107 protein-coding genes and 1 pseudogene are annotated in these 112138 nt (G+C 72.3%); 55 read left to right on the top strand and 53 right to left on the bottom strand.

Annotation, left to right across the window (positions count from 1 at the left end; translation table 11 throughout):
* Positions 1–85: 85 nt before the first annotated feature.
* The 5 genes from ACTFAP_RS20785 (at position 86) to ACTFAP_RS20805 (ending at position 5916) form a co-directional block, all read left to right on the top strand.
* The gene (locus ACTFAP_RS20785) at positions 86–1357 is read left to right on the top strand and encodes an extracellular solute-binding protein (protein ID WP_500467090.1); all 1272 of its coding nucleotides are present in this window, start codon (positions 86–88) and stop codon (positions 1355–1357) included.
* A 47-nt stretch (positions 1358–1404) separates the two neighbouring features.
* Positions 1405–2376, top strand: coding sequence for a carbohydrate ABC transporter permease (locus ACTFAP_RS20790; protein ID WP_030733361.1), 972 nt, complete (start codon positions 1405–1407; stop codon positions 2374–2376).
* 125 nt (positions 2377–2501) lie between these two features.
* Positions 2502–3281 carry a carbohydrate ABC transporter permease gene (locus tag ACTFAP_RS20795; protein ID WP_046725796.1) on the top strand — a complete coding sequence of 260 codons (780 nt, stop codon included), beginning with the start codon at positions 2502–2504 and terminating at the stop codon, positions 3279–3281.
* 8 nt (positions 3282–3289) lie between these two features.
* The gene (locus tag ACTFAP_RS20800) at positions 3290–4867 is read left to right on the top strand and encodes a glycoside hydrolase family 3 protein (RefSeq protein ID WP_500467091.1); all 1578 of its coding nucleotides are present in this window, start codon (positions 3290–3292) and stop codon (positions 4865–4867) included.
* A 23-nt stretch (positions 4868–4890) separates the two neighbouring features.
* Positions 4891–5916, top strand: coding sequence for an SIS domain-containing protein (locus tag ACTFAP_RS20805; protein WP_495684992.1), 1026 nt, complete (start codon positions 4891–4893; stop codon positions 5914–5916).
* A gap of 19 nt (positions 5917–5935) precedes the next feature.
* Here the strand turns inward: ACTFAP_RS20805 and ACTFAP_RS20810 are convergent, their stop codons facing one another.
* Positions 5936–6694 carry an SDR family oxidoreductase gene (locus tag ACTFAP_RS20810; protein WP_500467092.1) on the bottom strand — a complete coding sequence of 253 codons (759 nt, stop codon included), beginning with the start codon at positions 6692–6694 and terminating at the stop codon, positions 5936–5938.
* Positions 6695–6776: 82 nt separating this feature from the next.
* On the opposite strand from ACTFAP_RS20810, the gene ACTFAP_RS20815 reads away from it, so the two are divergent.
* Positions 6777–7388 carry a TetR family transcriptional regulator gene (locus ACTFAP_RS20815; RefSeq protein ID WP_495681872.1) on the top strand — a complete coding sequence of 204 codons (612 nt, stop codon included), beginning with the start codon at positions 6777–6779 and terminating at the stop codon, positions 7386–7388.
* Between the two features lie 350 nt (positions 7389–7738).
* Positions 7739–9232 carry a sensor histidine kinase gene (locus ACTFAP_RS20820; RefSeq protein WP_400010789.1) on the top strand — a complete coding sequence of 498 codons (1494 nt, stop codon included), beginning with the start codon at positions 7739–7741 and terminating at the stop codon, positions 9230–9232.
* Between the two features lie 212 nt (positions 9233–9444).
* Here ACTFAP_RS20820 and ACTFAP_RS20825 read toward each other — a convergent pair whose 3' ends face one another.
* Both ACTFAP_RS20825 and ACTFAP_RS20830 read right to left on the bottom strand, forming a co-directional pair.
* Positions 9445–9702: a WhiB family transcriptional regulator gene (locus ACTFAP_RS20825; protein ID WP_019433310.1), complete on the bottom strand. Its 258-nt coding sequence runs from the start codon at positions 9700–9702 to the stop codon at positions 9445–9447.
* 330 nt (positions 9703–10032) lie between these two features.
* Complete coding sequence (locus ACTFAP_RS20830; protein WP_386541380.1) at positions 10033–11001, bottom strand: diacylglycerol/lipid kinase family protein; 969 nt, start codon at positions 10999–11001, stop codon at positions 10033–10035.
* A gap of 74 nt (positions 11002–11075) precedes the next feature.
* On the opposite strand from ACTFAP_RS20830, the gene ACTFAP_RS20835 reads away from it, so the two are divergent.
* Positions 11076–11492 (top strand): hypothetical protein, encoded by a 417-nt coding sequence (locus ACTFAP_RS20835; protein ID WP_500467093.1) that lies wholly within the window; start codon positions 11076–11078, stop codon positions 11490–11492.
* Positions 11493–11585: 93 nt separating this feature from the next.
* On the opposite strand, the gene ACTFAP_RS20840 is transcribed toward ACTFAP_RS20835, so the two are convergent.
* From ACTFAP_RS20840 to ACTFAP_RS20850, 3 genes are all read right to left on the bottom strand, one after another.
* Entirely contained in the window at positions 11586–12461 is an 876-nt protein-coding gene (locus tag ACTFAP_RS20840; protein WP_390121512.1) for an RNA polymerase sigma factor SigF, read from the bottom strand.
* Between the two features lie 38 nt (positions 12462–12499).
* On the bottom strand, positions 12500–12913 hold the full coding sequence (locus ACTFAP_RS20845) for an ATP-binding protein (protein ID WP_030733385.1): 414 nt from the start codon (positions 12911–12913) through the stop codon (positions 12500–12502).
* A gap of 162 nt (positions 12914–13075) precedes the next feature.
* Positions 13076–14044 carry a 1-aminocyclopropane-1-carboxylate deaminase/D-cysteine desulfhydrase gene (locus ACTFAP_RS20850; RefSeq protein ID WP_500467094.1) on the bottom strand — a complete coding sequence of 323 codons (969 nt, stop codon included), beginning with the start codon at positions 14042–14044 and terminating at the stop codon, positions 13076–13078.
* A 197-nt stretch (positions 14045–14241) separates the two neighbouring features.
* Here ACTFAP_RS20850 and ACTFAP_RS20855 point away from each other — a divergent pair, with 197 nt between their 5' ends.
* Positions 14242–16503, top strand: a complete 2262-nt coding sequence (locus tag ACTFAP_RS20855; protein WP_500467095.1) for a HelD family protein — start codon at positions 14242–14244, stop codon at positions 16501–16503.
* Here ACTFAP_RS20855 and ACTFAP_RS20860 read toward each other — a convergent pair.
* Positions 16481–16945 (bottom strand): NUDIX domain-containing protein, encoded by a 465-nt coding sequence (locus ACTFAP_RS20860; RefSeq protein WP_500467096.1) that lies wholly within the window; start codon positions 16943–16945, stop codon positions 16481–16483. The genes ACTFAP_RS20855 and ACTFAP_RS20860 overlap by 23 nt on opposite strands.
* A 77-nt stretch (positions 16946–17022) precedes the next feature.
* Between ACTFAP_RS20860 and ACTFAP_RS20865 the strand changes: the two genes are divergently transcribed.
* Positions 17023–17445, top strand: a complete 423-nt coding sequence (locus ACTFAP_RS20865) for a four-helix bundle copper-binding protein (protein WP_495681877.1) — start codon at positions 17023–17025, stop codon at positions 17443–17445.
* A 55-nt stretch (positions 17446–17500) separates the two neighbouring features.
* Here ACTFAP_RS20865 and ACTFAP_RS20870 read toward each other — a convergent pair whose 3' ends face one another.
* Positions 17501–19936, bottom strand: a complete 2436-nt coding sequence (locus ACTFAP_RS20870; protein ID WP_500467097.1) for a SpoIIE family protein phosphatase — start codon at positions 19934–19936, stop codon at positions 17501–17503.
* A gap of 202 nt (positions 19937–20138) precedes the next feature.
* Between ACTFAP_RS20870 and ACTFAP_RS20875 the strand changes: the two genes are divergently transcribed.
* Positions 20139–21512: an MFS transporter gene (locus ACTFAP_RS20875; RefSeq protein WP_495681879.1), complete on the top strand. Its 1374-nt coding sequence runs from the start codon at positions 20139–20141 to the stop codon at positions 21510–21512.
* Positions 21472–21621 (top strand): MFS transporter small subunit, encoded by a 150-nt coding sequence (locus tag ACTFAP_RS20880; protein ID WP_390121505.1) that lies wholly within the window; start codon positions 21472–21474, stop codon positions 21619–21621. Before ACTFAP_RS20875 ends, ACTFAP_RS20880 begins: the two co-directional genes overlap by 41 nt.
* Before the next feature lie 108 nt (positions 21622–21729).
* Here ACTFAP_RS20880 and sodN read toward each other — a convergent pair whose 3' ends face one another.
* Positions 21730–22125: a superoxide dismutase, Ni gene (gene sodN / locus ACTFAP_RS20885; protein WP_030733403.1), complete on the bottom strand. Its 396-nt coding sequence runs from the start codon at positions 22123–22125 to the stop codon at positions 21730–21732.
* Between the two features lie 171 nt (positions 22126–22296).
* Between sodN and sodX the strand changes: the two genes are divergently transcribed.
* Positions 22297–22716 (top strand): nickel-type superoxide dismutase maturation protease, encoded by a 420-nt coding sequence (gene sodX / locus ACTFAP_RS20890; protein ID WP_030733406.1) that lies wholly within the window; start codon positions 22297–22299, stop codon positions 22714–22716.
* Here sodX and ACTFAP_RS20895 read toward each other — a convergent pair.
* Positions 22629–23252: a CGNR zinc finger domain-containing protein gene (locus ACTFAP_RS20895; RefSeq protein WP_500467098.1), complete on the bottom strand. Its 624-nt coding sequence runs from the start codon at positions 23250–23252 to the stop codon at positions 22629–22631. The two genes, sodX and ACTFAP_RS20895, sit on opposite strands and share 88 nt — an antisense overlap.
* Positions 23253–23338: 86 nt before the next feature.
* On the opposite strand from ACTFAP_RS20895, the gene ACTFAP_RS20900 reads away from it, so the two are divergent.
* Positions 23339–24103 (top strand): class I SAM-dependent methyltransferase, encoded by a 765-nt coding sequence (locus ACTFAP_RS20900; protein ID WP_500467099.1) that lies wholly within the window; start codon positions 23339–23341, stop codon positions 24101–24103.
* A gap of 115 nt (positions 24104–24218) precedes the next feature.
* On the opposite strand, the gene ACTFAP_RS20905 is transcribed toward ACTFAP_RS20900, so the two are convergent.
* Positions 24219–25445 (bottom strand): NAD(P)-dependent malic enzyme, encoded by a 1227-nt coding sequence (locus tag ACTFAP_RS20905; RefSeq protein ID WP_500467100.1) that lies wholly within the window; start codon positions 25443–25445, stop codon positions 24219–24221.
* Positions 25446–25932: 487 nt separating this feature from the next.
* Between ACTFAP_RS20905 and ACTFAP_RS20910 the strand changes: the two genes are divergently transcribed.
* From ACTFAP_RS20910 to ACTFAP_RS20920, 3 genes are all read left to right on the top strand, one after another.
* A complete protein-coding gene (locus ACTFAP_RS20910) occupies positions 25933–26883 on the top strand; it encodes an ABC transporter substrate-binding protein (protein ID WP_030733416.1) in 951 nt (316 codons plus the stop codon).
* Positions 26876–27835, top strand: a complete 960-nt coding sequence (locus ACTFAP_RS20915) for an amino acid ABC transporter permease (protein WP_500467101.1) — start codon at positions 26876–26878, stop codon at positions 27833–27835. The genes ACTFAP_RS20910 and ACTFAP_RS20915 overlap by 8 nt, the downstream gene beginning before the upstream one ends.
* A 71-nt stretch (positions 27836–27906) precedes the next feature.
* Positions 27907–28659 (top strand): ATP-binding cassette domain-containing protein, encoded by a 753-nt coding sequence (locus ACTFAP_RS20920; RefSeq protein ID WP_495684993.1) that lies wholly within the window; start codon positions 27907–27909, stop codon positions 28657–28659.
* Between the two features lie 10 nt (positions 28660–28669).
* On the opposite strand, the gene ACTFAP_RS20925 is transcribed toward ACTFAP_RS20920, so the two are convergent.
* From ACTFAP_RS20925 to ACTFAP_RS20935, 3 genes are all read right to left on the bottom strand, one after another.
* Complete coding sequence (locus tag ACTFAP_RS20925) at positions 28670–29461, bottom strand: SDR family NAD(P)-dependent oxidoreductase (protein WP_500467102.1); 792 nt, start codon at positions 29459–29461, stop codon at positions 28670–28672.
* Between the two features lie 43 nt (positions 29462–29504).
* Positions 29505–30071 (bottom strand): Uma2 family endonuclease, encoded by a 567-nt coding sequence (locus ACTFAP_RS20930; protein ID WP_500467103.1) that lies wholly within the window; start codon positions 30069–30071, stop codon positions 29505–29507.
* 102 nt (positions 30072–30173) lie between these two features.
* The gene (locus tag ACTFAP_RS20935; protein WP_500467104.1) at positions 30174–31019 is read right to left on the bottom strand and encodes an AraC family transcriptional regulator; all 846 of its coding nucleotides are present in this window, start codon (positions 31017–31019) and stop codon (positions 30174–30176) included.
* Positions 31020–31091: 72 nt separating this feature from the next.
* On the opposite strand from ACTFAP_RS20935, the gene ACTFAP_RS20940 reads away from it, so the two are divergent.
* Positions 31092–31505, top strand: a complete 414-nt coding sequence (locus tag ACTFAP_RS20940) for a DUF2000 family protein (RefSeq protein ID WP_500467105.1) — start codon at positions 31092–31094, stop codon at positions 31503–31505.
* Here the strand turns inward: ACTFAP_RS20940 and ACTFAP_RS20945 are convergent.
* Positions 31489–32028, bottom strand: a complete 540-nt coding sequence (locus ACTFAP_RS20945; RefSeq protein ID WP_390121495.1) for a hypothetical protein — start codon at positions 32026–32028, stop codon at positions 31489–31491. The two genes, ACTFAP_RS20940 and ACTFAP_RS20945, sit on opposite strands and share 17 nt — an antisense overlap.
* A gap of 103 nt (positions 32029–32131) precedes the next feature.
* On the opposite strand from ACTFAP_RS20945, the gene ACTFAP_RS20950 reads away from it, so the two are divergent.
* The gene (locus ACTFAP_RS20950) at positions 32132–33070 is read left to right on the top strand and encodes a zinc-binding dehydrogenase (protein ID WP_500467106.1); all 939 of its coding nucleotides are present in this window, start codon (positions 32132–32134) and stop codon (positions 33068–33070) included.
* 39 nt (positions 33071–33109) lie between these two features.
* Here the strand turns inward: ACTFAP_RS20950 and ACTFAP_RS20955 are convergent, their stop codons facing one another.
* Entirely contained in the window at positions 33110–33868 is a 759-nt protein-coding gene (locus tag ACTFAP_RS20955; RefSeq protein WP_390121493.1) for a FadR/GntR family transcriptional regulator, read from the bottom strand.
* Between the two features lie 234 nt (positions 33869–34102).
* On the opposite strand from ACTFAP_RS20955, the gene ACTFAP_RS20960 reads away from it, so the two are divergent.
* Genes ACTFAP_RS20960 through tkt form a run of 7 tightly spaced genes read left to right on the top strand, consistent with a single transcriptional unit; the run spans position 34103 to position 42183 of the window.
* The gene (locus ACTFAP_RS20960) at positions 34103–35488 is read left to right on the top strand and encodes an MFS transporter (RefSeq protein ID WP_495681889.1); all 1386 of its coding nucleotides are present in this window, start codon (positions 34103–34105) and stop codon (positions 35486–35488) included.
* A complete protein-coding gene (locus ACTFAP_RS20965; protein WP_500467107.1) occupies positions 35485–37230 on the top strand; it encodes a dihydroxyacetone kinase family protein in 1746 nt (581 codons plus the stop codon). Before ACTFAP_RS20960 ends, ACTFAP_RS20965 begins: the two co-directional genes overlap by 4 nt.
* Position 37231: 1 nt before the next feature.
* Complete coding sequence (locus tag ACTFAP_RS20970) at positions 37232–37711, top strand: ribose-5-phosphate isomerase (protein ID WP_453856446.1); 480 nt, start codon at positions 37232–37234, stop codon at positions 37709–37711.
* Positions 37711–38472, top strand: a complete 762-nt coding sequence (locus ACTFAP_RS20975; RefSeq protein ID WP_495681891.1) for a triose-phosphate isomerase — start codon at positions 37711–37713, stop codon at positions 38470–38472. Before ACTFAP_RS20970 ends, ACTFAP_RS20975 begins: the two co-directional genes overlap by 1 nt.
* A complete protein-coding gene (locus ACTFAP_RS20980) occupies positions 38472–39275 on the top strand; it encodes a sugar phosphate isomerase/epimerase family protein (protein ID WP_500467108.1) in 804 nt (267 codons plus the stop codon). The genes ACTFAP_RS20975 and ACTFAP_RS20980 overlap by 1 nt, the downstream gene beginning before the upstream one ends.
* Entirely contained in the window at positions 39272–40135 is an 864-nt protein-coding gene (locus ACTFAP_RS20985; RefSeq protein ID WP_500467109.1) for a phosphogluconate dehydrogenase C-terminal domain-containing protein, read from the top strand. Before ACTFAP_RS20980 ends, ACTFAP_RS20985 begins: the two co-directional genes overlap by 4 nt.
* On the top strand, positions 40135–42183 hold the full coding sequence (gene tkt / locus ACTFAP_RS20990; protein WP_500467110.1) for a transketolase: 2049 nt from the start codon (positions 40135–40137) through the stop codon (positions 42181–42183). Before ACTFAP_RS20985 ends, tkt begins: the two co-directional genes overlap by 1 nt.
* Positions 42184–42271: 88 nt before the next feature.
* On the opposite strand, the gene ACTFAP_RS20995 is transcribed toward tkt, so the two are convergent.
* From ACTFAP_RS20995 to ACTFAP_RS21025, 7 genes are all read right to left on the bottom strand, one after another.
* The gene (locus ACTFAP_RS20995) at positions 42272–42712 is read right to left on the bottom strand and encodes a glutaredoxin domain-containing protein (protein ID WP_495681894.1); all 441 of its coding nucleotides are present in this window, start codon (positions 42710–42712) and stop codon (positions 42272–42274) included.
* 11 nt (positions 42713–42723) lie between these two features.
* Entirely contained in the window at positions 42724–43494 is a 771-nt protein-coding gene (locus ACTFAP_RS21000) for a GDSL-type esterase/lipase family protein (protein ID WP_495681895.1), read from the bottom strand.
* Positions 43491–43958 (bottom strand): cupin domain-containing protein, encoded by a 468-nt coding sequence (locus ACTFAP_RS21005; RefSeq protein WP_495681896.1) that lies wholly within the window; start codon positions 43956–43958, stop codon positions 43491–43493. The genes ACTFAP_RS21000 and ACTFAP_RS21005 overlap by 4 nt, the downstream gene beginning before the upstream one ends.
* Positions 43959–44037: 79 nt before the next feature.
* Entirely contained in the window at positions 44038–44874 is an 837-nt protein-coding gene (locus ACTFAP_RS21010; protein WP_495681897.1) for a helix-turn-helix domain-containing protein, read from the bottom strand.
* Positions 44875–45083: 209 nt separating this feature from the next.
* Positions 45084–45275 (bottom strand): DUF397 domain-containing protein, encoded by a 192-nt coding sequence (locus ACTFAP_RS21015; RefSeq protein WP_495681898.1) that lies wholly within the window; start codon positions 45273–45275, stop codon positions 45084–45086.
* 19 nt (positions 45276–45294) lie between these two features.
* Positions 45295–45489, bottom strand: a complete 195-nt coding sequence (locus ACTFAP_RS21020) for a DUF397 domain-containing protein (protein WP_495681899.1) — start codon at positions 45487–45489, stop codon at positions 45295–45297.
* Positions 45476–46303, bottom strand: a complete 828-nt coding sequence (locus tag ACTFAP_RS21025; RefSeq protein WP_495681900.1) for a Scr1 family TA system antitoxin-like transcriptional regulator — start codon at positions 46301–46303, stop codon at positions 45476–45478. The genes ACTFAP_RS21020 and ACTFAP_RS21025 overlap by 14 nt, the downstream gene beginning before the upstream one ends.
* Positions 46304–46461: 158 nt before the next feature.
* Between ACTFAP_RS21025 and ACTFAP_RS21030 the strand changes: the two genes are divergently transcribed.
* From ACTFAP_RS21030 to ACTFAP_RS21055, 6 genes are all read left to right on the top strand, one after another.
* Positions 46462–46650, top strand: coding sequence for a hypothetical protein (locus tag ACTFAP_RS21030; protein WP_495681901.1), 189 nt, complete (start codon positions 46462–46464; stop codon positions 46648–46650).
* Complete coding sequence (locus ACTFAP_RS21035; RefSeq protein WP_500467111.1) at positions 46647–46892, top strand: hypothetical protein; 246 nt, start codon at positions 46647–46649, stop codon at positions 46890–46892. Before ACTFAP_RS21030 ends, ACTFAP_RS21035 begins: the two co-directional genes overlap by 4 nt.
* A complete protein-coding gene (locus ACTFAP_RS21040) occupies positions 46889–47302 on the top strand; it encodes a hypothetical protein (protein WP_495681903.1) in 414 nt (137 codons plus the stop codon). Before ACTFAP_RS21035 ends, ACTFAP_RS21040 begins: the two co-directional genes overlap by 4 nt.
* Positions 47303–47445: 143 nt before the next feature.
* Complete coding sequence (gene tgmA / locus ACTFAP_RS21045) at positions 47446–47895, top strand: putative ATP-grasp-modified RiPP (protein ID WP_495681904.1); 450 nt, start codon at positions 47446–47448, stop codon at positions 47893–47895.
* A gap of 3 nt (positions 47896–47898) precedes the next feature.
* Positions 47899–48867 carry an MvdC/MvdD family ATP grasp protein gene (locus tag ACTFAP_RS21050; protein WP_500467112.1) on the top strand — a complete coding sequence of 323 codons (969 nt, stop codon included), beginning with the start codon at positions 47899–47901 and terminating at the stop codon, positions 48865–48867.
* Positions 48864–50036, top strand: a complete 1173-nt coding sequence (locus ACTFAP_RS21055; protein ID WP_500467113.1) for a methyltransferase domain-containing protein — start codon at positions 48864–48866, stop codon at positions 50034–50036. The genes ACTFAP_RS21050 and ACTFAP_RS21055 overlap by 4 nt, the downstream gene beginning before the upstream one ends.
* A gap of 189 nt (positions 50037–50225) precedes the next feature.
* Here the strand turns inward: ACTFAP_RS21055 and ACTFAP_RS21060 are convergent, their stop codons facing one another.
* The 3 genes from ACTFAP_RS21060 to ACTFAP_RS21070 all read right to left on the bottom strand — a co-directional run bounded on the left by ACTFAP_RS21060 (position 50226) and on the right by ACTFAP_RS21070 (position 52392).
* Complete coding sequence (locus ACTFAP_RS21060; protein ID WP_500467114.1) at positions 50226–51176, bottom strand: PadR family transcriptional regulator; 951 nt, start codon at positions 51174–51176, stop codon at positions 50226–50228.
* Between the two features lie 13 nt (positions 51177–51189).
* Positions 51190–52068, bottom strand: coding sequence for a DUF4097 family beta strand repeat-containing protein (locus ACTFAP_RS21065; protein WP_500467115.1), 879 nt, complete (start codon positions 52066–52068; stop codon positions 51190–51192).
* A 141-nt stretch (positions 52069–52209) separates the two neighbouring features.
* Positions 52210–52392, bottom strand: coding sequence for a DUF6104 family protein (locus ACTFAP_RS21070; RefSeq protein WP_046724799.1), 183 nt, complete (start codon positions 52390–52392; stop codon positions 52210–52212).
* A gap of 150 nt (positions 52393–52542) precedes the next feature.
* Between ACTFAP_RS21070 and ACTFAP_RS21075 the strand changes: the two genes are divergently transcribed.
* From ACTFAP_RS21075 to fxsT, 8 genes are all read left to right on the top strand, one after another.
* Positions 52543–52953, top strand: a complete 411-nt coding sequence (locus ACTFAP_RS21075; protein ID WP_495681910.1) for a CU044_2847 family protein — start codon at positions 52543–52545, stop codon at positions 52951–52953.
* On the top strand, positions 52950–55082 hold the full coding sequence (locus ACTFAP_RS21080) for a VMAP-C domain-containing protein (protein ID WP_500467116.1): 2133 nt from the start codon (positions 52950–52952) through the stop codon (positions 55080–55082). The genes ACTFAP_RS21075 and ACTFAP_RS21080 overlap by 4 nt, the downstream gene beginning before the upstream one ends.
* Before the next feature lie 80 nt (positions 55083–55162).
* Positions 55163–56203, top strand: coding sequence for an AAA family ATPase (locus tag ACTFAP_RS21085; RefSeq protein ID WP_500467117.1), 1041 nt, complete (start codon positions 55163–55165; stop codon positions 56201–56203).
* A 4-nt stretch (positions 56204–56207) separates the two neighbouring features.
* On the top strand, positions 56208–59552 hold the full coding sequence (locus ACTFAP_RS21090; RefSeq protein WP_500467118.1) for an SAV_2336 N-terminal domain-related protein: 3345 nt from the start codon (positions 56208–56210) through the stop codon (positions 59550–59552).
* A gap of 88 nt (positions 59553–59640) precedes the next feature.
* Complete coding sequence (gene fxsA / locus ACTFAP_RS21095) at positions 59641–59850, top strand: FxSxx-COOH cyclophane-containing RiPP peptide (protein WP_500467119.1); 210 nt, start codon at positions 59641–59643, stop codon at positions 59848–59850.
* Positions 59851–59906: 56 nt separating this feature from the next.
* The gene (locus ACTFAP_RS21100; protein WP_500469521.1) at positions 59907–61061 is read left to right on the top strand and encodes an FxsB family cyclophane-forming radical SAM/SPASM peptide maturase; all 1155 of its coding nucleotides are present in this window, start codon (positions 59907–59909) and stop codon (positions 61059–61061) included.
* A complete protein-coding gene (locus tag ACTFAP_RS21105; RefSeq protein ID WP_500467120.1) occupies positions 61058–62419 on the top strand; it encodes an aKG-HExxH-type peptide beta-hydroxylase in 1362 nt (453 codons plus the stop codon). Before ACTFAP_RS21100 ends, ACTFAP_RS21105 begins: the two co-directional genes overlap by 4 nt.
* Positions 62420–62522: 103 nt before the next feature.
* Positions 62523–65552 (top strand): FxSxx-COOH system tetratricopeptide repeat protein, encoded by a 3030-nt coding sequence (gene fxsT, locus ACTFAP_RS21110; RefSeq protein WP_400010737.1) that lies wholly within the window; start codon positions 62523–62525, stop codon positions 65550–65552.
* A gap of 106 nt (positions 65553–65658) precedes the next feature.
* Here the strand turns inward: fxsT and ACTFAP_RS21115 are convergent, their stop codons facing one another.
* From ACTFAP_RS21115 to ACTFAP_RS21135, 5 genes are all read right to left on the bottom strand, one after another.
* Entirely contained in the window at positions 65659–69411 is a 3753-nt protein-coding gene (locus ACTFAP_RS21115) for a multifunctional oxoglutarate decarboxylase/oxoglutarate dehydrogenase thiamine pyrophosphate-binding subunit/dihydrolipoyllysine-residue succinyltransferase subunit (protein WP_500467121.1), read from the bottom strand.
* A 301-nt stretch (positions 69412–69712) separates the two neighbouring features.
* Positions 69713–70798 (bottom strand): ATP-binding protein, encoded by a 1086-nt coding sequence (locus tag ACTFAP_RS21120; protein WP_495681917.1) that lies wholly within the window; start codon positions 70796–70798, stop codon positions 69713–69715.
* Positions 70799–70802: 4 nt separating this feature from the next.
* Positions 70803–71675 (bottom strand): response regulator transcription factor, encoded by an 873-nt coding sequence (locus tag ACTFAP_RS21125; protein ID WP_030733483.1) that lies wholly within the window; start codon positions 71673–71675, stop codon positions 70803–70805.
* A gap of 120 nt (positions 71676–71795) precedes the next feature.
* Entirely contained in the window at positions 71796–72509 is a 714-nt protein-coding gene (locus ACTFAP_RS21130; protein WP_500467122.1) for a spermidine synthase family protein, read from the bottom strand.
* Positions 72510–72647: 138 nt separating this feature from the next.
* Positions 72648–73445 carry a protein phosphatase 2C domain-containing protein gene (locus tag ACTFAP_RS21135; RefSeq protein ID WP_500467123.1) on the bottom strand — a complete coding sequence of 266 codons (798 nt, stop codon included), beginning with the start codon at positions 73443–73445 and terminating at the stop codon, positions 72648–72650.
* Between the two features lie 324 nt (positions 73446–73769).
* Between ACTFAP_RS21135 and ACTFAP_RS21140 the strand changes: the two genes are divergently transcribed.
* Together ACTFAP_RS21140 and ACTFAP_RS21145 are read left to right on the top strand one after the other, a co-directional pair.
* A complete protein-coding gene (locus tag ACTFAP_RS21140; protein WP_500467124.1) occupies positions 73770–76187 on the top strand; it encodes a sensor histidine kinase in 2418 nt (805 codons plus the stop codon).
* Complete coding sequence (locus ACTFAP_RS21145) at positions 76184–76648, top strand: roadblock/LC7 domain-containing protein (RefSeq protein ID WP_390121459.1); 465 nt, start codon at positions 76184–76186, stop codon at positions 76646–76648. The genes ACTFAP_RS21140 and ACTFAP_RS21145 overlap by 4 nt, the downstream gene beginning before the upstream one ends.
* A gap of 99 nt (positions 76649–76747) precedes the next feature.
* Here ACTFAP_RS21145 and ACTFAP_RS21150 read toward each other — a convergent pair whose 3' ends face one another.
* The 3 genes from ACTFAP_RS21150 to ACTFAP_RS21160 form a co-directional block, all read right to left on the bottom strand.
* A complete protein-coding gene (locus tag ACTFAP_RS21150) occupies positions 76748–77872 on the bottom strand; it encodes a C40 family peptidase (RefSeq protein ID WP_500467125.1) in 1125 nt (374 codons plus the stop codon).
* Between the two features lie 76 nt (positions 77873–77948).
* Positions 77949–78221, bottom strand: a complete 273-nt coding sequence (locus ACTFAP_RS21155; RefSeq protein WP_390121457.1) for a DUF8847 domain-containing protein — start codon at positions 78219–78221, stop codon at positions 77949–77951.
* Between the two features lie 31 nt (positions 78222–78252).
* Positions 78253–78786, bottom strand: coding sequence for a CHAP domain-containing protein (locus tag ACTFAP_RS21160; RefSeq protein ID WP_451749136.1), 534 nt, complete (start codon positions 78784–78786; stop codon positions 78253–78255).
* Between the two features lie 284 nt (positions 78787–79070).
* Between ACTFAP_RS21160 and ACTFAP_RS21165 the strand changes: the two genes are divergently transcribed.
* Positions 79071–80354, top strand: coding sequence for a YeeE/YedE family protein (locus ACTFAP_RS21165; RefSeq protein WP_500467126.1), 1284 nt, complete (start codon positions 79071–79073; stop codon positions 80352–80354).
* A gap of 152 nt (positions 80355–80506) precedes the next feature.
* Here ACTFAP_RS21165 and ACTFAP_RS21170 read toward each other — a convergent pair whose 3' ends face one another.
* A complete protein-coding gene (locus ACTFAP_RS21170; RefSeq protein WP_500467127.1) occupies positions 80507–81229 on the bottom strand; it encodes a TetR/AcrR family transcriptional regulator in 723 nt (240 codons plus the stop codon).
* A 166-nt stretch (positions 81230–81395) separates the two neighbouring features.
* Complete coding sequence (locus tag ACTFAP_RS21175) at positions 81396–82577, bottom strand: site-2 protease family protein (RefSeq protein ID WP_500467128.1); 1182 nt, start codon at positions 82575–82577, stop codon at positions 81396–81398.
* Positions 82578–82660: 83 nt separating this feature from the next.
* On the opposite strand from ACTFAP_RS21175, the gene polX reads away from it, so the two are divergent.
* Complete coding sequence (gene polX, locus ACTFAP_RS21180) at positions 82661–84391, top strand: DNA polymerase/3'-5' exonuclease PolX (RefSeq protein WP_500467129.1); 1731 nt, start codon at positions 82661–82663, stop codon at positions 84389–84391.
* Positions 84392–84399: 8 nt separating this feature from the next.
* On the opposite strand, the gene ACTFAP_RS21185 is transcribed toward polX, so the two are convergent.
* From ACTFAP_RS21185 to ACTFAP_RS21200, 4 genes and pseudogenes are all read right to left on the bottom strand, one after another.
* The gene (locus ACTFAP_RS21185; RefSeq protein ID WP_500467130.1) at positions 84400–84966 is read right to left on the bottom strand and encodes a TetR/AcrR family transcriptional regulator; all 567 of its coding nucleotides are present in this window, start codon (positions 84964–84966) and stop codon (positions 84400–84402) included.
* A 193-nt stretch (positions 84967–85159) separates the two neighbouring features.
* Positions 85160–85735 carry a hypothetical protein gene (locus tag ACTFAP_RS21190; protein WP_500467131.1) on the bottom strand — a complete coding sequence of 192 codons (576 nt, stop codon included), beginning with the start codon at positions 85733–85735 and terminating at the stop codon, positions 85160–85162.
* Positions 85736–85790: 55 nt separating this feature from the next.
* A pseudogene (locus ACTFAP_RS21195) lies at positions 85791–85925 on the bottom strand (IS5/IS1182 family transposase); the annotation flags it as partial.
* A 137-nt stretch (positions 85926–86062) separates the two neighbouring features.
* On the bottom strand, positions 86063–87367 hold the full coding sequence (locus ACTFAP_RS21200; RefSeq protein WP_500467132.1) for a phosphoribosyltransferase family protein: 1305 nt from the start codon (positions 87365–87367) through the stop codon (positions 86063–86065).
* Between the two features lie 147 nt (positions 87368–87514).
* Here ACTFAP_RS21200 and ACTFAP_RS21205 point away from each other — a divergent pair, with 147 nt between their 5' ends.
* The 5 genes from ACTFAP_RS21205 to ACTFAP_RS21225 are packed head-to-tail and all read left to right on the top strand — an operon-like array spanning position 87515 to position 93000.
* The gene (locus tag ACTFAP_RS21205) at positions 87515–88132 is read left to right on the top strand and encodes a DoxX family protein (protein WP_500467133.1); all 618 of its coding nucleotides are present in this window, start codon (positions 87515–87517) and stop codon (positions 88130–88132) included.
* On the top strand, positions 88129–89490 hold the full coding sequence (gene egtA / locus ACTFAP_RS21210) for an ergothioneine biosynthesis glutamate--cysteine ligase EgtA (protein WP_500467134.1): 1362 nt from the start codon (positions 88129–88131) through the stop codon (positions 89488–89490). Before ACTFAP_RS21205 ends, egtA begins: the two co-directional genes overlap by 4 nt.
* The gene (egtB, locus tag ACTFAP_RS21215) at positions 89487–90875 is read left to right on the top strand and encodes an ergothioneine biosynthesis protein EgtB (RefSeq protein WP_500467135.1); all 1389 of its coding nucleotides are present in this window, start codon (positions 89487–89489) and stop codon (positions 90873–90875) included. The genes egtA and egtB overlap by 4 nt, the downstream gene beginning before the upstream one ends.
* On the top strand, positions 90875–91741 hold the full coding sequence (gene egtC / locus ACTFAP_RS21220; RefSeq protein ID WP_495681932.1) for an ergothioneine biosynthesis protein EgtC: 867 nt from the start codon (positions 90875–90877) through the stop codon (positions 91739–91741). Before egtB ends, egtC begins: the two co-directional genes overlap by 1 nt.
* The gene (locus ACTFAP_RS21225; RefSeq protein WP_495681933.1) at positions 91741–93000 is read left to right on the top strand and encodes an L-histidine N(alpha)-methyltransferase; all 1260 of its coding nucleotides are present in this window, start codon (positions 91741–91743) and stop codon (positions 92998–93000) included. Before egtC ends, ACTFAP_RS21225 begins: the two co-directional genes overlap by 1 nt.
* Here the strand turns inward: ACTFAP_RS21225 and ACTFAP_RS21230 are convergent.
* The 4 genes from ACTFAP_RS21230 to ACTFAP_RS21245 all read right to left on the bottom strand — a co-directional run bounded on the left by ACTFAP_RS21230 (position 92960) and on the right by ACTFAP_RS21245 (position 96439).
* Positions 92960–93814 carry a DUF3152 domain-containing protein gene (locus tag ACTFAP_RS21230; RefSeq protein ID WP_500467136.1) on the bottom strand — a complete coding sequence of 285 codons (855 nt, stop codon included), beginning with the start codon at positions 93812–93814 and terminating at the stop codon, positions 92960–92962. The genes ACTFAP_RS21225 and ACTFAP_RS21230 overlap by 41 nt on opposite strands.
* 73 nt (positions 93815–93887) lie before the next feature.
* A complete protein-coding gene (locus tag ACTFAP_RS21235) occupies positions 93888–94775 on the bottom strand; it encodes a hypothetical protein (protein ID WP_500467137.1) in 888 nt (295 codons plus the stop codon).
* Positions 94772–95323 (bottom strand): RNA polymerase sigma factor, encoded by a 552-nt coding sequence (locus tag ACTFAP_RS21240; RefSeq protein ID WP_390121441.1) that lies wholly within the window; start codon positions 95321–95323, stop codon positions 94772–94774. Before ACTFAP_RS21240 ends, ACTFAP_RS21235 begins: the two co-directional genes overlap by 4 nt.
* Positions 95324–95446: 123 nt before the next feature.
* A complete protein-coding gene (locus tag ACTFAP_RS21245; protein ID WP_500469523.1) occupies positions 95447–96439 on the bottom strand; it encodes an NAD-dependent epimerase/dehydratase family protein in 993 nt (330 codons plus the stop codon).
* A 78-nt stretch (positions 96440–96517) separates the two neighbouring features.
* Between ACTFAP_RS21245 and ACTFAP_RS21250 the strand changes: the two genes are divergently transcribed.
* Together ACTFAP_RS21250 and ACTFAP_RS21255 are read left to right on the top strand one after the other, a co-directional pair.
* Positions 96518–97075: a DUF6328 family protein gene (locus ACTFAP_RS21250; RefSeq protein ID WP_400010712.1), complete on the top strand. Its 558-nt coding sequence runs from the start codon at positions 96518–96520 to the stop codon at positions 97073–97075.
* A gap of 124 nt (positions 97076–97199) precedes the next feature.
* Entirely contained in the window at positions 97200–98078 is an 879-nt protein-coding gene (locus ACTFAP_RS21255; protein WP_500467138.1) for a helix-turn-helix domain-containing protein, read from the top strand.
* A 21-nt stretch (positions 98079–98099) separates the two neighbouring features.
* On the opposite strand, the gene ACTFAP_RS21260 is transcribed toward ACTFAP_RS21255, so the two are convergent.
* Positions 98100–100541: a phosphoketolase family protein gene (locus ACTFAP_RS21260; RefSeq protein WP_500467139.1), complete on the bottom strand. Its 2442-nt coding sequence runs from the start codon at positions 100539–100541 to the stop codon at positions 98100–98102.
* Between the two features lie 73 nt (positions 100542–100614).
* On the opposite strand from ACTFAP_RS21260, the gene ACTFAP_RS21265 reads away from it, so the two are divergent.
* Positions 100615–102633, top strand: coding sequence for a TIM-barrel domain-containing protein (locus ACTFAP_RS21265; RefSeq protein ID WP_495681938.1), 2019 nt, complete (start codon positions 100615–100617; stop codon positions 102631–102633).
* Positions 102634–102864: 231 nt separating this feature from the next.
* The gene (locus tag ACTFAP_RS21270) at positions 102865–104088 is read left to right on the top strand and encodes a cytochrome P450 (RefSeq protein ID WP_500467141.1); all 1224 of its coding nucleotides are present in this window, start codon (positions 102865–102867) and stop codon (positions 104086–104088) included.
* An 83-nt stretch (positions 104089–104171) separates the two neighbouring features.
* Here the strand turns inward: ACTFAP_RS21270 and ACTFAP_RS21275 are convergent, their stop codons facing one another.
* The 8 genes from ACTFAP_RS21275 to ACTFAP_RS21310 form a co-directional block, all read right to left on the bottom strand.
* Positions 104172–104399, bottom strand: coding sequence for a GNAT family N-acetyltransferase (locus ACTFAP_RS21275; protein WP_500469524.1), 228 nt, complete (start codon positions 104397–104399; stop codon positions 104172–104174).
* Positions 104396–106747 carry a hypothetical protein gene (locus tag ACTFAP_RS21280; protein ID WP_500467142.1) on the bottom strand — a complete coding sequence of 784 codons (2352 nt, stop codon included), beginning with the start codon at positions 106745–106747 and terminating at the stop codon, positions 104396–104398. Before ACTFAP_RS21280 ends, ACTFAP_RS21275 begins: the two co-directional genes overlap by 4 nt.
* A gap of 1098 nt (positions 106748–107845) precedes the next feature.
* Entirely contained in the window at positions 107846–108115 is a 270-nt protein-coding gene (locus ACTFAP_RS21285) for a hypothetical protein (RefSeq protein WP_500467143.1), read from the bottom strand.
* Between the two features lie 75 nt (positions 108116–108190).
* Positions 108191–108409, bottom strand: coding sequence for a hypothetical protein (locus ACTFAP_RS21290; RefSeq protein ID WP_500467144.1), 219 nt, complete (start codon positions 108407–108409; stop codon positions 108191–108193).
* A gap of 253 nt (positions 108410–108662) precedes the next feature.
* Complete coding sequence (locus tag ACTFAP_RS21295) at positions 108663–108863, bottom strand: hypothetical protein (protein ID WP_500467145.1); 201 nt, start codon at positions 108861–108863, stop codon at positions 108663–108665.
* Positions 108860–109324, bottom strand: a complete 465-nt coding sequence (locus ACTFAP_RS21300; protein WP_500467146.1) for a hypothetical protein — start codon at positions 109322–109324, stop codon at positions 108860–108862. Before ACTFAP_RS21300 ends, ACTFAP_RS21295 begins: the two co-directional genes overlap by 4 nt.
* A 77-nt stretch (positions 109325–109401) precedes the next feature.
* Positions 109402–109794, bottom strand: a complete 393-nt coding sequence (locus ACTFAP_RS21305; protein WP_500467147.1) for a hypothetical protein — start codon at positions 109792–109794, stop codon at positions 109402–109404.
* Positions 109795–109933: 139 nt separating this feature from the next.
* Positions 109934–111178: a helix-turn-helix domain-containing protein gene (locus ACTFAP_RS21310; protein WP_500467148.1), complete on the bottom strand. Its 1245-nt coding sequence runs from the start codon at positions 111176–111178 to the stop codon at positions 109934–109936.
* Between the two features lie 142 nt (positions 111179–111320).
* On the opposite strand from ACTFAP_RS21310, the gene ACTFAP_RS21315 reads away from it, so the two are divergent.
* Entirely contained in the window at positions 111321–111563 is a 243-nt protein-coding gene (locus tag ACTFAP_RS21315) for a lasso peptide biosynthesis B2 protein (protein ID WP_500469526.1), read from the top strand.
* A 13-nt stretch (positions 111564–111576) separates the two neighbouring features.
* The gene (locus tag ACTFAP_RS21320; RefSeq protein ID WP_500469528.1) at positions 111577–112131 is read left to right on the top strand and encodes a GNAT family N-acetyltransferase; all 555 of its coding nucleotides are present in this window, start codon (positions 111577–111579) and stop codon (positions 112129–112131) included.
* Positions 112132–112138 lie beyond the last annotated feature (7 nt).

A 112138-nucleotide genomic window follows, 5' to 3' on the forward strand; every position in this document is an offset into this window, starting at 1 on the left:
AACTGGTCTACACCTCTTGTTCCTTCACTACTAACCACCGCTCCCGGCACGGGTGTCAAGGGGCGGATGCCCCGAGGAGGGTCACGTGAAGCGCACGCTGATGGCCGCCGTTTCGGTGACGGCGATGACCGCCGCGCTGGCCGCCTGCGGAACCGGCGACGACGGCAGCGGTTCGAGCGGCGGGGGCGGCTCGTCCGACTCCCTGACCGTTTGGCTGATGGACGGATCCGCGCCCGATTCGTGGGTGACCGAGCTCAATCAGGCGTTCGAGGCCGAGCACGGCGTCAAGGTCAATGTTCAGATCCAGCAGTGGGACGGCATCCAGGAACGCCTCACCACCGCCCTCTCCGAGGAGGGCACGGTGGACGTGATGGAGATCGGCAACACCCAGACGGTGGGCTACGCCAACACCGGCGGCCTGGCCGAGCTGGACGCTTTCGCCGACCAGCCGTGGAACCAGAACATGCTGGCCGCCGCCGAGGTCGACGACACCCTGTACGCCGTGCCCTGGTACGGCGCCAACCGGGTGGTCATCTACGACAAGAAGATCTGGGAGGAGGCCGGCGCCGAGGTCCCCACCACCCGGGACGAGTGGGTCACCGCCCTGGAGACGATCCGGGACAACACCGACGCCGAGCCGATCTACCTGCCTGGCCAGAGCTACTACGTGCTGGGCGGCTTCATCGCGGACGAGGGCGGGAGCTTCGCCGTCGAGGACGGTGACGCCTGGAAGGGCTCGCTGAACACCCCCGAGGGCCAGGCCGGCATGGACTTCTATGCCGAACTCCAGTCCTTCTCCGACTCGCCCAAGGACAACGACGAGGCCTCGCCCCAGCAGTCCATCGACATCGTGCCGGGCGGCAACGTGGCCTCGTGGATCGGTCTGGGCTGGGAGGCGAACGGCGCCATCACCGCCATCGAGGAAGCCGGAGACGAGGCCGACTTCGGCTACTTCCCGGTCCCCGGCAAGACCGCCGACCAGCTCGGCCACGTCTTCCTCGGCGGCTCGAACCTCTCGATCAACCAGCGCGCCGGCAACCCGGAGCTGGCCGAGGAGTGGCTGACGCTGGCGACCTCCCAGGAGTGGGCCCAGAAGTTCGTCGACGCCCAGAACGGCGGCGTGGTGCCCAACCGGACCGATGTGACCGCCAGCCCGGAGGCCGGTTCCTTCGCCGAGGCCATGGTCGCCTCCGCCGATGTCGGTTTTCTTCCGCCGCTGACCACCGGATGGGCCAACGTGGAGACCGTCCCCAATCCGATCAAGGAATTGATGACCAAGTCGCTCAACGGTGACGACTACGCCTCCTCCGCCGAGGCGGCCGACGCGGAGATCACCACCCGCATCAACCGCGAGTAGTCAGCCCGGCGGCGGCCCTCCCAGCGAAGGATGAGGAAAGACACACCATGTTGACCGTGGACACCGAGGAACCCGGTCCCGGCTCGGCGGTGAAGACCGCCGGCCGGACCGGCCGGCGGTTCGCGCCGCCCGGCGGCTGGCTCCCGTATCTGCTGATCACGCCCGCCGTGCTGGCGATCGCGGGCATCCTCGGTTACGCCCTGGTGCGCAACCTCCTCATCTCCTTCCAGGAGTTCGGCCGCCGCCAGCTGATCTCCCACACCACCGAGTGGTCGGGCCTGGAGAACTACCGCCGGGTCCTGGAGGACGAACGCTTCTGGGCCTCCCTGGTGCGCACCTTCGTCTTCATGGCGGCCAACGTGGTGCTCATCATGGCCATCGGCACGCTCATCGGGATGCTGCTGTACCGGCTCGGCAAGCCCATGCGGCTGGTGCTGTCCATCGCTCTGGTGGCGGCCTGGGCGATGCCGGTGATCGCCAGCACCACCGTCTTCCGCTGGCTGTTCGACACCCAGTTCGGGGTGGCCAACTGGGCGATGCGCAGTCTGGGCTTCTCCGGCTACGAGCAGCACAACTGGTTCGGCAGCGGCTTCTCCACGCTGGCCATCGTCACGCTGCTGATCGTGTGGGCCTCGGTGCCCTTCGTGGCGCTCAACCTGTACGCCGGACTGACCACCATCAGCGGTGAGATCTACGAGGCGGCCCGCATGGACGGCGCCTCGGGCCCCCGGATCTTCTGGTCCATCACGGCCCCCATCATGCGGCCGTTCTTCCTCATCACCACCTTCCTGGAGATCATCTGGGTCTTCAAGGCGTTCACCCAGATCTACGCGCTGAACGCCGGCGGCCCCAGCCGGGAGTCCGAGACCCTGCCGGTCATGGCATACATCGAGGGCATGGGCCAGAACCAGTACGGCACGGCGGCGGCCATCTCCGTGCTCACGCTGATCATCCTGCTGGTCGCCCTGTCCTTCTACTTCCGCCTGATCCTCAAGCAGGAGAAGGAGCCGCAGTCATGACCGCCACCGACAAGGCAGTCGCGCAGGCCCCGGCAGCCGGGCGCCCCCCGGTACGGGCCAACGCCTCCGCCCGCGCGCGCCGCGCCAAGCGGCTGAGCCGGGCCGGGCTCAACGCGGTGGCCCTCATGCTCACCGTGGTGTTCCTCTTCCCGGTGTACTGGATGTTCTCCACCTCCTTCAAGAGCAACTCCCAGGTGCTCGTGAAGGACCCGGTCTTCTTCTTCACCCCGACCTTCGAGCACTACACCACCGCCACCGGCGTGGACCTGTTCTGGACCTATGTGCGCAACAGCCTGGTGGTGACGCTCGCCGCCGTGTTCCTGGCCCTGCTCGTGGCGCTGGCGGCCAGCTACGCGATCGCCCGGCTGAACTTCCGCGGCCGGCGCGGCATGGTCCTCGTGGTGATGATGGCCCAGATGGCCCCCTGGGAAATCCTCATCATCGTGATGTACCTGAACGCCCGGGACGCCCAGGCGCTCAACAGCCTGGTCACCCTGACCGTCATCTACTTCGTGATGGCGCTGCCCTTCACCATCTGGACGCTGCGCGGCTTCATCGCCGCCGTGCCCAAGGAACTGGAGGAAGCGGCCCTGATCGACGGCTGCAGCCGCACCCAGGCGTTCCTGCGGATCATCTTCCCGCTGCTGGCCCCCGGACTGATGGCCACCTCGCTCTTCGGATTCATCATGGCGTGGAACGAATACGCCATGGTCCTGGTGCTCAACAAGGCCCCCGACATGGCCACCCTGCCGCTGTGGCTCACCCAGTTCCAGACCAACTTCGGCAACGACTGGGGCGCCACCATGGCCGCCTCCTCCCTGTTCACCGTCCCCGTGCTGATTGTCTTTGTCATCCTCCAGCGAAGGGTCACCGGCGGTCTGTCCGCGGGTGCCGTGAAGGGATAGCACCCGCGATGACCACCGCCCACCACGCCACCGACACCCTCACCCGGGACGCCCTGGCCGTCCTCCAGCCCACCTTCGCCGGGACCACCCGGGCGCCGGACTGGCTGCTGCGGCAGCTGGAGAACGGCATGACCGGGGTCGGGATCTTCGGCCGCAACGTGCAGAGCACCGAACAGCTGGCCGCTCTCACCGGACAACTGCGCGCCGCCAACCCCGAGGTGCTGGTCGCCACGGACGAGGAGGCCGGCGACGTCACCCGCCTGGAGCTGATCGGCGGCTCCTCCTTCCCCGGCAACCTCGCCCTGGGCGCCGCCGATGACCTCGACCTCACCCGCGCGGTCGCCACCGCCATCGGCCACCGGCTCACCGAGTGCGGCATCTCCGTCAACTGGGCACCGTCGGCCGACATCAACACCGACCCCGGCAACCCGGTGATCGGGGTCCGCTCCTTCGGCCAGGACCCGGCCCTGGTCGCCCGGCACACCGTCGCCTTCGTCGAAGGGCTCCAGAGCACCGGCGTCGCCGCCTGCGTCAAGCACTTCCCCGGGCACGGCAACACCAGCGTCGACTCCCACCTGGCCATGCCGCGGATCGACATCGACCTCGACACCCTCCACTCCCGCGAACTGGTGCCCTTCAAGGCGGCCATCGCCGCCGGCACCCGCTGCGTGATGAGCGCGCACATCCTGCTGCCCGCCCTGGACCCGGACCGCCCCGGCACCCTCAGCCCCAGCGTGCTCGCCGGACTGCTGCGCGCCCCCGAGACGGAGGGCGGCCTCGGCTTCGACGGCGTCATCTACTCCGACGCCATCGAGATGAAGGCCATCGAAGCCGTGCACGGCCTGGCCCGCGGCTGTGCCCTCGCCGTCGCCGCCGGGGCCGATGCCATCTGTGTGGGCGGCACCCCCTCCGACGAGGCCGAGGTGCTGCGGCTGCGCGACGCGATCATCCAGGCGGTACGGGACGGGGAACTGTCCGAGGAACGGCTCCACGACGCCGCCGAACGCGTCCGCGCCCTGGGCCGCTGGACCGCCCGGGCCCGTGCCGAGGCCGCCGCCGAGCCCGCCGAACGCTCCGGCCCGGCCCAGGACATCGGCCTGGCCGCGGCCCGCCGCGCCCTGCGGCTGACCCGTCCCGAGGACAGCCCCGCAACCGCCCCGCCGACTCTGGCCCCCTACGTGGCCTCCTTCCATCCGGTCGCCAACATCGCCGTGGGCCATCACACCCCCTGGGGCGTGGCCACCGAACTGGAACGGCTGCTGCCCGGCACCCGCTCCGCCGACCACACCGCCGACCAGGCCAGGGCCGCCGGGCCCGCCGCCCTGGCCGCCGGCATCCTGGAGGAAGCCGGGGAGCACCCGGTGGTCGCCGTGGTCCGCGACGCCCACCGGCACCCGTGGATGGCCGACACCCTGACCGCACTGCTCGCCGCCCGGCCCGACACCACGGTGGTGGAGATGGGCGTGCCCGAGTCCCCGCCGGCCGGGGCCCTGTACATCGCCACCCACGGTGCCGCCCGCGTCTGCGGCCGGGCCGCAGCCGAGGTCATCGCCGGGGCACCGGTGGGGGAGGACCGCGACCAGTGACCAGCGACCAGCCGGGCCGGATCATGGCCGGCGAAATGGCCCAGCAGCCCGACGTGCTGCGCCGCTTGCTGACCGAGGGCGCCCCCGCCATCCGGGAGACGGCCCGCGCGATCGCCGCGCGCCGCCCCCGTTTCGTCCTGCTGACCGCCCGGGGCACCTCCGACCACGCCGCGCTCTATGCCAAGTACCTCCTCGAGATCGAGCTGGGCAAGCCCTGCGGCCTCACCTCCATGTCCACCACGACCGCCTACGCGGCCACCCCCGACCTGACCGATGTCCTGGTCATCACGGTGAGCCAGTCCGGCGGCTCACCCGACCTGCTCGCCTCCACCCGGGCCGCCCGCGCGGCCGGGGCGATCACCCTCGCGGTGACCAACAACCCCTCCTCCCCGCTGGCCGCCGCCTCCGAGTTCCACATCGATGTGCTGGCCGGCCCCGAACAGGCCCTGCCGGCCACCAAGACCTACACCGCCGAACTGCTGGCGCTGTATCTCCTGGTGCAGGGGCTGCGCGACACCGACGGGACGGCTGCCGCCGCCGCACTGCCCGAACTGGCCGAGCGGATCCTCCAGCGCCGCGCCGAGATCACCACCCTCGCCGCCCGCTACCGCTTCGCCGAGCGCATGGTCCTCACCTCGCGCGGCTACGGCTACCCGACGGCCAAGGAAGCCGCGCTGAAGCTGATGGAGACCAGCTACATCCCGGCCCTGTCCTACTCGGGGGCGGATCTGCTGCACGGCCCGCTGGCCATGGTCGACAACATCTCCCCGGTGATCGCCATCGTCACCGACGGCAAGGGCGGCCAGGCGCTGCAACCGGTGCTCGACCGGCTGCGGGACCGGGGCGCCGATCTGATGGTGGTCGGCCCCAAGCCCCAGGTGGACGCCGCCTCGGCCGGCTTCGCCCTGGCCACCGAGGGGGTGCCGGAGAACCTCCAGCCCATCCTGGAGATCATCCCGCTCCAGATGCTCGCCCACGAGATCACCCTGGCCCGCGGCCAGGACCCCGACGCCCCGCGCGCCCTGGCGAAGGTCACCGAGACGAGCTGACCCGCCCCGCCTCCGGGGGTCACACCAGAGCGCCCCCGGAGGCGTCTATCCACTGCCCGGTCACCCAGCGGCTGTCGTCCGAGGCGAGGAAGCCGGCGATATCCGCTATGTCGTCGGCCTCGCCCACCCGGCCCAGCGCCGACCGCTCGGCCGTGGCCCGCCGGGCTCCCTCGTCGGAGCGCAGCCAGCCGGCATTCATATCGGTGTCCACGGCGCCCGGCGCGATGGCGTTGACCGTGATCCCGCGCGGGCCCAGCTCCCTGGCCAGCACCGGGGTCAACTGGTCGAGGGCGCCCTTGGTCATGGAGTAGGCCACGAGCCCCGGCATCCCCGCCGCCCCCGCGGTGAGAGCGGTGGACAGCGTGATGATCCGCCCGCCGTCCCGCAACCGGGACAGCGCGAGTTGCGCGATGAAGAACGGCGCCCGGGTATTGACCGCGAACAGCCGGTCGTACTCCTCGGCCCCGGTGCCCGCGACCCCCCCGCCCGATCCGCTGATCCCGGCGTTGTTGACCAGGATGTCCACCCCGTCCGCCCGGGCGTCGAAGGCCGCCCACAGCGCCTCCGCGTCGCCCGTCACCCCCAGCTCCACACCGAGGGTGAACGCGCTGCCGCCCGCCGCCTCGATCGCCGCGACCGTCTCCTCGGCCGCCGCCTCGTCCCGTCCGTAGTGCACCGCGACGCGGGCGCCGTCCCGCGCGAGCCGCTCCGCCACCGCCCGCCCGATACCCCGGCTGCCGCCCGTGACCAGTGCCGTCTTCCCCGAGAGCGCGCGCATCTGCCGCCCCACCTTTCTCTAGCAGTCGCTACAGAAAGGAACGTAGCACGAGTTTTGAAGCGCCCGCTATAGAATGAGGGCCATGGTCACCCGAACGCGTGGTCGCCCCCGCTCCTTCGACCGGGCCACCGCACTGGAACGCGCGCTCCTCTCCTTCTGGGAGCACGGCTACGACGCCACGTCCATCGCCGACCTCACCCGCGCGATGGGCATCGGCGCCCCCAGCCTGTACGCGGCGTTCGGCGACAAGAAGACGCTGTTCGAGGAGGTCCTGCGGCTCTACACCGACCGGTACGGCTTCGTCCCGCGGGCGCTCGACGAGGAGGCCACCGCGTACGCCGCCATCGCCCGCGTCCTGCGGGAGGCCGCCGCCGAGTACACCGAGCCCGGACGCCCCGCCGGCTGCCTGATCCTCTCGGACACCGCCCAGGCCGACGCCTCCCGCGACGCCGCCCACGAGCTGCGGCTGCGCCGTGCGTGGACCCGTACCGTCCTGGGCCGCCGGCTCCGGGAGGGCGTCGCCGCCGGGGAGCTGCCCTCGGACACCGACACCGACGGGCTGGCCCGGTTCGTGCAGTCGGTGGTGATCGGCATGAGCCAGCAGGCACGCGAAGGGGCGAGCAGGGAAGAACTGGAGGCGGTGGCGGAAACGGCCCTGCGGGCCTGGCCGGCCACCGGCGACCCGAAGCCGTAACGGCGCGTGGGGCCGGCGCGCGAGGCGACTCGCACCCAGGGCCGCGGCGCCTGAGAGGGACCCTCAACCCTCCCGGCACCGCAGCCCGGAGCGATCGCGGACCCGGGCGCCGTCAGGGCAGAGAGCACCGGGGCCTCGCGTCTGCCCTCCTGTGCGGGGAAGGCAGAGGCAGAAAAAGCTGCGGTCCGCTCCATTCTGACCGCACGTGTCGCGGGTGTCCATGCTCTGAACGCATTTCCTCTCCCCACCGCCGTCATCTGCCCGTATGCCGACGTTTCTTGATCGCGGCGGCGCACACCACGCGGTGCGCGCCGCCCGCCATCCGGACACCCGCCGGTAAGCTCCCCCGTGTGCCCTCCATGAACGACCTCGTCCACCAGCACACCGATCTCGGGGAACGCGACCTCGAGTGGCTGCATCTGCTGGTCTCCGAATGGCAGCTGCTCTCGGACCTCTCCTTCGCGGACCTGGTCCTGTGGCTGCCCACCCGGGACGGCACCCGCTACGTCTCCGTCGCCCAGATGCGCCCCAACACCGGCCCCACCTCCTACCAGGACGACATGGTCGGCCACCTCGTACCGCGCGGCCGGCGCCCGCTGCTGGACCTCGCACACGACGAGGGCCGCATCGTCCGCGAGGGCGACCCCGAGTGGCGCGAGGAGGTCCCGGTCCGGGTCGAGTCCATCCCGGTGCGGCACGACGGCCGGGTCCTGGGTGTCATCGCCCGCAACACCAACCTCCTCACCGTCCGCACCCCCAGCCGCCTCGAACTCACCTATCTGCAGAGCGCCTCCGACCTCGCCCAGATGATCGCCGGCGGCACCTTCCCCTACCCCGGCCAGCAGGTGGGCATGGACCGCGCCCCCCGGGTCGGCGACGGCTTCATGCGGCTGGACGCGGACGGCATCGTGCAGTACGCGAGCCCCAACGCGCTCTCCGCCTACCACCGCCTGGGCCTGGCCGCCGACCTCGTCGGCCTGCCGCTCGGGCCCACCACCGCCGAACTCGCCCCCACCCGGGGCCCGGTGGACGAGTCCCTGGTCAAACTGGCCAGCGGCTACGCCCCCCGGGAGACCGAGATCGAGGGCAACGAGTGCGTGGTCCAGCTGCGTGCCATCCCGCTCAAGCCCAAGGGTGAGCACATCGGTTCGCTCATACTGCTGCGCGATGTGACCGAACTGCGCCGCCGCGAACGCGAGCTCATCACCAAGGACGCCACCATCCGGGAGATCCACCACCGGGTGAAGAACAACCTCCAGACCGTCGCCGCCCTGCTGCGCCTGCAGGCCCGCCGCATCGGCGCCACGGGCGACGAGAACGCCCGGGCGGCCCTGGATGAGGCGGTGCGCCGGGTCGGCTCCATCGCCATCGTGCACGAGACCCTCTCGCAGAACCTGGACGAGCGGGTGGAGTTCGACGAGATCGCCGACCGGGTGATCACGATGGTCGCCGAGCTGTCCCCGGACGGCCGGGTCACCGGACGCCGCAAGGGCCGCTTCGGCATCCTGGACGCCGAGACCGCCACCCCGCTGTCCATGGTGCTGACCGAGATCCTCCAGAACGCCCTGGAGCACGCCTTCGGCCCCGGCGAGACGGGCCGGATCGAGGTCGGCGCCACCCGTACCGAGGTACGTCGCGGCTCCGCCCGGCTGCTGGTCACGGTGACCGACAACGGCCGCGGTCTGCCGGAGGGGTTCGATCCGCACACCGACGGAAGCCTCGGGCTGCAGATCGTCCGCACCCTGGCGGAGGGGGAGTTGGGCGGCCGCTTCGACATGATCCCGGCCGAGGGCGGCGGCACCCGCGCCGTCCTCGACCTCCCCGTGGAGCCGCACAAACGCTGAACCGCCCGGCCGCGCGCCGGCGCACCCACGCGACGGCGCGCCCCCGGAACGCCCGAACCCGGAACGCCCCGAGCCCCGGACCTGAAGTGGTCCGGGGCTCGGTCGCGTTCATCGCGTATTCGCGTGGGCACCTTCGGTCGGTGCGCTGTGCTGCGGCTCGGGGCAGCAATGGCGGGGTGGCTTCCGCCGGGCGTGGCCTGGGCCGGCCTGGATCAGGCGGTGGCCTTCCGTGCCCGGTTGCGAGCGGCGCGGCGCTTCATGGCGCGGCGCTCGTCCTCGCTCATCCCACCCCAGACGCCGGAGTCCTGGCCGGACTCCAGCGCCCACTGCAGGCACTGCTCCATGACGGGGCAGCGGCGGCAGACGGCCTTGGCTTCCTCGATCTGCAGCAGCGCGGGACCGGTGTTGCCGATGGGGAAGAACAGCTCGGGGTCTTCCTCGCGGCAAACGGCGTTGTGACGCCAGTCCATGTCTGCTCCATCTCCTGCACGTTGCAGTTACATTGCTTGTGAATGTGAACGCTTTCACGAACCCCCCGACAAAGACGAGCCGTTGCTTGCGCCGCGGTGGATGTCTTCGAAGGGATCCCACTGGGTGGGGAAGAAGGATTCGGGCTCTCAAGGGGGCCGAGGTCTCGGCCGTCCCGATCGCCATGTAGAGGTTCGCAAACCTCAGCGGCGGATACAACCCCTTCCGGAAAGTTTTTTTTGAATCCTTGGTGTCGTGTTGCTCACAGCCCTACTTCTCCCGGGTGGAGTCTGGGCTAAACGTTCGACTGTAAGGACTTTTAGCTGTTCCGCTCACACAATCACACGCAGTGCACGGCGAACGCCTGTGAAGGTCACACTCGTGCGCACCCCGAGATGGTCACCATCAAGCTGAAACGGCAGTGGCACCTGCGATTGCAAGGTGAACTCCGTCTCATCGTGGAGGGAGACCACATGCTTGCCCTGCGGCCCGCGCTCGGGGGAGGAGCGCAGCAGCTGCGTGACATAACGGGTCATACCCGTCGAAGACATCTTGGAGATCGCCATCACGTCCAGCGCGGTGTCGAACGACGCCCGCGGCGCCGCGTACACCGGCCTGTTGCCCAGATACGTCCAGGGCGCGGTGTTGCACACTATGCCCAACACCAGCTCCCGCACCGGGTCCTGGCCCGGCCGCAGCAAGGTGATCGGCCCCCGCTCCCCGTGCGGGTGCCGCACGAACGTCCGCAGCGCCTGCCGTACGTACAGCGCGTGCGTGGACCGCTTGCCGCGCTCCCGTTCCCGCTCCACCCGGCCCACCACGCCGGCGTCGAAGCCCAGGCCCGCACAGAACGTGAACCAGCGCCTGGGCACCTCCGCGTCCCGCGAATCCGGCGTCCCGGACGCCAGCCCGAGACCGATCGTGCGCTCGGACCCGTTGTGCAGCGCGTCCAGCAGCGCCCCGGTGGCCTCCACCGCGTCGTTGGGCAGCCCCAGCGCCCGCGCGAAGACATTGGTGGAACCACCCGGCAGCACCGCGAGGCGCGGCAGCCGGTCCAGCTCGGGGCCGTGGTGCAGCAGCCCGTTCACCACCTCGTTGGCGGTGCCGTCGCCGCCCAGCGCGATCACGATGTCCGCGCTCTCCTCCTCGGCCGCCCGCCGGGCCAGCTCCCTGGCGTGGCCCCGGTGTTCGGTGGCGGCGACCTCCAGCTTCAGATCGCTGGCGAGTGCGTGCGTGAGCACTTCACGGGTCCGCACACTGGTGGTGGTGGCGACCGGATTGACCACGAGAAGCGCGCGCATGGAGTGCAGCGTACCCAGCGCGGGAGGTTCCGGGCGCCACGGGTGGGCCGACGCGGGCCCTATACCCTGGCCGCGTGAGCGAGAACAGCACCCAGCAGGACCAGCGGCCCCGTCCGGTGACGACGGCCGCCGCACTCACCGGTATCCAGGGGCTGGTCGCCGCCGCCCTGGGCGGCTCCATGCTGCTGCTGGCGGTCACCGGGGACCCGGAGAACCCGCTGCAGGCCCTCACCATCGCCCTCACCGTGCTCGCGCTGGCCGTGGTTCCGCTGGCCGCCGGACACGGACTGTGGCGGCTGCGGTCCTGGAGCCGTGGCCCGGCCGTGATCACCCAGCTGCTGATGCTGCCGGTGGCCGGCACGCTGGCCACCAGCGGCGGGGCCTGGCCGGCGGCCGCGCTGGGGCTGGGCGGCTCGGCGCTCGCGGTGCTGATCTGCCTGATGAACCAGTCATCGGCGAAGGCCCTGCGCATCGGCGCCGACCGCGCCTGAGCGGCACCGGGGCGGGGAGTAAGAGGAGAAAGACGTACGGAGGGGTACGGGGCCGGCCGCCCCGTACCGTTCCGCCGCGGTGTGCGCCGCGGCTCACTCCTCCACGAGCAGCTTGTCCCGCAGCTGCGCCAGCGTCCGCGCCAGCAGCCGGGAGACGTGCATCTGCGAGATCCCGACCTCCTGCGCGATCTGCGACTGGGTCATGTTGCCGAAGAAGCGCAGCAGCAGGATCTTCTTCTCCCGCGGCGGCAGCTCCTCCAGCAGCGGCTTGAGGGACTCGCGGTACTCCACACCCTCCAGCGCGTCGTCCTCCGCGCCCAGGGTGTCCGCCACGGCCGGCGACTCGTCGTCCGTGTCCGGCACGTCGAGGGAGAGCGTGCTGTACGCGTTCGCCGACTCCAGGCCCTCCAGCACCTCCTCCTCGGAGATGTTCAGCCGCTGGGCCAGCTCATGCACCGTCGGCGCCCGCCCGTGCTGCTGGGACAGCTCCGCGGTCGCCGTGGACAGCGACAGCCGCAGCTCCTGGAGGCGGCGCGGCACCCGTACCGCCCAGCCCTTGTCCCGGAAGTGCCGCTTGATCTCGCCGACCACGGTGGGCGTGGCATAGGTGGAGAACTCCACCCCGCGCTCCGGGTCGAACCGGTCCACGGACTTGATCAGCCCGATGGTGGCGACCTGGGTCAGATCGTCGAGCGGCTCACCGCGGTTGCGGAACCGCCGCGCCAGATGCTCCACCAGCGGCAGATGCATTCTGACCAGGGCGTTGCGCAGCTCGGCGCGCTGCGGCGAGCCGTCCGGCAGCTCGCGCAGCTCGATGAACAGCTCGCGGGCCGCGCTGCGGTCCTGTGGGTCGGGCAGCGCCCGCCGGGGGGCGGTCGCGGCCGGGGGTACGGGCGATGGCTCGGGCTGGCCGGGAATCGCGGCGGCTCGATCCCGCGCCACGGCTTCCACGGCTTCCACGTCGTTCATGTCGGCCCCCTCGTCAGGTGGCGGCCCCGGTTCGCCGGTCACGGCGCTCCGGGGGCGGCGCCGCGCGTCTTGTGCAGGCTGATGCTCACCGTCTTGTCGTCCTTGACGGTCGATTCGACCTCACCGGCCAGCGCGCTCAGGACGGTCCAGGCGAAGGTGTCCCGCTCGGGGGCGTGGCCCTCGGTGGTGGGCGCCGAGACCGTGACCCGCAAGGCATCCCCGACCAGCGTGAAGACGCACTCCAGCACGCTGCCCGGGATGGCTTGCTGGAGCAGGATCGCGCAGGCCTCGTCCACCGCGATGCGCAGATCCTCGATCTCGTCGAGGGTGAAGTCCAAGCGGGCCGCGAGGCCGGCCGTGGCCGTGCGCAGTACCGAAAGATAGGCACCCGCCGCGGGCAGCCGGACCTCGACGAAGTCCTGCGCTCCTGGCTCACCTGGGAACTGGGACACCCTCACCTCCACAGTGGCTGTCACTGATTGAGCGCTGCCCGGCACCACCGAGGGTGCCGCGCGCCAACACGAAACGTACGCCCAGTGACGCTACCGCGATCACTGGCGTGCTGTCGCCTGGATCTTTGCGGCCACCTCAGCGGTATTACTCATCGTAATGCATCAAGTGCGTTCTGTGGCGGGCCCGGTGGGATTCGTTACGGTTTCCGGTCCGGGGGCTCCGGTGATGACGGCGGCGAGTGCGGTGCCGGGCGTGAACGCCCCCTCGCCGGCCAGCGCGGTCAGCGCGAACAGCAGTTTGGCCACGTAGATCGATTCGAGTGCCGGCAGCCGGTGCCGGGCGGCGAAGTCGGCGGCGAAATCCCGCAGTACGGGCGGTACCCGGGCATAACCGCCGTGATGGAAGCGCTCGTCGAGCGTCCACGCGCCGCGCGGTGCTCCGAACGCCTCCTCCTGGAGGGCGCGTACCCGCTCCCCGAGGAAGCCGCCGCGCAGAACGGGGATGCCCAGCGCCCGGCGCCCCGGCCCGAGCCCGGCGGCGAGGCCGGCCAGGGTGCCGCCGGTGCCGCAGGCCACCGCGGCCACATCGGGCGGATCCGGTGCCTCGCGCAGTTCGCGGCCGAGTTCGGCACAGCCGCGCACCGCGAGCGCGTTGCTGCCGCCCTCCGGGACGACGTAGCAGGGGCCGAACCGCGCGCGCAGCGCCGCCCGCTGCTCCGGGTCCTCGCGCAGCCGGTACGCGGAGCGGCTGACGAAGTACAGCCGCATGCCGTCGGCGGCGCAGCGGGCCAGGGAGGGGTTGAGCGGCCGGCCGGCCAGTTCCTCGCCGCGCACCACGCCGACGGTGGCGAGACCGGTGATCCGCCCGGCGGCGGCGGTGGCGCGCAGATGGCTGGAGTACGCGCCGCCGAACGTCAGCAGCGTGTGGTGTCCCTCGGCGCGGGCGGCGCGCACATTGGGCATGAGCTTGCGCCACTTGTTGCCGATCAGTTCGGGATGCAGCAGGTCGTCCCGCTTGAGGAGCAGGCGCACTCCCTGCCGGGTGAAGCGCTCGTCGTGCACCTCCTGGAGCGGGGAGGGCGGTGGCGTGGCGAGCGGGACGGCGGCGGTCGCCGGGGGGTCGGTCGTCATGGAGTCGCGCGCCGCTCGCCGCCGTTCTCGGTCATGATCCACAGGGTACGCACCGGGCGGCGCGGCCGGGTTCGCGCGCATAAAAAAACCCCGCCTTGGAATGCGGGGAAAGAAACGCTATATTGCTTGGTTCTGTGCGCAACAAAGGGAATGGGAAAGCGCACTGATAAAGGAATTCTAGCGAATAGGGGAATCGCTTGTCAACCGCCGTGAAGGGTGAACAGGAATACCTCGCCGCGCTGTACGCCCGCCTCGACCAGCTGCGGGAGCACACCCAGGACCGCCTCGACCAGGTGCTGCGCGCCGCCGGCCTCGGCCACCAGGGGCTGGCCGAACGGGACACCGCCGCCGCCGAACTCTCCCGTCGTCTCGGGCAGCTGCATTCCGTCGAGAACGGCCTGTGTTTCGGCCGGCTCACCATGACGGACGGCCGCCGCCTGGCCATCGGCCGCATCGGGATCCTCGCGGAGGACCACGAGAGCGACCCGCCGCTGATCGACTGGCGCGCGCCCGCCGCCCGCCCCTTCTACGCCGCCACCGGGGCCCGCACCGAAGGGGTACGGATCCGCCGCCATCTGCTCACCAGCGGCCGCACCGTCACCGCCGTCCGGGACGAGGAACTCGGGGCGGGCGCCGTCGCCGGGGAGAGCGGCGGCGCGGCGCTGCTGGATGCCCTGAACGCGCCCAGAACCGGCCGGATGAACGACATCGTCGCCACCATCCAGGCCGAACAGGACGCCGTCATCCGCTCCCCGCGGGCCGGTGTGCTGGTCGTCCAGGGCGGCCCCGGCACCGGCAAGACCGCCGTGGCCCTGCACCGCGCCGCCTACCTGCTGTACACCCACCGCGAACGGCTGGCCCGCGAGGTGGTCCTCGTCGTCGGCCCCGGCACCGCGTTTCTGCGCTACATCGGGGAGGTGCTGCCCTCGCTGGGGGAGAGCGGCATGCTGCTCGCCACCCCCGCCGAGCTGTACCCGGGGATCACCGCCGACCGCCCCGAGGACCCGCGTACCGCCGCGATCAAGGGCACCGCCGCCATGGCCGGGGTGATCGCCGCCGCCCTCCACGAGCGGCAGTGGCTCCCCGAGGACGTGCTGGAGATCGACCACGAGGGCGAGACCCTGCGCCTGGACCGGGCCACCGCCGAACGGCTGCGGCGGCGGGTCCGGGAGGAGGGGCTGCCGCACAACGAGGCCGCGCCGCTGCACCGCGCCCTGGTCATCGACGCGCTCGCCCACGGCATCGCCGACCGGCTCGGCGCCGGCGTCCTGGCGGCGGACCTCCCGGAGTCGGCGGATCTCCCGGAGACGGCGGATCACCCGTACGGGGACGCGCCACAAAGGGACACGCCGCTGATCTCCGAGGACGAACTCGAGGACATCCGCGCCGAACTGCGCGACAACCCGCGGGTACGCGCCGCGCTGCGCCGGCTGTGGCCCCCACTCACCCCGCAACGGCTCCTGACCGACCTGTTCGCCTCCCCCGACCGGCTCGCCACCGCCGCGCCGCAGCTCACCGCCGGGGAGCGCGAGCTGCTGCTGCGCGCCCCCGGCGGCGGCTGGTCGCCCTCCGACGTCGCCCTCCTGGACGAGGCCGCCGAACTCCTGGGCACCGACGACCGTGCCGAGCGCGAGGCGGCGGCGGCCGAGCACGCCGAACGGCTGCGGCTCGCCCAGGAAGCCCTGGACGTGGCCTACGGCTCCCGCGAAACCGAACACGACGACGGCAGCGACCCCGAGTCCCTGCACGCCTTCGACGTTCTCGACGCGGAGACCCTCGCCGACCGGTACGCCGAGGAGGACCACCGCACCCCCGCCGAACGCGCCGCCGCCGACCGCACCTGGGCCTTCGGCCACATCGTCGTCGACGAGGCCCAGGAACTGTCCGCCATGACCTGGCGGCTGCTGCTGCGCCGCTGCCCCGCCCGCTCCATGACCCTGGTCGGCGACATCGCCCAGACCAGCGCCCCCGGCGGCGCACGCTCCTGGGCGCACACCCTCGACCCGCACCTCGGCGGGCGCTGGCGCACCGCCGAGCTGACCGTCAACTACCGGCTGCCCGCCGAGATCGCCGCTCCGGCCGCCGAGGTGCTGCACGCCATCGACCCGGACCTGCGCGCCCCTCGCGCCGTACGCTCCACCGGGGTGCCGCCCTGGCACCGCACCGTGCCCGCCGCCGCTCTCGCCGCCGAGGCGGCCCGCGCCGTGGCCGGCGAACGGGCGGCCCACCCCGCCGGCACCGCCGCCGTGATCGCCCCGCCCGTGTGGCTGCCCGCCCTCACCGCGGCAGCGGGCGCCCTGCCCCGGGTGAGCGTGGTGGACCCGCGCACCGCCAAGGGCCTGGAGTACGACATCGTCATCGTCGTGGACCCGCACTCCATGGCCCCGGCCGACCGCTACGTCGCGCTGACCCGCGCCACCCAGCGGCTGGGGCTGCTCACTCCCAGCCGTGCAGACTGACCTCGGTCTCCCCGCCCAGTACCCGCGTCAGCATCCGGTCGGTGGACAGCACCATCTCACCGGCCGGCAGTGCGTCCGTGGCGACCCAGGACACCGCCTCGTGCTTGCCCGGCTCCCGGTTCACCGGCTCGCCGCTCCAGCGCTCGGTCACGAACACCACCGTGAGGAACCCGGCGGCGGAGCCGACCCCGGGCGCCGCGTGCACCACGTGCGCCAGCCGCAGGTCCCGCGCCGCCACCCGCAGCCCGGTCTCCTCGTACAGCTCGCGGATCGCCCCCCGCGTCACCGGCTCACCCGGCTCGCACTTGCCCACCGGCAGGTCCCACAGTCCCGCCCCGAACCTCGCCCCCGCGCCGCGCCGCAGCAGCACCACCCGGCCCCGCTCCCGGTCGTGCACCACCACGGCCGCCGACAACGGCGGCGCCGCCCCTGAATTCACCATGATCGGCAGCCTAATCCGGTTTCCCCGCCCGCCCACCGGCTACCCGCAGCGCAGCGATCGCATGGAGGTGAACGACGATGACCACCGCACACGAGACGATGGTCCGGGGCATGCTGCGCAGCTACCCCGCCGACCTGGGGCACGTCGACCGGGAGGCGCTCGCCCGCTGCATCGAGGAGTGCGTGGCCTGCGCCCAGAGCTGTACGGCCTGTGCCGACGCCTGCCTGTCCGAGGTACGGGTGGCCGACCTCGGCAAGTGCGTACGCACCGACCTGGACTGCGCGGACATCTGCGAGACGACCGGCCGCGTCCTGTCCCGGCACACCGGCTACGACGCCAACGTCACCCGCGCCCAGCTGACCGCGTGCGCGGCGGCCTGCAAGGCGTGCGGCGACGAGTGCGCCAAGCACGCGCCGATGCACGAACACTGCCGGATCTGCGCGGACGCCTGCCGGCGCTGCGAGGAGGCCTGCCAGGAGCTGCTGGCCGTGCTGGGCTGAGCGCACCGGGGCGCGGGAGACAGCCGGCTGACCCCGCTGCCGGCCGGCAGCGGGGTCAGCCGTCCGGCAGCTGGAGTTCCGCCCAGATGGTCTTGCCGCCGGCGGAGTGCCGGGTGCCCCAGCGCTGGGTCAGCTGGGCCACCAGCATCAGCCCGCGCCCACCCTCGTCGAACCCGGCCGCCCGGCGCAGATGGGGGGCGGTGCTGCTGGTGTCGGAGACCTCGATGATGAGCGTGCGGTCCAGGATCAGCCGCAGCCGGATGGGCCCGGACGCGTGCCGGATGGCGTTGGCGATCAGCTCGGTGACCACCAGCTCGGTGGTGAACACCGCCTCCGGCAGCTCCCACCGCGACAACTGCCCGGCGACGTCCTTGCGGGCGATCCCGCAGCTCGCCGGGTCGTCGGGAATCTCCCACGTCACCACGTGCGCCGCGTCCAGCACCCGGGTGCGCGCCATCAGCAGGGCCACGTCGTCGCCCGGCGCCCCGCCCGGCAGCAGTGCCTCGATGACCGCCTCGCACCGGGCGTCGAGCGAGACGGCCGGGGCGGCCACGGCCTCGTGCAGCACCCGGTAGCCCTCGTCCATGTCCTGGTCGCGGCGCTCCACCAGGCCGTCGGTGAACAGCGCCAGCACCGAACCCTCGGGCAGCGAGAACTCCGCCGACTCGAACGGCAGCCCGCCCAGGCCCAGCGGCGGCCCGGCGGGCAGCTCCATGGTGGTGACCCCGCCCGTTCCCGGGTCGATCAGGACGGGGGGCGGATGTCCGGCCCTGGCCACCGTGCAGCCCCCGGTCACCGGGTCGTAGACCGCGTACAGACAGGTGGCGCCGATGTCCCCGGCCGTCTCCTCGCCCCCGGTCTCCTCGGAGAGCCGGAGCACCAGGTCGTCCAGGTGGGTGAGCAGCTCGTCCGGGGGCAGGTCGACGTCCGCGAGCGTGCGCACCGCGGTACGCAGCCGCCCCATGGTCGCCGACGCCTGCACCCCGTGCCCCACCACGTCGCCCACGATCAGCCCCACCCGCGCCCCGGACAGCGGGATCACGTCGAACCAGTCGCCGCCCACCCCGGTCTGCCCGGCCGCCGCCAGATAGCGGGAGGCGACCTGCACGGCGCTGCGCTGCGGCAGCGTCTGCGGCAGCAGGCTGCGCTGGAGCGCCAGCGCGGTCTCCCGCTCCCGGGTGAACCGCTGCGCGTTGTCCAGGCACACCGCGGCCCGCGCCACGATCTCCCGCGCCACCAGCACATCGTCCGGCGCGAACGGATCCGGGCGCCGGTAGCGCACGAACTGCGCGACCCCCAGCGTCACCCCGCGCGCCGACAGCGGCACCGACAGGCCCGAGTGCACCCCCAGCTCCCTGGCCCGGCGCGCCCGCTGCGGATCCTGCTCCACCCAGGCCAGGAAGTCCGGGTCGTCCCGGTTCAGCACCACGACCTCACCGGAGAGCACCGCCCGCACCGGGGAGGCGGAGACGGCGTGGTCCCACAACTGCCCGACCTCCACCAGCGCCTCGGGGGCGCCCGGGGTGGCGGAGCGGTACGCGATGCGGCGCAGCGTCAGCACCCCGTCCTCCGGGGTGGGCGGCGCGTCCCCGTGCGGGTGCGGGGTGGCCAGCAGGTCCACGCTGCCGAAGTCGGCCAGCCGCGGCACGCACACATCGACGAGTTCCTGCGCGGTGCGGCCGACCTCCAGGGTGGAGCCGATCCGCCGGGAGGCGTCGTTGACCAGCTGGAGCCGCAGCCGCGCCCGGTCCTCCCCGGTGATGTCCACGGCGGCCAGCGCCACGGCCACCAGCTCGCCCTCCGCGTTCCACACCGGCGCGATCCGTCCCAGCCAGGCGTGCTCGCGCGACTCGCCGCCGGTGCGCAGCCGGGTGCGGACATCCCTGGGTTTGCCGCTTTCCATCGCCTGGCGCAGCTGCTCCTCCAGTTCGATGCTCTGCGGCTTGCCGCCTATCTCCGACAGCCGAAGGCCGCGGGCCTCGTCCTCGGTGAGCCCGATGACCTCCTCCATCGCGCGGTTGGCGCGCCGCAGCCGCACATCGGTGTCGTACAGGGCGAGGGCGTTGGGCGCGTAGAGGAACGCCGAGCGGGGCAGCTGTTCGTCCTCCTCGGTGCGCTCGGTGCCGGTCAGCGGGCTGACGAGCAGCCACCCGTCCGGGTGCCCTTCATGTTGCTGGAGCCGGTGGGCCAGCAGCCGTACGGTCAGCCGCCGGCCGTCGCGGTGCCGCAGGTCCACGGTGCCCTTCCAGCGCAGCAGCCCTTCGTCGTCGGGCGGTGCGGTGGTGGCGACGGGGTCGGCGAGCAGTTCGGCGGCCGGGCGGCCCAGCGTCTCGGCCGCGGTGTGACCCAGCAGCCGGCGGGCGCCGTCGTTCCAGTGGGTGATCCGGCCGGAGTCGTCCAGGAGGGCGCGGGCGGTGGCCGCCTCGTCCGGGACCAGGCCCCAGGGGTCGTCCCCGCCCCGGGAGGGCCGCGCCGGGTCGCCAGTGCTCACGTCCCCAGCCTGGGGCACCGGTGAGGGGGCCGACAACCGCAGAGGGCCGGTCGGGGTGCGCGGGCCGGGCGTCCGGGCACCCGGCCCGTGGGGGTGGGGACGCCGCCCGGTCGTGCCCGTTTCGCACGTCTGTGCTGCCCGGGCCGTGCTTTTCCGTCCGATCCCTTCCCAAGGGGCTCACACGTTCCTACCGTTGCGGATCATGAGCGCCCCCGTCGCCCCACCCGGCTGGAGCCGCTGGCTCGTGCCGCCCGCCGCCTTGTCGGTCCACCTCTCGATCGGCCAGGCCTACGCCTGGAGTGTCTTCAAGCCGCCCCTGGAGTCCGCCCTGGACCTCAGCGGCACCCAGAGCGCGCTGCCCTTCCAGCTCGCCATCGTGATGCTGGGGCTGTCCGCCGCCTTCGGCGGGACCATGGTGGAACGGCGCGGGCCGCGCTGGGCGATGACCGTCGCCCTGGTGTGCTTCTCCTCCGGCTTCCTGCTGTCCGCGCTCGGCGCCGCCACGCAGCAGTTCTGGCTCATCGTGTTCGGGTACGGCGTGGTGGGCGGCATCGGCCTGGGCATCGGCTACATCTCCCCGGTCTCCACCCTCATCAAGTGGTTCCCCGACCGGCCGGGGCTGGCCACCGGCATCGCCATCATGGGGTTCGGCGGCGGTGCGCTGATCGCCTCGCCCTGGTCGGCCCGGATGCTGGAGTCCTTCGGCGAGGACCACACCGGGATCGCGGCGGCCTTCCTGGTGCACGGGCTGACGTACGCCGTGTTCATGAGTCTGGGCGTGCTGCTGATCCGGGTGCCGCGCCCCGCCCCGGCCGGTTCACCGGCGGCGGCCACAGCCACGGCCCCGGCGCCCGGTACGGCCCAGGAGATCCGGGTGTCCGCCCGGAGCGCGCTGCGCACCCCGCAGTTCTGGTGCCTGTGGGTGGTGCTGTGCATGAACGTGACCGCCGGGATCGGCATCCTGGAGAAGGCCGCCCCCATGATCAGGGACTTCTTCGCCGGATCGAGCGCCCCGGTCTCCGCCTCCGCCGCCGCGGGCTTCGTGGCGCTGCTCTCGGCGGCGAACATGGCCGGCCGGATCGGCTGGTCCGCCACCTCGGACCTGATCGGCCGCAAGAACGTCTACCGGCTCTACCTGGGCGTCGGCGCGCTGATGTATCTGCTGATCGTGCTGTTCGGCGGGGCGTCCAAGCCGGTCTTCGTGGTCTGCGCGCTGGTGCTGCTGTCCTTCTACGGCGGCGGCTTCGCCACCATCCCCGCCTATCTGAAGGACCTCTTCGGCACCTACCAGGTGGGCGCGATCCACGGCCGGCTGCTCACCGCCTGGTCCACGGCCGGGGTGCTCGGCCCGCTCATCGTCAACTGGCTCGCCGACCGCGAGGCGGCGGCGGGCAAGGACGGCCCGGAGCTGTACGTGCTGTCCCTGTCCATCATGACCGGGCTGCTGGTGGTCGGCTTCATCGCCAACGAGCTGGTCCGCCCGGTGCACCCCCGCCACCATCTGCCCGCCCCCACCGCACCGAAGGAGGCCGCGCATGGAGCACACCCCCGTTCCCAGCAGCCCGAGTCCGCGTGAGCCCGACCGGCGGCCGCTGATCGCCTTCTCCTGGCTGTGGGTGGTGATTCCGCTCGGGTACGGGCTGTACGAGCTGGTGCGCAAGGCGACGCAGCTGTTCACGGGGTGACGCCCGCACCGCACGGGGGGCCGTACAAACGGGTCCGCACCCGGGCCGTCGGGACGCGTTGGGCGTCCGGCGGGCCGGGTGCGGACCGGTGCGAGGGCTGACGCGAAATCAGGCCTTCTTGGTCTCCCAGAAGATGGTGTCGATCTGGGCGATGTAGTCCAGGGCCTTCTGGCCGGTGGCCGGGTCGGTGGAACCCTTGGCGGCGCTGAGGGCCTTCAGGGTCTCGTTGACCAGCTGGTGCAGCTCCGGGTACTTCTCGAAGTGCGGCGGCTTGAAGTAGTCGCTCCACAGCACCGAGATGTGGTGCTTGGCCAGCTCGGCCCGCTCCTCCTTGATGACGGTGGCGCGGGCGCGGAAGTGCGGGTCCTCGTTGGCCTGGTACTTCTCCTGTACGGCCTTGACGGATTCTGCCTCGATGCGCGCCTGGGCGGGGTCGTAGACACCGCACGGCAGATCGCAGTGGGCACTGACCTTCACCTTGGGGGCGAAAAGGCGGGAGAGCATGGGGCCGTCCTTCCTCGTGATCGTCTTCTCCCGTGCGACATTACTCCGTGAGGGGCGGCATTTCTCGGTTGACCCCGTTCACCCGGTCCGGCTTACATCCAAAGTCCGATGCGAGCGGGCCAACCGGCCCAGCGCGGCGGCCGGTCGAGCACAGGAAGAGGCAGCGGCGGGATGACGGAGCGGGCACAGGGGCGTACGGGCGGTACGGGGCGGATCGGCCTGGCCGAGGTGTACAACCCCTCGATGCTGCCCACCCTGCGGGCCGGCGATCAGCTGCTGCTGCGGTACGGGTCCCGGGTGCGGCCGGGTGACGTGGTGGTGCTGCGGCATCCGTTCCAGCACGATCTGCTGATCGTCAAGCGTGCCGTGGAGCGGCGCGGCACGGGCTGGTGGGTGGTCGGTGACAACCCGGCAGTCACCAATGACAGCCGGGAGTTCGGGGCCGTGCCGGACGAGCTGGTGGTGGCGCGGGCGCTGCTGCGGCTGCGGTCGCCGCGCGGGCTTCAGCGTTCGCCGCTGGCGCTGCTGGGCTGGCTGCCGTCGGCGGTGCGGCCGCTCAGTTCGCGTTCGCGCCGCTTGCGGGCCCGGTAGGCGGCCACGTTCGCGCGCGTCGCACAGCGGTCCGAACAGTAGCGTTTGGAGCGGTTTGTTGACGTGTCGATATAGGCGTTGCGACAGGGTTCCGCCTCGCAGACGCCGAGCCGGTCCACCCCCAGGTCGGTGAGCTGGAAGGTCAGCCCCATGCAGGCGATCGCGGCGTAGCCCGCGGTCGCGTTGGAGGGGTGTTCGGCCAGGTGGAGGTGCCACAGCGGGCGGCCGGTGTCGTCGTCCCGGTGTTCGTGCCCGGAGATCTGCGGGCTGGCCGGGTACTCCAGTAGCAGGGCGTTCAGCAGATCCACCGCCCGCCCCTCGTCACCCGCGGCGGCGGCGGTGAAGACGGCGCGCAGCCGGGTACGTACCCCTTTGAGGCGGGTGACGTCGGCGTCGCCGGCCCGGCGGGCGAGGGTCTGCATGGGGCCGAACAGCACGCGGACGGCTTCCACCGAGGTGAGGGAGTCCTTGTTGCGCAACGGCTCCTCGCTGTTGACCAGCCGCACCGCGAAGTCTGAGTAATAGGTCAGTTCCACTTGTGTTCCTTACCTGCGCCCCTTTAGGGTGACACTGTACTTGTAAGGGTCACAGATGGTGTGACCCGTTACCAGGGGAGTGTCGCATGGTGTCCTGGCAGCAGTGGCAGGAGAGTTGGGACCGGCAGCAGGAGTGGTACCTCCCGGACCGCGAGGAGCGGTTCCGGACCATGCTGGACGGGGTCGAGGCCCTCACCGGCACCGAACCGCGGGTCCTGGACCTGGCCTGCGGCACCGGCAGCATCAGCGCCCGGCTGCTGCGCCGCTTCCCCGGCGCCACCAGCACCGGCGTGGACCTCGACCCGGCCCTGCTGACCATCGCGCGCGGCTCCTTCGAGGGCGATGACCGGATCACCTTCGTCACCGCTGATCTGCGCGACGAGCGGTGGACCGAGAAGCTCCCGTACGAGACGTACGACGCCGTGCTCACCTCCACCGCCCTGCACTGGCTGGGCGCCGATGAGCTGCGCGCGCTGTACGCCCAGCTCGCCGATGTGCTGCGGGCCGGCGGGGTGTTCGTCAACGCCGACCACATGCCCAACCCCGACGCACCCCGGATCAACGCCGCCGAGCACGCCTTCACCCGCACCCGGCAGGAGCGCGCGAAGGCGGCCGGCGCCGTGGACTGGCCGCAGTGGTGGACCGACCTGGCCGCCGATCCGCAGCTCAAGGACGTGGTCGCGGAACGGTTCGCGATCTTCGGCAACCCGGCCGAGGCCGAGGGCGACCACGACGACGCCGGCGCCCACCCCATCGGCTGGCACATCAGGACCCTGCGGGAGGTCGGCTTCGCCGAGGCCACGACGGCCTGGGCCTCCCTGACCGACGCGGCGGTCCTGGCGCTGCGGTAGCCCTCGCCGGGCGGTGCACCGGGCACCGGTGTCCCCGCCCGGCCCCACGCGCGGGCCGGTCCGCCGGGGCGTGCGGGGTGCGCCTCCGCGCCTCCCCGCACGCCCCGGGCCGCTCCTACCTGCGGGCCACGCCCTCGGCGCGGGCCGCCTCCGCCACCGCCGCCGCGACCGCCGGGGCCACCCGGGGGTCGAAGGGGGAGGGGATCACGTGGTCGGCCGACAGCTCGTCCGCCACCACCGCGGCCAGCGCCTCCGCCGCCGCCAGCTTCATACCCTCCGTGATGCGCGCCGCCCGCACCTGGAGGGCGCCCGCGAAGATCCCGGGGAAGGCCAGCACGTTGTTGATCTGGTTCGGGAAGTCGCTGCGCCCGGTGGCCACCACCGCCGCGTACCGCGCCGCCACCTCCGGGTGAATCTCCGGCGTCGGGTTGGCCATCGCGAAGATGAAGGCATCCGGAGCCATCGTCGCCACCGCCTCCTCCGGCACCGTCCCCCCGCTGACTCCGACGAACACGTCCGCGCCGGCCAGCGCGTCGGCCAGCGAGCCGCTCAGCCCCGCCTTGTTGGTCGCCGCCGCCAGCTCAGCCTTCACCCCGCTCAGATCCGGCCGGTCCGCCGACAGCACGCCCTTGCGGTCGCACAGCGCCACATCGCCGATGCCCGCGCCCAGCAGGATCTTCGCGATCGCCGCCCCGGCCGCGCCCGCGCCCGAGATCACCACCCGCAGCTCGGCCAGGCCGCGCCCGCTCAGCCGCGCCGCGTTGCGCAGCGCCGCCAGCGTCACCACCGCCGTACCGTGCTGGTCGTCGTGGAAGACCGGGATGTCCACCCGCTCCTGGAGCCTGCGTTCGATCTCGAAGCAGCGCGGCGCCGCGATGTCCTCCAGGTTGATGCCGCCGAACGACGGCGCCAGCCGCGCCACCGTCTCCACGATCTCGTCCACCTCGCGGCACTCCAGCGCGAGCGGCACCGCGTCCACCCCGCCGAACTCCTTGAAGAGGATCGCCTTGCCCTCCATCACCGGCATCGAGGCGGCCGGCCCGATGTCCCCGAGGCCCAGCACCGCGCTGCCGTCCGTGACCACGGCCACCACCTGCGAGGTCCAGGTGTAGTCGTGTGCCAGCTCGGGCTGTTCGGCGATCGCCGCGCACACCGTGGCGACGCCCGGGGTGTACGCGAGGGACAGATCGGCGGCGTCGCGCACCGGCACGGTCGAGGTGACGGCCATCTTGCCGCCCCGGTGCAGGGCGAAGACCGGGTCGAGGAGGTTGTCGTCGCTGTCCACGCCGGGCACACCGGTCACGGCGGTCGCGGCGCGAGGATTGATGATCTCCGATGTCACGAGAGTTGACCCCTTATTGCTGCACTGCTGCGAGTTCACGAGGATTGGCCGCCTTCCGGTCGGGAGGCGGGCGGGCACCACGTCCGCGTCCCGGCCGGCGAGTGGCCGCCGTAGGGGGTGGCGCGGACGCCGGACGCGCCGCACACGCGCCCAGGTCCCCGGGTGAGGGGTGTAACGGATCGTTCTACCTGATGGCTGGTCCGTGCGCACGCCCGATCGTTGGCCACGGACCCGGCGACCATCCTGGGTGACGGATCTCTCACCCGTGTTACACGCAGGTCACGGGGCCACGAGGGCGGGGCAGTTCGTCACTCCCGGTGACCGGTACGGGATGTCCGTTATCCGATCGGGACGCAGCGGTGGACGCAACTCGACCTGCGGATGGCAGGATGCCTACTCGTCCCATGCACAAATCACCAACACAGTCGTGACACTCGAAGACGTGTGCCCGGCCTCGGATACTCCCCACCCCCAGGAGGACCACGCCATGACCAGCCTCACCCGCCGCTCCCGCTGTACGGTCCTGGGAGCTTTCGCCGCCGCCTCGGTGCTGCTGCTGAGCGCCTGCGGTGACCAGACCGACGGGGACAAGGGGTCGGACGGATCCGGCTCCTCCGGCGCGGGCGGAGGCGGGGGCGCCAACGCGGAGGCCCCGCTGTTCGACCTGCTGCCCGAGGCGATCCAGGAGGCGGGCGAGATCAAGGTCGGTTCCAACATCGACTACGCGCCCATCGAGTTCTTCGACGAGAACGACGAGATCGCCGGCATCGACCCGGACATCGCCGCCGCCCTGGGCGAGGTCCTCGGTGTGAACCTCACCTTCAGCGACGGCACCTTCGACGGCCTGGTCCTGGGCCTGAACAACGGCCGCCACGACATCGTGATGTCGGCCATGACGGACACCAAGGACCGCCAGAACGGCATCAGCGAGGACGCCGAGGGCGGCGCCGACTTCGTCAACTACTTCCAGGCCGGCTCCGCCATCCTCGTCGCCAAGGGCAACCCCGAGGGCGTCGCGGGCGTGGAGGACCTGTGCGGGCTGACCGTGGCCGCCCAGCGCGGCACCGCCAACGAGTACCTCCTGGACGCCCAGCAGGAGACGTGCGACGAGGCGATCAGCCCGATGATCAACGAGACGGACTCCGACTCCATCACCGCCCTCCAGAGCGGCCGCGCCCAGGCCGTCATCACCGACTTCCCCGTGGCGCTCTACAACGAGCTGAACGCGGGCGGCGGTGACCTCTTCGAGGTCGTCGGCGAGCAGATCGACGCCGCCCCGTACGGCATCGCCGTCAAGAAGGACAACACCGAGCTGCGCGACGCCCTCCAGGCCGCCGTCCAGGAGATCATCGACAACGGCACCTACGGTGAGGTGCTGGCCAAGTGGAACGCCGAGACCGGCGCCATCGACGAGGCCACCGTCAACGCGGGTGAGTGACGGATCCGTGTCCCTCGATCTCGACAAGGACCCCGGCGGCCCGTCCGCCGGTGAGGTCCCGCCGGAAGCGATCACGGCGGTCCCGGTACGTCACTGGGGCCGCTGGATCAGCGCCGTCCTGGTGCTCACGGTGCTCGGTCTCATCGTGTGGGCCTTCGCCAACGCCAAGATCAACTGGGGTGTGGTCGGCGACTACCTGACCTATGACCGCATCATGGAGGGCGCGCTCAACACCCTGTGGATCACGGTGTGCGCCATGGTGCTCGGCCTGGTCCTGGGCATGCTGCTCGCGGTCATGCGGCTGTCGGACAACCCGGTGCTGTCCTCGGTCGCGTACGCCTACATCTGGTTCTTCCGCGGCACGCCCGTACTGGTGCAGCTGATGCTCTGGTACAACCTCTCCTACATCTTCGACACGCTCAATCTCGGCTTCTACAAGAACGAGATGAACGACGTCATGACCCCGTTCCTGGCCGCCCTGCTGGGGCTCGGCCTGAACGAGGCCGCCTACATGGCGGAGATCGCCCGCGCCGGCATCAAGTCGGTGGACGGCGGCCAGACCGAGGCCGCGCAGGCGCTGGGCATGAACGGCGCCAAGACGATGCGCCGCATCGTGCTGCCGCAGGCGATGCGCGTGATCATCCCGCCGTCCGGCAACGAGTTCATCAACATGCTCAAGACGTCGTCCCTGGCGTCGGTGATCTACTTCGAGGAACTCTTCCGGGCCGGCAACACCATCTCCTCCCGCAACCTCGCGGTGATGGAGATGATGATGGTGGTGAGCGTCTGGTACCTGCTGCTGACCACGGTCTTCAGCATCGGCCAGTACTACCTGGAGCGGTACTACGCCAAGGGAACCGACCGCGAGCAGCCGCCGACCCCGCTGCGGCGCATCGGTCAGCAGCTCACCTCCTTCCGTACCAAGAGCAAGGTGGGGGGCGAGACCGTATGAGCGACGAGGCGACCGGCACGGACGGGGCCACCGCGGTGGCGACGGCCGAGGCCACGACCACGGACCTTCCCATGGTGAAGGCCGAGCGCGTCCACAAGTCCTTCGGCTCCGTCGAGGTCCTCAAGGGCATCGACCTCCAGGTGCGGCGCGGCGAGGTGTTCTGCGTGGTCGGGCCCTCGGGCTCGGGCAAGTCGACGTTCCTGCGCTGCATCAACCACCTGGAGAAGATCAACGCCGGGCGGCTGTACGTGGACGGCGAGCTGGTCGGCTACCGGCAGCGCGGCAACAAGCTGTACGAGCTGCGCGAGCGCGAGGTGGCCGCCCAGCGCCGGGACATCGGCATGGTCTTCCAGCGGTTCAACCTCTTCCCGCACATGACCGCCGCCGAGAACGTCATGGAGGCGCCGGTCCAGGTCAAGGGCGTCCCCCGGCCGCAGGCCAGGGAGCAGGCCCAGGAACTGCTGGAGCGGGTCGGGCTCGGCGACCGCGCGGACCACTACCCGGCGCAGCTGTCCGGGGGACAGCAGCAGCGGGTGGCGATCGCGCGGGCGCTGGCGATGGAACCCAAGCTCATGCTGTTCGACGAGCCGACCTCGGCGCTCGACCCCGAACTCGTCGGGGAGGTCCTCGATGTGATGCGCGGCCTCGCTGAGGACGGCATGACCATGATCGTGGTCACCCATGAGATGGGCTTCGCCCGCGAGGTCGGCGACTCCCTGGTGTTCATGGACGAGGGCGTGGTCGTGGAGTCGGGCAACCCGCGTGAGGTCCTCACCAACCCCCGCCACGAGCGCACCCAGGCGTTCCTGTCGAAGGTCCTGTAGCTCCGGCCCCCTAGAGCGCGTGCCCGCCGGCCACCTGGATCACCTGCCCGGTGATCCAGGTGGCCTGCCGGGACGCCAGGAAGACCACCGCGTCCGCGATGTCGCGCGGGGTGCCCACCCGGCGCAGCGGGATGTCCGGCAGCACGCGGTCGATCACCTCGGGCGACATCCACCCGGTCTGCACCGGCCCGGGCGCCACCGCGTTGACCCGTACCCCCTGCGGCCCCAGATCGAGGGCGGCGGCGCGGGTGAACGCCTCAAGCGCCGCTTTGGACGTGCCGTATCCCAGCTGGCCGGGGAAGGCGCGGGCGGCGTCGGTAGAGATGTTGACGACGGCCGCCCCGGCGGGGGAGCGGCGCGCGAGTTCGGCGGTGAGCAGCGCCGGGGCGAAGGTGTTCACGGTGTAGTTGCGGTGCAGGCTGTCCGCGGTGAGGTCCAGCACCCCGTCCGGGAGTTCGGTGTGCGCGGCGTTGTTCACCAGCACCCCGACCGGCCCCAGCCGCGCCTCGACCGCGTCCAGCAAGGCGCGGGGCGCGTCGGGCGCCGCGAGATCGCCGGCCACGGCGCACGCGTCCGGCGCCCCGGCCTCCCGCAGCCGCGCCACGGTCTCCTCGGCGGCCCGGGCGTCCCCCACGTAGTGCTCCGCCTCCACCCCCTCCGGCAGGCCGGAGGCGCTCCCCGCGTAGTAGTGCACGGCGACCGCCGCCCCTTGCTCGGCGAAGGCGAGGGCGGTCTCCCGCCCGATGTTGCGGTGCGCCCCGGTCACGAGAACGACGCTGTCACGGAGTCCGGTATCGATCATGCCCAGCACGCTGCCCCAGCGCGCCGCGTTCCCGCAACGGGTTTCAGGCGTAGGTGGGGAAGCCGCCGGTCGTGATCTTCAGCCCCAGACCGGCCAGCTCGACATCCTCGCCGTACAGACCGTGCAGCACCCCCTGGTACTCACCGTCGCGCGGCACCGTGTACCGCGTCCAGCTGCCCTTGCGGGGATCGATCAACAGATATACGGGGATGTTGGCGTCGGCGTACCAGGCGACCATGTCACGGGTGTCCTTGCTGCTGTTGCCCTTGGACACGACCTCGACCACCAGCTCAACGGTGCCGGGCTCTGCCAGCCAGTTGTCGGAGTCCTCGAAGCCGGCATCGCAGACCAGCAGATCAGGGCTGGCATAGTCGTCAGGGTCGTGCGGCAGCGCAATCGACGCAATCTGGAAGGGCTGCAAGCCATCAGGGAGAGCCGGTCGCAGCTGGTCGTAGAGTTTGTTGATGATCCCGGCGTGCTTCCCTCGAGGGGTCGGCGACATCATGAGAACTCCTCGGATGATCTCTGCACGCAGGCCAGAGGCGTCCTCCGCCGCTTCGGCGGCGCGGCGCAGCGGGGTCATCCCTGGCTCAACGGTCATGGGGGCCATGGCATCCTCCTTCCGGTGCCGTCGAGTTTAACGATGCGGGCCTTCACAAGTAGCGGGCGCGCGCCCGTACCCGAAGGCATCGTCGTCCGCTTCCGGCAGTCCTCAGCCCGCCGCCGCGCGGTACGTCGCCGGGGTGATGCCGTAGACGCGGGTGAACCAGCGCGTCAGGTGCGGCTGGTCGGCGAAGCCGCAGCTGGCCGCCGCCTCGGCGGGCGGGGTGCCGGTGGCCAGCAGGCGGCGGGCCGCGCGCAGCCGCAACAGGCGCTGGTAGTCGCTGGGCGGCATCCCGTACGCCGCGCGGAACGCCCGGTACAGCGCGTACCGGCTGCACCCGGCGGCCCGCGCCAGTTCGTCCGCGCCGAGGTCCCGCTCCCAGCTGTCGTCCAGCAGCGTCCTGGCCCGGCGCGCCGCGTCCGTACCCACCCGGGCGGTGGCGATCCCCGGTCGGGCGGTCGCGGCCTCGCGCACCAGCGCCGTCACCACCGAGCTGAGCCGTTCCTCGCGCACCAGCGTTCCCGCACCGGCGACGAGCGCGTGGTGCAGTCCCAGCAGCGCCCGGTACAGCGCCGGGGCGTGCCGTACCGGCCGGTCGAACAGCGGCAGTCCGCGCTCCGTACCGCCCCCGGCGTCCGCCAGGACCTCGCGCACCACCGACGGGTGCAGATGCATGATCCGGTACGTGAAGCCCAGCTCCGCCGCGGTCCGCCCGTCGTGCGGGTCGTCCGGGTTGAACGCCATCACCATGCCCGCGCTGCTGGTGTGCTCCGCGCCCCGGCAGCGGAAGCGCTGCGCGCCGGACTCGGTGATCGCGAAGGAGTACGCGTCGTGGCTGTGCCGGTGGAAGACGTGCCGGGTGAAGTGGGCCCGCATCGCCTCCAGCGGGCGCTCGGGGTCCCGCCAGTAGCGGGCCCAGTCCTGCTCCGGCGCGCCGGTCGGGGTCGTGCTCATCCTCCGAGTGTGCCGCCCGGCGCGCACCAGCGTTCAAGACGTCCGGCCGGTGGACGGCGCAGGATCACCGTCATGCGTTTCGACACCAAGGCAGCCGTGGTGGTCCGCGCGGACCTCGCGGACTGGCAGAAGCTGAATGTGACCGCCTTCCTCTCCTCCGGCATCGCCCACGCCACCGACGACGTCATGGGCTCCGAGCCGTACGCGGACGCCTCCGGCAACCAGTACCTGCGGCTGCTGCGCGAGCCGCTGCTCGTCTTCGCCGCGGACGGCGCCGCGCTCGCCCGTACCCACGCGCGGGCGCTCTCCCGGGGCCTGGCCGTCGCCGTGTACACGGAGGACATGTTCGCCACCGGGAACGACGCCGACAACCGGGCGGCGGTGCGCTCCGTCGAGGCCGAGAAGCTGAACCTCGTCGGGCTGGGGCTCTACGGACCGCGCACCCCGGCCGACAAGGTGATCAAGGGCCTCAAGCTGCACGGGTAGTGGACCAGACTTCTTTGGGGGGCGCGTCGTGCGGCGTCAGCTGACCGGTCTTGGTCCAGTTCCAGGACTGGTATGCGGTGCGCGCCACGGTGTCCCCCGGCTCCAGCAGGGCCAGCGCCACCTGGGGGGTGGCGCGGGCCAGCAGGTCGCTCAGCATGCGCGAGGCCACCCGCTCCCGGCGGCGCGAGGGGATCACCATGAGTTCGGCGACCACGAAGACCTGGCGGGAGCCCGCCAGTTCGTCGATCTCGACGGGGACGTCCTCGAACTCCTGCCACCAGGCCGAGTCGCGCTCCACCCGGTAGCCGTACGCGGCGCCCACCAGCGCCGGATCGCTGGCCAGGAGCAGGTCGAAGTCCTCCTGCTGGACGTCGTGGTCGGTCAGCCGCCGGATGAACTCCTGCCGTTCCAGCGGCACCTCGCCGAACGCGTCGCGGTAGGACGCGTTGTGGATGTCGGCGATCTGCTCGCGCTGGGACTCCGCCTGCCACCGGCTGAGCCGCCGCAGAAAGACCATGCCCATCTGTGCCTCCCCGAACTGCTGTGGGCCTCCTGGTCGGAGGCGACCTCTCATCGTCGCACCGAAGTACCTCCCTGCGGAACGGCCGGGGGATAGCGTTGACCTCATGTTTGCCGCCTACGCCGCACGCCTGGATGCCGAAGATCCGCTGTCCGCCCTGGAACTGGGGGAGCGGCCCGAGCCGGAGGTGCCGCCGGGCTGGACGGTGGTGCGGTTGCGGGCGGCGGCGCTCAACCACCACGATCTGTGGTCGCTGCGCGGGGTGGGCCTGGATGCCGGGCTGTTGCCGATGATCCTGGGGTGCGACGGCGCCGGTGTGGACGAGGACGGCAACGAGGTGGTGGTGTACCCGGTGATTGGCGGCGCGCGCCGCACTCTGCTGTCCGAGAAGTACCAGGGCACGCTCGCCGAGCGGGTCGCGGTGCCGGCCGGCAATGTGCTGCCCAAGCCGTCCGCGCTGTCCTTCGAGGAGGCCGCGGCGCTGCCCACGGCCTGGCTGACGGCGTACCGGATGCTGTTCACCAAGGCCGGGGTACGGCCGGGGGACAGCGTGCTGGTGCAGGGCGCGGGCGGGGGAGTGGCGACGGCCGCGATCGTGCTGGGCGCGGCGGCCGGGCTGCGGATGTTCGTGACCGGCCGGGAGGAGCACAAGCGGCGCCGGGCGCTGGAGTTGGGCGCCGAGGCGGTCTTCGAGCCCGGTGTCCGGCTGCCGCACCGGATGGACGCGGTGCTGGAGACGGTGGGCGCCGCCACCTGGTCGCACTCCCTGAAGTCGCTGCGGCCCGGGGGGACCGTGGTGATCTCCGGGACCACCAGCGGGGCCAATCCGCCGGCCGCCGAACTGCAGCGGATCTTCTTCCTGGAGCTGACGGTGGCCGGTTCCACGATGGGCACGCGGGAGGAGCTGGCGGGACTGCTCAGCTTCTGCGCCGCCAAGGGGGTGCGGCCCGTCATCGACACAGTGCTGCCGCTGGACCGGGCCCGCGAGGGGTTCGCGCGGATGGCCGCCGGTGATCTCTACGGGAAGATCGTGTTCACGGTCTGAGGCCGTGCGCGGCGGGGCGGTGCCGGGCGGGCCCCGCCGTCAGCTCGCGTGCTCCATCGCCGCGCTGAGCCGCTCGTTGGCCATCCGCATGTGTTCGGCCATGGCGCGGTCGGCGCCCTCCGGGTCCCGGTCGCGGATGGCCTTGAGGATGGCGTCGTGCTCGCACAGGGTGCCGCTCACGGTGCCCTCGATGTCGCTGACCCGCTCCATCCACACCTGGAGCAGCGCCCGGATGCTGTGCAGGATGTCGCTGAGGACGGTGTTCCCGGCGATGCGCGCGGTCTCCAGGTGGAACGCGATGTCCGCCTCGATGAACGCCTTGGCGTCGCCGCCCGCGTCCCGCATGTGCTGAAGGTGCTCCTCCAGCAGGACGACGTCCGCGTCCGAGGTGCGCTGCGCGGCCAGCCGGGCCGAGACGGCCTCCATGTGGGTACGGACCTCGACCAGGTCGCGGGTACGCCGCTGGCCCAGCATGAGCCCCCAGTTGATGGCGCGGGGCAGGAACTCCGAGGTGCCCTCGCGCACGTATGAGCCGGAGCCGGGCCGTATCTCGATGATGCCGAGCACGTCCAGCGCGGACAGCGCGCCGCGCACGCTGGAGCGGGCGACGCCCAGCGCCTCGGCGAGCTGGCGCTCGGCGGGCAGCCTGGTGCCGGGCCGGATGTCGCCGGAGGTCAGATGGTCGAGCAGCCGCTTGGCGACCTCGCTGACGGAGGACTCCCGCACCACGGGGCGCAGGAGCTGGGCCAAGTCGGGGGTGGCGGCGGGCTGCTGATCTGACTGGGTGGTCACGCACACCAGTACACCAGATGGACGGCGTACGCAGCGACGGCGGCGATCCATCCGAAATGTTCAGCAGAACGTCAAGTGTGGGGATACAGCCCGTTATGTGATATTCATCACTCCGATGAATTGGTGACCAATTTACCAGTTGAGGCTTAGCGTGTCCGCAGTCCGGCAGAGCGCCGCCGCTCATGGCACTGCCGGAAGGACCCACCCGGACGGAGTTGTCCGGCGAGCCGAGGAGTCACCATGGGTGCTGACGCCCACACCACGCCAGTGGAGAGATCTGCGATCAAGAAGATCTCGATCCGTCTGGTGCCCTTCGTGGCACTGATGTTCTTCGTGAACTATCTGGACCGGACGGCCATATCCTTCGCCGAGCCCAACGGCATGGGCGATGACCTGGCCCTCACCGCCGCCCAGTTCGGCTTCGCGTCCGGGATCTTCTTCCTCGGCTACATCGTGCTGGAAGTGCCCAGCAACATGGCCCTGCACCGGTTCGGAGCCCGCCGCTGGCTGGCCCGGATCATGGTCACCTGGGGCGTCGTCTCGCTGCTGTTCACCTGGGTGGACAGCACCGGCCAGCTCTACGTGCTGCGCTTCCTGCTGGGTGTCGCCGAGGCCGGGTTCTTCCCCGGCGCGATCCTCTTCCTCAGCCAGTGGGTGCCTGGCCGCCACCGCACCAAGATCCTCGGGCTGTTCTACCTGGCCCAGCCGCTGACCACCGTGCTCGGCGCCCCGCTCGCCGGCTGGCTCATCGGCCACCACGGGCTGTTCGGCCTCGAGGGCTGGCGCGTGATGTTCCTGTTCGTGTCGATCCCCGCCATCGTGCTCGGCATCGTCGCCTGGTTCTACCTGAGCGACCGGCCCGCCGACGCCAAGTGGCTCACCCCCGCCGAGCAGGAGTGGCTGACCACCAAGCTGGAGGAGGAGAGCGAGGGCAAGACCGGCGCCAAGGCGAACCACGGCAAGGACGCCCTCAAGGCGGCCTTCACCAACGCCCGCGTGTGGGTGCTCGGCCTGGTCTACTTCGGCTTCATCTACGGCCTGTACGCGCTCGCCTTCTTCCTGCCGACGATCATCAGCGGCTTCCAGGAGCAGTACGACACCACCTTCTCCGTGATGGACAAGGCCTGGATCACCGCCATCCCGTACCTGCCGGCCGCGGTCGTGCTGTTCTTCTGGACCCGGCACGCCACCAAGCACGGCACCCGCACCTGGCACATCGCCGGACCCGCGATCGTCGGCGGTGTCTCCATCCCGCTGGCCCTGTACATGGGCTCGCCCGCCGCGACCGTCGCCGTGATCACCATCACCGCCTGCGCGATCTTCGCCGCCCTGCCGGTGTTCTGGTCGGTGCCCTCCCGGTTCCTCACCGGTGCCGCCGCCGCGGCCGGCATCGCGCTGATCAACACGATGGGCAACATCGCCGGCTTCGGCGCCAGCTACTTCACCGGCTGGATCCGGGACTGGACCGGCAGCTACTACGCGTCCCTGTACGTCGTCGGCTTCTTCATGCTGCTGTCCGCCGTACTGATCATCTCCCTCGCCGCCCGCGACGGCCGCACCACCGACCAGGTGGCCGGCGACGGGGACGGCGGCGGCGACCGTGAGCCCGTGGAGGCCGCCCGATGACCCGACTGTTCAACGACCCCGCCGCCTTCGCGGACGAGGCCCTCGCCGGCTTCGTCGCGGCACACCGCCGCTGGGTACGCCCGGTGACGGGCGGGGTGGTCCGGGCCGGCGGCACCCCGGCCGGGCAGGTCGCGGTCGTCATCGGCGGCGGCTCGGGCCACTACCCGGCCTTCTCCGGCCTGGTCGGCGCGGGCCTGGCCCACGGCGCGGCGGTCGGCAACGTCTTCGCCTCGCCCTCAGCGCAGCAGATCCGCACCGTCGCGAAGGCGGCGGACGGCGGCGCCGGCGTGCTGCTGATGTTCGGCAACTACGCCGGGGACGTCCTGCACTTCGGGCAGGCCGCCGACCGGCTGACCGCCGAGGGCGTACGGGCCGAGACCTTCGCCGTCACCGACGACATCTCCAGCGCCCCGGCCGCCGAGCGCGCCAAGCGACGCGGCATCGCCGGTGACCTGCCCGTTTTCAAGGCGGCGTCCGCCGCCGCCGAGGCCGGGCTGCCGCTGGACGAGGTGATCGCGGTGGCCGCGCACGCCAACGCCCGCACCCGCTCCTTCGGCATCGCCTTCTCCGGCTGCACCCTGCCGGGCGCCGACCAGCCGCTGTTCACCGTCCCCGAGGGGCGGATGGCGGTCGGCCTGGGCATCCACGGCGAACCCGGCATCGGCGAGGAGGCCCTGCCCAGCGCGGACCGGGCCGCCGAACTGCTCGTCGCCAGCCTGCTGAACGAACTCCCCGACGGCGTCGACGCCCCGCGCGGGCAGCGCGCCGCCGTCATCCTCAACGGGCTCGGCTCGGTGAAGTACGAGGAACTGTTCGTTGTCTACCACCGCGTCGCCCAGCTCCTGGAGGACGCCGGCGTCACCGCCGTCGAGCCCGAGGTCGGCGAACTCGTCACCAGCTTCGACATGGCCGGCGTCTCGCTGACCCTGACCTGGCTCGACGAGCGGCTCGAAACGCTGTGGACCGCGCCCGCCGACACCCCCGCCTACCGCAAGGGAGCCGTGGCCGCCCCCACGGAGCCCGCCGCGACGGCGCACCCCGCCGAGAGGCCCGAGGCCGAGGACGTCATCCCCGACGCCACCCCCGCCTCCCGGCAGACCGCCGCCACCGCCGCCGCCGCGCTGCGCGTCATCGCCGCCACCGCCCGGGAGCACGCCGACGCACTCGGCCGCATCGACGCGGTCGCCGGAGACGGCGACCACGGCATCGGCATGCTGCGCGGCGCCACCGCCGCCGACACCGCCGCCCGCACCGCGCACGAGCGCGGCGCGGGCGCCGGCACCGTCCTGCACCGCGCCGCCGACGCCTGGGCCGACCGGGCCGGCGGCACCTCCGGCGCCCTGTGGGGCACCATCCTGCACGCGGTCGGCGACGCCCTCGGCGACACCGAACGGCCCACCGCCGCCACCGTCTCCGCCGGCGTCACCCGCGCGAGCGACGAGGTGCGCAGGATCGGCGGCGCCCAGGTCGGCGACAAGACCATGGTCGACGTCCTCGTCCCGTTCGCCGCCACCCTCGCCGCCGAAGCCGCCGCAGGTGCCCGCACCGCCGACGCCTGGGACCGCGCCGCGACCGCCGCCACCACGGCCGCCGCCGCCACCGCCGATCTGCTGCCGCAGATGGGCCGCGCCCGCCCGCACGCCGAGAAGTCCCTCGGCACCCCCGACGCCGGCGCCCACTCACTCGCCCTCATCGTCCGCGCCGTGCACGGCGTCCTCACCGACACCACCGAGGAAAACTGAGATGACCGACAAGCTCCGCATCGTCGTCGGCTGCGACGACGCCGGCTACCAGTACAAGGAAGCCCTCAAGAAGGACCTGGAGGCGTCCGGCCTGGTCGCCTCGGTCACCGACGTGGGCGTGGACGCCGACGGACACACCGCCTACCCCACCATCGCGATAGCCGCCGCCGAGATCGTCGCGCGCGGCGACGCCGACCGCGCGCTGCTGGTGTGCGGCACCGGCCTGGGCGTGGCCATCGCCGCCAACAAGGTCAAGGGCATCCGCGCCGTCACCGCGCACGACTCCTTCTCCGTCGAGCGCGCCATCCTCTCCAACAACGCCCAGGTCCTCACCTTCGGCCAGCGCGTCATCGGCCTCGAACTCGCCCGCCGCCTGGCCCGCGAATGGCTCACCTACCGCTTCGACACCGCCTCGGCGTCGGCCGGCAAGGTCCAGCTGATGTGCGACTACGAGGACCAGCAGGGCAGCGAGGCCGCCTGATGACCACCCCTGACGCGCCCGTACTGCTGGGGGTGAGCCTGAAGATGTACTTCGGCCACCGGCAGACGCTGCGCTGGGCGGAACAGGTCGCCGCACTCGCCACCCGCCACCCGGTCACCACGAGCGGCGCCGCCCGGCTGTTCGTGCTGCCCGCCTTCCCCGCGATCGTCCCCGTCGCCGACCTCCTCGCCGGCAGCGGCGTCGCCGTCGGCGCCCAGGACATCGCCACCGAGGACAGCGGCCCGTACACCGGCGAGGTCGGCGGCCCCTCCCTCGCCGAGATCGGCTGCCGCTACGCCGAGGTCGGCCACGCCGAACGCCGCCGGCTGTACGGCGAGGGCGACACCGTCGTGGCCGCCAAGACCGCCGCCGCGCTGCGCAACGGCCTCACCCCCGTGCTGTGCGTCGGCGAACGCGACGAGGCCGACCCCGCCGAAGCCGCCCGCCGCACCGTCGCCGAGACCCAGCGGCTGCTGCACGGACTGACCGGACCCGTCACCGTCGCGTACGAGCCGCAGTGGGCCATCGGCGCGCCCGAACCGGCCTCCGCCACCCACATCACCACCGTGTGCGGCGCGCTGCGCCAGTGGCTGGACGCCCAGCCGCAGCACGCCGGCTCCACCGTCATCTACGGCGGCAGCGCGGGCCCCGGCCTGCTGACCCGCATCGCGCCCGCCGCCGGCGGCCTGTTCCTGGGCCGCTTCGCCCACGACGTCACCGCCATCGAGCGCATCCTCGACGAACTGACGGAGGTGGCGTGATGGCGTACGGCATCAGCACCTACGCGTACTTCTGGCGCATCTCGCAGCGCGCCCCGCGCCCGCTGACCCTCCCCGAGATGCTGGCCGACACCCGCGCCCTGGGCGGGCAGGTCTTCCAGATCTGCGACTACCCGCTCATCGAGGAGTACGACGCGGCGGCCCTCGCCGACCTGCGGGCCACCGCCGAGGACCTGGGCCTGACCCTGGAACTCGGCACCCGCGGCGTCCGCACCGCACACCTGGCGCGCTACCTGGAGATCGCCGAGGCCCTCGGCGTCACCCTGGTGCGCTCCATGCTCAACACCGCCGACCACCAGCCCTCCACCGACGAGGCGATCGCCCTGCTGCGCCCCGCCGTCGAGCGGTACGCGGCGGCCGGGGTGACGCTGGGCCTGGAGACGTACGAGCAGGTCTCCACCGACGACCTGCTCACCGTCGTACGCGGCGTGGACCGCCCCCAGCTCGGCGTCGTCCTCGACCCGGGCAACAGCGTGGCCCGCCTGGAGCGGCCCGTCGACGTCGTGGCAGCCACCGCCCCCTACGTCGTCAACATCCACGTCAAGGACTTCTCCTTCACCCGCCGCGACGGCTGGGTCGGCTTTACCTACGCCGGCTGCCCGCTGGGCGAAGGACTCCTGGACTACGACGGCATGATCGCCGCCGTGCAGCCGCACCAGCGCGGCATAAACCAGATCGTCGAACACTGGCTCCCCTGGCAGGACGAGGGCTTCGACGCCACCGCCCGCATCGAGGAGCGGTGGACCCGGCACAGCATCACCACCCTTTTGAGGAGCGCGTCATGACCATCGAGACCCCCACCCGTACCGTCGCCGTCATCGGGGCCGCCGGCAAGATGGGCCAGCGCGTCTCCAACAACCTCGTGCGCAGCGACTTCCGGGTGCTGTTCAGCGAGGCGTCCCCCAAGGGCCAGGAGCTGATCACCGGCCTGGGCCGTGAGCTGACCGAGTCCGCCGACGCCGCCGCGCAGGCCGACGTCGTCATCCTGGCCGTGCCGGACGTCGTCCTGGGCACCGTCTCCGCCGAACTCGTCCCGCTGATGAAGCCGGGCACCATCGTCCTCACCCTGGACCCGGCCGCCGCTTACGCCGGGCTGCTGCACGAGCGCGAGGACATCCACTACGCCTGTGCGCACCCCTGCCACCCCTCGGTCTTCCTGGAGCGCACCACCAAGGAGGAGTGGCAGGACACCTTCGGCGGGATCGCCGCCCCGCAGGAGGTCGTCGCCGCGTACGAGGGGGGCGACGCCGCCAAGCAGGAACTGGCCGAGGCCGTCATCCGCGTCATGTACGCGCCGGTCGTGGACGTGCACTGGGTGACGGTCAAGCAGCTCGCCGTCCTGGAGCCGACCCTGGTGGAGACCATCGCCTGCATGGTCGGCGCGCTGCTCACCGAGGCGCTGCACGAGACCGTGCACACCGTCGGCGTGCCGGAGAAGGCCGCCCGCGCCATGCTGCTGGGCCACACCCAGGTCGCGCTGGCCAACACCCTCAAGGGCTCCAACCCGTTCTCGGACGCCTGCCTGATCGCCATGGACTACGGCCGCGAGTCGATCGTCCGTGACGACTGGAAGAAGGTCTTCGAGGACGAGGAGCTGGACAAGGTCATCACGCGGATGCTGAAGATCAAGGACATCAAGCGCTGATGACTGCCGAGTTCACCTGGTCCGACCTGGACCGCCGGGCGGTGGACACCGCCCGGATCCTGGCCGCCGACGCCGTGCAGCACGCGGGTCACGGCCACCCCGGTACGGCGATGACGCTGGCGCCTGCCGCGTACACCCTCTTCCAGAAGGTGATGCGGCACGACCCGGCCGACCCGGCGTGGGCGGGCCGCGACCGGTTCGTGCTGTCGGCCGGCCACGCCTCGCTGACGCTGTACATCCAGCTGTACCTGGCCGGGTTCGGCCTGGAGCTGGAGGACCTGAAGGCGTTCCGGCGGCACGGCTCCCTGACCCCCGGTCACCCGGAGTACGGGCACACGGCCGGGGTGGAGACCACCACCGGGCCGCTGGGGCAGGGCGTCGCGAACGCGGTGGGCATGGCCATGGCCGCCCGCTACGAGCGCGGCCTGTTCGACCCGGAGACGCCCCTCGGTGCTTCCCCGTTCGACCACTACATCTACGCGATCGCGGGCGACGGCTGCCTCCAGGAGGGCATCGCGGCGGAGGCGTCCTCGCTCGCCGGGCACCAGAAGCTCGGCAACCTGATCATGCTGTGGGACGACAACCACATCTCGATCGAGGGCGACACCGTCACCGCCGTCTCCGAGGACACCGAACTGCGCTACGCGGCGTACGGCTGGCACGTGCAGCGCGTGGAACCGCGGGAGAACGGGGACCTGGACCCGGCGGCGCTGTACGAGGCCATCCGCGCCGCGCAGGCCGTCACCGACCGGCCCTCGCTCATCGCACTGCGCACGATCATCGCCTGGCCCGCGCCGAACGCCCAGAACACCGAGGCCGCGCACGGCTCCGCGCTGGGCGCGGCGGAGGTCGCCGCCACCAAGCGGGTGCTCGGCTTCGACCCGGAGCGGTCCTTCGAGGTCGCGGACGAGGTGATCGCGCACGCGCGCGGCGCCGTCGGGCGGGGCCGCGAGCAGCGGCTGGCGTGGGAGAAGGACCTCGCCGCCTGGCGCACGGCGCAGCCGGAGCGGGCGGCGGAGTTCGACCGCGTCACGGCGGGCGGCCTCCCGCAGGGCTGGGAATCCGCACTCCCGGCCTTCGAGGTGGGCAGCAAGATCGCCACCCGCGCGGCGTCCGGTGCCGTACTGAAGGCGCTGGGTGCGGTGATCCCCGAGCTGTGGGGCGGCTCCGCCGACCTGGCCGGCTCGAACAACACGACGATCGACGCCGGTTCGTCCTTCCTCCCGGCGGGCAACCCGCTGCCGGAGGCCGACCCGTACGGCCGCACCATCCACTTCGGCATCCGCGAGCACGCCATGGCCGCGGAGCTGAACGGGATCGCGCTGCACGGCAACACCCGCGCGTACGGCGGCACCTTCCTGGTGTTCTCCGACTACATGCGCAACGCGGTGCGGATGTCCGCGCTGATGGGGCTGCCGGTCACCTATGTGTGGACGCACGACTCCATCGGACTCGGCGAGGACGGTCCCACCCACCAGCCGGTGGAACACCTCGCCTCGCTGCGGGCCATCCCCGGCCTGAACGTGGTCCGCCCGGCCGACGCCCACGAGACGGCGATCGCCTGGCGCGAGGCGCTGCGCCGGGGCACCCCGCACGGGCTGGCGCTGAGCCGCCAGGGTCTGCCGGTGTACGCGCCGAACGAGGACGCGGCGCGCGGTGGTTACGTCCACACCGAGGCGAGCGGCGGCACGCCGCAGGTGGTGCTGATCGCCACCGGCTCCGAGGTCCAGCTGGCGGTCGCCGCCCGCGACCTGCTGGAGGCCCAGGGAACCGCCACCCGCGTGGTGTCGATGCCGTGCGTGGAGTGGTTCGAGGAGCAGGACCGGTCCTACCGGAACGCGGTGCTGCCCCCGGCGGTACGCGCCCGGGTCGCGGTGGAGGCGGGCATCGGCCTGACCTGGCACCGGTACACGGGCGACGCGGGCCGGATCGTCTCCCTGGAGCACTTCGGTGCCTCGGCGGACGGCGCGACCCTGTTCCGCGAGTACGGCTTCACGGCGGAGGCCGTGGCCGGGGCGGCACGGGAGTCGCTGGCCGACACCCACTGAGAACCCCGGGCGCCCGCGCACCGCGTCCCTCGCCGCGCGGGCGCCCGGTCCAACGGGCGGCACGCCGCCGGAAGCCGGGTGCCGGGCGTCAGGAGCCGGTGGCGGAGAGCTGCCGGAGCACCCAGGCGGGGGCGGGATTGGTGTGCGGCCGGCCCGCGACGACGACCGTCGGCACGGTCTCGTTGCCGTCGTTGACCGCCCGCACCGCCTCGGCGGCCTCCGGATCGCGCCAGATGTTCACCCAGTGCAGCTGCCGGGCCCGGCAGGCCAGCCGAAGACGCAGCCGCAGGCAGTACGTACAGCCGGGCCGCCAGTAGACGACCGGCCGGCCATCGGCGGCGCTGCGGCGCCGGGCCTCCGCCGCACCGACCGACCTCGGGAAGGCCAACGGCGAGAACACCGCCGCGAGCAGCAGAAACAGCAGCAGTGTGACCACGGCCCGGACGGGGCTCCCGTCCACGAACTGCGCCGTCGCGAGGGCCGCCCCGCCGAGCAGGTACACGATCGGCCAGACCCAGGTGCGCTGCATGACACCGCAGGCTACCGACGCGTGGACACCCCGCCCGGGACGGGGCCCCGCCGCCGGAACCGGCTAGCCGCTCCCGTGGGCAGCCAGCTGTCGATGACCTCGGCGACCAGGGCGGCGCCACGGCTGTTCTGGTGGATGTGGTCGGTGGTGAGGACGAGACCCCTGCGCCGCGAGATCGTGTCGAAGCTGCGGCGCAGCACGGTGTGCCGGAGAAGCACACCGAGGCCGGCCACCGGCGTCGGCTCCCGGTACGGGATCGGCGGCGGGTCCGCTTGCCGCAGTTCCTCGGTCTGGCGTTCGTGGAGCGGCAGGTAGGCCGCCCGGTGGGTGGTGGCGACCTCGGCGACCAGCCGGCTGTACGTCCGCGCCGCCTGCGCCGCCGGTCCGTCGAGTTGCTGGCCGAGGACCGGGAGCGACAGCAGACCGATCGTCGCGTCGGTCTCCGTGCGCAGCCGTTCGACGACGGCTCCCAGGCACTGCTGGAACCAACCCGCAGACGGGCGCTCGGGCAGTCGCTTGCGCTGCATGGCCCGCTCGACGAGGTAGCCGGCGAGGCTCGCCCGCGCGTCGTTGGTCCCGATCAACACGGTGATCACCTCCGGAGGGTCCGCGACGACGGCATCGAGGCGCCGCAACAGGTTGTACGCGAAGTCGCCGTTGACGCCGAAGCGGGCGAACCGCACGTCGTCGGCAGCGTGGCGCCGTTCGAGAAGCTCCAGGTAGTCGACGCTGAGCTGCGCACGGGTGAGGCTGTCGCCCAGGCACGCGACGCGTGTCGTCACGGCGCTTGCGGGCCGGGCGTGCCGACGTGCCCGGTGGGGCGGGGTTCGGTGCGGGGCCGGTGGTCGGTGCCGAGACCGGGGGTGATGGTCAGGATGGTCGCCGGCCCCGCCATGTCGACGGCGTGCCACGCACCGGCCGGGTTGACGGTGGCCTCGCCCGGTCCGAGCACCACACGGTCGGGCACCCCGTCCACGTCGCGGATGACCGTCACCGAGCCGCTGAGGCAGACGACCAGTTCATCGCCGGCGGGGTGGCACTCCCAGTGGTCGCCGGGGCCCTCGCCGTCGAAGATCGTCACCATCCGGCCCTCGGCGCCGTCCGCCGCGACGGCGGCGCTGTAGGCCTGGAGCACCTGAGGGTCCCAGGCGAAGCCCTCGATGGGTTTCGCTGTCGAGCCCAGCCCGAGGTGCACGGGGGTGGTCCGCAGGGCGATGGCGTTGCGTTCGTGGTTGACGAGTCTCATGCCGTCGATCGTCACAGGACGGCGATCGGGTGGTCTTGAAGGAATGGGAACGGAAGCCGACGCGACGGCCGGCCGTCGCCTACCCGGTTCCGAGGAGGACTTCGCCGCGACGCCAGACCGTGGGCGACCGGCCCGTGAACGCGCCCCAGTCCCGGACGAGATGGGCCTGGTCGGCGTAGCCGGAGACAGTCGCCACATCGGCCCACGGGAGCGGTTCGTGCGCCGTCGCCAGTTCGTGCGCGTGCTCGAAACGGAGAACCCGGGCGAAGGTCTTCGGCGACAGGCCCACCTCACCGCGGAACCGGTCGGTGAGATAGCGACGGCTCCAGCCCAGTTCCGCGGCGACCGCCCCCACCTGGACGCGGCCGCGCGCGGCGACGAGGCGCCGCCAGGCCTCGGCCACCTCGGGGCGTACCCGGGGGACGCGGTCGCCGCCGGCGCTGCGGCCCACGGCTCGCAGGAGCAACGCGTCCAGCGCGGCGAACCGCGCTGCCCAGGTCGTCGCCGCCCGGAGCCGGTCGACCAGCTCGGCGCCGAGCGCTCCGAGAAGCTCATCGAGTGGGACCAGTCGGTGGGCGAGGACAACGGCGGGCATGCCGTAGACGGCCCGAGCCCCGAGCGGGGTCAGCGATACCTGCACGCCGTGCTGGCGTCCGTCATGGTGGATCGCGACGGACCGGCACATCAGACCGCCCGCCACGCTGTCGAACCGGGTGACCGGCGACCCGTCGTCGACGCCCGCCGCCATCTCCAAGGGGTCGGACAGGCTGATCACGGCGGTGAGCCCGCGACCCGGCGGACCGCAGTGCACCCCCGCGGGGAACCCGCGAAGGTCGAAGCCGACATACGAGCCGACGTAACGTCGCAGGGCGGGCGCCGGACGGGCAACGATCCTGGTGGCCGTAAGGTCTTCCACCCTCGCCAGTGTACGAACCGGCGCTCTATCGGTGGACTCTCGTCATCGACTGCCGCTGTTCCCCGAGGTACCCAGCCTGCTGGTGGCGTTCGTGATCGAGGTAGCGAGCAAGCCGTACCGGCCACGGGCGACTCCTCCAGCACACGCGATCTTGCGGGTTCGTGGAGGACGCCGACAAGCGGCTCCACCGGCGAGGACCCCTGGCACGTTCAGCCCCAGAGCATGCCGGTGAGAAACCCTGTCCAAGCGCTGGCCGGAACGACTAGGACCGGCCCTGCACTGGCCTGTTTGGCATCACGGACGGCTACCCGGTTGCCCATCCGGGCGACTTCCACGCACTGGCCGCCGTTCGAACCGCTGTATGACGACCTGACCCACTTCGCTGTGCTGAAATCAGTCACCGCTGTGCTCCTTCATGAGTCAGCGAGCTATGCCAAGAAGAAACGCCTTCCAGGTGGCAGCCGGAACTATCAGAGTGGGGCCGGAGCTGCCCTGCTTGGTATCGCGGGCCGCCACGTGGCTCCCGACTCGGGCCACTGCCACGCAGGTGCCGCCGTTTGAGCCGCTGTAGGAGGAAGTGACCCACTCCGCTGTGCTCAGATCAGTCACGGCCATACTCCTCCGTCTGTACCTGCCGGATCATCGTGAGGGACGCGTCCGGGGAGAGCGCGTGAGCTCGCAGTCGATCAAACGCGGCCTGTTGGAACGCCACGGTTGAGGCTGCCTGATGGAGCTTGCCACCGGCTGCATCATCCGTCCAAAGTACTGGTTCGGAATCGGCAAACCCCAGCATGGTGAAGGAGAGGGTGTGAACGGCGGCAGCACCTGTCGCGAAGGGCAACACCTGGATGTCCACACCAGGGCCCGACGCGGCGTCGAGCAGGTGATCAAGCTGACCTCTCATGATGGTGCTTCCTCCGACGGCTGCCCGAAGGCAGGTTTCGTGCAGCACGAGCCATAGGCTCAGATCGGGTGATTCGAGGACTTGGCGTCGACGTCGTCTTGCCTCGACCTTGCCCTCGATGGCGGCAGGGTCATCGCGCGGATGGCCCGCTCGGAAGATCGCTCGGGCATATTGGTCAGTTTGCAGCAGTCCCGGTACGCACGCCACCGCGTAATCAAGGATCCACAGGGCACGGCGTTCCAGATCCAGGTAAGGCTCGAACCAAGTGGGTGAGCTGCTCTCCTGGAGGCTTGCATGGAGTCGGGCGAACAACCCACCCGTCGCGAAGACCTTGTCACATCCAGCGATGAACTCTTTGCTCGGCTGCTTCTTGCCAGCCTCAACCTTGCTGACGTAGCCCTCGGAATACCCAGTGCCCAGGCCTAGGTTCTTCTGCGTCAGCCTGCGACCCAAGCGCACCTCCCTCACCTCCCGGCCGAACCGCTGAGCCGGAGTCAAGTACGTCGCCTCTTCCTGCTCATCCAAGTTCGTGAACTCCACTCATGCTGGTGGCAAGCGAATTCGGGTGGCGGTGCAACTTGCCAGATTCCTAGTCAAGTGCACCCATCATAGTGCTTCTGTGTTGCTCTGGTCACAGGAAGTGCACCCCGGTGCCAGCAGGCCCCAACCGTGGCAGGTGACTTATGACCACCGTGATTCCCGACCAGCCGCCCGAGCCATCCGAACCGTTCGACCCGCCTCTGTCGGCGACGACCTCCCCGACAGCGCCGAACCCTGACACCCCGACCGACGAGGAGGTCGTCACTGTCATCGCCGCCGCGCGGGCGTGGCTGGTGGCCATCGGTTACACGCGGCCGGAGTCCGGCCGGTGAGCGGCGGGTGGGTGTGGTCGGTGCCGATCACGGCCGACACCGTGCGGGTGGGAGACGCGATCAGCGTCGGCGGCCGGACGTTGATCGTCGCCGATCTGTGCGAGCTGCCGGGCGGCGCGGGCAAGATGCTCCGCTTCCGCAGCGGGGAGCTGCTGACGCTGCATCCCCGGACCGAACTTTCGGCCTCCCGCATCGGCCCGCCGCCGGTCCGCGCCTATCGACGGCGGAGGACCGACCGGTGACCCCCGTGCCCCGGCTGCCCGACCTGAAGCACGCCGACGACCGGCCCGTTCCGCCGCGCCTGGGTGATGGTTCCGACTGGGTGCTCGGCCGCTGCTGGCTGTGGTGCGCCAACCGGCACACCTGGGTGCTGTGGCTCGGGCCGGCGGCGACCACCGGGCACCACGCGTCGCTCTACGCGTGCGAGCACTGCGTGGACCGGCTGCACCACACGATCATCGACTACAGCGAAGCCATGACCGACGCCCCGATCGACACCACCGGCATTCGCATCCCCCTCTACCTCAGCCCCAAGGACCCACCCCGGCCCGGCCCGCCGCTCTACCGCCGCTCCCGCCACCGTCGCCCCCGTACCGTGCTCGGCCGCCTGTGGCACCGCCTCATCACCGGCCGCGATCCCACGTCGAGCTGAGGGTTCTGACGCCTGCACAGACACGGCCGCGCGTCGGGGTTCTGTGTGGATTCGCGGGTATCACGCAACTGCACCCGCTTTCCCTTCCGGTCCGGCTCCGTCAGGAGAACGGCCGCCGTTCACCCACGGGAACCTCGAAGGGCATGCAACACCCCGCAAAACCACCTGCGGTGAAGCGCGGGGAGACCACAGGGCGCTCCCGTTACACGACCTCGCCCGGAGCGGGTCTCGCTCCCCGGACTGATGAGAGGCCCATCCGGGCTGGGCCCACGGCAAGCAGTGACCAAGTTGAAAGGAAGAACGCTGTGCACACCTCGGTCACACGGACTCACATCGATGCGAGCGAGAGTGAGGGACGCAGGCGTCCGTTCGGCCTCCGTACCGCGAGGGCGATCACGGAAGGCAACACGGTGGCGATTCCGCCCACCACGTACTGTCCCCAGCGTCAGCTATCCCTCAGGGACGACGGCATGCCGATGGTGATGGCCGCAACCGGAACATCCGCCGCCACCGCCGATCAGACCCGTCACGACATGCAGTGGATGCAGGACACCGACTCGGTCGACGACACCGACGCTCCCGAGGAGGAGTAGCGCATGACGGTGCTGGTGCTGACCCGGCAACTGCTCGACGGCCCCGCCGATCTCGTAGTGCACGAGCTCAACCGTCGGGGAGTCCCCGTGCACCGCGTCGATCCGGCGGAATTCCCTCGGCGGATGAAGCTCGGGGCACGGATCGGACCGGGCCAGGCCGACTGGGCCGGTGGTTGGCGTGGTCAGTACCGGGACCTGAGGTTCGACGATGTCACCGCCGTCTACTACCGGCGCCCCGGCCTGGTCGAGGTCGACCCGGCTCTCACCGGGGAAGACGCGGTGTGGGCTCGTGCGGAGGCCCGGGCCGGCTTCACCGGGCTGGTCGAATCCCTGAGGTGCCTTTGGGTCAATCACCCGCGACAGAACATCATCGCCGACTCGAAACCAAGAGCGCTTGCCGCCGCTGTCCGATCCGGGCTCCGTATCCCCTCCACCCTGATCACCAATGATCCCGGGGAGGCCCGGGACTTCATCTCATCCCTGCCGGGGCGTCTGGCTGTCTACAAACCCATCGCCCCTCAGCCGCCCATCGGACTTCGGGGTGCGACAGCCACGGTCTGGACGAGCCCACCCTTGACGGCGGACGAACTCACCGATGAGATCTCCTGCACCGCCCATCTGTTCCAGGAGTGGATAGCCAAGCAGTTCGAGGTCCGGCTGACGGTGGTGGGGAATCGCCTGTTCGCGGGCGCGATCCACGCCCATTCCGACGAGGCCCGGATTGACTTCAGGCGTGACTACCGTGCGCTCACCTACACGGTGTGCTCAGTGCCGGAAGCTGTTGTACGCGGAGTGCGATGCCTGATGTCTGTCTTCGATCTCCGCTACGCGGCGATGGACTTCCTCGTTGGACCTGAGGGCGAGTGGCACTTCGTCGACCTGAATCCGAACGGTCAGTTCGGCTTCATCCCTGAGCTGGCTCAGCCCATCGCCCGGTCTCTGGTGGATCTTCTGGAAGGTGAGTCCGTATGAGTGAGCCCGCTCGTGGAATCGATCCGGCGCACTCCGAGCGCGCCCGGGGTCGTCTGACCGGTGAATTGGTGACGTCCGGTGCTCTGCGTTCGCCGCGCTGGATCGCCGCGTTCAACGAAACCCCGCGTGAGGTCTTCGTTCCCAGCTTCGTTCTCGACGACGGCAGGGTGCGTCGCACGTGTTCCGGCGGCGACGCGGACTATCTGGATGCGCTCTACGCGGACGACTCCCTCATCACGCAGATCGACGCCGGTGGCACGGCGACCAGTTCTTCGACCATGCCCAGCCTGATGGCTCACATGCTTGAGGCATTCGCGGTCGAAGACGATGCCCATGTGCTCGAAGTAGGTACAGGAACCGGCTACAACACGGCGCTGCTCTGTCACGCTCTGGGGGGAGAGCGGGTGACGACGATCGACATCGATCCTGTTCTGACCCAGAGTGCCCGGCGACACCTGAACCGCCTCGGCCACAAGCCCGCCTTCCGGACAGGAGACGGCCGGCGGGGAAGCCCCCGAGAGGGTGGGTACGGGGGTGTTCTCGCTACGTGCGCCGTGAAAAGGATTCCCACGGCATGGCTTCGGCAGTTGGGGGCCGCGTCTCTCATCGTGGTCAATATCGGAAGTGGTATCGCGTGCTTGAGGAGTCGGCCCGATGGAGGTGCCGCCGGTGGGTTCCTGAACGACCCCTACATGTTCATGACTGCCAGATCCACTCCCCATGAGCGGGCACCCAGAGCAGCAGAACACATGGACCTCGCCATGGGGTCGGAGGGGGACAGGACAGTCCTCCCCCTCCCGGAATCCGGGGGAGATCCTCACACCTTCCTGCGCGAGATGGTGCTGTGCGACGCCATGGAGCTCCATCTCCACCAGTCGGAGGTGCTGTCGTTGATGCTCACGCCGGAAACTGGGATGCAGCACTGCCTCCTCGTTCACCCTGGCTCCCAGTCCTGGGCGCGCATCACCGTGCAGAAGAGCGCACTGGTCGTTCGGCACGGCGGTCCACTGACCACGATGGCCGTCGACCGCATCCGCCTCCTGGACGGGTGGATTCGTGCGGGGCGACCGGATCCGGGAGCCTACAAACTGGAGGTGAGCAGTGGGGGGCTGCACACACTGTGCCGGAACGAAGAGGGCTCCGCGGTGACCTGGAACCTACCCGGCTGACCTCGATGGACTTCTGGCCGGGCGCGTTCGCCGACGGCAAGGCCGGCACTGTGCCCGTCGGCGCCCGGTTGCCCGAGGGCACGTACGCGCGGGCCGCCGTGCGTCCGCCGGCTGCCCTGGGAAACCGTTCAGCTGCCATGGCGGCCCGTTTCGCGAGAACCCAGGACGGCAACGGTTTCGGGGCCAAGGTCACAGGTCGTCGGAGGTATCCCGGAGCTCACGTGCTTCGTCGCGGCTTGCGTCCGGTTGGCGCAGCTGGGACAGCACTTCGGCGGCCGTGTCCGCCAGGTGGGTGCGGGCGGTGGCCAGTTGGGTCCGGGTGACGCCGTGGTCGCGGGCGGCGTCGCGGATGTCGTCGCGGAACTTGTCCAGGAGGCGCTCCAGTTCCCGTGCCGCCTCCGGGGAGGGTTCCTCGTGTTCGGACCTCTCGCGTTCGGTGCCCGCCGCGGTTTCCCTGTCGGCGGGGCCGGAGGGCGCTTCGTGGCCGCCCATCCACGGGGAGCGCCCGGTGGAGAAGCCGTGGCCCCAGCCGTTCAGTCCGTGGCTCAGGCCGTCGAGGCCCACCCGGACCGCGCCCTGCCAGTCGCCGGCCGCCGCGTGCGAGCGGACCTGCTCCTGGAGGCGCTGGGCGGCCTGTTCGAACTCGGTGCGGACCTCCTCGCGCGCCTGCTTCGCCTCCCGGCGAGCCCGGCGGGCCTCGTCCCGCCAGCCCGCCGCGCTGCCCGCGCCGGCACCCGCGCCCGCACCGGCCCCCCTCGCCCGGGCCGTGGCCTGCCGCATCTCCTGCCGCAGGTCGTGCGCCGAGCCGCTGACGTCCTCCCGGATGCCGTCCGCCAGCGCGGTCAGCGAGGCGTTGATCTCGCGCTCCAGCGCGGCCAGTTCATCGGCCCGGTCCGCCAGTTCTTGGCGGCCCTCCTCCGTCAGGGAGTAGACCTTGCGTCCGCCCTCCTCGGTGTGGGTGACCAGGCCCTCGGCCGCCAGCTTCGCCAGGCGCGGGTAGACGGTGCCGGCGGAGGGGGCGTACCGGCCCTGGAAGCGTTCCTCCAGCAGCCGGATGACCTCGTAGCCGTGCCGGGGTGATTCGTCGAGCAGCTTGAGCAGGTACAGCCGCAGGCGGCCGTGACCGAAGACGGGGGGCATGAGGGGGGGTCCTTTACGCGGGGAAAGCGGAAGCGGGGGCGGGGGAGGGGCCCTGTTCGTGGGCGCGGGGGGGACGGCGCAGCACGGTGATGGCGCCGGAGACGGTGCTGCACGTCAGCCGCCCGCCGCCGGAGCCGAGGATGCCGGTGAGCTGCTTGGGGCCCCAGGGGCCGTGGGCCGACAGCTCGGGGAAGGCGCTGGAGACGGCCCCGCTCACGGAGTTCCCGGCGACCGCGGCGTTGATCCGGTCGGGCAGTTGCAGGGCCACGTCGCCCGATACCGAGGTGATGGTGATGTCGGCGAGGTCGCCGGGCGGGGCGAGGTCCAGGGTCAGTTCGCCGCTGACGGTGTCGGCGCGCAGCGAGGCGCCGCGGCCCTCCACGACCGTCAGGCCGCCCGAGACCGAGGTGAAGGCGAGGGGGCCGCCGAGCGACTGGGCCTCCACGTGCCCCGACACGGTGTCGGCGGTCACGGCGCCGGCCAGGCCGACCAGGGTGGTCTGCCCGGTGACGCCGCGCACCTCAGCGTCGGTGGTGAGGCCGCTGACGACGGCCGCCGCGCTCACGGTGCCGGCGGAGAGCCGGCAGTCGGCCGGCACCCTGATCGACACCACGGCCTCGCGCCTCATGAGTTTCCTGGGCCGCTTCGGCCAGCCCTTGAGGAAGCTCTGCCAGGGCAGGTCCTCGTAGCCGACGGTCAGCAGCCCGCCCTCCTGTTCGACGATCAGCGGCTCGCCCCGGACGTCGGTGATCTCCACCTCGGCGGTGGGGTCGCTCGTCCCCACCACGTTGACGGTGCCGCCGACGAGGCGGACGCGCAGCTCGCGGACGGGGTGCTCCTCGAAGGTGAGGGTCTGCGCACCGGAGACCTCCCACCGGGATGTGGCGGCCATGGGCCCTCCTCCATGCATCACGGCGCACGACGATATATCGTGTCGCTACTCCAGACACGATATATCGCGTTGGGGGGAAGTCAAGACCTGTCGCGAGACACCACCCGGCTCAGCGACCCGTCCGCCCCCGAACCCGCCGGCTCACTCGTCCTCGTCCTCGTCGTCCAGCCGGGCCAGCCACGTCGCCAGCCGCTCCACCGGCACCTCGAAGTCCGGGTTCAGATCGGTGAACGTCCGCAACTGCTCGGCCAGCCACTCGAAGCTGACCTCCTCCTCGCCGCGCCGCCGCGCCAGCTCCTCGATGCCCCGGTCGGTGAAGTACACGCCCACTCCAGTGAGAGAAAGAAAGAAGACAAGAGAAAAACCGAACGAAACCACCAGGATAGGCGGGCTTCCCCAAGCCACTCGCGCCTGTCGGTGGGGGCCGCTAACCTGCAAGGCACCAGCAGTCGCGAGCGACCACGGGGGGCCTCGATGAGCAACGGCATCACCGAGATCAGCCTGCCGGACGGCACCCCCGTCCTGGCCCGCGTCTCCGGCATCGAGGAACTGCACCGCCCCACCGCGCCCGGCGGTTACACCGACACCGGCTACGTCGACACCGGCATCGCCGACCGCGCCGCCGCCCAGCTCGACAGCCTGCGCGGCCTCATCGGCGGCGTCGCCGCCTCCCTCGCCGAAGGACTGCGCGGCGTGCGCCCCGACGAGGTCTCCGTCACCTTCGGCGTCGAACTCACCGCCCGCGCCGGAAAGATCGTCGGACTGCTCGCCGACGGCGAGACCAAGGGCTCCCTCACCGTCACCCTGTCCTGGCACGGCACCCCGCCCGCCGGCCCCGAGCCCGCCCCCGTACCGCCCGCCCAGCGCCAGGGCGAGGCCCCATGAGCCCCTACGACAGCACGGGGGGCGCACAGGGCGAGGATGTACCCCGCATCGAGACCCTGTTCCGGCTGCTCAGCTCCGCCACCGTACGCATCCATGCCGCGTCCGAGGGGTATGCCGAGGGCGTGTCCGGCGCGACACCCTGGGGCAGCGGCTTCTTCGTCGCCCCGGGATGGGTGCTCACCTGCGCCCATGTCGCACTTCGCGGGGGAAGCGGCGAGGGAGGCAAACGCGAAGTGGGCCTGAGCTTCGAGGAGATGGGCGACGGCGGAGCCACCGCCACGCACACCGTGCGCGGGATCGTCGAGTGGGCCCAGCCCGAGCACAGCCCGGCCGGCGACATCTGGCCGGGCCCCGACCTCGCTCTCGTCCGCGTGCTCAACCCGCCGCCCCACCCCTGCGTCTGGCTCAGCGAGCGCACCGCCCGCTTCACCCTCCAGGACGTCTACTTCTTCGGCTGGGGCCAACTGGCCGGCTCCGCGAGCCCGGTCGGCCCGGTCGACGGCCGCTGCACCGTCACCGGCCAGTACGGCGCCGACGGCTGGCTCAAGCTCGGCAACCAGGACGAGATCCCGCACGGCGTCTCCGGCGGCCCCGTCGTCGACCTCAACCGCGGCGAGGTCATCGGCGTCGTCAAGGCGTCCCGCTCGGCCGGCCGCGACGGCGGACTGGCCACCTCCATCCTCCAGTTACGCCACATCACCCAGCCCTCGGGCACCCTCGCGGCCGAGACCGAGGACACCTACCAGCACGTCATGCACGCCCATGACCGCTACCACGCCCAGCGGCACCGCGACGACGAGACCACCCGCGACACCTGGACCGACCTCCAGGGCCCGCTGCGCGCCACCGCCCACCGCGCCCTCACCGCCGGCCGCCGCGCCGAACTGCTGGGCCTGCTCGCCGAACTGCCGCCCCCGCTGTCCACCGCCCGGCTCGGCGAGATCATCGGCGACATCGCCGGCCGCCGCTACGACGACATACTCCCCGCCCCCCGGGGCTGGCGCGACGGCCTGGGCATGCTCTACGACCCCCGCCCCGGACTGCGCGAACTCGACGCCGTGCTGCGCTACGCCGTGTACGCCGCCACCGCAGACCGCCCCTACCCCGCGCCCCGGGGCAGCGAGCGCCGGCTGTGGGAATGGATCAGCTCCACCGCCGCCGGCGCCGAACTCGACCGCTGGTCCCGCCGCCGGCTGCGCGAGGAGTGGACCGAGCGCCTCAGCACCCGCCGCGCCTGGCAGCACGACCCCTGGCCCGCCGACCTCGGCTCCCACACCACCGCCGCCACCGCGCTGCCCGACCCCGCCGACGACGCCCCGCGCCCGTACGTCCTGCTGGAGATCGTCCAGCAGGGCTGGGAACGTAACCGCTACGACTGGCGGGTGTGCGTCACCGGGCCCACCGGCGAACGCACCCCCATCGACGGCGAGGACCGCGTCCTGGGCCCCGGCGAACCGTCCGCGCGGCTGCGCTCGGTGCTTACCGAGGCGTTCCGGCGCGGCGACGAACCCGGCCGCCCCGTACCGCTCCAGGTCTCCCTGCCTTACCCGCTGCTGGACTTCCCGGTGGACGAGTGGCGGCTGCCCTACGACGGCCCGCAGCTCGGTGAGCAGCGCCCGGTCGTCGTCCGCTGCGCCGACCGGCCCTCCCCGGCCCCCGACCCCGACACCGGCCACGAGCACGGCCTGACCCGGGAAACCCGCTGGGCCGCCGTGCACAGCGGCCCCATGCGCCCGCACGTGATGGACTGCGCCGACCACCGCCCCGCCCCGCTGCCCACCCCCGCCGCACTCGGCGGCCGGCCCCCGGAGACCGTCCCCGTGCTGTGCCGCACCGGCGCACCCGACGGCGACCCGCAGGACCTGCACCACGTCCTGGCCGCCGGCTACGACGTGGTGCTGTGGCGCCGCGAGATCTCCGCCCGCGAGCTGACTTGCACGGACTTCCACGGCGGCGTCACCCGTACGGTCACCGGCGTCCGCCGGGCCGCCGCGCTGCCCAGCGCACTGTGGCGGCTGCGCGCGCAGGCCGCCGCCGAGGCACCCGAGGCCGAATGGTCGCGGGGGCTCGCCCTCCTGTACTCCGACCCCGGCCACGCCGGGTACGACGAACCCCTGGAGATCCCGTGAGCGGCCGCAGGCTGCCCACGGGACGCAGCCCCCACAGCACATCATCTGGCCGACCGAGTGACCGTGACGAGGAGAGTGCCGTGGCCGCCACCGACTCCACCCCCGCCCCCGAACGCGAATGGCTGATCTACCGGGGGGCCGGTGAGCCGCACGACCGCATCCGGGCGCTGCCCAAGCCGCCGCCGTGGCGGGACTTCGACGGCCAGCCGCTGGTCGCCCCGGGGCCCGACACCGACAGCGTCTCCACCCGCCGGCTGGGCGCCTACCGGCATCTCGCCGAGATGCACCGGCCCAGCGCCGAGGAACTGGAGATCATCAACGCCGCGCTCTACCTGCGCCGCCCGCTGCTGGTCACCGGCAGCCCCGGCACCGGCAAGAGCACCCTCGCGCACGCCGTGGCGTACGAACTGGGCCTGGGCCGGGTGCTGCACTGGCCCATCGTCTCCCGCACCACCCTGGGCGACGGCCTCTACCACTACGACGCCATCGCCCGGCTCCAGGACACCCAGATCGCCGCCGGCAGCCGCGCCGCCGGGGTGCCCGCCCCCCGCGTCGGCGGGATCGGCAGCTATCTGCGGCTCGGCCCCCTCGGCACCGCCCTGCTGCCCACCGCCACCCCCCGCGTGCTGCTGATCGACGAACTCGACAAGAGCGACATCGACCTGCCCAACGACCTGCTGAACGTCCTGGAGGAGGGCTCCTACGACATCCCCGAACTCCAGCGGGTCGCCGACCGCGAGCCGGAGGTCGAGGTCCTCAACGACGACGACGTGAAGGTCACCGTGCGCGACGGACGGGTGCGCTGCAACGCCTTCCCCTTCGTCGTACTCACCAGCAACGGCGAACGCGACTTCCCCGCCGCCCTGCTGCGCCGCTGCATCCACCTGGAGCTGAGCAAACCCGACCACGAGCGGCTCGCCTCCGTCGTCCGCGCCCAGCTCGGCGACCGGCTCGCGCACCTCGGCGACGACATCATCACCCGCTTCCTGGAGCGCTCGCGCAGCGAACAACTCGCCACCGACCAGCTGCTCAACGCCATCTACCTCACCCACCACGCCGAGCAGCCCACCCGCGACCGGCTCGCCGACCTGCTCATCCAGCGCCTCGACCGGCCGAGGTGACGTCATGGGGAACAAGCGAGGCGGCCGCCGGCGCGACCAGCTGGCCGAGCTGATCGGCTCACTGCGCCGGGCCGGCCTCGAACCCGGCTCCCGGGAGCTGGCCGAGGCCCTGTGGCTGGCCACCCATCTGCAGTCGGGACCGGCCCCGGCCGACCGGGGCCCCGAGGAGACCGCCGACGGCGCGCCGCGGGAGGCCGCAGCCCTGTGGGACCGCGGGACCACGGCCGGCGGACGCCACGATCCGGCGAGCGGCGACCCTCCGCCCGAGGCCGGAAATCGCGCCGAGCGCCGGGCCTACCGGGATGATGAGCCGGTGCCGCTCTACCCCGACCACGCCCAGGCCACCACCCAGCGGCCGGGGCCCGGCGACGCCCTGCGCGTCGGCGTGCCCGAGGCCAGAGCCCTGCCCTCCCTCCTCGAACTCGAACGCGCCCTGCGCCCCCTCCAGCGCTGCCGCCCCGCCGCCCGGCCCGCCCCGGGCCCGGCCCACCTCACGCTCGACGAGCGCCGCACCGCCGAGGACACCGCCCGGGCCGGCGGCCTGCTGCTGCCCGCCTTCCGCGCCACGGGCCGCCGCGACATGGAGCTGCAACTGCTCATGGACGCCACCTCCGCCATGCGGGTGTGGCAGCGGCTGCTGGGCGAGCTCACCGATGTCTTCGGCAGGGTCGGCGCCTTCCGCGACATACAGGTCCACTACCTGCACGCCCTGCCGGACGGCTCCGTCGGCGTCAGCGGCCACTTCGACACCGACCCGGCGGGGCCGGACGCCGTGCTGCACCCCGAACGCCGCCTCCTGGACCCCACCGGGCGGCGGCTGACCGTCGTGGTCAGCGACTGCGTCGGCCCGCTGTGGCGCGACGGCGCCGCCCACCGGCTGCTGCACCGCATTACCCGGCACGCCCCGGCCGCCGTGGTGCAGCCGCTGCCCGCCCGGCTGTGGGCGCGCACCCGGCTGCCCGCCAGCCACGGCGTCCTCACCCGCGCCGAGGGTCCGGCGGCCGGCGCCCGGCTCGGCTTCACCCCCGACGACCCGGGCCGGCGGCCCCCGTCCGGCGCCGTCCCGGTGCCGGTGCTGCCGCCCACCGCCGCCGCGCTCGGCGCCTGGGCCCGGCTGCTGTCCGGCGGCGGCTCGGCCGCCGTCCCCGCGGCCGTCGGCTGGGTACGCCCCGACCAGCCCGCCGCACCCCCCGCGCACCCCGGCGTACGCTCCCGGCCCGCCGGTGAACTCATCGCCCGCTTCCGGGCCACCGCCTCACCCGGCGCCACCCGGCTCGCCGTCCACCTCGCCGCCGCCCCGCTCTTTCTGCCGGTCATGCAGCTCATACAGCGCACCATGCTGCCCGGCACCGGCCCCGCCGAACTCTCCGAGGTGCTGCTGAGCGGGCTGCTGCGGCGCGCCGGAACCGGCGCCGGGGCGGACGGCCTGTGGTACGAGTTCGCCGACGGGGTCCAGGAGGAACTGCTCCAGGCACTCGGCCAGGACGAGGCGATGCTGGTGCTCAAGCACTGCTCCGCCTACGTCGAGGCCCGGTTCGGCAAGGGCGGCCCCAACTTCCCCGCGCTCGCCCTCGCCCAGCTCTCCGGCGGCCGGCTCACCCCTGTACCGGTGGCCGGCGGTGACCCGGAGAGCGAGGGGGAGGCGGGCGAGGCCGGTCAGGGCCGCTCACCGCAGCCGTTCGCCGAGGTCGCCGCCAAGGTGCTGCGCCGTTTCCTGCCGGGCACCCCGCAGGGCGGACCGCGCCCCGATCCGCCCAAGGCGGTGACCGACGCGCTGCGCCGCTCCCGCGAGCTGACCCGCCGCTTCGAGGACGACGGCGCCCTCCAGCACCTGCTGGACGCCGTGTGGCAGCTGGAGCGGGCCACCGACGAGCAGTGGCTCTCCGGCCGCTCCACCGACCCCGAGCTGTACGGCGAACTCGCCGCCCAACTGCTGCGCCTGTGGCGCCAGCAGGGCGAGGCCGGACTGCTGGAACGCGCCCGCCGCGCCGCCCGTACCGCCGCCTCCCACCTCGACTCGCTGCCCGCCCGCACCATCTTGGCCCGCGTCCTGCACGCCTCCGCCGCCGAACGCAAGGAGGCCGGGGACGAAGGGGCCGCGCTGGAGCTGTGGCGCGGCGCGGACCGGGAGTTCGCCGCGGTGTGCGCCACCCCCGGGCTGCCGCCCGACGAGGCCCTGGGCATCGCCCTGGAACGGGTGCGGGTGCTGGAGGAACAGTGGCGTCTGGGCCGGGACCCGGCGCTGCTCCAGGAGTGCGTGGGCATGCTGGAGGCCATCGCGGACGCCTGGCCGGCCGGCCGCGCCGAGCCCAGCGGACTGTCGCTGGCGCACGGCCGGGTGCTGCTGCGGCTCGCCGAGGCGGCGGATCGCGGGAAGAACACCGAGGGCGCCGCCGTGTACGCCGAACAGGCCGCCCGTTCGCTGGAGCGCGCCGGGGCGGCCCAGCGCGCCGAATCCGCCCCCGTGCCCGCGCGGGTGCGCACCGCGCTGCAACTCGTCGACGCGCTGCTGCTCACGGCCACCCGCTGGCAGGAGGCCGGCCGGCACATCACCCTGGCCCAGCAGCTCACGGACGACCGGCGGCAGCGGGCCGAGGCGCTCATGCGCGCCGGGCGGCTGAGCGTACGCCGCTTCCACGCCCGGGACGTCTCGGCGAACGAGAGCGGCGCGGGCCATCTGGAGGAGGCGGCGCTGCGGTTCGCCGAGGCGTCCCGGGCGGTGCCGCGCGACCGGCCCGACTACAGCGATCTGATCGCCGAATGGGGCCAGGTGCTGCTGGAGAGGGCCCAGCTGCCGGAGGGCGGCCCGTACACCGGGCAGGCCATCCGGGTGCTGCGGGACTGCCGGATGGAGACCCCGGCCGGTGATCCGCGGCTGCCGGGACGGCTGCTGATGCTGGGGCGGGCCCTGATGGTCCGCTACCGCGCCACCGTGGACCTGGTGGATCTGCGCGAGGCCGAGCACCTGTTCTCCCTCACGGCGCACGGCGCGGACGACGCCCTGACCCGCGCGTGGGGCTGGTACGAACTGGGCGGCGCGCACCAGCACATCTTCGGGCACAGCGGCAGCCCCGAGCGGCCCGAGCAGGCGGCCGAGGCGTACCGCAGGGCGGCGACCGAGGCGCTGCGCGTGGCGGACGGCGCCCCCGCCGAGCGGGCGGCCGTCCCGATCCGGCTGGCCGCCACCGCACAGCACCAGCGCGGCACGGTCTACCGCGCGGCGGGCCGGCCGCGGGCCGCGCAGGACGCGTTCCGGGCCGCGCTGGCCCAGTGGCGGCGGCTGCCCAAGGGGGAGGACGGCGAGCGGAGCGCCCAGGCGCTGGCGGAGCTGACGTTTCCCCGGGGGTAGCGCAGGGAATCCCGGATGGGCCGGTCGGCGAGGGGGGACCGTGTGGGCCGACCGGGCGGATGACCGCGTGAGAAGTGGTGGGACGACGATGTGCTCCGACAAATCAGCCGGTGTCGCCGAGCTGCCCGAACTGCCCGACCTGCTCACCCTGGACCTCGCTGACCTGCGCGCTCTCCAGCACCCGGTGCTGAGCGAGGTGCTGGCCGATCTGCGGGCGCGGGTCAGCGGACGGTCCGCGGTGGCCCTGTGGGCCTTCGACGAGTTCGCGCCCGGCGACGAATCCGGGGGCCCCGCGTGAACCAGCGGATTCCGGCCCCGGTGGGCCCGGAACCGGACGTGTTCGCGCCCTGGCCGCTGACGGATTTCTCCGTCGCGCGGCTGCGGGACCGTGGGGTGGCGGCGGTGCCCTTCGACCAGTTCGTGGTGAAGGTGCACAGCCGGTGCAACCTGGCCTGCCGCTACTGCTACATGTACTTCGCCGCCGACGGGGGATGGCGCCGCCAGCCGGTGACCGCGAGCCCCGGGGTGCTGGAGCGGGCCGCGCGGCGCATCGCCGAACACGCCGCCGCGCACCGGCTGCCCGCCGTTTCCGTCGTGCTGCACGGCGGCGAGCCCCTGCTGGCCGGGACCGCCACCCTCGCCGGGTTCGTCGCCCGGATACGCGCGCTGGTGCCCGCCGGCTGCGCGGTGCACGCCGCCGTACAGACCAACGGCACCCTGCTGACCGCCGCCCGGCTGCGGGAGCTGGCCGCCGCGCGGATCGGCGTCGGACTGAGCCTGGACGGCGGGCTCGCGGAGCACAACGCCCAGCGCGCCGACCACGCCGGGCGCCCCGCCTGGCCCGCGATCCGCCGCGCCGCCGCGCTGCTCGCCGGGCCGTACCGGCACACCTACGGCGGCGTGCTGTGCGTCGTGGACCCGGCCACCGACCCGCAGCAGGTCTACCGCTCGCTCCTCGACCTGGACCCGCCCGCCCTGAACTTCCTGCTGCCGCACGGCAACTGGAGCGACCCGCCGCCACCGGGCCGGTACGGCGACTGGCTCGCCACTGTTTTCGACCTGTGGTGGGACGCCGGCCGCCGCCGCACCCGGATCCGGCTCTTCCAGGAAGCCATCGCCCTGCTGCTGGGCGCCCCCGCCGCCACCGAGTCCCTGGGGCTGCGCCCCGTGACCGCCGTGGTGATCGAGACCGACGGCGCCATCGAGCAGATGGACGCCCTCAAGACCGCCTACGAGGGCGCCGCCGCCACCGGCCTGGACATCCACCGCCACCCGCTGGACGCCGCCCTGGACCACCCCGGCGTCGCCGCCCGCCAGGCCGGACTCGCCGCCCTGTCCGCCACCTGCCGCGCCTGCCCCCTGGTCACCGTCTGCGGCGGCGGGAACTACGCGCATCGCTACCGGGCCGGCGAGGGCTTCCTCCACCCCTCCGTCTACTGCGCCGACCTCCAGCGGCTCCTGCACCACATCGCCCACCGGGTGGCCACCGCCACGGCGGTGTCCGCTTGAGCGGCACCCCGACCCCCGGCCGGGCCCCCACCGGGCCCGCCCCGGGAACGGCCCTGTCGGAGGCGGCGATCGCCGAACTCGGCAGCACCGAGGCCGGCGCGCAGGCGCTCGGCGCCCTGTCCGACGGGGCGCACACCCGGCGGCTCCTGCTCTTCCGGGTGCTGCTCGACGCCCTGGACAGCGACGCCCTGCCCCCCGACCGGCGCGCCGCCGCCCGCGAACACGGCGCGCTCCTGGAGGCCGCCGACCGCGCCGCCCCCCGGCAGGCCCGCCGGGTGATGTTCTACCCGTTCACCGGGCCCTGGGCCGAGACCTGCGTACGGCAACTGGACCGCGGCACCCCCGACCACCGCGACATCGGGCACCTCGGGCCGGTCGCCGCCGCGGCCGCCGCCCGCGCCGGACTCACCTTCCGCACCCGCGTCACCCCGCACGACGACGGCATCGCCCTGCCCACCCTGGGCCTGCTGCGGCACACCGGGCCCGCCCGCTGGGCCGAACTCCACGGCCGGCGCGACACCCTGACCATCCGCCCCCTGGGCGGTCGCCCCGCCGAACTGCGCCGTGACGCGGCCGGCCACTGGCACTCCCGCGACCCGCGCTGGTCACCGCTGCCCACCCTGTCCGGCGGCCCCCGCCCCGTCCTCCTGGACGACCTCGACCCCTGCCGTGCCACCCCCGGCGCCGCCACCCCCGCCGGGCCGCCCCACCAGCGCGCCCACTGGCGCGCCATGTGGCGGCGCGCCCTGCCGCTGCTGCGCCTGGGCGGCGCCGCACGCGCCGCCGATCTCGCCCTGCTCGACTGCGTCGTCCCCCTGCCGGGGCCCACCGCCACCGGCCGCCACACCAGCCACACCCGCGACGGGGCGTTCGGCGCCGTCCTCGCCAGCCCGCCCCCCAGCCCCGAACTGTTCGCCGCCGGGCTCGTCCACGAACTCCAGCACGCCAAACTCGCCGCCCTCACCGAACTCGTCACCCTGCACACCGCCGACGACACCCCCCGCCACTGGGCCCCCTGGCGCCCCGACCCGCGCCCCTTCGACGGCCTGCTGCACGGCGCGTACGCCCATCTCGCCCTCGCCGCCCTGTGGCAGCGGCTCGCCCTCACCCGCGAGGACCCTCTCGCCCGCGACGACGCCTGGGCCGCCCACGCCCGCTGCGCGGCCCAGGTCGGCGCCGTACTCCCGGCCCTGCGCGGCGCACGCCCCCTCACCGACCCGGGCCGGGCCTTCGTCAAGGCGATGACCGCCCGTCACTCCCGGCTCGCCGACCACCCGCCGCCGCGCGAACACCGGGTGCGGGCCGCCGCCTACGTGGACACGGCGCGCTCCCTGTGGCACCGCCATCACCCGCAATGACCCACGCCAGCGGTTAGCCTGAAGACCATCAACATCTGACGGGCCGCCAGGGGACGCGGGCACGGCGCGGGGGTCCGTTTCCACAACGAAGGGGAGCTGTCGGATGGCCGGACTGCGCAGGACCACACCCGCCGAGCGGCAGAAGATCACCATCAGCTTCGCGGGGTTCAACCGGCCCTGGGCCGCCTGGATCGCCGACCGCCTGGAGCAGCAGGGCTGCGACGTGGCGCTCCAGCGCTGGGACCCGGCCACCGAGGTCCCGCTGGTGGAGGCCCTCAGCGACCTGCTGCTGACCGAGGGCCGGGTGCTGGTCGTCCTCAGCGACTGGTACTTCCAGATGGGGCCGCGCTCCACCGAGGAGTGGAACCAGGCGCTGCGCGCGGTCGTCGCCCCCAACCACCGCCGTTTCTCGGCCGTTTCCGTCACCTCCGCCGCGCTGCCGCCAGCCGTCGCGGCCTTCGGCGGCGCCGCCGAACTGTGGGGCGTCGGCGCCCGCGAGGCCCACCGCCGGCTGACCCACCTGCTCGGCCTCGCCGCCCAGGAGACGGACTCCTCCACCACCGTCGGCCTGCGCTCCGGCGCCCGCTTCCCGTACGACCAGCCCCGGGTGTGGGGCGGCGTCCCGCGCCGCAACATCCGCTTCACCGGCCGCGAGACCACCCTCCAGACCGTCTACCAGCGGCTCTCCGAGGCCGACGCCGGCTCCGCCGTGGTCACCCTGCTCGGCATGTCCGGCGTCGGCAAGACGCAGGCCGCCGCCGAGTACGTGCACCGCTTCGGATCCGCGTACGACGTGGTGTGGTGGGTGCCCGCCGACACCCGCGGCACCCTGCGCCAGCGGCTCGCCGAACTCGCCCCCGCGCTCGGCCTGACCACCGGCATCGAGTACGGCGAACGGCTGCGCGCCGTCCGCGACGCGCTGCGCCGCGGCGACCCCTACTCCCGCTGGCTGCTCATCCTGGACGGCGCGGACGACCCCGGCGCCATCGCCGACCTGGTGCCCACCGGCACCGGGCACGTGCTCATCACCTCCCAGAACCGCGAATGGGGCGACCACAACACCGCCGTGTGGGAGGTCCCGGTCTACGACCGCGAGGAATCCATCGCCTTCGTCCGCCGCCGCGCCCGCCGCATCACCACCACCGAGGCCGACGAACTCGCCGAGGCCCTGGAGGACCTGCCGCTCGCCCTGGACCAGACCGCGGGCGCCCTGTCCGACTCACCCATGGCGGTCACCGACTACATCCAGCTGCTGCGCTCCGGCGCGGACATCGAGATGGGGCTGCGCGTCTCGGCGGCCTTCCCCATGACGTACCTCACCGCGTTCTCGATAGTGCTGAACCGGCTGCGCGAGACCGAGCCCGCCGCGGTGGACCTGCTGCGGCTGTGCGCCTGGTTCGCGCCGGGGCCGGTACCGCTGCGGCTGCTGCGCGACGTCCCCGCCCGCGACCTGCCCGAACGCCTCGCCCACCTCATCGACAACCCGCTGCTGTGGAACGCCGCCCTCAGCAAGCTCGTCCAGTACTCCGTCATCCGCCCCGACGACCCCGGCACCGACGCGGACGGCAGCAGCCGGCACGGCCAGGACGCGCTGGTCCCCGACACCGAGACCATCCACCTGCACCGCATGGTCCACCAGGCGGTGCGCGCCGGGATGTCCGACGCCGACGCCGAGACGTTCTCCCGCGTGGTGCGCCGCGCCCTGACCGCCGCCGACCCGCGCCGCCCCGACGACACCCGGCTGTGGTCGCGCTACGCCGAACTCGTCCCCCACCTGGAGGCGTCCGGCGCGCTGCGCAGCACCCACGCCGAGACCCGCAGGCTGGTCTTCCACTCCCTCACCTACCTCTACCGCTCCGGCGAGTACCGGGCCGGCATCCAGCTGGCCGAGGCCACCGACGCCGCCTGGCGCGAGATCTACGGCGAGGACGACCCGCTGCTGTGGGAGCTGGCCTCCCAGCACACCACCCTGCTGCGCGCCGTCGGCGAGTACACCCTCACCGAGCGCATGAACCGGCAGATCATCGACAGGCTCTCCGCCGCCCGCGGCCCCAAGGACCTGGGCGTGGTACGGGCGCACGGCGGCCTCGCCGCCGACCTGCGCGGCCTCGGCCGCTACGAGGAGGCGCTCGACCAGGACCGCCGGGCCCTGGAGCTGTACCAGGAACTGGTCGGCGACAGCGACGTGCGCACCCTCAACACCCACAACAACATCGCCGTCACCCTGCGGCTGCTCGGCCGCTACGGCGAGGCCCTCGAACTCGACCGCAAGACACTGGAGATGCGCCGCGAGGTGCTGCGCTCCCGCAACCCCTGGACGCTGTCCTCCGAGCTGAGCTGCGCCCTGGACCTGCGGCTGCTGGGCCGCTACGACGAGGCGCTCTCCCTCCAGGAACGCAACGTCGAATCCCACCGCCTGGTGCTGGGCCCCGACAATCCGCGCACCCTCACCACCGAGCTGAACCTGGCGCTGTGCCTGCACCGCACCGGGGACCGGGCCGGCTCCCGAGCCCTGCTCGCCCGGCTGCTGGAACGCACCGAGGCGGTGCTCGGCGGGGAGGCCCCGCTGCACCTCAAGGTCGCCACCGACTACGCCTTCGTGCAGCGCGAGACCGGCGACCTCGACCACGCCCGCGAGATCGGCGAGTTCGCCATGCACAGCTACCAGCGGCTCCAGGGCAGCCGGCACCCGTACACCATCGGCGCCACCGCCAACCACGCGCTGGTGCTGCGGGTGGCGGGGGAGCGGCGCGAGTCCCAGTGGCTGATCGAGCGCTGCCTGGAGGAGATGACCACCGCGGTCGGCGCCGACCATCCGTGGACCCTGGGCATCGCCCTCAACACCGCCGTGGGGCGCAACCTGGAGGACGACCTGGAACGGGCCGCCGACCTCAGCCGGGAGAACGTCCGCCGCTCGGCCGCCGTCCTGGGCCGGGAGCACCCGCTGTCGCTGACCAGCCAGCTGGCGCTCGCCTCCGACCTGCGCGGACTGCGCCGCCGGCAGGAGGCCGACCAGGTGGAGGAGGCCGCGCTCAGCGGGCTGATCTCCTCCCTGGGCACCCACCACACCCACACCGTCGCCGCCCGCTCCCGCTCCCGCGTCTACTGGGACTTCGAGCCGCTGCTGCCCTGAGGGGACACAGCCCGCGACGGCACAGCGAAGCGGCGCCCGCCCCCTTCAAGGGGACGGGCGCCGCCTCGCTGTCCGCGTGCCCGGCGCCGTGCCGGGCGAGCCGCTGCTACAGCTCGAACACCTCGTTCAGCAGGGTCTGCTGCTCGACCTGGTGCCGCTTGGCCGAACCCACCGCGGGCGAGGACGACGCCGGACGCGACACCCGCCGCAGCCGGTCGGCGCCCGCCACGGAGTCCGAGCCGATGATGAGCTGGAGGTGGTCCACCAGGTTCAGCGCGATGAACGGCCACGCACCCTGGTTGGCCGGCTCCTCCTGCGCCCACACGTAGGTGGCCGCGTTGCGGTACCGGGCGATCTCGGTGCGGATCTCGTCCGTCGGCAGCGGGTAGAGCCGCTCCAGACGGATGATCGCCGTGTCCGTGACCCCGCGCTTGGCGCGCTCCGCCTCCAGGTCGTAGTAGACCTTGCCGGAGCAGAACACCACCTTGCGCACCTGGTCCGGGTCCACCGTCGCGTCACCGATCAGCGGCCGGAAGCCACCGGTGGTGAACTCCTCCGCCTTGGAGGCCGCCGCCTTCAGCCGCAGCATCGACTTCGGGGTGAAGACCACCAGCGGCTTGTGGTGCGGGTTGTGCACCTGCCAGCGCAGCAGATGGAAGTAGTTCGACGGCAGCGTCGGCGCCGCGACCGTCATGTTGTTCTGCGCGCACAGCTGGAGGAACCGCTCGATGCGGGCCGAGGAGTGGTCCGGGCCCTGGCCCTCGTACCCGTGCGGCAGCAGCAGGGTGACCCCGGAGGTCTGGCCCCACTTCTGCTCCGCCGAGGAGATGAACTCGTCCACGACGGTCGAGGCGCCGTTGACGAAGTCACCGAACTGCGCCTCCCACATCACGAGGGAGTCCGGGCGGGCCAGCGAGTAGCCGTACTCGAAGCCCATCGCCGCGTACTCGCTCAGCAGCGAGTCGTAGACGTTGAACCGGGCCTGGTCCTCGCTCAGGTACAGCAGCGGGGTGTAGTCCTCGCCGGTGTGCCGGTCGATGAGCACCGCGTGCCGCTGGCCGAAGGTGCCGCGCCGCGAGTCCTGGCCGGCCAGGCGGACGGTCGTGCCCTCCATCAGCAGCGAGCCGACCGCGAGCAGTTCGCCCATCGCCCAGTCGATCGTCCCCTCCTCGACCATCGCCGCGCGGCGCTGCATCTGCGGCAGCAGACGCGGGTGCACGGTGATCCGGTCGGGGATGTTGACCTGCGACTCGGCGATCCGCTTGACGACCTCGGAGCTGACGGCCGTCTCCACCGCCACCGGGAACTCCGCCTGCGGGGCGGGGACCTCGGCGGGGGCCGGCGAACCGGTGGCCTCGCGGACCTCCTTGAAGACCTTCTCCAGCTGGCCCTGGAAGTCCTGGAGCGCCTGCTCGGCCTCCTCCAGGGTGATGTCGCCCCGGCCGATCAGCGATTCGGTGTACAGCTTGCGCACCGAACGCTTCTTGTCGATCAGGTCGTACATCAGGGGCTGGGTGAAGGACGGGTTGTCCGTCTCGTTGTGCCCGCGGCGCCGGTAGCAGACGAGGTCGATGACGACGTCCTTGTTGAACGCCTGCCGGTACTCGAAGGCCAGCCGCGCCACCCGGCACACGGCCTCCGGGTCGTCGCCGTTGACGTGGAAGATCGGGGCCTCGATCATCCGCGCCACATCGGTGCAGTACATCGAGGAACGGGCGGCGGCGGCCGTCGCCGTGTACCCGACCTGGTTGTTGATGACGATGTGCACGGTGCCGCCGGTGCGGTAGCCGCGCAGCTGCGACATGTTCAGGGTCTCGGCGACCACGCCCTGGCCCGCGAACGCCGCGTCACCGTGGATGAGGATCGGCAGGACGGTGAAGTCCTTGCCGCCCTTGCCGATGATGTCCTGCTTGGCACGCGCGACACCCTCGACGATCGGGTCGACCGCCTCCAGGTGGGAGGGGTTGGCCGCCAGCGACACGGTGATCTGCTCACCGGACAGGCCGGTGAAGGTGCCCTCGGTGCCCAGGTGGTACTTCACGTCGCCGGAGCCGTGCATCGACTTCGGGTCGAGGTTGCCCTCGAACTCCCGGAAGATCTGCGCGTAGGACTTGCCGACGACGTTGGCCAGCACGTTCAGCCGGCCGCGGTGGGCCATGCCGATCACGGCCTCGTCCAGGGACGCGGCGGCGGCCTCGTCCAGCACGGAGTCGAGCAGCGGGATGACGGTCTCGCCGCCCTCCAGCGAGAACCGCTTCTGGCCCACGTACTTGGTCTGCAGGAACGTCTCGAACGCCTCGGAGGCGTTCAGCCGGCGCAGGATGCGCAGCTGCTCCTCGCGCTCGGGCGGGGTGTGCCCGCGCTCGACGCGGTCCTGGATCCACTTGCGTTCCTTGGGATCCTGGATGTGCATGTACTCGATGCCGGTGGTGCGGCAGTACGAGTCGCGCAGCACGCCGAGGATGTCGCGCAGCGTCATCATCGACTTGCCGTTGAAGCCGCCGACCGCGAACTCACGTTCCAGGTCCCACAGGGTGAGACCGTGCTCGGTGATGTCCAGGTCGGGGTGCTTGCGCTGCTTGTACTCCAGCGGGTCGGTGTCGGCCATGAGGTGGCCGCGCACCCGGTAGGAGTGGATCAGGTCGAACACCCGGGCGGCCTTGGTGACTTCGTCGTCGTGGTTGACGTCGATGTCCTGGTGCCAGCGGACCGGCTCGTAGGGGATCCGCAGCGCCTCGAAGATGTCGTCGTAGAAGTTGTGCTGACCGAGCAGCAACTGCGAGATCTGGCGCAGGAACTCACCGGAGGCGGCACCCTGGATGACCCGGTGGTCGTAGGTGCTGGTGAGGGTCATCACCTTGGAGATGCCCAGGCGGTTGAGCGTGGCCTGCGAGGAACCCTGGAACTCCGCCGGGTACTCCATCGCGCCGACGCCCAGGATGACGCCCTGGCCGGGCATCAGGCGCGGCACCGAGTGCACGGTGCCGATGCCGCCGGGGTTGGTCAGGGAGGCGGTGACGCCGGAGAAGTCCTCCATCGTCAGCTTCCCGGAGCGGGCCCGGCGCACGATGTCCTCGTACGCCTGCCAGAACTCGAAGAAGCTGAGCGTCTCCGCCTTCTTGATGCCGGCCACCACCAGCTGCCGGTCACCGTTGGGCTTGACCAGGTCGATGGCCAGGCCCAGGCTGACGTGCTCCGGCTTGACGAGGGTCGGCTTGCCGTCCTTCTCCGCGTAGGAGTGGTTCATGGACGGCATCGCCTTCAGCGCCTGCACCATGGCGTAGCCGATGAGGTGCGTGAAGGACACCTTCCCGCCGCGCGCGCGCTTCAGGTGGTTGTTGATGACGATGCGGTTGTCGAACAGCAGCTTCACCGGGACGGCACGGACCGATGTGGCGGTCGGCAGGTCGCGGGAGGCGTTCATGTTCTTCGCGACCGCGGCGGCCGGACCGCGCAGCGTGATCAGCTCGGGGCCCTCGGACACCTCCTTCGCCGGGGCCTTGGCCGGTGCCTTCGCCGGAGCCGCGGCGGCCGGCTTGGCGGCGGGTGCCGCCGGGGCCGGAGCAGCGGCCGGTGCCGGTGCGGCCGGAGCCGCGGGCGCCGCGGGGGCCTGACCCGCGGTCGTCGGCGGGGCCTTGGCGGGGGCGGGCGAGCCGTCCCCGGTCTGCTTGGCCTGGCCCGGCTTGTAGTCGGCGAAGAAGTCCCACCAGGCCCGGTCTACTGAGTTCGGGTCCTGGAGGTACTGCTGATAGATCTCGTCGACGAGCCATTCGTTGGCACCGAAGCCGGCGGCAGGGCTCTTCTGAGATCCGGCTTGTTCGGTCTCGACACCCGAGGTGTCCGTGGACTGTGGCGACACGGCGGCAACCGCCCTCTTCCGCTTCGCAAGGTAATGGACAGCGGGAATCAAGGCTACGCCTGAAAGGGCCTCCTCCGCAGTCCTGTGGGGCCAGCAGTCGCGTACGTCACATTCCCGGTCGGGTTTCGGCACTCGATTGTGCGGGAATCGAACCAAGTTCGGCACGATCCGGGAACGACAAAGTGACGGCTGCCGCCGCGGTGCGACTCCGTTCTCCTACGTTTTCCGACCGGAGCCGCCCCACCCCACCCGACCTGCGGTCGATGGGTGTTCGGGCCGCTCCGCCCAGGGCGAGCCTACGTCAACCCTTTACCTGGCTATTACCCGGGAGAGTGAGCCGGATGCGGCAGCCGCGTATGGACTCGGCCACACCGATCGTGCCGCCGTGCAGATCCACCGCCCAGCGCGCGATGGCCAGCCCCAGACCCGTACCGCCGTCACGCTGAGTGACACCGTTGGTCCCGCGGCCGAACCGTTCGAAGACCAGATCGCGCTGCGCGGGCGGGATGCCGGGACCCTCGTCCAGCACCTCCAGCACCAGGCCGCCCGGCTGCTGCCCCGGCCTGGCCAGCACGGTGACCGTGCCGTCGCGCGGGCTGTGCTTGATCGCGTTGTCCACCAGGTTGGTGACCACCTGATCCAGCCGCTCGGGATCGGCGTGCGCCTGCAACCCGGCCGCCACCTCCAGCCGCAGCCGCACATCCGTACGAGAGTGGCCGCGGCCCATCGCCATGTGCGCCCCGTCCATCACCGCGTCCAGATACGGCTCCACCTGGAAGGAGCGGGCCGCCAGCGGCACCACCCCGTTCTCCAGCCGGGACAGGTCCAGCAACTGCTCCACCAGCCGGCCCAGCCGCTCGGTCTGCCGCAGCGCGGTGGCCATGGTCTGCGGATCGGCCTCCGAGACGCCGTCCACCACGTTCTCCAGCACGGCGCGCAGCCCCGCGATCGGGGTGCGCAGCTCGTGCGAGACGTTGGCGACCAGCTCCTTGCGGTGCCGGTCCACGGCCTGGAGGTCGGCGGCCATCCGGTTGAAGGCGTCCGCGAGGTCGCCCAGCTCGTCGCGGCGCGCCACGTGCACCCGCCGCCCGTAGTCGCCGCGCGCCATCGCCCGCGAGGCGGCCGTCATCTCCAGCAGCGGCGCGGCCAGCGAGTGCGCCACGAACTGGGTGACCAGCAGCGAGGCGATGATCGCGATGATCGCGATGACCTGGAGCTCGATGTCCGAGCGGTAGGCCATCAGGATGAGCACGGTGGTGATGCCGACCGAGACGATCACCAGCCAGCCCAGGGCGGCCTTGACCGAGCGGTACGGGTCCAGCGGTCGCAGCAGCGACCAGGCCCGGCGGGCCAGCGGTACCCCGGGCGCGGAGGCCGGGTCGGGCACCGGCTCAGCCCTCGACGGGCGCCTGCCGGGCGACCGTGGGTTCCGCGGCGAATCCGGGGGGAGTCTCCAGGGCGTATCCGACACCGTGGACGGTGCGGATCCGCTCGGCTCCGATCTTTCTGCGGAGTGCCTTGACATGGCTGTCCACCGTACGGGTGCCGGAGGCGTCCGCCCAGTCCCAGACCTCGGCGAGCAGCTGTTCGCGGGTGAGCACCGCCCGGGGGGAGCGGGCCAGACACATGAGCAGGTCGAACTCGGTGGGGGTGAGGTGAACGTCCTTGCCCGCGGCGCGGACCCGGCGCTGGGTGCGGTCGATCTCCAGATCGCCCAGCCGTACGCTGCCGGGGCGCGGGGTGGTGGCGGCGACCGTGGCCCGCTCCACGCGGCGCAGCAGGACATGGGTGCGGGCGACCAGTTCGCGCATGGAGAACGGCTTGGTCATGTAGTCGTCGGCGCCGACGCCCAGGCCGACCAGCATGTCGGTCTCGTCGTCCCGCGCGGTGAGCATCAGCACCGGCACCGGGCGCTGGGACTGCACCCGGCGGCAGACCTCCAGGCCGTCGAAGCCGGGCAGCATGACGTCCAGGACCAGCAGGTCGGGGTGCCAGGAGGCGGCGGTCTCGACGGCGGCGGGGCCGTCGGCGGCGGTCTGCACCAGGAAGCCCTCGGCGCGCAGCCGGGCGGCGATCGCCTCCACGATCGTCGGATCGTCCTCGACCACCAGGACCCGGCGCTGGGCGCCGGGGGTGCTGGCGGTGGCGGCGGTGTGGCCGGCGGCGCGCTCGTGGGTCTGCTCGTCCTGCTCGGGGGTGCCGCCCTCGTGCGCCGGCTCACCGGTCGTCGTCCGGTCGGCCGTACGGGTGTGTGTCTGGGTCATTTTCCGCCCCCGGAAAGGTCCGTTGCCGGCCGGCTGGTGCCGGCGCTCATATGGGTGTCGCTGTCTTCAGGTGAAACGCTGGGTAGTACGTGCAGCGTAGAGCCCGGACCTGACATGCGGCTACGCGGATGGGCTGGCGTAATGATGGCTGGCGAGAAAGAGCACGTCGGGGACGCCTCGGGCAACCGCCACCTCTTCGGTCCTTACCGTCGTGAATCCGGCATCGCGCAGCTGTCGCTCAAATACGGGCGAGGGCTGGGCGGACCAGATGACCAGCACACCGCCGGGGGTGAGGGCGGCGCGGCAGGCGGCGAGCCCGGCGGGGGAGTAGAGGCCCGCGTTGTCCTCGGTGACCGTCCAGTCGGGGCCGTTGTCGATGTCCAGGCAGAGCGCGTCGTAGCGGCCGGGGGCCGCGCGCAGCTGGTCCAGCAGGTCGGCGCGGACCAGTTCGGTACGGGGGTCGGCGAGCGCGGTCGCGGTGAGCGGGCGCAGCGGCCCCTCGCGGTGCCAGTCGATGACGGCGGCCTCGCGTTCGACGACGGTGATCGAGCCCCACCGGGGTGAACCGGCGGCCTCGTCCAGGGAGAAGCCGACCCCCAGTCCGCCGATCAGCAGGGCGGGCGTGGGGGTGCGGGCGCTGTCCAGGGCGGCGAGCGCGGCGCGGATCAGCAGGCGTTCGGAGCGGCCGTCCGAGGTGTCCATCAAGAAGGTGCCGTTGGCGATGATCTGGAACAGCTCGCCGTGCCGCCGCAGCACCACCTCGCCGTACGGGCCCACCCGGCGGTCCAGCACCCGGGGCCGGTCGTCGTGGCTGTCGTGGCGGTGATCAGTCATGAGGCCCATCCTCCCGCAGCGGCCCGCGCGGTGGGGCGGCCCGCCGGAGGGCGGGCGTGCGTCACCGGATGCCGGACGGTGCGGGCGGTGCGGGGAGGAAGAGGGGCGGCGAAAGGGAGACGCCGGAAAGGGGCGGGCTCAGGACAGGGCGAGGATCACCGAGGCGTCGTCGTGGGCCTTGCCCCGCGGGTGGGCGGTTCCGGCGGGGTCGGCCCGCTCGGCCGCCCGCACCTGACCGATCAGTGCCCGTGGTCCTGACCTTTCCAGCGCGTCGAACAGGGCGGCCCAGTCGCCCAGTCCGAAGGTCTCCGTCCACCGGCTCGCTCCGTCGGTGAGCGCCGCCAGCCCGCGCACCTCCGGCCGGGGCAGCTCCCCGGTCACCGCACGCCGCACCACCTCCGGATCGGCCGCGGCCGTGAAGAAACCGCCCGGCGCGTTGCGCAGCCCCTCGATCCGGGCCGCCCGCCGCCCGGCGGGCGCCTCGCGTGCCGCGCGCAGCACTTGGTCGAGCCGGTCGTCCAGCACCGGCCGCACCACGCCGCCCTGACTCCTGATCAGCAGCGGGGAGTCGCACAGCACCAGGTACTCCACGGTGCGCGCCGACCAGCGCGCACAGACCACCGTGGCCTGCGGGGTGCGTGGGTGAGATAGTTCACACGTGCGGTGGTGAAGGGCCGCGGTACGGGTGATGGCCTGGGCCAGACACTCGGAAAGCGGGACATCCGCCAGTGAACCGGACAGCTCGACCAACGCCCCGCCGAGCCGCGCGACAAACCACGGCACCCCGTGCGCGCAGCCGTCGTCACCCGGGGGAGGGGTCACCCCGTCCAGCAGTACCAGCGTTCCCCCGTGCCCGGAGGCGGGCTGAGCCGTTCCGCAGAAGTCCTCATTGGGGCGGCCGGAATCACCCGGTTCGGATGCTGACTGAATGTACATGGCAATAGCCGTCCGTGGTCCGGGATTTGTCGGCCCATCTGGCGCAAAGAACCGTTAAGTACCCTGGCTCCAGCAGATCTTGTCAGGACCCCCGGCGGAATTCCAGTCGAATCGTGCGTTGCCCTGATGGGGCCTTATCCTCAGCTTGTCCACCAACCCCGGGTGTTGTTCACTCCTTCGGGTGGCCGGTTCAGGGACGCCGCCTTTCCGCCCCGTCAGCGCTGGCAAGGTCGTGCTGACCCCACGCGGGCCGGCGTACCCCCCGACACGCTGGACCACCCAGCCGGCCGCTCGCCGGACGCCAGGATGAGAATGCGAGCACAGGTGCGGAACACGACACTGCGCGATCCCGCCGACCCGGCATCCCCCCGCGGCAATCGCCGACGGCGCGGCAGCCGTGTCCGCAGCAGGCTGCTCATAGGGGTCTTCCTCAGCGGAATCGCCGTGCTCGGCGCCGGTGCCCCCACCGTCATCTCGGCCGGCACCGACTACAAGGACGCCCAGCGGCTGGCCGAGGAGACCGACGTCGCCGAACGCGCCCTCGCCCTCGCCCACACCCTGGCCGACGAGCGCGACACCCTCACCGCGGCGGTGGCCGCCGCCTCCGTCAGCGGCAGCCGGCAGCCCCTGGACGCGGCCCTCACCCCCGAGAACCGGGCCCGCGCCGACCGCAAGATCACCGAGCTGCGCGCCGAACTCCCCACCGCCGCCCGCGACGCCCTCACCGACCTCACCGCGCTGCGCGAGGCGGCGGAGGCCGGTGACGCCACCCCGCTGGACATCAACGCCGGCTACACCGTGATGATCGCCGCCCTGGAGGACATCACCCGGGACACGGCCCGCGCCACCCCGCCCGACGCCGCCGACCCCACCGCCGACGCGCTCCCCGACCTGATCCGGGCCGTCGACTCCTCCGCCGCCACCCGCGGCCTGCTGCTCGCCGCGCTCGTCGAGGAGGGTGAACAGGCCGAACTGGCCCGCCTCATCCACACCGCCCGCGCCCGCGAGGAGGCCGCCCTCGCCGACTTCACCGCGCTGGCCGGGCCCAGCGCCCGCGACGCCTACGCCGAGGCCGTCGCCGGCGACGAGATCGACGCAGCCGAGGAGTACCTGGCGGTCCTGGCCGCCGGCAGCGGCTTCACCGCCACCGACCGCGCCCTGGACCGCGTCGAGATCCACGACACCCTCGCCGCCCGCACCGACGCGCAGCGCACGGTGCTCGCCGACCTCAGCGCCGAACACACCGTCCGGCTCGCCAAGGCCCGCGACAGCGAGCTGATGGCCCTGCAGATCAAGTCCGGTGTGGTGCTGGTCGCCTTCACCCTGGTCCTCGCCGTCTCCGTGCAGACCGCGCGCTCGCTCACCCGCCCGCTGGCCGCCGTACGGCTGGGCAGCAGCCGGGTCGCCGCCGACCCCACCACCCAGGAACCGGTCAAGTACACCGGGCGCAACGACGAGTTCGCCGAGGTCGTCGCCGCCGTCAACGCGCTGCACTCCCGCGCCCTGGACCTGCACCAGCGCGCCCTGGAGGCGTCCCGCGACAGCGGCGGACTGCGCGCCGAACGCGACCGGCTCCTCGCCGAACAGCAGGAGCTCGGCGCCCAGCTGCACCAGCTGCACGGCGCCGTCCACGGCATGTTCGCCGACCACGCCGAACGCATCCTCATCCTCGTCAGCGAACAACTCTCGGTCCTGGAGGGCCTGGAGGAGCACGAGACCGACCCCGACCAGCTGGCCGTCCTGTTCTCCCTGGACCACCTGGCCGCCCGGGTCAGGCGGCACGGCGAGAACCTGCTGCTGCTGGCCGGCGCCGAGCCCGCCGTCATGCCGACCGAGCCGATGCCGCTGATCGACGTCCTGCGGGCGGCGGTCAGCGAGATAGAGCGGTACGAGGTGGTCGAGACCACCCCGCCCCCGGCCGTCCGCATCCTGGGCGTCGCCGCCCGCGACCTCAGCCACCTGCTGGCCGAACTGCTCGACAACGCCACCGCCTTCTCGCCCTCCGGGGCCCGGGTCCGGCTCACCGGCTGGTGCCCCGGCGCCGGCCAGGTGCTCACCCTGCACGTCGAGGACGAGGGCCCCGGCCTGTCCGAGCAGCGCATCGCCGAACTCAACGCCCGCCTCGGTGACTCCACCACCCCGCCGGCCGGCGCCGACCTCGGCCCCGGCATCGGCATGGGCCTGTACACGGTCGCGCGGCTCGCCGCCCGGCACGGGCTCGGCTGCTGGCTGCACGCCCGCCCCGGCGGCGGCACGGTCGCCGAGGTCATCGTCCCGGCCGCGCTGGTGGAGTCCACCCCCACCGGCTACGCGCCGGTCGACGGCACCGGCGCCACCCCCGCGGTGGCCGGCACCCAGGCGATCCCCACGGTCGCCCCCGCCGAACCGGCGACGGCCCCGGCCGCGCCGGCCGACCCCGTCGCCCCGGTACCCGCCCAGCGCGACGACTCGGCGGTGGCGCCCGCTCCCCCCACTCACCCCAGCCACCAGGAACACACCAGGGCGCCGGACTCGGCCGCCCCGGGAGCTGGTTCCTGGACCCCGGAGAAGACCGAGAACGGCCTGCCGGTGCGCACCCGAGGTGTCACCCCCGTAGGCTCCTTGCCGGCGTCCGAAACGCCGGATCTCACGCCCAGCCGGGGCACGGACGCCGAGGAACTACGGCGGCGGCTCGGCGGCTTCCAGCGCGGCGCCCGCGCCGGGCACCGGGATGCCGCCGCGGAGGAGGACGGTCCCGCATGACAACCCCGACAACCCCGATGAGCGATCTGCGCTGGCTGCTGACGCGGCTGGTCGAAGAGGTGCCGGGCATGCGCTCGGTGGCCGTGGTCTCGGCCGACGGCCTGCCGCTGCTGTCCAGCCAGCCCGACGCGGCGGCACGCAGCGGCTACGCCGGCCCGTACGGCGCCACCGCCGATCTCGCCACCGTGGTCTCCGGACTCGGCAGCCTCACCCGTGGCGCCGCCTCCCTCATGGAGGGCGGTGAGGTACGGCAGACCCTGGTCGCGATGGCCGGCGGCAGCCTGGTGGTGATGTCCATCAGCGACGGCTCGCTGCTCGGGGTCTACGCGGCACCGGACGCCGACATCAGCATGGTGACCTACCACATGGCCCGTTTCGTGGGCCGCGCCGGCCATCTGCTCACCCCCCAGCTGCGCGCCGAACTCCGCGCGAGCACGGCCCCCGGCACCACGGCCAGGTAAACCGGCGAACGGGGCCCGGCCGGGACAGCCGCACGGTCGCCCGCGCCCCGGCCGGTCTCCCCGCCCGGTCGGGCCGCGGAAACGTTCACCCGACGCGCCTCACGCGTGGTCGTAGCCGCCGTCCGCACCCTCGCTCGCCCACGCGGGCAGGTGCGGCGGCGTCCACGACGACAACGGCTCCGCCCCCGGATCCGGACGCACCGCGCCCAGCGGCGGATTGGCCGCCAGCGGCGACACCTTCACCTCGGCCCCCGGCCGCGGCGCGTGGATCACCATGCCGTCCCCCGCGTACAGCCCCACATGGGTGGCGTCCTCGAAGTACACCACCAGATCACCGGGCCGCAGCGCGTCCAGCTCCACCCGCTCCAGCTCCTCCCACTGCTGCTGCGAGGTACGCGGAATCCCCCGCCCCGCCCCCAGCGTCCACGCCTGCATGGTCAGCCCCGAGCAGTCGAAGGAGTCCGGGCCCTGCGCGCCCCACGCGTACGGCTTGCCGAGCTGCTCGATCGCGTACTCCAGCGCCTTCGCACCCCCGGCGGACGGCGCCCGCCCCAGATCCTCGCCCAGCGTGCCACCGGCCAGCAGCTGTTCCTGGGCACGTTGCGTCTCGGCACGCTCCAGCGCCCCCAGTTCGGACAACTCGTCACCCGAGAGCCCCACCAGCAGCGCCTCCACCTCGTCGAGACGCTCCGTCACCTCGTCACGCTGCCGCTCCCGTTCCTGGGCGAGCGCCTGCTGGGCGTCCAGCGCCGCCCGCGCCTCGCCGGCCAGCGCGCCCTCGTGCCGCTCGCCGCTCTCCAGCCGCTCCAGCGTCGCCGCCGCCTGATCCGCCGCCCGGGCCACGGTGGCCGCGCCCGCCAGCTCACGCTCCGGGTCGGCGCCCAGCAGCAGCCGCAAAGGGGCGGGGAGCACCAGACCACCGCCCCGGTACTGCTCGCGGGCGAGCGCCCCGATCGCCTCATGGGTGGCGGCCAGCTCGGTACGGGTGTCCGCCAGCTCGTGGGACAGCTCCGCGACCCGTTCGCTCTGGTCGCGCAGCCGCTCCTCGGTCGCGTTGTACGCCTCGGTGGCCGCACCCGCCCGCTCGTACAGCGTGCGCAGCTCCGCCAGCAGCGCGCTCACACCCGGCGGACCGGCGTCCACCGGTTCGGCCCGGGCGACCGGGGCGGCCAGGGTGAGAACGGCGAGCACCAGGGAGAACAGCGGCCGGAACCTGAGCGTCATGGCCCGATCATCGGCCGCCGGGGCGGGCGCGGCCCGCCGGACGGGTCCACTTGAGTGAGCATGTGATTACGGTGCGTCAGGAGGCGGAGCGGCGCCGCCACGGCCAGCGCGGGCCGCCGGACGGACGGCCCTCCGGGTCGTACACGTACATCCAGCCGCGCGGCACCCGCAGCCGCTTGGTGTACCCGGCGGCCTCCAGCCGGTAGACGTGCACCACGGTCGGCCCGCCGTCCGCGTCCGGCACCGGCACCTCGTACGTCTTCGGCGGTTTGCCGGTGGGCCCCAGCAGCACGGGCAGCGTACGGCCGTCCAGGGGCCCACCGACGAACGCGGTCTCCTCGCTCTTCACACCGGCCAGTCTCCCAGCCGGCCGTCCCGGTTCAGAACCGCAGATAGCGGGTGGGCTCGGAGACCGGAATGGTGCGGATGTTCAGCCGGTTCGGCTGCTGGTTGTTGAACGAGCTGCGCCAGTTGTACTCGTGCACCTCGACCGTGCCGTTCGCGTGCACCGCCGTCACATAGGCGACATGCCCCGCCGAGCCGGCCCCGGCGTGGTGCGCCGCCCACTGCGCGACATCCCCCACCCGGGGCGTGGCCGTGGTGCGCGGTGCCGTCCAGTCACCGGCGTCGCCCAGGAAGTCGGGCGAGGCCCGGCGCGCCAGGCCGTCCGACCGTATCGCCCAGGCCGTGAACGAGACGCAGGACGCCCGGTAGTAGCCGTGCCCGTCCGTACTGCGGGGGTTGTCGCCCCGCCACGGATAGTGGAAGGAATCCGCGAGGGAGGCGGCCGATGCGGTGGCGGATGCCGCCATCGCGGTGGTGGCGGGGAGCGCGGTGACACCGGCGGAGGTGAACGCCGTGACCGCGAGGAGGGTCGCCACCATCCGGCGGCGGACCGTACGGGGCTTGCGCATAGAGGGTGACCAGCTCCTTTCCGTGCGGGGTGATGACCGTCACCACCCCTTCCCCTGAGCGGGCGCCGAAGCCTACCCTCGTCCGTATGTCCGCACCCGCCCGCAAACTGCGCCTCGCGCTGTTCGCGAACTCGGCCTGGTGCGTTGACGACGGTCTGTGTAGCCGCTGACGCCTTCCCGGCTCCCGCGCGCCCCCCACCGCTCCTTTCGCGCCCCGCTCCCCTCGCAACCGCCGCCGCCCTCGCGCGGCGGCGCGGGCGCCCCGTACGACCCGGAGATCACCTGTGACCACCGCCCCGCCCGAGGCCGAACCCGGACCGCGGACCCTCCCCGCCACCACCTGGCTGGCCCCCGCCCCCACCTCCCTCCCCACGCCGCCCGCCCCCGAGGCCCCGGCGGTGCGCCGCGGCCCGCTGGCCGCCTTCGGCGTCATCGGCGCCGCCCTCACCGCCTACGTGTGGTCCGAGCACGGCGCCCAGCAGGCCGTCCTGCTGCTGCTCGGCCTGGGCCTGGGCTTCGCCCTCTTCCACTCCCGGTTCGGCTTCACCTCCGCCTGGCGCCAGCTGGTCGCGGTCGGCAACGGCGCGGGGCTGCGGGCCCACGCGCTGCTGCTGGGCACCACCGCTACCCTGTTCGCGATCATCATCGGCACCGGCACCGGGCTGTTCGGCTCGGTGCCCGCGCCGTCGGCGGGGAAGATCGGGCTCGGGCTGCTGATCGGCTCGTTCGTCTTCGCCATCGGCATGCAGCTGGGCGGTGCCTGCGCCTCCGGCACGCTCTTCGCGGTCGGCTCGGGACAGTCCTCCATCGTGCTCACCCTCGGCGGCTTCATCGTCGGCTCCACCCTCGCCGCCTGGCAGTTCGACCTGTGGCGCGACCTGCCCGCCTACGACGCGGTGCTGCTCTCCGACCACGTCGGCTGGCTCGGATCGTGGGCCGTCACCCTCGCCGCGCTCGGCGGGATCGTGGCCCTCACCCGGTTCGTCCAGGCCCGCCGCAACCCGCCGCCGGTGGGCGTGGTGCCCACCTCCAGGGGCCTGGCGCGTACGGTGCGCGGCTCGTGGCCGCTGGCGGCCGGCGCCCTGGTGCTGGCGGTGCTGGGCGCCGGAGTGCTGCTGGTCTCGGGCGGCGCCTGGGGCATCACCAGCGCCTTCGCCCTGTGGGGCTCCAAGATCGTCGGCGCGCTCGGCGGGAGCCCGGAGAACTGGAGCTTCTGGCAGCAGCAGGGCACGTACGGCAATCCCGTGCTCGCCGACAAGAACAGCCTCACCGACATCGGCATCATGCTCGGCGCCGGCGTGGCGGCGGCGCTCGGCGGCACCTGGGCCCTGCACCGGGGCATACCCGCCCGGACGGCGCTGGCGGCGGTGCTCGGCGGCATCCTGATGGGCATCGGCGCCCGGCTGGCCGGCGGCTGCAACATCGGGGCCTACCTGGCGGGCATCGCCTCCGGCAGTCTGCACGGCTGGATCTGGGGCGCGGTCGCCCTGCTGGGCACCTGGGCCGGGCTGAAGCTGCGGCCGGTGTTCGGCCTGGCCAACCCCCGGCCGAAGGACAGCGTCTGCTGAACGGGGGAACGGGGGTCGGTGACCGGTTCCGGATCCGTCCCGACTCCGGGGCCGATTCCCGCCTCGACGTCGCTCTCGACCTCGCACCCGACCCCGGACCGTGGGGGCGGCGTCCGGCCCCGGCCGCGGCGCCCCCGGCCGGTGTCCCGGTCTCAGCCGCTGGGCGACATGACGCTGAACGTCCGCTCGATGAGCCCGTCCAGCTGGCCGCCCGGCGGCTCCAGCGCGGCGGCCCCGCGCAGCACGCCCGCGGTCTGCTCGTCCCGGCCGGCGGTCACCAGCAACTGGGCCACGAACTGGTCCATCAGCCAGTCCCGCAGCTCATCGAGCTCGGGCTCCTTCTCCTCGTCCAGCCAGATCAGCGAGGCGGCCTCCACGGTGGTGATCCAGGTGCGCACCACCATCAGCAGCCGTGGCCCCGGCTCGGCGACCTGCATGTGCAGGAGTAACTGCCGTGCGGCGGCGAGCCGTACGCGGTCCACGATCGCGGAGGTGCGGGAGGTGCGCACCACGCTGCCGCCCTTGAGCAGCGCGACGAAGCCCTCGTCGTGCTGGTCGACGAACGCCAGATAGCGGTCCAGGCCCTGACCGAGCCGCCGGCTGAGCGGCCCCTCCTGCGGTACGGCGAAGGACTCCTCCAACTGCTCGGCGGCGTTGCGCAGGGCCGCCTCGTACAACTGCTGTTTGCCGCCGGGGAAGTAGCGGTAGACCAGCGGCCGGGAGACGCCGGCCTCCCGGGCCACGTCGTCCAGCGAGACATCCTCGGGCAGGGCGCGGGCGAACAGCCGCTGGGCGCTGGCGATCAGCTGTGCATGACGCTCCTCGACGCTGAGTCTGCGATAGGCCGGTCCGGTGAGGGCGGGGCGGCTGTTCATAACCTGAAGAGTAGTCCGCTGAAAGGGTGTCACGGGTCCCGGTCCCGATCCCCGGCGCAACCGGCGGGCCCCTCTTCCCCGACGTGACCGCGCGGGGGGTGACCTGACGGGGCATCCGGGATGGAAGCGCTCCCATCCTGACGGCGCGTTGCGCGTCCCCGGCTGGCTAGCCAGCCGGCCCCTGACCCCACCCGCCGGGCGCCGGATGCCGCTGCTGCGAGGTCAGCATCCGCACCATGCGGCTCACGTCCGACGGCGACAGGATCCCCACCACCACCCCGTCGTCGACCACCACGATCCGCCGCGCGGCACCGTTCTCCATCCGGGGCAGCACGTCGGAGATCGGCTCATCGGGCCCCACCACCTGGGTGTCCTCCATCGACTGCATGATCTCCGCCATCGTCGTGGATTCCCGCTCCTGCGCCGGAACCTGACCCGCCTGCTCCAGGGTCACCAGCCCCACCGGCCGGCCGGGCCCGCCCTCCGGCACCACCTCCACCACCGGGAACGCCGAGTGGCGCGAGCGCATCAGCACGTCCGACAGGAACTCCGACACCCGCATTCCGGCCGGTACGGTCACCGGCTCGCGGGACATCGTCTGCCGCACCGGCACGCCCGCCAGCACCTCCCGCAGCCGCGCCTGACGGCCCTCCGCCGAGGCGGCCATCACCAGGAACCAGCCGATCAGCGCCAGCCACAGCCCCCCGAAGTAGGTGGTGAACAGGAAGGAGACCAGACCGAACGCCACCAGCAGCCAGCCGAAGACCTGCCCGGCCTTTGCCGCGCCCTCCGTCGCCCGCAGCCGGTCCCCGCCGCGCCGCCACAGGAACGCCCGCAGCAGCCGCCCGCCGTCCAGCGGGGCGGCCGGGATGGCGTTGAAGACCGCGAGCAGGATGTTGATCGCCGCCAGCCAGACCACGCCCTCCACCACCGGCCCCGACCCGGACACGGCGTACAGCAGCCACGCCAGCAGCGCGAACACCCCGCCCAGGATCAGGCTCACCAGCGGCCCGACCCCGGCGATCCGCAGATCGGCGCCGGGGTTCGGCGCCTCCGTACGGATCCGGGTGGCCCCGCCCAGCAGCCACAGCACGATGTCGTCGACGGCGACCCCGTTGCGCCGGGCCACCACCGCGTGCGCCAGCTCGTGCGCGAGCAGCGAGGCGAAGAAGATCACGGCGGTGACCAGGCCGATCAGCGTGTACAGGGGCCACGCGTGCCCGGGATGGGTCTGCGGCAGCCGGCCGGCCGCGAGCCCGAACGCGATCAGGGCGAAGATCAGCACCACACTCCAGTGCACTCCGACCCTGACCCCGAGAATCCGCCCCAGCGGGAAGGTCGCCCGCACGGCCTGCCTCCTTCCGTCCCCGGTCAGGAAGCGGCCGGGTACCCGCGCTGCGGAAACCCACGCGCCTGCCTAGACTCGGAAACGTGGCCCGGCCCAATGAGGAGGTCGAGGCGCTGCTCTACGAGTACGCCGACCTCCTCGCCATCACCGGCGGAGACGCGTTCAAGGCACGCGCCTACGAGAAGGCGGCGCGCGCCATCGGCGGTTACCACACCGACATCTCGCGGCTGGACGGCAAAGGGCTGCGGGAAATTCCCAGTGTCGGTAAATCCATCGCGGACAAGGTCGAGGAATATCTGCGCACCGGCCATATGAAAACGGTGGACGAACGCCGCGCCGCCATCCCCGGCGGCGTCCGTGAACTCATCACCATCCCCACCCTGGGCCCGAAGAAGGCCATGCTGCTCTACGAGGAACTGGGCATCTCCTCGATCGACGCACTCGTGGGGGCCATCGAGCAGGACCGGCTGCGGGACCTGAAGGGCTTCGGCCGGAAGACCCAGGACAACATCCTGCACGGCGTGGAACTCATGCAGCAGGCCGGGGACCGCATCCTGCTGAGCGCCGCGACGGACATCGCCGAGGAGACGGTGGCGGCACTGCGCGAGGCGACCGGCTGTGACCCGCGGCGGTGCGTGTACGCGGGCTCGCTGCGGCGGATGCGGGAAACCATCGGCGACATCGACATCCTGGTCGCCTCGGAGGAACCCGCCGCAGTCATGGACGCGTTCATCGCGCTGCCGCACACGGCCGAGGTGATCGCGCACGGCGAGAAGAAGACGTCGGTCCGTACCGTGAAGGGCCTGCAACTCGATCTGCGCGTGCTGCCCCCCGAATCCTGGGGCGCCGGGCTGCAATATTTCACCGGTTCGCAGGCCCACAACATCAGGACCCGGGAAATCGCCGTCCGCAAAGGGCTGAAGCTCTCGGAGTACGGCCTGTTCCACGCGAAGTCGGGGCGCAGAAAGGCCGCCGGGACCGAGGAGGAGATCTACGCCGCGCTCGACCTCCCCTGGATTCCGCCCACCCTGCGCGAGGACCGGGGCGAGGTCGCGGCGGGGCTGCGCGGCGAACTGCCCGACCTGGTCACCGAGGCGGACCTGCGCGGCGACCTGCACACCCACACCGACCTGACGGACGGGCTGTCCGCCCTGGAGGACATGGTCGCCACGGCGGCGGGGCGCGGCTACACGTACTACGCGGTCACGGACCACGCCCCCAAGCTGTACATGCAGCGGATGACGGACGAGAAGATGCTGCGGCAGCGCGAAGACCTGCGCGCGCTGGCCGCCCGCCACAAGAGGCTGCGGCTGCTGCACGGCACGGAACTCAACATCGACCCGGACGGCGAAGTGGACTGGCCGGGGGAGTTCCTGGCGGACTTCGACCTGTGCGTGGCCTCGATCCACTCGCACTTCACCCTGGACCGCGCGGCGCAGACGCGGCGGCTGATCCGGGCGTGCGAGAACCCGTACGTCAACATCATCGGGCACCCGACGACCCGGCAGATCGGCCGCCGGCCGCCCATCGACGCCGACCTGGACGCGGTCTTCGAGGCGTGCGCCCGCACCGGGACGGCGCTGGAGGTCAACTCCCACCCGCACCGCCTGGACCTGAACGACGAGCACATCCTGCGGGCCAAGCACTACGGAGCGGTCTTCGCGATCGACAGCGACGCCCATTCCACCACCCACCTGTCGCACACCCGCTACGGCGTGGGCACCGCCCAGCGCGGCTGGCTGACACCGGACGACGTGATCAACACCTGGACGTGGCAGCGGCTGAAGCGTTTCCTGACGGCTAAGCGGCGCTGACCCGGGAGTCACTGGGCGGCCGGGCCGCCGGACCGGGCCCGCACCAGGGGCAGATACACCTCATCCACGATCTCGATGAGCACCTCGTCGGGGGCGGTGGGGGCGCCGCGTACCACGAACTCGTTGCGCAGCAGCACGAGGGCCACGGTGGCGACCCGAGGATGCAGTGCCTCCGGGGCCGCCTCGCCCCGGGCGACGGCACGCCCCAGAACGGTCAGCCAGGGGGCGGCGACGGCGTCCGCCGACTGGTCCTGGAGCTGGGCGAGCAACTCGGCGGTGCCGCCGGCGGCGGCGAACAGTTCGCGCAGGATGGCGCCGAGCGGTGAGCCCCAGTGGCGGTTGGCGCCGCGCAGCAGCCCGAGGGCGTCGCCGCGCAGGGTGCCGGTGTCGGGGGACTGCACGGCGGTGGCCAGCCGTCGGTAGGCGGCGATGCCGAGCGCGAGGCGGTTGGGCCAGCGGCGGTAGAGGGCGTTCTTGTTGGTGCCGGCGCGGGCGGCGACCTTGTCCATGGTCAGCCCGGCGTACCCGGACTCGGTGAGCTCATCGGAGGTGGTCCAGAGCGAGCTGCGCATCATCCGCTGATATCACCTGCCGTGCGCAGATCATCGAGGTGGCATTGGGCTTCCGGATCAAGCCCACCGACGCCGGCTGGGTCGTCGCGGGACCGGCCACGTACTGGTAGGACACACGACTTACCAGCATGAGCCCGGTGCCACCCGAATCTCCCGGGCTGAGCGGGGGAGGGAGGACGTACGAACTCCGGCTCCCTCAGAGTTTGCCTTCCATGAGAACCGTGCGATGCCCCCCGAGCGCGCGGGAGAGACCTTCGATGAACCCGGGGCTGAAGTCGGGCCAGTCCCAGAACTCGAAACCGAGATACCCGAAGGCGAAGTAGTCATCCGACCAGGTCCACGCGGTCAGGTCACCAGGGCGCCGACAATGCGGGCAGGCGACTGCCGCGCTGCCTGTGTCGCTCCAGTCGCTGATGGCCTCACCGAAGGGTTCCCACGCACCCTCGATCTCCTCCAGCCGGTCGGTGGAGAAATCCGCCCGCCCGGCACAATGGGGGCACACCGCGAACCTGGGTTCGCCCTGACCGCAGTTGAATACGGTGCGGCTGGTCTCGATCCTGAGTCCGTCGCTGGGCTCCCAATCCTCCTGACCGACCGCCTTGGCCCAGGAGGGACCGGGCGGATGCCCCGACGGCGCCCCGAGCACACAGTCGGTGAGCTCGGCCCGAACGATCCCCTCCCCGACCAGCCAGTCGAGTCCGCTGTCTGCCAGAGTGCGGACGTTCGCATGCGTGGCGTCGAGGTCGACGACGGTCTGAAAATAGTTCCCCATGAGGCAACAGTAGAAAGCAGCCACCGACAGCACGTCACTGAGTCCCTTGCCAACCTCAGCTTGAGGCTGCCAGGTGGAGGGTGAGGATGGCTTTGACCAGCCTGGTCATTCGGGTGGTGCTGCACCGCAGCTACCGCGGCAGCCGCCAGGACTTCAGGGTGGCGACGGCCTGTTCGCCGAGTGCTCGTACGCTCTACATCGGCGCCGCCGGTCCGCCCCGGCCCGCGCCCATCCGATATCGGCGGGGACGGCACCGGCGGCCCCGGACGGCCCTCGGGCGATGGTGGGAACGGGTGATCACCGGGCGGGCGGGGTGCAGCACTTCGGTCAGGCGGCCCGGGCCGTTCCGTCGCCCGCCGCCGCGTCCGGGAGGTGCGCCAGGAACCAGTCGCGGGCCAGTTCCGCGACCTCCGACAGGGCGCCCGGTTCCTCGAAGAGGTGGGTCGCGCCGGGGACGACCGTCAGCCGGGTCTCGCAGCGCAACCGCTCCTGCGCCCGGCGGTTCAGTTCGATCACCGTCTCGTCCCGCCCGCCCACGATCAGCAGCGTCGGCGCCCTGACCGCCGACAGGCGCGGCCCCGCCAGGTCCGGGCGCCCGCCGCGCGAGACCACCGCCGCGATCGCGCCGTCGTCCCGTTCGGCCGCCGCCCACAGCGCCGCCGCCGCGCCGGTGCTGGCGCCGAAGTAGCCGATCGGCAGCTCCGGATGGCGCTCCCGCAGCCAGTCGGTCGCCTCGCGCAACCGGCGGGCCAGCAGCCGGGTGTCGAAGACGTTCGCGCGGTCGGACTCCTCCTCACCCGTCAGCAGGTCGAACAGCAGGGTCCCGAAGCCGGCCTGCCGCATGGCCTCGGCGACCATCCGGTTGCGCGGGCTCAGCCGGCTGCTGCCGCTGCCGTGCACGAACATCACCACCCCGGTGGCGCCCACCGGGACCAGCAGTTCACCCTTCAACGTGCGCTGTCCGCCCGCCAGGTCCTCCACCGGGATGCCGCCCGGCTCCGGACGGGCACGCCGCAGGCACGCGATGACCTCCCGGTCCGTCGTCGGCGCGAAGTCCTCGTAGAACTGCCCGACCGCCGCGAAGTCCACCGGAGTCTCCGGGCAGATCATCTCGTCCGCGTCGCGCCCCACCCGGCTCGTCCAGTCCGGCGGCGCCACCGGCACCGCGAGCACCACCCGCGCCGCCCCGCGCTCCCGCGCCGAGCGGCAGGCCGCCCGGGCGGTCGCCCCGGTGGCCATGCCGTCGTCCACGACCAGTGCCGTCCGGCCGCGCAGCGACACCCGCTGCGCTCCGCCCCGGTAGGTGCCGGCCCGCCGCTCCAGCTCGACGCGCTCCGTACGCTCCACGTCCGCCAGCTCACGTTCGGTGATGTGCGCGCCGCGGATCACCTGGTCGTTGATGACCCGGGCACCGTCCTCCCCGATGGCGCCCATGGCGACCTCCGGCTGGAACGGCACGCCCAGTTTGCGCACCACCCCCACGTCAAGCGGCGCCCACAGGGCCTTGGCGACCTCGGCGGCGACCGGCACCCCGCCCCGGGACAGGCCGATGACGACCACGTCCTCGTCCCGCAGATGGGCCACGGCGGCGGCCATCCGCCGGCCCGCGTCGAGCCGGTCCACGAACGTCATGGCTGCTACCTCCTCGCACTCCCCTCCCTTCCATGGCACCACTCCGGCCCCCTTTCCGCACACCCCGCCCGGATGGGTCAGCTACGGCGGCGCCGAGCGGTGGCGGCGCCGAGACTGAGCGGGGGGTTTGTCGGACAAGGAGTGGAAATGGGGCGTTCGCGGCGGCAGGACGCCGGGCTGCTGGTCCTCCGGGCCGGTACCGGCGGGGTGCTCTTCGCACACGGCGCGCAGATCGTGTTCGGCTGGTTCGGCGGGCCCGGTCTCGCCGCCAGCTCCGTCGGCATGGAACGGATGGGGTTCCGGCCCGGCCGCCCCAGCGCGCTGGTGGCCGGGGGCGGCCAGGTGGTCAGCGGCACGCTGCTCGCGGCCGGCCTGGCCACGCCCGTCGCCGGCGCGGTGGCCGCCGGGGCGATGGCGGGGGCCGCGGCGGTGCACGCGCCGGCCGGGTTCTTCGCGCTCGCCGGCGGCTACGAGTTCCCCGCGTTCCTGGGCTGGGCCGCCGCCGCGCTCGGGGTCGCCGGGCCCGGCCGGTACTCCGCCGACCACCTCACCGGCCACCGCCTGAACCGGCCCCGGCTGGCCGCCCTGGCCTTTCTCGGTACGACGGTCGCCACCTGCGCGGTGCTGCGCCGGCGCGCCGCCGATCTCCACCGGAGGGATCTGCGCCAGGACCAGGGCCAGGACCAGGACCGGGACCGGGAGCGGGACGAGGAACGGCACCCGCATCAGCACCCGCCGCACCAGGACGAAGGGCAGACGTCATGACCACCGCACCCGCCGCCGTCCCCCTGCGGGAGGCCGACGCCGAGGCCCGCATCGGCGGCGCCTGCTTCACCACCGGCCCACCCGGACGCGTCGGCGTCGAGCTGGAGTGGCTCGTCCACGACCGCATCGAGCCGCGCCGCGTCGTCCCCGCACGCCGCGTGGACGCCGCGCTCGCCGCGCTGGAGCAGCCCGGGTCCACCGGGCTGCCCGGCGGCAGCAGGCTCACCCGGGAGCCCGGCGGCCAGGTCGAACTGTCCACCCCGCCCGCCGCCTCCCTCCTGGACGCGGTGCGCGCCACCGCCACCGACCTGACCGCGCTGCGCTCCGCCCTGTCCGGCGAGGGACTGACCACCGGCAGCCTGGGCCTGGAGCCCTTCCGCGACCCGCCCCGGGTGCTGCACGACCCCCGCTACGGCGCCATGGAGTCCTACTTCGACCGGGTCGGCCCGTGGGGCCGGCTGATGATGCGGGCCACCGCCTCCGTACAGATCAACCTCGACGCCGGGGACGAGTCCGCCGGCCCGGCCGGCTACCGCTACCGGTGGCGGCTGGCCCACCGGCTGGGCCCGGTGCTGCTCGCCGCGTTCGCCAACTCCCCGCTGTGGCGCGGGCGCCGCACCGGCTGGGTATCGACCCGGCAGGCGGTGTGGGCCCGGATGGACCCCACCAGGACCCGCGCGCCCGACACCCACCCCACGGACGCCGACCCGCGCGCCGTGTGGACCCGCTACGCGCTGGACGCGCAGCTGATGTGCGTACGCCGTACCCCGCCCGCCGGCTGGGACGCGCCGGGCGGCGTGACGTTCCGCTCCTGGCTGCGCGGCGCGCTCGGCGAGCACCGGCCGCGCGCGGACGACCTCGACTACCACCTCAGCACCCTGTTCCCGCCGGTCCGGCCGCGCGGCTGGCTGGAACTGCGCATGGTGGACGCGCAGAGCGGCGACCGCTGGGTGGTCCCGCTCGTCCTGGCCGCCGTGCTCATGGACGACCCCGTCGCCGCCGAGGCCGCGTACGCCGCCACCGAGCCGCTGACCGGCGGCCGCCCGCACCCGCCGGCCGCCGTGTGGCTGCGCGCCGCCCAGCGCGGCCCCGCCGACCCGGAACTCGGCCGCGCCGCCCGCGCCTGCTTCGCCGCCGCCGACCACGCCCTGGCCCGCGATCCGCACGCCGCCGGGCTGCGCCGCGTGGTCGCCGACTTCGCCGACCGCTACCCGCGGCGCGGCCGGTGCCCCGCCGACGACCATCTCGACCCCGACCGGCCCGCCGCCGCCCCGGCCCGCCGCGTCCACCGGCACCACGCCACCCACCAGGCCGACCGGCCGGCCGATCCGCCCATCGAGGGGAAGTTCCGGCCATGAGCGAGTACACCCTGCCCCGCGACCGCGCGCACGACGCCGACATCCTCGCCCCGCAGGCCGTCCTGGACGCCGCCCGGCGCCGCACCCTCGCGCTCACCGACTGCCTGGACGACGACGAGCTCATGGCCCAGCACTCGCCGCTCATGTCGCCGCTGGGCTGGGACCTGGCGCACATCGGCAACCAAGAGGAGATCTGGCTGGTGCGCCGGGCCGGCGGCCGCCCCGCGCTGCGCCCGGACCTCGACGACCTGTACGACGCGTTCCGGCATCCGCGCGCCGACCGGCCCGCCCTGCCGCTGCTCCGTCCCGACCGGGCCCGCCGCTATCTGGGCGAGGTCCGCGAACAGGCCCTGGAGGTGCTGGACGCCACCTCCGGGCCCGACGCGGACCGGGACCAGGACCCGCTGCTGCGCCGCGGCTTCGTCTTCGGCATGATCGCCCAGCACGAGCAGCAGCACGACGAGACCATGCTCGCCACCCACCAGCTGCGCTCGGGCCCGCCCGTCCTGGACGCGCCGCCGCCCCCGCCGGCCCCCTCCGACGCCGCGACCCTGCCGGCCGAGGTCCTGGTGCCCGGCGGCCCGTTCACCATGGGCACCAGCACCGACCCCTGGGCCCTGGACAACGAACGCCCCGCCCACACCGTCGAACTGCCGCCCTTCTGGCTCGACACCGTGCCCGTCACCAACGCCGCCTACCAGCGGTTCATCGAGGAGGGCGGCTACCACGACGCCCGCTGGTGGCACCCCGACGGCTGGGAGCACCGGCGGCGCGAAGGGCTGGAGGCGCCCCGGTTCTGGCGGCGGGAGGGCGCGTCGGGGCCCTGGTACCGGCGCCGCTTCGGCCGCGTGGAGCCGGTGCCGCCCGAGCAGCCGGTGCTGCACGTGTGCTGGTACGAGGCCGACGCGTACGCCCGCTGGGCCGGCCGCCGGCTGCCCACCGAGGCCGAGTGGGAGAAGGCCGCCCGGCACGATCCGGCCACCGGGCGCGGCACCCGCTACCCGTGGGGCGACGACGGCCCCGAGCCGGGCCAGGCCGGGCTCGGCCAGCGCCATCTCCAGCCGGCGCCGGCCGGTTCGTACCCGGCGGGCGCGGCGCCCAGCGGGGCGCGCCAGCTGTTGGGCGACGTGTGGGAGTGGACGGCGTCCGACTTCACGCCGTACCCGGGGTTCGCGGCCTTCCCGTACCGCGAGTACAGCGAGGTGTTCTTCCCCGCGCCCGGCGCGGCGAGCGCCTACAAGGTGCTGCGCGGCGGTTCCTTCGCCACCGACCCGGTCGCCTGCCGCAGCACCTTCCGCAACTGGGACCACCCGGTCCGCCGGCAGATCTTCGCCGGCTTCCGCACCTGCCGGGACGCCGCGCCCGCCGACGAGGGGAGACCCTGATGTGCCGTCACCTCGCCTATCTGGGCATCGCCCCGATCTCCCTGGCCGAGCTGCTCACCGCCCCGCCGGGCAGCCTGTACGAGCAGTCCTGGGCGCCGCGCAAGCAGCTGCACGGCACGGTCAACGCCGACGGGTTCGGCATCGGCTGGTACCCGGGCGATCCGCACGACGGCGGTGAGCCGGCCCGTTACCGGCGGGCGCTGCCGATCTGGAACGACCGCAACCTGCCCGAACTGACCGCCGCCATCTCCAGCACCGCCGTGCTGGCCGCGGTGCGCTCGGCCACCCCCGGCAGCAGCCCGGACGAGGCGGTGACCGCCCCGTACCGCTCGGGCCGCTGGCTGTTCTCCCACAACGGGGCCGTCGATGCCTGGGAGCGGTTGCCCGGGGATCTGGGCCCGGCCGCCGGGGCGATCACCACCGCCGATCTGCTCGCCGGGGCCGGGCGCTGCGACTCCGCCCTGCTGTGGACCCTGCTGGCGCGCGCCCTGAACGCGGGCCGGCCGCCGGTGGACGCGGTGGCCCAGCTGGTGACCGCCGTCGCCGCCGTACGTCCCACCGCCCGGCTGAACCTGCTGCTCACCGACGGGGACACCGTCATCGCCACCCGGCACGGCGATTCGCTGTGGTACGCGCAGACCCCGGGCCGGGTGTTGGTCGCCTCCGAACCCACCCCCGGGCTGACCAGCGGGGGAGCAGGGGACTGGCGGGAGATCCCGGAGGGCTCGCTGGTGCTGGCGACCCGCGCCGGGGTGCGCAGCGCCCCGCTGCCGCCCGGGCCCGCCACCGGCCGGGGCGGTGCCCGCCCCGGCGCGCACGCCCCGGCACCCGAACCGTTGCTCACCGTGGAAGGGACGAACCCGTGATGGAGACTCCGCGCTTCACCCTGGAGAATCTGCTGCCCGCCGACCACTGGTCCACCTCGCTGGCCGAGGACGTCCGCGGTGGCCTGTCCGGCACGCCCAAGACGCTGCCGCCCAAGTGGTTCTACGACGAACGGGGCAGCAAACTCTTCGACCGCATCACCCGGCTGCCCGAGTACTACCTGACCCGGGCGGAGCGGCAGATCCTGCGGGCCCGCGCCGCCGAGATCGCCGAACTCACCGCGGCCCGCGTCCTGGTGGAGCTGGGCTCGGGTTCCTCGCGCAAGACCCGGATGCTGGTGGACGCGCTGAGCGGGGTGGCCGCGGCGGGCCCGGCCGGGCCGCACCTGGGCACGGCCATGGACGTGGCCATGGGGCTGCCGCGGGCGATGGGGCGGGGCGGGCGGAAACGCCGCAAGGGCCTGGCCGGGGAGGGGCGCGCGGCGGAGGGGCGCGGCGCGGAGCCGGCCGCCCCGGGCACCGACACCATGACCGCGGACGCACCGGGCGCCGACGACGGCGCTGGGAGCGGGGCGAGCGCCGCGCCGGCGACCGACTCGCCGGCGGTGCCCGCCGGGACGCTGGAGCTGTACGCCCCCATCGATGTGAGCGAGAGCGCCCTCCAGGAGGCGGGCGACGCGCTGTGCCGGGACTACCCGGAGCTGCGGGTGCACGCCACCGTCGCCGACTTCGACACCGGACTGGTGCTGCCCGAGCTGCCCGGGCCCCGGCTGATCGCCTTCCTCGGCAGCACCCTGGGCAACTTCGACCCGCACCGCCGCGCCGCCTTCTACGCCGAACTGCGCGCTCTGATGCGCCCGGACGACTCCCTGCTGCTCGGCGTGGACCTGGTGAAGGACCCGGCCACGATGCGCCGCGCCTACAACGACGAGCAGGGCGTCACCATGGAGTTCAACAAGAACGTGCTGCGGGTCCTCAACCGGGAGCTGGGGGCCGACTTCGACCTCAACGACTTCGACCACCGCGCGGTGTGGAACGAGGAGGAGGAGCGGATGGAGATGCGGCTGTGGTCCCGCTTCTCCCAGACGGTCAGGATCCCGGCGCTGGGCATGACGGTGGACTTCGGCCGCGGCGAGGAGACGCGCACGGAGATCTCCACCAAGTTCCGGCGGGTCACCCTCACCGAGGAGCTGCTGGCGGCGGGTCTGGCGGTGGACCACTGGTGGACCGATCCGCAGGACCGTTTCGCGATGCTGCTGGTCAGTTCCCCGGGTTCGGCCACGGGTTCGGACGACAGCTGACCCCGGTGCCGGGGGTGGTCAGGGTCTTGGTCTGCTGCATCATCACCGGAGCGAGCGCGCCTTCCTTCGTGCAGGTGTGGTGGCCGTGGCCGAGGCGGTGACCGACCTCGTGGTTGATGACCATGTGGCGGTAGCCGGCGATGTCCTCGCCGAAGCTCTCCGAGCCCTGGGCGAACCGCCACGCGTTGATCATCACGCGCTCGGTGTAGGCCACGTCGCAGGAGACGTTGTCCTCCCAGGTGTCCAGGCCCACCTTGGCGCACCACTCGGCGGTCGTCCCCGGGCTGGCCAGGGTGATGACGAAGTCCGGGGAGCCGGCGGAGATCCGGGCGAAGCCGCGCTGCCCGTCGTTGCCCCAGCTGCGCGGGTCGTTGAGGGTGCGGTGCACGACCTCGGCGAAGAACTCCGGGTCCACCGGCAGGTCCCGCTCCACATCGACCCGGTACCGGTAGACCCGCTTCGCGTCCGGCTCGGCCGCCGGGTCGCTGCCGGACACCGGGTCCAGCCGGCCGGAACCGGTCAGCTCCGGGTCGATCTCGATGACCGACTCCAGCAGTTCCTCGTAACCGGCCCCGTCGGCGTCCTCCTGCCCGGCGCGGTCCTGCCCGCCGGGGGCCGGGGTGGCGCCGCCCTGGGGGCCGGGCCGGGGCGCCGACGCCTCGACGGTACGGTCCCCGGTGCCGTTCTTCGCGCCGTGCGACTCCTCGGGCAGCAGCCCCGCGGAGGGCCCCGCGAGGGCGAGGAATATCACCGCAGAGGCCGCCGAGGCACCCAGGAACCAGCCGATCCGCAGTCTGCGCTGAGGGGTTTTCATGGGGGGCGTTCACCGTCCCTCGGTCGACGAGCCGTCACCGATACTCTTCTTTGTCGACTGCCCGTTGGTAGCGCTATGCGATGAGACGGCGGGCGATGTCATCCATTTGGCCCTCGGTGAGCGGCGCCGGGGTCCACTTGTCGCCGGTGACGGTGACCGTCACGCTCTGGAAGTCGCTGAGCCGCAATTCGAGGGTCGACACCGCCCCCACGATCTCCATCCGGGACGAGGGCTCGGCCCGGCCCCCCTCCGCCGTCGGGTCGGCGAGGGAGTGCGCCGGCGGCTCCTCGACCCGGCACGGCCCGTCCTTGCTGGTCCCCGGAGCGCAGGACAGCGGTTCCGGGAAGCCGCTGGAGTGGCTGTCCAGGCGGATGTCGAGGGTGAACTCCCCCTCCGCGGTGCGCAGCGCCGCGGTGAAGTGCCAGGAGAAGACCTCCTGTCCCTGCCCCGGATACGCGCTGCGTTCGGTGAGCGCGCCGAGGGAGAAGCCCTCCCCGTCTCGGTCCCCCTCCCCGTCCACCTCCGGTACCGACGCCAGCCGGTGCGTGGCGAACGCCGTCACCAGCGTGTACGCGTCCCGGTCGTAGTCCACCGGCGCCGCTGCGGGCCACAGCCCGGCCACCGACTCCGGGACCGCCGCCCGCCGCTCCGCCGGCTCCCGGTCCACCGGATCCGGCTCGGCGGCATCGGGGGTGGCCGTCGGGGCCGTCGTCGGGGCGGCGGGCGGGCCGGCCGGCCCCGGCGGGGGCAGCGGTGGGGACGGCGACAGCAGGGCGGGCAGCAGCGTGCCAGACACGGCGATCACCGCGGTGGCCGCCACCGTGCCCAGCAGGGTGCGCCGCCGCCTGCGCTCCCGGCGGGCCCGTCCGACCAGCGCGTCCATGTCCAGCAGCAGTGGCGGCTCGTCCGTCGTGGCGTTCGCCAGGATGTGGCGGACCTCCTCCTGACCCCGTTCCGTCATGACGCCCACCCGTGCTGCCACACGCCCGCCGGCTGCGGGTTGCGGTTCAGGCCCAGATGCCGGCGCAGCGTCGAGAGACCGCGTGCCGTCTGGCTCTTGACGTTGCCCTCCGAACAGCGCATCGCGGCGGCCGTGTCGGAGACCGACAGATCGTCGAAGAACCGCAGCACCAGGGCGGCCCGCTGCCCCGGCGGCAGTTGGAGCAGCGCGTGCCGCACCACGGCCCGGGTGTGCAACCGGTCGGCCGCCTGATCGGGGCCCGGCGCCGGGTCGATGGCTTCGGGCAGGGTGGCGAAGCTCTGCTCGGCCCGGCGCCACGGCTTGCGCTTCTCGTCCAGCCAGGTACGCAGCAGCACCCGCCGGACGAAGGGCTGCAACGCGTCGCGCCGCTCCAGCCGTGACCAGTGCCGGTACACCTTGATCAGTACGCTCTGCATCAGATCCTCCGCCAGATGCCAGTCCCCGCACAGCAGGTAGGCGGTGCGGCGCAGTGCGGCGGCCTCCTGTGCTGCGAAGTCCCGGAAGTGCTGTTCTTCGTGGCGGCGCATTCAGGCCCCCCTTTCACCCCCTCCACGGAGCGCCCGCCGGAAAGGTTGCATCGGCGGGCACGGTGCGGGGAGAAACACGGAGAGGGGCGGCGCGGCCTGCGGGCTCCGGCCCGGGTGGAGCGGTCAGCCGGCCCCGCCCGGCGAGGCCAGGATCGCCGCCTCCTTCGCCGGGTCGATCCCGTGCTGCGCCCGGCGCGGATGGTCCACCGGATGACCGCCGCCGTTCAGCCAGGCCCAGGTGTCCATCACCGTCTCCGCCAGCGGCCTGCACATCAGCCCGGCCGCCTGCGCCGCGTCCGACGCCACCTCCCAGCCGCCGTCGATCGCCCGCCACAGCGGCAGCTCGGTCCACGGCCGCACCCCGTGTGCCAGCAGCACCTCGCTCGCCACCCAGCGCGGTTCGGCCCGCCGCCCGGTGACCGTCACACAGTCGTGCAGCAGCCCGCCCATCGTCTCCCGCCCGATCGGCGCCACCACGTTGTACGCCCCGCCGACCGTGCCCGCGGCGCCCGCGAGCCGCAGCGCGAAGGCGGCGGCATCCCGTACGTCCACCGGCTGGATGGTCCGCCCGGGGCTGCCGGGCGCCAGCATCGGCCCGCCCCGGTGCGCCCGGTGCAGCCACCACGGCAGCCGGCCCACGTACTCGCCGGGGCCCAGGATCACCCCGGGCCGCAGCAAGGCGGTGCGCCCGGTACCGAACCGGGCGCTCACCGCCCGCTCGGCGGCGGCCTTGCGCGGCCCGTACCCCGTCCCGGTGGGCGCGAACAGCTCGCTGGACTCGGTGAGCGGCTCGGCGGGCCAGCCCCGGTAGGCGTTGACGGAGGAGACGAACACATACCGCCCGGCCACCGGCTCCAGCGCCTCGGCGCCCGCCGCCACCGCCTCCGGGTCGAGGTCGGCGGCCGAGCTGTCGATCACCGCGTCCCACGGCCCCTCGCTCGCCAGCCGCCGCAGATCTTCGACCCGCCCGCGGTCCCCGCGCACCGGCCGTACGCCGGGGACATCCGCCCCGGACAGGCCCCGGTTGAAGGTGGTGACCTCCCACCCCCGCCGCAGGCCCTCCGCGACGACCGCGCGCCCCAGGAACCACGTCCCGCCCAGCACCAGAATCCGCATACGCATGCGAGGCATCCTGCCGCAGCCCGCCGCGCGCTCCGCCTGCGGGCCCGTCCCGCGGACGGAAGAATGGCTGTCATGGAGGGAGCACCGGCCCACAGCAGGAGGGAAACCCCGCGCGAGCGCGACGACCGCAACTTCGCCGAGCTGCTCCAGGAGCTGCGGGTCACCCAGACAGGCGTGCAGATCCTCTTCGCCTTCCTGCTCACCCTCGCCTTCACCGCCCGCTTCCCGGTGCTCGACAGCTTCCAGCGGGGCACGTACCTGACCACGCTGCTGCTGGCGATGGCCGCGAGCATCCTGTTCACCGCCCCCGCCGCACTGCACCGGGCGCTGTTCCGGCGCGGCGCCAAGCGGCGCATCGTCGAGGTCTCCTCCCGGCTGGCCGCCCTCGGCCTGGTGATGCTCGCCCTCGCCCTGACCGGCGCGCTCCTGCTGGTGGTGGACGTGGTGGTCTCCCGTACGGCCGGGGTGATCACCGCGGCGGGCGCCCTCGCCGCGTGCACCGGGCTGTGGCTGCTGCTGCCCGCCGTGCTCGCCCGACGGCTGCCGCCGCGCCCGCCGCACCGCCGCCGAATGCACGGCACGGAATTCCGTGCCCGGCGTCCCGGCGGGCCACCCCGGCATCACACCTGAACTGCTGTTCCAGCGCGATCCGTTGGAAGTATCGCGGGGCGTCTCGGCATACTCCCGGAAGCACTCCGGCGCGGATTCCGTATCGCGACGGCGATGCCCGCCCGGCACGTACCGAGGAGGCCGCATGGTCCGCACCATCGAATCCGCGTCACCCGCGTTGTGCCGGCTGCACCTGAGCACCGAACTGCGCCGGCTGCGCGAGGAGTCCCGCCTCACCGCCGGCGAGGTCGCCCGCCGCTTCCACTGGGCCGCCTCCAAGATGACCCGCCTGGAAACCGGCAGCGACGGCGTCGTCAAGCCCTCCGACGTCATGCTGCTGTGCCGCCTGTACGAGGCCGACGCCGAGACCGCCGCCCGCCTGGAGAGCTACGCCGTCGTCACCAAGACCAAGAAGGACTGGTGGCAGTCGCCCGAGTACCGCTCGGTCATCTCACCGGGCTTCCAGGCGTACCTGGCCCTGGAAGCCAGCGCCGCCCAGCTGCACAGCTACCAGTCCGAGTACGTGCCGGGGCTGCTGCAGACGGAGGAGTACAGCCGCGCCGTCCACCGGCTGGGCCCCGCCGACCTCTCCGCCGACCAGGTCGAGCGTCTCACCACCGTGCGCATGACCCGCGGCGACGTGCTGTGCCGCGAGGGCGCCCCCAAGCTCACCGCCATCCTCAACGAGGCGGTGCTGCGGCGTACGGTCGGCGGTCGCGAGGTGATGCGCGCCCAGCTCGACCACATCGCCGCGCTGGCCGCCGGGCAGCCGCACATCCGGGTGCTCGTCGTCCCGTTCAGCGCGGGCGCGCACGCCGGGATGAGCGGCCCGTTCGTAGTGATCCGCTTCCGCCAGCCGGGCATGCGCCCCATCGTCTACCTGGAGAACCTCGCCGGCTCCGGCATCACCCGCCGCCCCGACGACGTGGAGAAGTACGGGGACGCCTTCAGCGACCTGCTCTCCAGCGCCCTCGACCAGCAGCAGTCGCTCCGGCTGATCAAGGAGGCGGGCAACGTCCTGTGACTCCGCTGACCGGCCCGCCGGTCACGGTCCGCCGCCCGTCCCGCCATCCGCTTCGCCGCCCTCGCCGTCGTCCCACCGCCAGCCGGCCACCTCCGGCAGATCGTCGCCGTGCTCCCGGATCCACCGCTCGTGCCGGAAACGCACATCCGCCATCCGCTGCCGTACGCCCGCCGCCCGCACCGCGAGCCCCGGCACCCGGTCGATCACATCCATCACCAGCCGGTAGCGGTCCAGATCGTTGCGCACCACCATGTCGAACGGCGTCGTGGTCGTGCCCTGCTCGCGGTAGCCGCGCACATGCAGCTGGTCGTGCCCGGCCCGCCGGTACGTCAGCCGGTGGATCAGCCACGGATAGCCGTGGTAGGCGAAGATCACCGGCCGGTCACGGGTGAACAGCGCGTCGTACTCGCCGTCCGCCATCCCGTGCGGATGCTCCTCGGCGGGCAGCAGCCGCGCGATGTCCACCACGTTGACCACCCGCACCGAAAGCCCCGGCAGCTCCCGGCGCAGCAGCCACGCCGCCGCCAGCGTCTCCTGCGTGGGGACGTCCCCGGCGCAGGCCAGCACCACGTCCGGCTCGCGCCCGGTGCCCGCCGACTCCGTACCGGCCCACTCCCAGATCCCGGCGCCGCGCGCGCAGTGCGCCCGCGCGCTCTCCAGGTCCAGCCAGTCGAAGCACGGCTGCTTCCCGGCCACCACCACGTTCACGTAGTCCCGGCTGCGCAGCACGTGATCGGCGCACGCCAGCAGCGTGTTGGCGTCCGGCGGCAGGTAGACCCGCACCACCTCGGGGCTCTTGTTCAGCACATGGTCGACGAAGCCCGGGTCCTGGTGCGAGAAGCCGTTGTGGTCCTGCCGCCACACATGGGAGGTCAGCAGATAGTTCAGGGAGGCGACCGGGGCCCGCCAGGGCAGCCGCCGCGCGGAGCGCAGCCACTTGATGTGCTGGTTGGCCATCGAGTCGACGATGTGCACGAATGCCTCGTAGCAGGAGAACAGGCCGTGCCGCCCGGTGAGCAGATAGCCCTCCAGCCAGCCCTGGCACAGATGCTCCGAGAGCACCTCCATCACCCGGCCGCCGTGCTCCAGATGCCGGTCCACGCCCAGCACCGCGCTCTCCCACTCCTTGCCGGTGGCCTCGTACACCGCGTCCAGCCGGTTGGACGCCGTCTCGTCCGGGCCCACGATGCGGAAGTCGCGGCGCGCCGCGGTGGCCCGCATCAGCTCGGTGAGCAGGGTGCCCAGCACCTGGGTCGGCTCGTGCAGCGTGCGACCGGGCCGCTCCACCGGCACCGCCGCGTCCTCCAACGGCGGCACCGGCAGGTCCCGCAGCAGCAGCCCGCCGTTGGCGTGCGGCGTACTGCCCAGCCGCCGCGTGCCGTGCGGCACCTGCGCCAGCACCGCCTCGCGCGGCCGGCCCAGCTCGTCGAAGAGCTCCTCGGGGCGGTAGGAACGCAGCCAGGTCTCCAGCTGCCGCAGATGGCGCGGGTTCTCGCGCACCCCGTCCAGCGGCACCTGGTGGGAGCGCCAGGTGCCGGCCACCGGCAGCCCGTCGACCTCATCGGGCCCGGTCCAGCCCTTCGGCGTGCGCAGCACGATCATCGGCCACCGGGGGCGCTCGCGTACACCGCCGGCCGCCCCGCCGCGTGCCGCGCGCTGGAGCCGGCCGATCCGTTCCACCGCCTCGTCCAGCGCCCCGGCCAGCTCCCGGTGGACCAGCTCGGGCCGGTCGCCGGCCACGAACAGCGGGTCGTGGCCGTACCCGCGCAGCAGCTGCGCCAGTTCCTCCTCGGGCAGCCGGGCCAGGACCGTGGGATTGGCGATCTTCCAGCCGTTCAGGTGCAGCACCGGCAGGACCGCCCCGTCGTGCACCGGGTCCAGGAACTTGTTCGCGTGCCAGGAGCCGGCCAGCGGCCCGGTCTCCGCCTCGCCGTCCCCGATGACGCACGCCACCAGCAGCCCCGGATTGTCCAGCGCCGCCCCGTACGCGTGCGCCAGGCTGTAGCCCAGCTCGCCGCCCTCGTGGATCGAGCCGGGAACGTCGGGGGCCACGTGGCTGGGGATCCCGCCGGGGAAGGAGAACTGGCGGAACAGCCGCGCCATCCCCGCCCCGTCCCGGGGCACGTCCGGGTAGATCTCGCTCCAGGTGCCGTCCAGCCAGGTGCCCGCCACCACCGCCGGGCCGCCGTGCCCGGGGCCCCACACGCACATCGCGTCCAGGGCGCGGGCGTCGATCACCCGGTTCAGATGCGCGTGCAGCAGGTTGAGGCCGGGCGAGGTGCCCCAGTGCCCCAGCAGCCGCGGCTTGATGTGCTCGGGCCGCAGCGGCTCGGCCAGCAGCGGGTTGTCCAGCAGGTACAGCTGCCCGGCGGTCAGATAGTTCGCCGCCCGCCAGCGCGCGTCCAGGGCCGCCAGCTCGTCCGCGCCCAGGACGGAGGCGCGCCGTTCCACCGTGAGTGTCATGCGCGCCGGGTAGCCGGACCGGGGCGCCCCCAAACGCCCGTTTCGCCCCCGGGGGGCCGGGTACCCGCGGCGGATGTCGAGGCACACCGACCCGTACGCGGCCGCAGGTCCGGAGGCGGACGGCCCGTTCCTGCGGGTGACGCTCGCCTCCGGGGCCACCGTCCGCGTCGAGTGCACCGTTCCGCTGGACGGGGTGCTGCGGCTGCGGCTCGCCGACCGGCCCGACACCGTCCACCACCACGACTCGCCGGTGCTGCTGGACGCCCCGCGCCGCCCGGCGCGCTTGCACGCCACCCCCGAGGGGGTGGAGATCACCGGGCCCGGGGTGCGGGCGCTGTGGGAACGCGGGCCCGGGCAGGGCTTCCACTTCGGCACCTACCACCGCTTCAGCGAGCCCGAGGCGGGCATCGCGCCGTTCCGCTCCGGCTACCGGCCCGCGACCCGGCACCACCGCACCGCCTCCTGGGTGGAGACCGTCCACCTCAACCCCGGCCACTGCGTGTACGGCGGCGGCGAGAGCTACCAGGGCATCGACCTGCGCGGTCGGCGCCGCACCCTGCGCAACACCGAGGAGAACCGGGCCGCCGGGCGCGACACCGCCTACCTCAATATGCCGCTGCTGTGGTCGGACGCCGGCTGGGGCCTGTTCGCGCACACCGGCGGGCCCGTCGACGCCGACATCGGCGCCACCCACGCCGAGGCCGCCCGGATCGAGATCGAGGGTGATGACCTCGACCTCTTCCTCATCAGCGGCGACGCCCCCACCATCCTGGACCGCTACCTCACCCTCACCGGCCGGCCGCACCCGCTGCCCGACTGGGCGTTCGGGGTGTGGATGAGCCGCTCCTCCTACTTCACCGCGGACGAGATGGTCCGCACCGTCGACGAACTCCAGGCCGCCGGCTGCCCGGTGGACGTGATGCACGTCGACGAGTGGCTGGCCGGCAGTGTCCTGGAGGCCGCCGCCTGGACGTACGGGCCCGACCGGCGCCGCTTCCCGCGGGACTGGTCCCGGCAGCTGGCCCAGCGCGGGGTGCGCACCAGCCTGTGGATCAACCCGTACGTCAAACGCGGCACTCCGCTGGGCGACGAACTGACCCGGCGCGGCTACCTCGTCCGGGACGTGTACGGCGCCCCGGCGCCGACCGCCGACAACCCGGACTCCCTCGTGGTCGACTTCACCCACCCCGAGGCCCGCGAATGGTGGTGCGAGCGGCTGGCCGCCGCGCTGCGCGAGGAACACGCCAGCGCCGTCCTCGCCGACTTCGGCGAGGAGATCCCCGCCGACGCGGTCTTCGCCGACGGCAGCCGGGGCTCGCAGCGCCGCAACGCCTACGGGCTGATCTACCAGGAGGTGGTGCGCGAGGCGGGACTGCGTGCCCGCGCCGGGGACTTCACGGCGATCGCCCGCTCGGGCACGGCGGGCTCGCAGCGCAACCCCGCGCACTGGGCGGGCGACATGCCCTCCAGCTGGAGCGGACTGGCGTCCACGGTGCGCGCCGTGGAGTCCATGGCGCTCAGCGGCTGCTCGGTGGTCACCCACGACGCGGGCGGCTACTACACGCCCGACTCCTTCGAAGCGGCCTCCGTAGTGCGGCAGCGGATGACGCCGGACGCCGTCCCCACGGACGTGGAGCCCGAGTTGTACGGGCGGTGGGCGCAGTGGGCGGCGTTCTCCCCGATCATGCGGTTCCACGGGATGGGGCGCAGGGAGCCGACCGCCTACCCGGAGCCGGTACGGTCGGCCGCCATCGCGGCGTGCCGGCTGCGGCGCCGGATCGCCCCGTACATCGCCGGCTGCGCCGCCGAGGCCACCACGGAGGGCGGGCTGCCCCTCATGCGGCCGATGCCGCTCGCCTTCCCCGAGGACCGGTGCGCCCGCGACGCGCAGTTGCAGTATCTGCTCGGTCCTGACGTGCTGGTGGCCCCGGTGCTGGAGCGGGGCGGGCGCCGCGACCTGTACGTGCCGCCGGGGGAGTGGCGGCAACTGCTGGGCGGGGGCTCCCTGACGGGGCCGGGGTGGCGGGAAGTGCGGTGCGGGCCGGAGGAGTTCCCCGGCTATGTGCGCGCCGGGCGGGAAATAGGACTGTGAAGCACCGGCGCGCGTAACGCAATGTATGCGCGCGCTCGCTCAATGGAGTGATCTTGGTGGTCCTGGCACCCGTCGGCGGTGCCCGGAACCGCATGCTGGACAGGGCGTGTGCCGCCCGGCACCCCAGCCGGCCCGTCGTCCCACGGGCACCGGCGCCTCTCCCCCTCCGCCACCGTGCAGGCCGGCACACGCCCTCATCATGTCCCAGCCACGAAAGGCCACACCGCCCCCATGCCCGGACAGCAGGAACAGCAGGCACCGTCGGAGCACCCGGAGCAGGAACTCCTCACCTTCCCCTTCCCCTCGACGGGCCTGGAGTTTCCCCCCGTCTACCACGAGCTGTACCAGCAGCGGCTCACCAAGGTCCGGCTCCCGTACGGCGACGACGCCTATCTCGCCATCCGGTACGCCGATGTGAAGACCGTGCTGTCCGACTCCCGGTTCTCCATCGTCGCCTCCCTCGGCCAGGACCAGCCGCGCACCCGGGCCGGGGCCCGCGTCGGCAACGGCCTGTTCTCCCTCGACCCCCCGCAGCACTCCCGGCTGCGCTCCGTCCTGGGCCGGGACTTCACCCCGCGCCGGGTGGAGAAGCTGCGCGAGCGGGTGCGGGAGCTGACCGACCAGTGCCTGGACCGCATGGAGGCGGCCGGGTCCCCCGCCGATCTCGTCGCCCACCTCGCCGTGCCGATGCCCACCGCCGTGGTCTGCGAGATGATGGGCGTGCCCGAGCCCGACCACCACCTGTTCTGGGGCTGGGCCGAGACGATCCTGTCGAACGACACCACGCCCGACGACCTCATCCGGCGCTACCAGGAGTTCACCGCCTACATGGGCGGCATGGTCGAGGAGCGCCGCGCCCGCCCCACCGACGACATGTTCGGCATGCTGGTGCGGGCCTGCGACGAGGAGGGCCGGATCACCGAGATCGAGATGCACGCGCTCGCCTCCGACCTGCTCAGCGCCGGCTTCGTCAGCACCGCCCACCAGATCGCCAACTTCACGGCCATGCTGCTGGCCCGCCCCGAACGGCTCCAGCCCCTGGTGGACAAGCCGGAGCAGATCCCGGCCGCCGTCGAGGAACTCATGCGCCACGTGCCGATCCTCAGTGGCTTCTCCTTCCCCCGCTACGCCACCGAGGACCTGGAGATGAGCGGGGTGACCGTCCGCCGCGGCGAGGCCGTCATCCCGGTGATCGCCGCCGCCAACCGCGACCCCGACGTCTACCCGGACGCCGGCCGCCTCGACCTCGAACGCAACGGGCTTCCGCACCTGGGCTTCGGCCAGGGCCCGCACTTCTGCATCGGCGCCCATCTGGCCCGGGTCGAGCTCCAGGTGGTCCTCGAAGCCCTCACCGAGCGCTTCCCCGACCTGCGCTTCGGCGTTCCCGAGAACGCCCTCAAGTGGAAGCAGGGCCACTTCATGAACGGCCTGCACGAGCTGCCCGTCAGCTGGTAGCGGAGAGGGCCCCGCCGACCGCATGGTCGGCGGGGCGGGGCACCGGGAAACGGTGCCATGGGGGTGACTGGAAGTGACGCGGATCAGGGAAGTCTCCTGGCCCACACCTGCTCCCTGGTTACGCCGTCGGGCAACAGCTCCCCCAACTCTTCGGTGGCTACGAACCCGTTGCGTCGGTAGAGGGCGATGGCGGACGCGTTTCGCGGGAGCACCGCGAGCTTCACTGTGGTGGTGCCCGATCGCGTGACCGCTTCGATCAGCCGATCTCCGACACCGTCACCCCGTGCGCGGGCTGACGCACGGTGGCCTATTTATCCGGTACCAGGGGCTTGTACGTGTCGATGATCTTGTTGATCTCAGCCACCGCTTTGAGGTAGTCGCGGTCTCGATCGAAAATAAAGTTGTATTCTTTTCGGAACTCATCCTCCAATTCAGCTCGGTAGTTTTTCATCCACAGGGTGGCGCGTGGGAGATCGTGGCCAGTGCAGTTCCAGACGGTGTCGGGCCAGTTCGCCCAGAAGTTTTCTGTGCTCCGCTTCGGGAACAAATTGGCCAGATGGTCCTGGACAATGGTGTACGGGTGATCCTCGCACCAGAGTCCGCAGACCTGATGCGAAATCTCCCGAGCCTCCAGCGCATTGACATGAACTTTCATCCCGTTGAAGTCCACGTCGAGGCCGTAGATTCGGCCGAAGAGCTGGTCTCTGATGGCCGCGTCCTGTTTCGCGATGTGATCGCGGTGCAGAATTGCCGCGTTGACAAGCTCGGCAGTGGCGGGGGAATGCCACGTGGTGTTGTCCTGGCCCTGGTTGAAGAGGATTTTGGCCTGGAGGAAGGTGAGATGGATGGCCGCTCCGAAGGTGTAGGCGGGGAGAGCCAGAAATTTGAACTCGGGAAAGGATTCGTAGTCGCCGTTCCTGAGATCGCTGAGGGTTTGCAGGAGGGGCGCGTTGGGGCTCGTGGTTTCCACGATCATGGCGCCGAGCTGGTCGAGGGTGGCCTTGTACGTCTGCGAGTCCTTGTCCGTGTACTTGTGGGAGACGTAGTACTCGGACTGGGTGGCGAGCCAGTCGGTGTAGGTGAGGATTTTGGTGAGGTCCTGTTTTACCTCAAAGATGGCGAGGTCCTGCTTGATGATCTGGTCGATGGCCTTGGGCAGGTTGATCGACTGCTTTGGGCAGATGATGCTGATGATCAGGTTCAGGATCAGCCCGCCCGCCCCCACGACGGCTCCGGCGGGACCGCAGGCGAACGAGATCATGCTGAAGGTGTTGGTGGCCTGCTGGACGATGTCGAGCAGGCTGCTGTCGGCATCGCCGGGTGCGGCGGTGGGACGCGCGCCGGCCCTGGTGAGTCTTCGGGGGTAACGGGGTGAGCCCTGGAAGACGACAGCGAGTTGTCCTTGATCGGTGGTGCGGAGGTAGACCAGGGTGTCTGGGTCGTTGCCGTTCCATGCCTCCGTGAGCGAGGTGACCCGTTCCTCGACGAGTCGTTCACCGTTCTGCAGGGGGTACTCCCGCTGCCAGGCCGACGGCTGAGCGATGGTGCCGGTGACCGTGTCCTTCTGGTCGTCAGGCAGGGCCTGGTGCCATGCGGTGAAGTCCTCGGCCTCCAGCAGGGGGATCGGGCCGGTGCGCTTGTCGAGCTGGTCGGCGAACTCCGGCCGACCATGGAGAGCGCCATCGATGTTGGCGTTCTGCAGGTAGCGGCTGGCGTAGATGAGGGCTTCCGCCCGGGTGGGCTGGTCGGGGAAATGGAGCCGCGGTTTCGCGACCTTCTTGCCCTCGTGGATCAGCTGGTGCAGAGCCAGCTCGACGACATCCGCCGCGACCTTCCGCGACAGCGGCTCGCCCTGGTAGCGGTAGTCGCGGACGAACGTGTACAGGGCAGGCGACTTGTACGCCTGCGAGCGGGCCTTGAAGGCCGCGACGCAGGCTTTGACGGCGTCGACCTTGTCCCCGTCGTCCTTCCAGACGAACGGCTGCGACGGGTCCGGAGGAAGCTGCTTCATCATGGTCAGCATGAGAACCTGCCCCTGAAGGGACGGCTTGTTCTTCTCGCACACGTTCGCCGCGTGGGTCCACACCTTGCTGTCTTCCACCTCGCCCCAGTACTTGACCAACTGCTCGAGTGCGGCCTTCTGCTCCTCCGTGAGCTGGCTCCCGCCGCCCTCATCCCCACCGGCGGCCTTCGATGACGAGAACACCCCGAAGTGGTCCAGGACCGCCCAGAGAAGTCCGATGAGGCCGGCCGTCCCCCCGACGATCGTGCACAGGTAGGCCCAGCCCTTCCAGCGGGCGAAGATGCGCCCCTTCTGTTTCTGCTGGGCGATTTCCTGGACGTTCGTCACCCTCTGTTCCATGAGCGCCAGGAGTTCCGCCTGCCTGGTCGAATGTGCCGCGATCCTCTCCATCGCTTCTGTCATGGGAGCAAATCGGGCGTCCAGCAGATCGAACGCCGTCACCTTTTGGAGCTGCTGTGAAATATCCTGACGGAGTGGAGCCAGCTGCTTGACCGCAGTCTCCACCTGCACGGTCACGTTTTCGTAGAGGCTCGTGACCGTCGAGGCCGCGTCTTCCTCAATTTCACGCTGCATGTCGTCATCGTTTTTGTTTGCTTCATTCTCTCCGATTTCGAAGTCGTCCTCGGTGTCGGACATGGTGACCTCCTGGCCTTTCGGATGGAAAGGACGTAACGGGTGACCCCGGAGCATTTGCCGCTTCGAACGGCGTGATCCTTACGGAGTCGTCCTCGGTGTGTCGCCCCACGCGAGCATGCGAAAAATGATCAACGAGGGGTGAGGTGCCTCTATTTGATCTGTGCCAAGATTCAACTTGAATGGACTGGTGGCCCATTAGGCCATGGCTGGTTGATCGTCTACTGGCAGGTCGCGGCACGCGTGTCGGCGGCGTGTCTGCCTTTCCGTTTCCGTCAAAGTGCGGTCGGTTCCCTGAAAATTTACCTGGGAATCGCAAGGGGCGCACATTGTGTAGGAAGAATTGATTCGAACGGGCCACACCCGGAAAACACGGGCGACGGCTGCATCGGGCGCACCCGGCGCACCGGGCGCGGCGACCCAGCGGTCGAGTTGACGCTTCTGCCGGAACATCGGCGTGGAAGCGGAGCCATGCACGACCGCCTCAAGCAGGGGGCGAATGGAGTCGACCGGCTGGGGTCGGCCTCGTCAGCGCCACGCTTCCCGGACGGGGAGCAGGTGCCGGCCGCTGGGCTTCACATCCGTGTTCTCCTCAGGATTCAGCGCGTGAGGGTGACTGAACTATTCGAGTGCTGTCCGGGCCTCCGGCCGGGCCGTCAAGGCGCGCCGGGACCACCGCCAACGGATCGGGATACGGCACGGCGGGCAGGCACGGGCGAGGCGTCGGACAGCCCAAATTCCAGGCCACATGGCCGGGCCTGCGGAAGCGTCGGCGGGAGTGCGGTCTGTGCGTCGAGGGCCCCGCGACAGCGTCCCACGGCCGGCGCAGGGAGATGCAGGTCGTGTGCTCATGGGTAGAGCAGCTTGGCCCATCGGAGCGTCCGACGTCAGCGGTGCTGCGCGTGGTCCCGCGCTTCGGCGTGAGAGACGGTTGGGCGAATTGCGGCCCTCGTCGGCGCGCCGAGAGCGACATCACACGCCCGAAGGGCGGTGAACCGAGCTTGCGCATGCCCAGTGCGCAGCCGACGCCGCGCTCCTGGCTGCGGACGACCACCCCGCCTGTGGGCTGAAGTTCAGGAAGCGTCGTCTCCCCGGGAGCGGTCACAGGGAGCGCCAGGCGTTCACCGCCGCCGCCACGGAGGCGGCGGCGGTGAGCAACAGGCCGGCGGTGCCCAGGACGTACAGCACCCGGCGGGGCCGGCTGCCGGGCAGGCAGTCCGCACACAGCAGGTTCGGTACGTACCGGCCGCCGTGCTCGGGCGGCCCGGCCCAGGTGACCAGGGCCTGGCGGCGGCAGCCGGTGCAGGTGCCGGGGTGCCACCAGCGGGCCCCGCGCAACTGCGGGGCCGGAGTGGGGGATGGGGGAGTCATGGGTGTCTCAACAAGGGTGGTGTGGGGGTGGCGCATCCGGTCCACGGAGCGGGAAGGGGGGCGCGGTCCTGCCGATCAGGCGCGGACCGGGTCCGTGCCAGCCGGTGGAACGGTCGCAGCGCGGCGGCACACCGGCGCGCACGCCCACAAGGTGAACAGGTAGCCGTACCGGTCCCGTAAGGGCCGGTCGACCGTGCGCGGCCGGTCTGTGGAACGCAGGGCCGCGCCGCACACCGCGCAGGCCAGCCCCATCAACTGCCGTGCGGACAACCGCCGCAGGTCGAGCGCCGTCACGCGACATCCGTCCGCTGCGCCTCTCGTTCGGCGGTGGGGCGTCGGTGTGCAGGTACCTGCGCAAGGTACGCCTCCGGTACGGGAGGCAGCGCGGCCTCGCCGCCGGGCGTGTGGCACCGGCAGGTGCAGTCCGTGCGCAGGTAGCTGGGGGTATCGGGGGCGGGTGCGTCCAGGCAGTTCCAGTGCGCCCAGACAGGCAGGCCCCCGTCGTCAGCAGCCCGGCACATCGCCGTGACCATGGCCAAATGGTCCATCAGCCGTCACCGCCGGCCTCGCGTCGTATCAGGTCGGCCATGCCCGGCGGCTGTTCCTCGACCGGCACCAGCTCGTACACCCGCACGCACCGCGGGCACCCGTACACCGGCCCCGCCGGGGTGACGGCCACCGTCAGCATGAACCGCGCCGGCACCTCGCCGCACGCCTCAGACCCGAACCCGCACATCGGGTTGCTCATCCGGGCTCCCGCTCGGTACCGGCGATCGCCGCCGCACAGCGCAGCCACGCAGTCGTATCGTCGGCGTGCTCCTGGCACGCCGTGACCGACACCTGGCGTCCGCGCGGTCCGGACGCCGTGATGACCGCCGGCGGATACGCCACGCCCCCACACCGCACACAGCGCTCCGCCCGGCACCCCTCCAGTGCTGCGAGCGACGCGCACAACGGCGCTGTGTCGGTCAGGCAGTCACCACGCGGCGGTGCCGCCCAGCGCCACACCCCGCCCCGCAGCGGCCCCCGGTCCGCCGGGGGAACGTGGACGAGGTCACCGATCCCGAGCACCCGCAGGCCCCCGACCGGCACGGCACGCGCGCTCACGGGGATGAACCAGGCCATCGTGTCGTTCGTCTGGTCTTCCACAACGCCGCGCGACGGCACGAGGGTCAGCAGCACGGCGGCTGTCGTCCGGGATACCTGCACGGCGTCGAACCACCGCCCACACGGCACCGCCCGCGCACCGGATCCCGGGGAGGGGATCCAGACCGGCAGGTCCCCGTTCACCGTTCCGTCGCCATGGTGTCCGGCCCCGGCACCGACAGAAACGCTCCGCGAGCCATCAGCCAGCCGCGCGCCTCTTCGCGCCACGGCCCGGCGTCCTCTCCCAGTGCGACCACGACGCCCGTGCACTGGCCGCTGCTCACGAGGTCCTGGACTCGTTCCCACCCAGACGGGCCGGCGGGGGGCGGAGCCTGCGCGAAATCGGTGATGCTGCCGATGATTACCCAGTGCCGGGCCTGCGCGTGGGCGACCAGCCGGGACAGCGACCGCCGCGCGGTCGCAGGAGTGGCCGCGCGCAGATAGAGCACGACCGATACGGGAGCCGGGAACTGGCCGACGGCGGCGTCCGCGAGCATGCGGCGGCGCTGCGAGGCGAGAGCACTACGCGTCATGTACGTAACCGTGCCGCTACAAGCGGCAACAGTGAAGAAACGAGACGGACGACTCGGTGAATTGACAAGGCCTCAAGTCGGCTGCTCCGGACGACTCCTGAGGGGCACTCGTCCGAGAGTCGTCCGCAGCGGACGACTCTTACAGCGCTGATCGCTCATCAGCACGAGCGAAGTACCCCGGACCCCCTCCTTCGTCCGACGCCCCGACGAGCTGAGCGACCCGACGCAACCGGGCTGTGCTCCCTTTGCTCACCCGCTCGTAGATCACCCTCGGCAGGGCCTGGTGTCGCGCCCACACCGGCGCCGCGACCAACGTCTCCTCCAACGTCTCCAACGAGGCGTCCCACATTTTCGCGTCGGCCTGCGCCATCGCCTTGTCCATGGCGTACCGGTTCTGCGCTGCCTCGGACAGATCCGAGACATCGTTGATGGACTTGATCAGCTCCAGCGCGGTGCCGGTGGAGCCCATCGCGACGTTGATCCCCACCGCCTGCGTCGTCGCCGACACCGGCCCGAACAGCGTCCCGTGAGCCCGGAACTCCGAGCCCATCCTGGCCCCCACCGCGTGCGACTGCGACATATGCAGCTCGGCCCGGTCCTGGTCCTCCAGCCGCGAAGCGACGACGGCCGCGAAGTTCACGTGCGACCCGTACACCGTCAGCTCCTCCAACGACGCCCGGGAAAACCGTGGCTCGATGTCGGCCGCCGATTTCTCCGCCAGCGCCAGCGCGTCATGCAAGCGCGCGTCCCGCAGGTACACCCAGGCCCGCCCCGACTCCACCAACGCCACCCGCAGATCGTCCGCTGCCTCCCGAGCGGCCTCCTGCGCGTGCCCGATGGAGGCGTAGGCCAGGTCACGGCTGCCCATGAGGTTACTGACGTAGGCGGCGAGGCGGTACGCGTCGGACAGCAGACCCCATGCGCGTGCCTGATGGCCCACCGGCTGATCGCGGAGATGAGCGGCAGCCGCCACCAGAAGCGGCGTGACCAAGGCGCCGGCCCCCGCGTACGCCCCGCGCCAATACGCTGCCCAGCACCGTGAGATGCCGGCCTCCACCTCGTCCGCGCCGGCCTCGGTGACGGTCTCCGGGAGCATCCCGGCCCGGGTGTCGTGCACCGCACGGGAGAGGTCCCGCATCATCGTCCGGTCACCCTGGTGCATCGTACGCCGGGGCGGCTGGTGCCCGAGGATCACACTGGGGTCCACACCCAGTGCCCCCGAGATCTTCAGCAGCGTGGGCAGCGACAACGCCTTGTCCTGCTCAGCTTTCTGAATGGTGACGAGTGACAGACCCGTCATATCGGCGAGGCCCTGCTGGCGCAGTTCCTTCCCCCGGAGAATCTTGATCCGCGCGCCGGTGCTGTAGTCGGACCACTGCGGCATAAGGGCGCCTCCGTTCTGAACGCGACATTCAGACGGTACCCCCGTGTAGGGGCGGGGAACAGCGAAACAGCTCCCGCCGGTTGGGCATCCGAGAGGCACGTTGCGGAATCTGGTCACCTGCGGACGCACGGGCACCGCTCTGGTGCACCCGCAGCCGAACTCGCCAACCGGCTGGGCGCCCGACCGCGCGGGGGCGTTCCGCGTAGCGCTGCGGCGATCCGCCCAGGGCCGCAGGGTCCGGTGGTGTCATGGCGTCGCGCCAGACCCGGTGCGGCTCCATGCCTGGGTGCAGACTGTGGACGGCGCCACCGTCGCCGAGCCGGGGTCCACCGGCGCCTACACCCCCGTCCTCACCATCGGAGACCGCCATCAGCATCCCGACTGACCCGATTCTGTGGCTGCGCAATGAGAAGTGCGGCCTCGGCCCGTACCGTACCGACCTCGTCGAGACCTACTGGCGGTGGGAGCAGGACCCCGCCCTCATGATCGGATACGGCCGTCAGGCCCCCGAAAGTCTCGACGCCAGGACCGAGGGCATGCGCCGGCAGCAGGCCGGCGACAATATCCGCTTCACCCTCTACGACCTCGCCACCGGCGGTGAGCCGACGCCGGCCGGGGTGGCCACCCTGCTGCCCGACCACAGCGTCCGCTGTGCGGAGTACGTCGTCATGCTCGGCAGCGAGTTCCGCGGGCACGGCCTGGGGTCGGCCGCCACCCGGCTCGTTCTGGACTACGCCTGGCACGTCACGAACCTGCGGATGGTCTGGCTCTCCGTCCTCGCCCCGAACGCCGCCGCGATCCGCGCCTACGAGAAGGCGGGTTTCCAACCGGCCGGCCGACTTCGTCAGGCCGGGTACTGGCGAGGCAAGCCGTGCGACGAGATCATCATGGACGCCCTCGCATCGGACTTCACGGGTCTCTCCGTCATCCCCGACCCCGCACAACCTGCTTGAGGTCGGG

It is taken from the genome of Streptomyces sp. PH9007 (genome assembly GCF_059813725.1).

Excerpts from the sequence above, each read along its gene's own strand:
- ACTFAP_RS20945 (WP_390121495.1), bottom strand. The coding sequence starts at position 32,028 with ATGGGCATGGTCTTTCTGCGGCGGCTCAGCCGGTGGCAGGCGGAGTCC.
- ACTFAP_RS20800 (WP_500467091.1), top strand. The coding sequence starts at position 3,290 with ATGACCACCGCCCACCACGCCACCGACACCCTCACCCGGGACGCCCTG.
- ACTFAP_RS21150 (WP_500467125.1), bottom strand. The coding sequence starts at position 77,872 with ATGACGCTCAGGTTCCGGCCGCTGTTCTCCCTGGTGCTCGCCGTTCTC.
- ACTFAP_RS20805 (WP_495684992.1), top strand. The coding sequence starts at position 4,891 with ATGGCCGGCGAAATGGCCCAGCAGCCCGACGTGCTGCGCCGCTTGCTG.
- ACTFAP_RS21235 (WP_500467137.1), bottom strand. The coding sequence starts at position 94,775 with ATGACGGAACGGGGTCAGGAGGAGGTCCGCCACATCCTGGCGAACGCC.
- ACTFAP_RS21225 (WP_495681933.1), top strand. The coding sequence starts at position 91,741 with ATGGAGACTCCGCGCTTCACCCTGGAGAATCTGCTGCCCGCCGACCAC.
- fxsT (WP_400010737.1), top strand. The coding sequence starts at position 62,523 with ATGGCCGGACTGCGCAGGACCACACCCGCCGAGCGGCAGAAGATCACC.
- ACTFAP_RS20865 (WP_495681877.1), top strand. The coding sequence starts at position 17,023 with ATGACCACCGCACACGAGACGATGGTCCGGGGCATGCTGCGCAGCTAC.
- ACTFAP_RS20810 (WP_500467092.1), bottom strand. The coding sequence starts at position 6,694 with ATGCGCGCGCTCTCGGGGAAGACGGCACTGGTCACGGGCGGCAGCCGG.
- ACTFAP_RS21005 (WP_495681896.1), bottom strand. The coding sequence starts at position 43,958 with ATGAGACTCGTCAACCACGAACGCAACGCCATCGCCCTGCGGACCACC.
- ACTFAP_RS21020 (WP_495681899.1), bottom strand. The coding sequence starts at position 45,489 with ATGGCCGTGACTGATCTGAGCACAGCGGAGTGGGTCACTTCCTCCTAC.
- ACTFAP_RS20935 (WP_500467104.1), bottom strand. The coding sequence starts at position 31,019 with ATGAGCACGACCCCGACCGGCGCGCCGGAGCAGGACTGGGCCCGCTAC.
- ACTFAP_RS21055 (WP_500467113.1), top strand. The coding sequence starts at position 48,864 with ATGAGTGAGCCCGCTCGTGGAATCGATCCGGCGCACTCCGAGCGCGCC.
- ACTFAP_RS21060 (WP_500467114.1), bottom strand. The coding sequence starts at position 51,176 with ATGCCCCCCGTCTTCGGTCACGGCCGCCTGCGGCTGTACCTGCTCAAG.
- ACTFAP_RS21280 (WP_500467142.1), bottom strand. The coding sequence starts at position 106,747 with ATGTCCGACACCGAGGACGACTTCGAAATCGGAGAGAATGAAGCAAAC.
- ACTFAP_RS20910 (WP_030733416.1), top strand. The coding sequence starts at position 25,933 with ATGACCAGCCTCACCCGCCGCTCCCGCTGTACGGTCCTGGGAGCTTTC.
- ACTFAP_RS20880 (WP_390121505.1), top strand. The coding sequence starts at position 21,472 with ATGGAGCACACCCCCGTTCCCAGCAGCCCGAGTCCGCGTGAGCCCGAC.
- ACTFAP_RS21130 (WP_500467122.1), bottom strand. The coding sequence starts at position 72,509 with ATGACTGATCACCGCCACGACAGCCACGACGACCGGCCCCGGGTGCTG.
- ACTFAP_RS21250 (WP_400010712.1), top strand. The coding sequence starts at position 96,518 with ATGGAGGGAGCACCGGCCCACAGCAGGAGGGAAACCCCGCGCGAGCGC.
- ACTFAP_RS21065 (WP_500467115.1), bottom strand. The coding sequence starts at position 52,068 with ATGGCCGCCACATCCCGGTGGGAGGTCTCCGGTGCGCAGACCCTCACC.
- ACTFAP_RS20960 (WP_495681889.1), top strand. The coding sequence starts at position 34,103 with ATGGGTGCTGACGCCCACACCACGCCAGTGGAGAGATCTGCGATCAAG.
- ACTFAP_RS21090 (WP_500467118.1), top strand. The coding sequence starts at position 56,208 with ATGGGGAACAAGCGAGGCGGCCGCCGGCGCGACCAGCTGGCCGAGCTG.
- ACTFAP_RS21135 (WP_500467123.1), bottom strand. The coding sequence starts at position 73,445 with ATGTACATTCAGTCAGCATCCGAACCGGGTGATTCCGGCCGCCCCAAT.
- ACTFAP_RS20975 (WP_495681891.1), top strand. The coding sequence starts at position 37,711 with ATGACCACCCCTGACGCGCCCGTACTGCTGGGGGTGAGCCTGAAGATG.
- ACTFAP_RS21205 (WP_500467133.1), top strand. The coding sequence starts at position 87,515 with ATGGGGCGTTCGCGGCGGCAGGACGCCGGGCTGCTGGTCCTCCGGGCC.
- ACTFAP_RS20980 (WP_500467108.1), top strand. The coding sequence starts at position 38,472 with ATGGCGTACGGCATCAGCACCTACGCGTACTTCTGGCGCATCTCGCAG.
- ACTFAP_RS21255 (WP_500467138.1), top strand. The coding sequence starts at position 97,200 with ATGGTCCGCACCATCGAATCCGCGTCACCCGCGTTGTGCCGGCTGCAC.
- ACTFAP_RS20860 (WP_500467096.1), bottom strand. The coding sequence starts at position 16,945 with ATGGTGAATTCAGGGGCGGCGCCGCCGTTGTCGGCGGCCGTGGTGGTG.
- egtA (WP_500467134.1), top strand. The coding sequence starts at position 88,129 with ATGACCACCGCACCCGCCGCCGTCCCCCTGCGGGAGGCCGACGCCGAG.
- ACTFAP_RS21145 (WP_390121459.1), top strand. The coding sequence starts at position 76,184 with ATGACAACCCCGACAACCCCGATGAGCGATCTGCGCTGGCTGCTGACG.
- egtC (WP_495681932.1), top strand. The coding sequence starts at position 90,875 with ATGTGCCGTCACCTCGCCTATCTGGGCATCGCCCCGATCTCCCTGGCC.
- fxsA (WP_500467119.1), top strand. The coding sequence starts at position 59,641 with ATGTGCTCCGACAAATCAGCCGGTGTCGCCGAGCTGCCCGAACTGCCC.
- sodN (WP_030733403.1), bottom strand. The coding sequence starts at position 22,125 with ATGCTCTCCCGCCTTTTCGCCCCCAAGGTGAAGGTCAGTGCCCACTGC.
- ACTFAP_RS20790 (WP_030733361.1), top strand. The coding sequence starts at position 1,405 with ATGTTGACCGTGGACACCGAGGAACCCGGTCCCGGCTCGGCGGTGAAG.
- ACTFAP_RS20795 (WP_046725796.1), top strand. The coding sequence starts at position 2,502 with ATGCTCACCGTGGTGTTCCTCTTCCCGGTGTACTGGATGTTCTCCACC.
- ACTFAP_RS20950 (WP_500467106.1), top strand. The coding sequence starts at position 32,132 with ATGTTTGCCGCCTACGCCGCACGCCTGGATGCCGAAGATCCGCTGTCC.
- ACTFAP_RS21030 (WP_495681901.1), top strand. The coding sequence starts at position 46,462 with ATGACCACCGTGATTCCCGACCAGCCGCCCGAGCCATCCGAACCGTTC.
- ACTFAP_RS21160 (WP_451749136.1), bottom strand. The coding sequence starts at position 78,786 with ATGCGCAAGCCCCGTACGGTCCGCCGCCGGATGGTGGCGACCCTCCTC.
- ACTFAP_RS21190 (WP_500467131.1), bottom strand. The coding sequence starts at position 85,735 with ATGGGGAACTATTTTCAGACCGTCGTCGACCTCGACGCCACGCATGCG.
- ACTFAP_RS20900 (WP_500467099.1), top strand. The coding sequence starts at position 23,339 with ATGGTGTCCTGGCAGCAGTGGCAGGAGAGTTGGGACCGGCAGCAGGAG.
- ACTFAP_RS21295 (WP_500467145.1), bottom strand. The coding sequence starts at position 108,863 with ATGAGCAACCCGATGTGCGGGTTCGGGTCTGAGGCGTGCGGCGAGGTG.
- ACTFAP_RS21305 (WP_500467147.1), bottom strand. The coding sequence starts at position 109,794 with ATGACGCGTAGTGCTCTCGCCTCGCAGCGCCGCCGCATGCTCGCGGAC.
- tgmA (WP_495681904.1), top strand. The coding sequence starts at position 47,446 with ATGCAACACCCCGCAAAACCACCTGCGGTGAAGCGCGGGGAGACCACA.
- ACTFAP_RS20965 (WP_500467107.1), top strand. The coding sequence starts at position 35,485 with ATGACCCGACTGTTCAACGACCCCGCCGCCTTCGCGGACGAGGCCCTC.
- ACTFAP_RS20815 (WP_495681872.1), top strand. The coding sequence starts at position 6,777 with ATGGTCACCCGAACGCGTGGTCGCCCCCGCTCCTTCGACCGGGCCACC.
- ACTFAP_RS20940 (WP_500467105.1), top strand. The coding sequence starts at position 31,092 with ATGCGTTTCGACACCAAGGCAGCCGTGGTGGTCCGCGCGGACCTCGCG.
- ACTFAP_RS20995 (WP_495681894.1), bottom strand. The coding sequence starts at position 42,712 with ATGCAGCGCACCTGGGTCTGGCCGATCGTGTACCTGCTCGGCGGGGCG.
- ACTFAP_RS20825 (WP_019433310.1), bottom strand. The coding sequence starts at position 9,702 with ATGGACTGGCGTCACAACGCCGTTTGCCGCGAGGAAGACCCCGAGCTG.
- tkt (WP_500467110.1), top strand. The coding sequence starts at position 40,135 with ATGACTGCCGAGTTCACCTGGTCCGACCTGGACCGCCGGGCGGTGGAC.
- sodX (WP_030733406.1), top strand. The coding sequence starts at position 22,297 with ATGACGGAGCGGGCACAGGGGCGTACGGGCGGTACGGGGCGGATCGGC.
- ACTFAP_RS21125 (WP_030733483.1), bottom strand. The coding sequence starts at position 71,675 with ATGACCCAGACACACACCCGTACGGCCGACCGGACGACGACCGGTGAG.
- ACTFAP_RS20840 (WP_390121512.1), bottom strand. The coding sequence starts at position 12,461 with ATGAACGACGTGGAAGCCGTGGAAGCCGTGGCGCGGGATCGAGCCGCC.
- egtB (WP_500467135.1), top strand. The coding sequence starts at position 89,487 with ATGAGCGAGTACACCCTGCCCCGCGACCGCGCGCACGACGCCGACATC.
- ACTFAP_RS20850 (WP_500467094.1), bottom strand. The coding sequence starts at position 14,044 with ATGACGACCGACCCCCCGGCGACCGCCGCCGTCCCGCTCGCCACGCCA.
- ACTFAP_RS20830 (WP_386541380.1), bottom strand. The coding sequence starts at position 11,001 with ATGCGCGCGCTTCTCGTGGTCAATCCGGTCGCCACCACCACCAGTGTG.
- ACTFAP_RS20970 (WP_453856446.1), top strand. The coding sequence starts at position 37,232 with ATGACCGACAAGCTCCGCATCGTCGTCGGCTGCGACGACGCCGGCTAC.
- ACTFAP_RS21185 (WP_500467130.1), bottom strand. The coding sequence starts at position 84,966 with ATGATGCGCAGCTCGCTCTGGACCACCTCCGATGAGCTCACCGAGTCC.
- ACTFAP_RS20985 (WP_500467109.1), top strand. The coding sequence starts at position 39,272 with ATGACCATCGAGACCCCCACCCGTACCGTCGCCGTCATCGGGGCCGCC.
- ACTFAP_RS21245 (WP_500469523.1), bottom strand. The coding sequence starts at position 96,439 with ATGCGGATTCTGGTGCTGGGCGGGACGTGGTTCCTGGGGCGCGCGGTC.
- ACTFAP_RS21270 (WP_500467141.1), top strand. The coding sequence starts at position 102,865 with ATGCCCGGACAGCAGGAACAGCAGGCACCGTCGGAGCACCCGGAGCAG.
- ACTFAP_RS20920 (WP_495684993.1), top strand. The coding sequence starts at position 27,907 with ATGGTGAAGGCCGAGCGCGTCCACAAGTCCTTCGGCTCCGTCGAGGTC.
- ACTFAP_RS20925 (WP_500467102.1), bottom strand. The coding sequence starts at position 29,461 with ATGATCGATACCGGACTCCGTGACAGCGTCGTTCTCGTGACCGGGGCG.
- ACTFAP_RS21285 (WP_500467143.1), bottom strand. The coding sequence starts at position 108,115 with ATGACTCCCCCATCCCCCACTCCGGCCCCGCAGTTGCGCGGGGCCCGC.
- ACTFAP_RS21310 (WP_500467148.1), bottom strand. The coding sequence starts at position 111,178 with ATGCCGCAGTGGTCCGACTACAGCACCGGCGCGCGGATCAAGATTCTC.
- ACTFAP_RS21200 (WP_500467132.1), bottom strand. The coding sequence starts at position 87,367 with ATGACGTTCGTGGACCGGCTCGACGCGGGCCGGCGGATGGCCGCCGCC.
- ACTFAP_RS21075 (WP_495681910.1), top strand. The coding sequence starts at position 52,543 with ATGAGCAACGGCATCACCGAGATCAGCCTGCCGGACGGCACCCCCGTC.
- ACTFAP_RS21260 (WP_500467139.1), bottom strand. The coding sequence starts at position 100,541 with ATGACACTCACGGTGGAACGGCGCGCCTCCGTCCTGGGCGCGGACGAG.
- ACTFAP_RS21050 (WP_500467112.1), top strand. The coding sequence starts at position 47,899 with ATGACGGTGCTGGTGCTGACCCGGCAACTGCTCGACGGCCCCGCCGAT.
- ACTFAP_RS21230 (WP_500467136.1), bottom strand. The coding sequence starts at position 93,814 with ATGAAAACCCCTCAGCGCAGACTGCGGATCGGCTGGTTCCTGGGTGCC.
- ACTFAP_RS21240 (WP_390121441.1), bottom strand. The coding sequence starts at position 95,323 with ATGCGCCGCCACGAAGAACAGCACTTCCGGGACTTCGCAGCACAGGAG.
- ACTFAP_RS20930 (WP_500467103.1), bottom strand. The coding sequence starts at position 30,071 with ATGGCCCCCATGACCGTTGAGCCAGGGATGACCCCGCTGCGCCGCGCC.
- ACTFAP_RS21080 (WP_500467116.1), top strand. The coding sequence starts at position 52,950 with ATGAGCCCCTACGACAGCACGGGGGGCGCACAGGGCGAGGATGTACCC.
- ACTFAP_RS21170 (WP_500467127.1), bottom strand. The coding sequence starts at position 81,229 with ATGAACAGCCGCCCCGCCCTCACCGGACCGGCCTATCGCAGACTCAGC.
- ACTFAP_RS20875 (WP_495681879.1), top strand. The coding sequence starts at position 20,139 with ATGAGCGCCCCCGTCGCCCCACCCGGCTGGAGCCGCTGGCTCGTGCCG.
- ACTFAP_RS21265 (WP_495681938.1), top strand. The coding sequence starts at position 100,615 with ATGTCGAGGCACACCGACCCGTACGCGGCCGCAGGTCCGGAGGCGGAC.